This is a genomic window from Lelliottia jeotgali (assembly GCF_977070485.1).
In genome coordinates this window covers 112,370-202,153 of record NZ_CDRVFO010000011.1, presented here as the reverse complement: position 1 = coordinate 202,153, position 89,784 = coordinate 112,370, and the positions used below count along the sequence as shown (strand labels likewise).

Below are 89,784 nucleotides of genomic sequence, written 5' to 3'. Positions count from 1 at the left end.
CGCCGATGGTAGTGTGGGGTTTCCCCATGTGAGAGTAGGTCATCGTCAAGATTCATTTCGCAAAACCCCTATCTGCGTAAGCAGGTAGGGGTTTTGTCTTTTCTGGCTTTTACAGAGCCCGGACTCGGCGGCTAGCCGTGATATCGTTCCCCATCAGCCTGAACTGCCTTCCAGAGAACCATCAATGGCCAATCCGACTTCACTCCATCCCGGCTTCATGATCGTGCATGGCAACCGCCTGGACGACTTGCGCAGCCTGGTGGTGAGCTGGATGCGGCGCTATCCGCTGGCCCCCCTGGAAAACGAAATCGCCCTGGTACAAAGCAACGGCATCGCCCAGTGGCTCAAGCTGGCTTTGGCCGAGGACCCGCTCGCAGATGACCAGGGCGGTTGTGGGATCGCTGCTGCCATCGAAGTGCAGTTGCCGGGCAGCTTCATGTGGCAGCTGTACAGAAAAGTCCTCGGCGGGGACGAGATTCCAGAGGTTTCTCTGCTCGACAAGGCCCCGCTGACCTGGCGACTCATGCGTTTGCTGCCAGCGCTGATCGAACGCCCGCATTTCGAACCGTTGCGGCGCTTTCTCACTGACGACGGTGATCTGCGCAAACGCTATCAGCTGGCAGAGCGCTTGGCTGACCTGTTCGACCAGTATCAGGTCTATCGCGCCGACTGGCTGAAGGACTGGGCTGCCGGGCAGCACGTTCTCAATACGGCCCGTGGCGAACGCAAGCCCCTGGCTCCTGGCAACCGCTGGCAGGCCGAGCTGTGGCGGGCCTTGCTCGAGGATGTAGGTGAACAAGGCATGGCCCAGAGCCGTGCAGGAGTGCACCAGCGATTCACCGAATGTATCAACAACCTTGAGCAACCCCCTGCGGGTCTGCCTTCACGGGTAATCGTATTCGGTATCTCATCTCTGCCTGCCCAAGCGTTGGAAGCACTGGCAGGCCTTGCGCGGTTCAGCCAGGTATTGTTGTGTGTGCACAACCCTTGCCGACATCACTGGTCGGACATCGTTGCCGACAAGGACCTGCTACGCCACCAGTACAAGCGCCAACAGCGTAAGCAGGGCATGCCCGTGCAACTGGATGACGAGTCCTTGCATCAGCACGCCCACCCCTTGCTGGCCGCCTGGGGCAAGCAGGGCCGCGACTACATCAACCTGCTCGACAGTTATGACGACCCAGGCAGCTACCAAGGTGCATTCAGCGATGGGCGCATCGACCTGTTCAGCGAAACCGAGCCCGCAACACTGCTCAATCAGCTGCAGGACGATATCCTCGAGCTGCGCCCGCTTACCGAAACCCGTGAGCTGTGGCCTGAGGTCGATCTGGCAAAAGACCGCTCCGTTCGCTTCCACATCGCCCACAGTCCACAGCGCGAAGTTGAGATCCTGCACGACCAGTTGTTGGCCCGCTTCAGTGCCGACCCCACCCTGCGCCCGCGCGACGTCATCGTCATGCTCCCGGCAATCGACAACTATGCACCGCATATCCGTGCCGTTTTCGGCCAGTTACAGCGCAACGACCCGCGTTACATACCTTTCACCCTGACCGATCAGGGCCAGCGCGGGCGTGATCCATTGTTGATTGCCCTTGAGCATCTGCTCAAGCTGCCAGACAGCCGTTTCGCCGTCAGCGAAGTGCTCGATCTCCTGGACGTACCGGCTGTGCGAGGACGTTTCGGGATTCGCGAAAGCGACCTGCCCACGCTGCACCGCTGGATCGAAGGTGCCGGTATACGTTGGGGGCTGAATGCCGAGCAGCGAGCGACCCTGGGCCTGCCCGAAGGCCTGGAGCAGAACAGCTGGAGGTTCGGCCTAAGGCGTATGTTGTTGGGTTATGCCGTCGGTATGGGTGAAGGCTGTGACGGTATCGAACCCTACGACGAAATCGGCGGCCTGGATGCTGCGCTGATCGGCCCGTTGGTGGCCTTGCTCGACGCTCTCGATGTGGCCAACCATGTCCTCTCTCAGCCAGCCACTGCTGCCCAGTGGGGCGAGCGACTGAACGCGCTGTTGCAGGTGTTTTTCCTCGCAGAAGGCGAGCATGACGAATTCCTGCTCATGCAACTGCAGGAGCTGCGCGATAGCTGGCTGGAGGTGTGCGAGACCGTAGGCTTACAGGACTTGCTGCCCCTCACGGTCATACGCGAGGCGTGGTTGTCGGGCCTGGATCAGGGCAAGCTGTCCCAGCGTTTTCTTGCAGGTTCAGTAAACTTCTGCACCCTCATGCCGATGCGTGCCATCCCGTTCCGGGTGGTCTGCCTGCTGGGCATGAATGACGGCGATTACCCGCGCGCCCAGCAGCCGCTGGACTTCGACCTGATGGCCAGTGACTACCGCCCCGGCGATCGCTCGCGCCGGGAGGATGACCGTTACCTGCTGCTCGAAGCGTTGTTGTCCGCGCGCGATCAGCTGTACATCAGCTGGGTCGGCCGGAGCATCCGCGATAATAGCGAGCGCCCGGCATCCGTACTCATAGGCCAACTGCGCGATCACCTGGCTGCAGGTTGGCGACTGGCCGGTAGCGGCGACAGCCAGCAAGCGGGCGAGCAGTTGTTGCATGCGTTGACTCAAGAGCATCCACTGCAGCCCTTCAGCCCGCGCTATTTCCAGAAAGGCAGCGCGTTGTTCAGTTATGCCCATGAATGGCAGTTGCTGCACCAAGTCTGCGATGGGGCTAAACAGGCGGATGTTGGCCTGCCGCTCTACAGCAGCGATGAAGCCCTGGCCCTTACGCAACTGCAGGACTTTCTACGTCATCCGGTGCGACACTTCTTCAGCCAGCGCCTGAAAGTGTTCTTCGAGGCGCTGGAGGCGCCGACGCCGGATGAGGAGCCGTTCGTCCTCGACGCCTTGCAGCGCTACAGCGCCAGCGAAAGCCTGCTCGGGGCGGCGCTGGCCGCCCCCGATAACGCCGAGCAGGCGCTGCAAGCCCAGGCGCGCCGGCTGCAGGCATGCGGGATGCTGCCCTTGGCCGGGTTCGGCGAGCTTTTGCAGGCAGAGCTGATTCAGCCGCTGCCCGACCTGCTGCAACGCCATCGCCACTTGCTGCAGCGCTGGCCCGCTTTGGTCGAGGGCGCACTGCCGATCCATTTCGAGCATGGCAGCCATCGCCTGGAGGGTTGGCTTGGCCGGGTGTATCAGGCCGACGACCAAAGCCTGTTGAGCATCACCACGGTGCCCAACACCATCAGCGCCGGGCGTAACAGCCTCAAGTGGCACCGGTTGATCGCCAGCTGGGTCATGCACCTGGCGGCGTGCGCCGAAGGCTATCCGCTGCATAGCGCCCTGTTGGCCAGCGACATCACTCTGCTGCTCGCGCCACTGCCACAACACGAAGCTGCCGAGCAGCTCGGCCATCTGCTGGTGTCACGCCAGGCCGCAATGAATGCGCCGCTGCCGGTTGCCGCCAAGACAGCGTTCGCCTGGCTGGCCCAGGACGATCCTGACAAAGCCCTCGCCGCAGCGGCCCGTGCTTACGAAGGTGATGGCCGCACCAGTTTCGGTGAGCGCAGCGAAAGCCCGGCCCTGGCCCGACAGTTCCGTGACTTCGCCGCACTCAGTGCCGACGAAACCTTTGAAGGCTGGTGCGAAACCCTGTACCGCCCGTTATTCAGCGCAGCCTGGCAGACGCTGGGCAACCCGGAGAGTGGCGCATGACCCAGGTCCGTCCCCTGGCACTGAGTTTCCCCCTGCACGGCAGCCAACTGATCGAAGCCAGTGCCGGTACCGGCAAGACGTTCACGATTTCAGCGCTTTACCTGCGGCTGATCCTCGGTCATGGCGGCGAGCAAGCTTTTGGCCGCGAGTTGCTGCCACCGCAGATCCTCGTGGTGACTTTTACTGATGCGGCCACCAAGGAATTGCGCGAGCGTATTCGCGCGCGCCTGGCCGAAGCCGCACGCTTCTTTCGCGGCGAGCTGCAGGAAGCCGACCCGCTGCTGCACCAGCTACGTGACGATTACCCACAGGAGCACTGGCCCCGCTGCGCCAACCGCCTGGAGATCGCCGTACAGTGGATGGATGAAGCGGCAGTCTCGACCATTCATGGCTGGTGCCAGCGTATGCTTCGCGAGCACGCCTTCGACAGCGGCAGCCTTTTCACCCAGAGCCTGGAAACCGACCACAGCGACCTGCTTGGCCAGGTCATGCGCGACTATTGGCGTCGTTTCTGCTACGGCATGCACGGCGAGGCCTTAGGCTGGGTTCGTAGCCATTGGGGCAGCCCCGATGCACTGTTGCCCAGGATCCGCCCCCTGTTTGGTCGCTTGCGTGCGCAGCAGGATGAGCAAGAACCGCAAGCGCTGATCGATGCAGCACTGCAGCAGCGCGCCGATCAGCTGTACCAACTTAAAGCCCCATGGGTGCAATGGGCCGAGCAGCTGCAACAGATCTGCCGGGACGCCGTCGCCGCTAAGCTGGCCGACGGGCGCAAACTGCAGGCGCGGTTCTTCGAACCCTGGTTCGACAAGTTACGCGCCTGGGCTGCAGATGAGCAGACAGTGGAACTTGACCTTGGGACTGGCTTCACTCGCCTGACCCCAGCAGGCATGGCTGAAGCCTGGAAGGCCGGTGAGCCTCCAGATCACCCGGCCCTTCATGCCATGCAAGACCTGCCACAACAGCTGCAGGCTCTGGCAAGCCCTGATGCACGCCTGCTTGAGCACGCCGCCGCCTGGGTTTCGGCGCGCTTCGAGGTGGAAAAGCGCCGCCGCGCTGAAATGGGTTTCGATGACATGCTGCTGCGCCTGCAACATGCGTTGGCCAGTGAAGCCGGCGAGAGATTGGCAGGGCTGATTCGCGAACAGTTCCCGGTAGCCCTGATCGACGAATTCCAGGATACCGACCCGGTTCAATACGGCATTTTCGAACGTATCTACCGCATCAGCGAAAATCGTGAGGAAACCGGCCTGTTCATGATTGGCGACCCCAAGCAGGCCATCTATGCCTTCCGTGGCGCCGACATTTACACCTACCTGTCCGCACGGCGCGCCACCGCTGGGAGGCTGCACAGCCTGGACACCAACTACCGTTCCAGCGAGGCAATGGTGGCCGCTGTCAACCAGGTGTTCCTGCAGGCTGAAGCCCGTGATCAAGGGCGGGGCGCCTTCCTGTTCCGCGAAAACGATGACAACCCGTTGCCGTTCATCGAAGTCCGCGCCAAGGGTCGCAGCGAACGCCTGCTGATCGACGGCCAAGCCATCGCGGCACTGCAGTGCTGGCAATTGGAAAGCGACGAACCCGTCTCCAGCACACTGTACCGGCAGCAACTGGCGGCCAGTTGCGCCAGCCACATCGTCGCCCTGCTCAACAGTGCGCAGCGCGGCCTGAGCGGCTTCAGCAAGGTTGACGGTGAACTGCGCCCCTGCCTGCCCTCTGACATCGCCATTCTCGTACGTGACGGCCATGAGGCGCAGTTGGTCCGAAGCGAGCTTGCCTCCCGTGACGTTCGCAGCGTGTACCTCTCCGACAAGGACTCGGTCTTCGCCGCCCAGGAAGCGCTTGACCTGCTGGCCTGGCTCAAGGCCTGCGCCGAGCCGGACTCCGAGCGCCTGCTCAAGGCCGCCTTGGCCAGCCTGACCCTGGAGCTGTCGCTGGCCGAGCTGGACCAGTTGAACCAGGACGAGCGGGTCTGGGAAGACTGGGTAATGCGTTTTCGCCGCTACCGCGACACCTGGCAGCGCCAGGGCGTACTGCCGATGTTGCGGCACCTGCTGCATGATTTCCAGTTGCCGCGTAGGCTAATTGCCCGCAGCGATGGCGAGCGGGTGTTGACCAACCTGCTGCACCTGGCCGAGCTGCTGCAGCAAGCGGCGGGTGAACTGGATGGCGAACAAGCGCTGATCCGCCATCTGGCCGAGCACCTGGCCAACGCCGGCCAGGCTGGTGAAGACCAGATCCTTCGCCTTGAGAGTGATGAACAGCTGGTCAAGGTCGTGACGATCCACAAGTCCAAGGGCCTGGAATACCCCTTGGTCTACCTGCCGTTCATCTGCACCAGCAAACCGGTCGACGGTAGCCGCCTGCCGCTGGCCTGGCACGACAGCCAAGGGAATGCGCAACTGACCCTCACCCCCGACCCGGCGCAGATTACCCTGGCCGATGATGAACGCCTCGCTGAAGACCTGCGCCTGCTCTACGTGGCCCTCACACGTGCCCAGCACGCATGCTGGCTGGGCGTCGCCGACCTCAAGCGCGGTAACCAGAAAAGCTCGCAGTTGCACCGTTCCGCGCTCGGCTATCTGCTTGGCGGCGGTGTGCAATTGCAGGGCTCGGCACAACTGACGGACTGGTTGCAGAACTTGCTGGCAGGCTGCCCGCACATTGCCTGCCCCGGCCTGCCAGAGGCAGATGAAGAGCGCTACCGCTCGCCCCATGCCGAACGCGAGCTGCTGCCTGCACGCAAGCCTCGTCGAACTGCGGCGGAGCATTGGTGGATCGCGTCCTACAGCGCCTTGCGGGTGGGGGAACAGACACTGGGTGCCGACAGTTCCCAGGCACAGCAGTTGCTCGACGATGAGGGGGGCGATGCTCAACTGCCCCGTGAGGTGCCCGCCGACAGCGGCGACATTCACCGCTTCCCGCGCGGGCCGAACCCCGGCACCTTCCTCCATGGTTTGCTTGAGTGGGCCGGCCGCGAAGGCTTCGCCGAGGTCGCTGCCAACCCCAAACTGATCGAGCGCACCGTCGGCCAGCGCTGCAACCGGCGCGACTGGACCGGCTGGATCCCGACACTTAGCCAATGGTTGCAGCAACTGCTGAACGAGCCACTGCCGGCCCGTGACATGAGCCTGACGTTGGCGCAGTTGCAGCACTATCAGATAGAAATGGAGTTCTGGTTCGCCAGCCATCAGGTCGATGCCGAGCAACTGGACCGGTTGGTCGCCCGCCACACCCATCCAGGCGCAGCTCGCCCCGCTGCTCAGCCGACACTGCTCAACGGCATGTTCAAAGGCTTTATCGACCTGGCGTTCGAGCTCGATGGCCGCTACTTCGTAGCCGATTACAAGTCCAACTGGCTTGGCCCGGATATCCAGGCCTATGACACGCTAGCCATGGAAAAGGCGATCCTTGAGCACCGCTACGATCTGCAATATGTGCTTTATCTGCTGGCCCTGCATCGCCAGCTGCGTGCACGGCTGCCCGAATACGATTACGACCGGCATGTGGGCGGCGCGCTGTTCATCTTCTTGCGTGCGGCCAGCAGCAGCGGCCACGGCGTTTACTTCGTCAAGCCGCCACGTGAGTTGATCGAGGCACTCGATGCGTTGTTCCGTGGCGTTCACGCGCCTCAACAACAGGACCTGTTCGCCGGAGCTGCGCCATGAGCCGCACCCTTGATGACCTCTTGCCTACCCCACTGAACGCAGAGCACTTGCTGAGGCTGGCGCCACAACGCAACAGCGCAGACCTGCTGCAACTGCTCGACCGCTGGGTTGAGCGTGGCTGGTTGCGGGCCTTGGACCGGGCATTCGTGTCCTTTCTGGAAGAGCGCGCCCCCGGGAGCGATCCGCTCTTGCTGCTGGCCGCTGCGTTGGCCAGCCATCAACTGGGCCATGGGCATGTCTGCCTGGACCTGCAGCAAACCCTTGCCGAGCCGGATTTCGCCCTGTCGTTGCCACCGGAAGGTGATGCCCTGGCTGGCCCCTTGCTGCTGCCCTCGCAATTGCTCGCCAACCTCGACCTGCACACCTGGCGCCAGCGGATTGCTGCCAGCCCCCTGGTTGCTGTTGGCAATACCTCGGGCCAGCACTCACGGCCATTGGTGATCAGCGGCGAGCGCCTCTACCTGCGCCGCTACTGGAGTTATGAGCGGCAGATCGACGAAACCCTGCGCCAGCGCCTGAGCCAGGACGAGGCTCCCCCAAAAGACCTGCCCGCGCGCCTGGCGCAGCTGTTCGACGAAGGTGCTCTGCCAGGCCAGGTGGATTGGCAGAAACTGGCTTGCGCCCTGGCCACCCGCGCCGGCTTCAGCATCATCACCGGGGGGCCGGGCACCGGCAAGACCACCACGGTGGTGCGCCTGCTGGCCTTGCTGCAGGCTCCTGCGGTAGAGCAGGGCAGGCCGCTGCGCATTCGCCTCGCAGCGCCCACCGGCAAGGCTGCAGCACGCCTGACCGAATCCATTGGTCAGCAGGTCGAGCGCTTGCAGATGAGTGCGGATGTCCGCGGGCAGATTCCAACCGATGTCAGCACCGTGCACCGGCTGCTCGGCAGCCGTCCGGGGTCGCGGCACTTCCGCCACCATGCAGGCAACCCGCTGCCGCTGGATGTGCTGGTGGTGGATGAAGCGTCGATGATCGACCTCGAAATGATGGCCAACCTGCTCAATGCCTTGCCACCCAAAGCCCGGTTGATCCTGCTGGGGGACAAGGACCAGCTGGCCTCGGTCGAGGCGGGCGCGGTGCTGGGCGACCTGTGCCGGGATGCCGAAGAGGGCTGCTACTCACCCGCTACCCAGGCATGGCTGGAGCAGATTGGCGGTCAGTCGCTGGCCGACAGTGGCCTGAAGGCCGGCGACGCGCAACGCAATCCATTGGCCCAGCAGGTGGTGATGCTGCGTTTTTCCCGGCGCTTTGGCGAAGGCAGCGGCATCGGCCAGCTGGCGCGGCTGGTCAACCGCCAGCAAGCCCAGGCGGCCCGCGACCTGTTGACCAGGCCACCGGCCGATGTATTCGGCCTGGCCCTGCGCGGCGAGCACGACCGTGCCTTCGATCGGCTGATACTGGACGGTCTGAACCGTGGCGCTGAGGGGCCACAAGGCTATCGTAGCTATTTGCGTACCATTGGCCGCTATCGTCCAGCGCTTGGCAGTGCCTTTGACGATCCGCAATGGGAGCAGTGGGCTGGCAAGGTGCTGCGCAGCTTTGAGGACTTCCAGTTGCTGTGCGCGGTGCGCAAGGGCGCCTGGGGGGTTGAAGGCCTCAACGAGCGGGTGGCGCGAGTGCTGCACAGCGCCGGGTTGATCGACAGCCAGCAGCCCTGGTACGAAGGGCGCCCGGTCCTAGTGACGCGTAACGACTACGGCCTGGGCCTGATGAACGGTGACATCGGCATCGCCCTGCGCTTGCCGGACGAGCAGGGCGAGCCGCTGCTGCGCGTGGCCTTCCCACGCAACGACGGCAGTGGCGGGGTGCGTTTCGTGCTGCCCAGCCGGCTCAACGAGGTGGAAACGGTGTTCGCCATGACCGTTCACAAGTCCCAAGGCTCTGAGTTCAGCCACACCGCGCTGGTACTGCCGGATGCGCTCAACCCGGTGCTGACCAAGGAGCTGATATACACCGGTATTACCCGGGCCAAGCATTGCTTCAGCCTGGTCGAACCACGGCAGGGCATCTTCGAAGAAGCGGTCGCACGCAAGGTACGGCGTATCTCCGGGTTGATGCTCGAACAGGTGTGATGCACTGCTGTAGGAACTGCCGTGTGCCGTGAAAGGGCGCTCCCACCGCAATGACGGCGTTGTGCTATCGTTGCGCCAACATCTGAAGGGACTTGAGAGATTTCCCACATGACAGTGGTCGGGAGACGTGTGACTGGCGGTGCGCTTTCGCGGTTGCTGACCGTTTTGGTGCTATTGGCCGGCCCTGTCCATGCGGATGATCCGGCCACTGCTGCCCAAGCCCAGCAGCGGGCCGAGGCCGTGACTCAGGTTGTATTGGGTATCCTCAGCTACGCACGCTGGCCAGTCGAACCGGTGCCGCTGCGCCTGTGCCTTATCGGTCCCACGGAGTACACCGACGACCTTATCAAAGGCAACCTGCAGAACTCCGGCCAACCGCTGCAAGTGCGCCGCCTGCTTGCTGATGACCTGGAGGTCGCCCAAGCGTGTGACGCTGTGTACATCGGCAAACTCGACCAAGGCGAGCGCGATCTGCTGTTCCAGGCCATCAGTGGCCACCCGGTATTGAGCATCAGTGAAGCCGACGACCCGTGCACGGTCGGTAGCCTGTTCTGCCTGCGGGTCAGCGACCAGCAAGTTGCATTCGAGGTCAACCTCGACTCTGTGGCACGCTCGGGCGTGCGTATCCACCCCAGTGTGCTGCAGTTGTCGCGGCGCCGGGCGGTGCAACCATGAGGGTAAGCAGAAAAAAAAGGGGCGTTCGCCCGACCCTGCGCTCGGTCCTGAGCCGGGGTCACCTCAGCGTCGCCGTGCTGGCCGTCGGCCTTGCCGGTATCTCACTGACCGTGCTGGGTGTGCTTGCCTTGCGTGTGTACGCCAACCACAACTTGCACTTGATCGCCCGCTCGATCAATTACACCGTCGAAGCCGCCGTGGTGTTCGACGACAGTGGCGCGGCCAACGAGGCCTTGGAGCTGATTGCCAGAACCGAAGAGGTGGCCGATGCCAAGGTTTTCAACAATGACGGTGAGCAATTGGCGCATTGGCAGCGCAACGACGACGGCATGCTCGCGCACTTGGAAGCGCAAGTGGCAAGGGCCTTGCTGAATGAGCCCATCAACCTGCCGATCATGCACCAGCAACAGAAGGTCGGGCACATCGAACTGATCGGCCAAGGCCGCAGCCTGCTGGTGTTCCTGCTCAGCGGCCTGGGCGGCATCCTGTTTTGTACAGCCCTCAGCGCTTTTGCAGCCCAGTATCTGTCCCGGCGCATGTTTGGCGATATCGTCCGCCCTCTGCGTAGCCTGGCCAGCGTCGCCCACGCCGCACGTCGCGAGCGCAGCTTCGACCGCCGTGTGCCGCAAGCGCCGATTGCCGAACTCAATGAACTGGGCAATGACTTCAATGCCTTGCTGGACGAACTGGAAATCTGGCACAGCCACCTGCAGAACGAAAACGCCACCTTGGCCCACCAGGCCAGTCATGACAGCCTCACCGGCCTGCACAACCGTGCTTTCTTCGAGGGCCGCCTCAACCGCAGCGTGCGCAATGCCGCCCGGCAGCAGGACCATATGGCGCTGTTGTTCCTCGACAGTGACCACTTCAAGCAGATCAATGACAACCTCGGCCACGCTGTTGGGGACCAAGTGCTGATCAACGTTGCCGACCGCGTGCGTGCGCAACTGCGTGAGCATGACCTGGTGGCGCGCCTTGGGGGTGATGAATTCGCCGTGCTGCTGACGCCGCTGCAGTCGCGCACAGATGCTGAACGCATAGCTGACAAGATCATTACCAGCATGGCGCTGCCGATTCAGCTCGACAGTGGGAGCAGCATCACAACCTCGCTCAGCGTAGGTATTGCCTATTACCCGGAGGATGGCGACGACCCCGCCACCCTCCTCGACGCCGCTGATGCGGCGATGTACCAGGCCAAGCGCATGCGCCGTGGCCAGTGGCAAGCGGCGCAGACGGAACGGTCCGCCGCTGAAATAAAGAACAGGAGCTGAACCGTGATACAGCGTTTGCGTTTTCCCATCATCGCCTTGCTGCTGGCTTTGCTGGCGCTCACCGGCTGCCAGAGCACGCCCCAGAAAGGGCTGACAGCCGAACAGGTTGCCGTGCTCAAACGCGAGGGTTTTGCCCCCACCGATGAGGGCTGGGCGTTCGATCTGTCGGGCAAGGTGCTGTTCGGCAGCGACGTAGACAGCCTCAACGGCCAGAGCCAGGCGATTGTCGAACGTATCGGCAAGGCGTTGCTGGGCGTTGGCATTCAGGGCGTGCGGGTCGATGGCCATGCTGATGCGTCCGGCAAGGCGGCGTACAACCAGCAGCTGTCAGAGCGGCGGGCGCACAGTGTGGCCAAGGTGTTGATCGGTATCGGCATGCCGACGCAGAACATTCAAACCCGAGGGTTGGGCAGCACCCAGCCGGTAGCGGATAACCGCACCAGCCTCGGGCGTACCGAGAACCGGCGGGTATCGATTGTGGTGGCGTCTTACTGAGATCTGCGTTGCATTCATCGCCGGCAAGCCGTCTCCCACACGTTTTCCACTGCCTTTGTAGCTGTGGTGTAGCTGTGGCCGGCTTGCCGGCGATGGGCTGCACGGCAGCGGCATTACTCCTGAGCGAAACGCATCTCGCGCGTTTGCCCCATCAACAAAGGCGCATTCGCCTCCGTCACCCCACGAATGTAATCCCACAGCAGGGTAATGCGCTTCAACTTGCGCAAATCCTCCCGGCAATACATCCAGAATTGCCGCGTCACCTCGATCTCCTCAGGCAACACCGTGACCAATCGCGCATCCTGCGCCGCCAGAAAACACGGCAAGATCGCCAACCCTCGCCCCTGCAACGCCGCCGTGTACTGTGCAATCACGCTGGTACTGCGAAGATGCGCGCTGGCGTTGGGAATCAGGTTGGCCAGGTACAGCAGCTCTGAGCTGAACGCCAGGTCATCCACATAGCTGATGAACGGATGGCCAATCAGGTCGCTGACCTGGTTGATCGGCGCATGGTCGTCCAGGTAATCCTGGGTCGCATACAGCCTCAGCCGATAGTCGCACAGCTTGCAGCACACATAAGGCCCATGCTCGGGCCGCTCCAGGGCGATGACGATGTCCGCCTCGCGTTTGGAGAGGCTGATGAAGTGTGGCAGCGGCAGGATATCCACTGATATCGCCGGGTAGGCATCGACGAAATGGCTCAACTGTGGGGTAACGAAAAAGCTGCCGAAGCCTTCGGTACAGCCCATGCGAACATGGCCCGACAATGCCACGCCCGACCCGGACACCTGCTCGCAGGCCATGTGCAGCGTGCTTTCGATCGACTCGGCATAACCCAGCAAGCGCTGGCCCTCGGCGGTGAGGACAAAGCCGTTGGTCCGCGATTTTTCGAACAGCAACGTGCCCAGCGCCCCCTCCAGCGAGCTGATGCGCCGCGACACCGTGGTGTAGTCCACGCTCAGGCGTTTGGCGGCGCTGCTGGCCTTGCGGGTGCGGGCCACTTCGAGGAAAAACTTCAGGTCGTCCCAGTTGAGCGCGCTCAGGGAGGTGAGATCTTTTTGCATGTTGATCCGGTTTTTTTGTGCGTTCTTGTTGGATGTTTGCACATCTATACTCGAAAAAAGCCCCATGACGCCACCTCGCGTTTACACGGCGCTGGCGATCTCGTCCTGACAATAATTCCAAGGAGAACGCAGATGAACGCACCCCAATCCCCCGACCAGACCAAGGTCGAGCAGGTCAAGCTGCTGATCGACGGCCAGTGGGTCGAGTCGAAAACCACCGAATGGCGCGATATCGTCAACCCGGCCACCCAGCAGGTGCTGGCGCGGGTGCCGTTCGCCACCGTCGAAGAAGTGGATGCCGCCGTGGCCGCTGCCGAGCGCGCCTTCAAAACCTGGCGCGACACCCCGATCGGCGCACGCATGCGCATCATGCTCAAGCTGCAGGCGTTGATCCGCGAACACAGCAAGCGCATTGCCCTGACCCTGAGCGCCGAGCAGGGCAAGACCATTGCCGATGCCGAAGGTGATATTTTCCGCGGCCTGGAAGTGGTCGAGCACGCCGCCTCCATCGGCACCCTGCAGATGGGCGAGTTCGCCGAAAACGTCGCCGGGGGTGTCGACACCTACACACTGCGCCAACCCATCGGCGTGTGCGCCGGCATCACCCCGTTCAACTTCCCGGCGATGATCCCTCTGTGGATGTTCCCGATGGCCATCGTCTGCGGTAACACCTTCGTGCTCAAGCCGTCCGAGCAGGACCCGCTGTCGACCATGATGCTGGTGGAGCTGGCGCTGGAAGCCGGCGTGCCGGCCGGTGTGCTGAACGTGGTGCACGGCGGTAAGCAGGTGGTGGATGCGATCTGCACACACAAGGATATCAAGGCTATTTCCTTCGTCGGTTCCACCGAAGTCGGCACCCATGTGTATAACCTGGGTAGCCAGCACGGCAAGCGCGTGCAGTCGATGATGGGCGCGAAGAACCACGCCGTGGTCCTGCCCGATGCCAACCGCACCCAGACCATCAACGCCCTTGTCGGTGCCGCCTTCGGCGCCGCGGGTCAGCGCTGCATGGCCACCTCGGTGGCGGTGCTGGTGGGCAAGGCGCGTGAATGGCTGCCGGACATCAAGGACGCGGCCAGCAAGCTCAAGGTCAACGCCGGTAGTGAGCCAGGCACCGATGTCGGCCCGGTGGTCTCCAAGCGCGCCAAGGAGCGCGTACTAGGCCTGATCGAGAGCGGTATCAAGGAGGGCGCCAAGCTCGAACTCGACGGCCGCGACGTGAAAGTGCCGGGCTACGAGCAAGGCAACTTTGTCGGCCCGACGCTGTTCTCCGGGGTGAAGACCGACATGCAGGTTTACACCCAGGAAATTTTCGGCCCCGTACTGGTGACCCTGGAAGTCGACACCCTCGACGAGGCCATCGCCCTGGTCAATGCCAACCCGTTCGGCAACGGCACCGGCCTGTTCACCCAGAGCGGCGCGGCGGCGCGCAAGTTCCAGAGCGAAATCGACATCGGCCAGGTCGGTATCAATATTCCGATCCCGGTACCGGTGCCGTTCTTCAGCTTCACCGGTTCGCGTGGCTCCAAGCTCGGTGACCTTGGCCCGTACGGCAAGCAGGTGGTGCAGTTCTACACTCAGACCAAGACCGTTACCGCCCGCTGGTTCGATGACGACAGCGTCAATGACGGTGTGAACACCACCATCAGCCTGCGCTAAGGAGATCGCCATGCGTATCGCATTCATCGGCCTGGGCAACATGGGTGCCCCCATGGCCCGCAACCTGATCAAGGCCGGGCACCAGCTGAACCTGTTCGACCTGAACAAGACCGTACTGGCCGAGCTCGCCGAACTGGGCGGGCAGGTCAGCGCCTCGCCCAAGGAAGCGGCAGCCAGCAGCGAACTGGTGATCACCATGCTGCCGGCCGCAGCCCATGTGCGCAGTGTCTACCTGAACGACGACGGCGTGCTGGCGGGCGTGCGCCCGGGCACACCGACCGTGGACTGCAGCACCATTGATCCGCAGACTGCGCGCGAGGTGTCCAAGGCCGCCGCGGCCAAAGGCGTGGACATGGGCGATGCGCCGGTTTCTGGCGGCACCGGCGGCGCGGCGGCCGGCACACTGACCTTCATGGTCGGCGCCAGCACTGAACTGTTCGCCACGCTCAAGCCGGTGCTGGAGCAGATGGGCCGCAACATCGTGCACTGCGGCGAGGTCGGCACCGGGCAGATCGCCAAGATCTGCAACAACCTGCTGCTGGGCATCTCGATGATCGGCGTGTCCGAGGCCATGGCGCTAGGCAATGCGCTGGGCATCGATACCAAGGTGCTGGCAGGCATCATCAACAGCTCGACCGGGCGTTGCTGGAGTTCCGACACCTACAACCCGTGGCCGGGCATCATCGAAACCGCCCCGGCATCACGCGGCTATACCGGCGGGTTTGGCGCCGAGTTGATGCTCAAGGACCTGGGGCTGGCTACCGAGGCTGCGCGTCAGGCGCACCAGCCAGTGATTCTCGGTGCTGTGGCCCAGCAGCTCTATCAGGCAATGAGCCTTCGGGGTGAGGGTGGCAAAGATTTCTCGGCGATTGTCGAGGGGTACCGCAAGAAGGATTGACGAGCGAGGTGGACTTCATCGCGGGCCGGGCGGCCTTCCCTCTGTAACTGCGCACCAGAGGGAAGGGCGCTTGCTCCGCGATTTTTTTAAGCTGCTGCGATATTTGAATTTTACACATGCTGCAATGAACTGGTGGGGCGTGAGGTCAAGTTATAAATAGTGAGATGTTGCAAGGGCGGTAAAGAGAGTTATGTGTAATGTCCAAAGAGTTACGAGTAATATTTTGGTTCGCTTTGGGAATTTTTCGATTTCCTTTTGTTCAACTAGATTTCTCTTTGTAAATATTGACGGAAGCGTAAGTACTGTTGAGATAGCGCCGGTGCGCATGAGTTTTCCTATTAATCCGGCGCGCTTGTAAGTTTCTTTGTTTTGTTTGATGTAATGGCTATTAGGGAACAGAGACTCAAAGTGCTCAGTGCGTCGTGAGGCAATGAAGCACTGGACTGTCAGTGTGATGATGATCAGGTTGATAATGATGGCGGCGATAAAGCCATGGTCGAAATTTTTCACTTTGAAAACTTCCGATATAGGAGTTCGCCGTAGAGTTCACCCCTCTCCTCTCCAATCTCACCTCCAATCTTAGCCCCAGCGCCTCCGATCACTACAGCACATAGCAGTCCTCCTGTGCCCGCTGTTGAAAACCCGATCGCGGCGCATAAAGCAGGCGCTAAAATTGTTCCAGCCACATAGCCCCCGGCGGCGCCTCCTGCGAGCCCCCCGATTAGTGAGCCTCCTTCAACATACCTCGCTCTTTTACAATCATCTTCACGCCCAAGTGTACACGCCTTGTGAATCTCCAGTCCTGTTCCTGCGACTTCTAGAGCTACACCAATGTAGGCACCTTTTTTTATCAGGTTGGATGCTTTGGCTACACCTGCGACCTTATTGGCATAACCTGCAATCTCGCCCGTATGCAAGTAACTCTTCGTGGATATCCCCAGCGTCCTTTTGATCGACCGCTTGTTTTTAAGGCCGGAACCGTATGCAGTCAACTTGCCCAACTGTTCCTCCAGCCTCATGAACAAGGCCGCGCGCTTGGTGTAAAACTGATCACGCGCCGATGCCTTTCCTGATCCGAGATATTGCTGATGCAGCTTCTCGATATCCATCAAGGTGGCCTCGATGGCCTTCAGGTGTTTACTCCAACCCTCGCTGACCACCCCAGCCCCCATGGAGGCATGCGCAATCAGGCTTTTCAGGATTTCGAAGTTGTCCAAGAAAAAATTATCCACACCCTGGCCGTTGCGCATCAGCCCCATGTGCACAACTGCGGCCTGCCTCATCATCCAGGCTTCCTGGCTGGTACAGGAGGCTGTCGTGGGGTCGCCGATGATCACCAGTTCACCGCTACGAACCACTGTATCGGCAATATGAGCGATGAGCACATCGAACTTTTCCAGCGAATGACCGGTTAATCCAAGGTCCGTTTTGAGCCGGTGATAGTTTTGCAACTTAAAATTGAGAAATGCTCGGGCTTCTGACACGGTGCTGCCCTCACGCGTACTTTTTGTTACCGATACGGTCCCAACCTCCAGCGACATTGCCGCCGCCGGCGCCATCAAGGCGCCGCTGCTGAGTGTAGGTGGTCTTGATGCGGCCGTAATTGAGCTGCACCACTTCCAGCGGTACGCCCGTGTCAACGCACTGCGAATATTCGGCGATAATCACTTCTTCAAGAATGATTTCGTAATATTTCAGTTTATCGCCTCCGGCGCGACAGAGCGCCAGTTTCACTTCCTTTAAGTGTTGCCCGGTACAACTGGCCTCCATCAGTTTGCAACTGGCACTGTCGAGATATTTCCTGAAAGTGAAGTTGGTTACGGTGGTGCGCCCAGATGTAGCGCCCCCGGCGGAGCTCGCAGTGGCGGATGTGCTTTGGCTGACGCCAAAATCGTAACCAATTACTTCAATCCATTTTTTGTATTTCTCGTCCAGTGCTTCACCTGGAATGGTGTCGATCTGAATGTATGCATCAAAAGCCATGCTTACCTCTCCCTGGCAATTATTTTTACTGGGTAATGCTGCCCGGTGATATGGGCACATGAGTGCAGCCTAGGCCTGCAAAAAAACGAGCGCAATACGTTATGGGAGGCAGCGATGCGATTCAGAAAAGGACTACAAAGCTTGAAGGTAGACTGAGAATTTATGTCAGAGGATGTAACTGTGGCCCTGTGGGAGATTTCGAGTTGTCCACAGGGCCGGGACCGGGCTGGAGTTACAAATCAGGCGAAAACGAAATACTTGCGTACCGTCTCAACTACTTCCCAAGTCCCTTTCATTCCAGGTTCGATCACGAACACATCACCCGCCTTCAGGTGCTTGGGCTCTTCACCTTCCGGAGTGATGATGCAATAGCCATCGAGGAAGTGGCAGAACTCCCACTTCTCGTAGTTGACCTCGAACTTGCCCGGGGTGCAGATCCAGGTGCCCATGATCTTGCTGCCGTCGGCCGATAGGTAGGCATTGAGGTTGACGGTGTGTGGATCGCCGCCGATGCGCTTCCACTTGGTGGCGTCCACGACCGGCGTCGGGCAGGTTTCGCGCAGGACGGTAATGAAATCGGACATGGCACAACTCCTGGTGACTGGCTGAATGACTCGACACCATAGGGCCATTGGCCGAGCCGCAGTTGCCTGGGCTCGACGTTCAGCTGCCTGACTGCGCTATGCGCATGCGCGTGGGGGATGAGCATTCAGGCCTTTGCCAGCCGCTCGACCAACCCGGCCGCATAGCCCGGCAACCCCGCAAAATCCCGTGCGCACAGCAGCAATCGGCGATTCGCCCAATCCTCGCGCAGCGCCACCCAGTGCAGCGGCAACAGGCCTTCCCAGCGCTTCACTGCTGCCAGCGGCACCACGCCAACCCCGGCGCCAGCCGCAACCATGCGGATCACCCCGTCAAAGCCCTCGGCGCGCACCCGTACGCGCATGCGCCGACCTTCGCGCAGGGCCTGTTCCTCCAGATACAACGCCAGGGCGCTGTTCGCACCGAGCCCGACATGCCCGTGGGCAAGGCTGTCGATGAAGCTTGGAGCAGGCTCCGAGCTGAGGGGGTGAGCCTGCGGTGTGATCAGCGCTAGCGGGTCGTCTCGGAACGGCAGGGTTTGCAGGTGCGTGCTGGGCGCAGCGGTGGAGATGATGCCCAGGTCGGCCATGCCTTGGGTGATCGACTGCACAATCCTCAGGCTCGGCATTTCCTGCACGTCGACGCTCACGCCAGGGTTGTCGGCCAGATACCCGGCCAGCAGCTCCGGCAGGTATTCGGTCAGCGCCGCCGTGTTGCACAGCAGGCGTACCTGGCCCTGTTGTCCCTGAGCGTACTGGCCCAGCTCGAACTGCAGGCGTTCGACCTGCTGGCCGATCAACCGCGCATGCTGAAGCAGCGCCTGGCCAGCCGGGGTCGGTTGCACACCGCGGCGGTTACGTTCCAGCAACGCAGTACCGAGTGAGGCTTCCATGGCGCGGATTCGCGCACTGGCAGCAGGCAGCGACAGGTGGCTGCTGCGGGCCCCGGCGGTGATGTTGCCGCACTCCAGGGTGTGCCGGAACAGCGTGAGATCAATCAGGTCGAAATGCATCAGCCTCTGTCCTGGCGAGAGTCAGGGTGAGTATATGGCAGATTTTCAGCCACTGCGGTGTACGCCATGATGGTGGACATGAATAACCTGATCGCTTTCTATCAACATATCGGGCCGGCCTTGTCCCTGCTGGTAATCGTGACTTTCGTGCTGGCTGGCGCGGTAAAAGGCGTGATCGGCCTGGGCCTGCCGACCATTGCGATGGGGCTTTTGGGCCTGGCTATGCCTCCGGCGCAGGCTGCCGCCCTGCTGATCGTGCCATCGACTATCACCAATCTCTGGCAACTGGCGGCGGGAGGCCATCTGCTGGCGTTGCTGCGGCGTCTTGGGCCGATGCTCGCCATGATCTTCATCGGCACGCTGGTCGGCAGTGCCTGGCTGGGGATCAACAGTGGCCCATGGGCGGCGCACGCGTTGGGCGCGGCGCTGCTGGTGTATGCGGTGTATGGCCTGATCGGGCCTGGCCTGCGGCTGGCGCCGGGCAGGGAAGGGTGGTTGGGACCAGTGTGCGGGGTGGTGACCGGCATCGTAACTGCCGCCACAGGTGTGTTCGTGATGCCCGCAGTGCCCTACCTGCAGAGCCTTGGCCTGAGCCGAGACGAAATGATCCAGGCATTGGGCCTGTCGTTCACCGTCTCGACCGTGGCGCTGGCCCTGGGTCTGGTCGGGCAGGGCGCTCTGGGCAGCCAGGCACTGGGCGCTTCATTGCTGATGCTGGCGCCCGCGCTGCTGGGCATGCTGGCTGGCCAGTGGTTGCGTCAGCGCATCAGCGCCGTGCTGTTCAAACGGTGCTTCTTCATCGGCCTGGCCGCGCTGGGCGGCCATCTGCTGATCAACGGCTAGCGGAGGACGCACTGAGCATTTCGATCAGCTGTATATCGAAGTCGCGCTCCAGGTAGTCCATACGTTTTTCGAAGAACTCGACCATATGCGGCAGGGCCGAATGCACGTCCAGTGCTGCTTTGGTGGCCCACACCTCGAAGAATACGAACAGGCTCGGGTCTTCCTTGTCGCGCAGCATGTGGTATTCGATGCAGCCAGGCTCATTGCGGCTCGGTTCAACGTAAGCGCGGAACAGGGTATCGAAGGCGTCGGCCATTTCCGGACGGGTCTTTGCCTTGAGAATGAAGGCGTATTGCTCGCTCATTGATCACAACTCGTTGGGGGAGGGTGAAGCGATTCTAAGGCAATAATAAGCTTCGTATTCGTGACTTATGGTCAATTGTATTTTGCCCCGCTCACCCTGTATCCCGTGCCCCTGAATCGCTAATCTGCCGGCCATTGATTCTTGACTTGAGGTCAGCATGAAAAAGATTCTCCTGCTCAATGGCGGTAAACAGTTCGCTCACTCCGAAGGTCGCCTTAACCAGACCCTGCACGAGGCCGCCCTCGCTCATCTCGACCGAGCCGGTTTCGACGTGCAGCAAACCTTCATCGACGCTGGCTACGACGTGCAGGCCGAGGTGGAGAAATTCCTCTGGGCCGATGTGGTGATCTACCAGATGCCGGGCTGGTGGATGGGCGCACCCTGGACCGTGAAAAAATACATCGACGAAGTCTTCACCGCAGGCCACGGCAGCCTCTATGCCAACGATGGCCGGACTCGCTCGGATGCTTCGCAGAAGTACGGCAGCGGCGGCCTGGTGCAGGGCAAGCAGTACATGCTGTCGCTGACCTGGAACGCACCGCAGCAGGCCTTCGACGACCCGAGCGATTTCTTTGAGGGCAAAGGGGTGGATGCGGTGTACTTCCCGTTCCACAAGGCCAATGAGTTTCTTGGCATGACCGGCCTGCCGACCTATCTGGCAGTCGATGTGATGAAACGCCCGGATGTGCCGGCTGCATTGGAAGCTTATGAGGCGCATCTGAATAAAGTGTTCGGCATGGCTCAGTAAGTGCCTTTCAATAGGGCCGCTTCGCGCCCCCTTGCATAGAGGCCGATCAGCCGCTATCAATCACGGCATATCATTGTCAGGCCAATCCTGTGAAAACCCGATCCGAAGAACTCCAGGTATTCGTCGCCGTTATCGACTGCGGTTCGATTTCCGCTGCCGCCGAGCAACTGGGGCAGACCCCTTCGGCGGTCAGCCGCACATTGTCGCGCCTGGAGGCAAAGCTGGGCACTACGCTGGTCAATCGCACCACCCGGCGCATGGACCTGACCGAAGAAGGGCGCTTCTTCCTGGAACGCTCACGGTTGGTGCTCGAGCAGATGAATGACATGGAAGAGCGCCTGTCGATGAACCGCCAGACGCCTTCCGGGCGCCTGCGCATCAACGCCGCAGCGCCGTTCATGCTGCACGCGATCTTGCCGTGGATCGGTGAATTTCGCAGCCAGTACCCCGACATCGAGTTGGAGCTGAACACCGATGACCTGATCATCGACCTGCTGGAGCAGAGCACCGACGTGGCGATCCGCATCGGTGAGCTGGCCGACTCCAGCCTGCACGCGCGTTCGCTGGGCTGCAGCCCGGTGCAGGTACTGGCAAGTCCGGCATACCTGGAGCGGCACGGTACACCGCAGCATGTCGAAGACCTGAACCATCACTGCCTGCTCGGTTTCAGCCAGCCCGAGTCACTCAACCAGTGGCCGCTGCGCCATGCCCAGGGCGACCGCTGGGCGATCCGCCCGGCGCTGATCGCCTCCAGCGGCGAGACCCTGCGCCAGTTGGCGCTGGCCGGGGAGGGTATCGTCAGCCTGTCGCACTTCATGACCCACGAGGACATCCGCGCCGGCCGCCTGCAGGTCATTCTGAGCGCTGCCAACAACGGCTACCGCCAGCCGATCCACGCTGTTTACTACCGCAACACGCAACTGGCCCTGCGCATCCAGTGCTTCCTCGACTTCATCCAGCGCAAACTGGCGATGTACGCCTGCTGAGTTGCCTGAACGCGACAAATCCTGTCCAAGGGCGGCGAAACTTCCTACATGTGATTGCACAGTCGAGACGCTTCGGCCTTACTGAGTGATCAACAAAAACAACACCAAGGAAGTGTCATGCGTATTGTCCTGTTCCAGTCCATGGCCCTCGGCGCCGCGATCTTGAGCTGTTCATCGGCCTATGCGGTAACCCTGGAGGGTGGCGCGGTGGCCGCGCCCGATCAATATGGCGCACAGGTGGCCGCCGACATCCTGAAAAAAGGTGGCAACGCGGTGGATGCGGCAGTGGCCACCGCCTTCACTTTGGCGGTGACCTACCCTGAGGCCGGCAACATCGGTGGCGGTGGTTTCATGACCCTGTTCGTCGACGGCAAGCCGTATTTTCTCGACTACCGGGAAGTGGCGCCCAAGGCCGCGACCCGTAACATGTACCTGGACGAAAAAGGCGAGGTCATCGAGAACCTCAGCCTGGTCGGCGTGCGCGCAGCCGGTGTGCCTGGCACGGTGATGGGCCTGTGGGAAGCACACGAGAAATTCGGCAAGCTGCCCTGGAGCGAGCTGCTGACCCCCGCCATCGGCTATGCGAAAAACGGCTTCAAGGTTGCCGAAAAGCAGTACCAGTACCGCAATGACGCGCAGGGCCTGTTCAAGACCGCGACCAACTTCAACGACTATTTCGGCACCATGAAGGTGGGCGAGCTGTTCAAACAGCCAGAGATGGCCCAGACCCTCGAACGTATTGCCGACAAAGGCGTGAGCGAGTTCTACCAAGGCAAGACCGCCGACCTGCTGGTGGCGCAGATGCAGGCTGACAAAGGCCTGATCACCAAAGAAGACCTCAAGGACTACAAGGCCGTCTGGCGTGAGCCCATGGCCCTGAGCTGGCGCGGCAACGTGGTCTACACCGCGCCACCGCCAAGCTCGGGCGGCGTTGCACTGGCCCAGTTGCTGGGCATCAAGGAAGACCGTGCGGCTGATTTCAAAGGCGTGGCGCACAATTCGGCGCAATACATTCACCTGCTGGCCGAGATCGAGAAGCGCGTGTTCGCCGACCGCGCCGACTACCTGGGCGACCCGGCCTTCACCAAGGTGCCGGTAGACCAGCTGATCGCCAAGGATTACCTGGCCAAGCGCGCCGCGCAGGTCAACCCCAAGGCCATTTCCGCGACCGAGGATGTCAAACCGGGCCTGGAGCCGCACCAGACCACGCACTTCTCGATCGTCGACAAACAGGGCAACGCGGTCAGCAATACTTACACCCTCAACCTCGACTACGGCAGTGGTGTGGTGGTCAAGGGCGCGGGCTTCCTGCTCAACGACGAAATGGACGACTTCAGCGCCAAGCCGGGCGCAGCCAATGCCTTTGGTGTAGTGGGCGGTGATGCCAATGCCATCGAGCCGGGCAAGCGCATGCTGTCGTCCATGAGCCCGAGCCTGATGACCCGCGATGGCAAGGTTGAACTGGTGCTCGGTACACCTGGCGGCTCGCGGATCTTCACTTCGATCTTCCAGGTAATGAACAACCTGTACGACTACGGCATGCCCCTGGACAAGGCTGTGGCGGCGCAGCGGGTACACCACCAGTTGTTGCCCAAGGACACCATCTACTTCGACAGCTACGCACCGCTTGCCGGGCCGGTGGCCGATGACCTGAAGAAGATGGGTTATGTGCTGGAGGATCAGGGCTGGGAGATGGGGGATATCCAGGCGATCCGGGTGAACGGGGCGAAGCTTGAGACGGCTTCGGATCCGCGTGGGCGCGGGGTGGGGATGGTCGTTAAATAATCGGCTGTCAGTTCTGGCATCATCGCCGGCAAGCCGGCTCCCACTGGTATCGCGCAGCCTTAGCGATGCGTGTCCCTGAGGGGGCCGACTTGCCGGCGATGGGCCGCAAAGCGGCCCCGGAAGAAGAAGGTCAGACCCGGAACTGGCTGACCAGCGTCTGCAGGTGCCCACCCAGGCGCGCCAGCTCTACACTGGACGCCGCGGTCTCATCACTGGCCGCTGCGGTTTGCTCCGACACATCGCGCACATTCAGAATGCTGCGGCTGATCTCCTCAGCCACCGCGCTCTGCTGCTCGGCTGCGGCGGCAATCTGCTGGTTCATCGACTGGATGCTCGACACCGTGCTGGTGATATTTTCCAGTGAAGTGCCGGCTTTGCGCGCCAGTTCGACACTGCTGTCGGTCAGGGTGCGGCTGCCTTGCATGGCGTTGGCCACTTGCTGGGTACCATGTTGCAGGCCAGCCACCAATTCTTCGATCTCTTCGGTGGATTTCTGCGTGCGCTGGGCCAAACCACGTACTTCGTCGGCAACCACGGCAAAACCACGCCCCGCCTCACCGGCACGGGCGGCTTCGATGGCAGCGTTGAGCGCCAGCAGGTTGGTCTGTTCGGCTACCGACTTGATCACATCCATGACACTGCCGATTTTCTGGCTTTCCTGCTGCAGCAGGTTCATGGCTTCAGTGGAGCGGTGCACTTCCTCGGCCAGGCGTTCGATCTGGCTGATCGCTTCGCCGACCACGCGATCACCTGCGCGTGCTTCGTCATCGGCACCGGTCGCTGCGTGCGATGCCTGCTCGGCATTGCGCGCCACTTCCTGAACGGTCGCGGCCATTTCGTGCATGGCGGTAGCGACCTGGTCGGTTTCGACCTTCTGGCTGTTTGCGCCCGCGCTGGTCTGCTCGGTGACCGCCGACAGTTCCTCAGCGGCGCTGGCGATCTGCGTGACACCGTCGCGGATACCGGTGATGAGCTCGCGCAGGGTGCTGCCCATGCGGGCAATGCCTTGTTGCAGCACGCCGATTTCGTCGCGACGGGTAACCCGCAGGTTGTGGGTAAGGTCGCCACCAGCGATGCGCTCCACCGCTTGCAGTGTGTCGTGCAGTGGGCGGGTGATCTGGCGGGTGATCAGCACCGCCGCCAGTACACCGACCAGCAGGGCCAGCAACGTGGCGATGGTCTGCAGGCTACGCGCCTGGGCACTCTCGGCGTCGCGGCGGTCGATCTGGATCTTGTACAGCGCGTCGCTGCGCTTGACGATATCGCCGCCTTGCACGGTCATCTCTGCACGGGCGGTGGTGATGTCGGCGACTGCATCGCGGAACTGGCGCACGGCCTCGCGGTAGGCCTGTATCGATTGCTCCAACTGCTGCACGCGCGTGGCTTCGGCAGGCAGCTGACGCTTCAGGTTGTCGATCTCGGCAAGTGCCGACTCCAGCTGGCGCAGCGCGGCCTGTTCGTTGGCCGCAGAGTTGTCGGCAATGTAACCGCGCACATCCACTCGCACTTGCAGCAGTTGCTGGCGCGCCTTGCTGATCAGTTGGTATTGCGCCAGGCGCACGCTATCGGCTTCGGGGCGGCCCATCACGTCCTCGCCGAGCAGATCCATGGCCTCGTCGGCCTTGGCAGCCGATACGTTCATCGCGTCACGTGCAGCCAGCGAGCCTTTGTAGCCTGCACGCATCTTGTTCAGCGAGACTTCGTACTCGCTGATGGTCTGGCCCAGCTCTTTGAGCAGCTTGACGTTTTCCGGGCTCTTGAAAGTACTGACCAGGTATTGCTGCTGCTTGCTGAAGGCATCCAGCTTGGCCTGGGTGTTGGCTGCGGCAGCATCGTCGCCATTGGCGATCATGTATTGCAGGCGCGCCACGCGCAGGTCGGTCAGGTCTTTGTTGAGCTTGCCGATGTCCCCCATCCAGTTGCTGCGGTCGATGAGGCTGCCCAGGCTGGTCCAGCCGGTCAGGGCCAGCAGGCCGGTGAGGACCAGCACCAGGCCGAAGCCCAGGCCGAGTTTGAGGTTGACGCTGATGTTGGCAAACCAGCTGTTCATGCACGCTCTCCAGAAATGATTTCGCTCACTTGATCAATCGTCGATCGCGAGGCGTTGTTGTTCTGGATGCCCGCTGAATCGTGCAGGGGTTATCGGCAAATGGCGGGGAAGCTGAAACGCTTTTTCAACTCAATTGCAACACCACGCGCGGCAGCGGGCTTGTCGCGCGCAGGGACTCCTTGAAATTTCAAAGGCTTCGCGCACTGAACGTGTCGCAGCTGTTCACATCGCCCTGGGCAAACCCGGCCTTGAACCAACGCACCCGCTGCGCCGAGGTGCCATGGGTAAAGGAGTCAGGTACCACGCGCCCCTGGCCTTTTTGCTGCAGTCGGTCATCACCGATGGCATTGGCAGCATTGAGCGCTTCCTCGACATCCCCTGGCTCCAGCCAGTTCAGGCGTTGCTGCGCCTGGTATGCCCATACCCCGGCCAGGCAGTCAGCCTGGAGCTCCTGGCGCACCAGCAAACCATTGTCACCCTCCAGGCGCTGGCCTGCGCGGCGTGCGGCATCGACCTTGGCCGACACGCCAAGCAAGGTTTGCACGTGGTGGCCGATCTCGTGGGCGATCACGTAGGCCTGGGCGAAGTCGCCTGCGGCGGCGAAGCGGGTTTCCATTTCACGGAAGAACGACATGTCCAGGTACACCCGCTGGTCGGCCGGGCAGTAGAACGGCCCCACCGCCGCTGAAGCGAAGCCGCAGGCGGAATTCACCTGGCCGCTGAACAGCACCAGCTTAGGGTCGCGATACTGCTTGCCAGCCTGCGAGAACAGAGCCTTCCAGGTGTCTTCGGTGTCGCCCAGGATCGACGCGACGAACTGGGCCTGCTCGTCGTTGGCCGCTGGGGCCTTGGTGCCCGCGCCGCTTGGCGCCTGCTGCTGTTCCATCTGCCCGGTCAGCTGGCCGAGGATCTGCAGCGGGTCCTGGCCAGTGAGCCAGCCGATGCCGACGATCAGCAGGATGGCCCCGAGCCCCAGACCCTTGCCGCCGCCAAAGCGCATGCCACCACCGCCGCCACCTTGGCCACGGGCATCAACCACATTGTCGCTACGACGGCCTTTTCGCCATTCCATGAATTGCACTCCAGAGCGTGAAACATGAAGACAAAGGTTAGTTCACGGCAGCCAAAGGTACTAATGCATAACCATTTGGTTAAGTAACGGTCGGCGGAATTCAATATTCATCTGGGGCGACCTATCCGAAACTGCAAGTCCGCCTGCGAACCACAGGCGCTTTGATAACTCCAAGAGAGGAAAACGGCATGCCCGCCCAGGACAACAGCCGCTTCGTGATCCGTGATCGCAACTGGCACCCCAAGGCCCTGACGCCCGACTACAAGACTTCCATTGCCCGCTCGCCGCGCCAGGCATTGGTCAGCATCCCGCAGTCGATCAGCGAAACCACCGGCCCGGACTTCACCCACCTGGGCTTCGGCGCCCACGACCATGACCTGCTGCTGAACTTCAACAACGGCGGCCTGCCGATTGGTGAGCGCATCATCGTTGCCGGCCGTGTCGTCGACCAGTACGGCAAGCCAGTGCCCAATACCTTGGTAGAAATGTGGCAGGCCAACGCCGGTGGCCGCTATCGCCACAAGAACGATCGCTATCTGGCCCCGCTGGACCCGAATTTCGGTGGCGTCGGCCGCTGCCTGACCAACAGTGAAGGCTACTACAGCTTCCGCACCATCAAGCCCGGCCCATACCCATGGCGCAACGGCCCGAACGACTGGCGCCCGGCGCACATCCACTTCGGCATAAGCGGCCCGTCAATCGCCACCAAGCTGATCACTCAGCTGTATTTCGAGGGCGATCCGCTGATCCCGATGTGCCCTATCGTCAAGTCGATCGCCAACCCTGAAGCGGTGCAGCAACTGATCGCCAAGCTCGACATGAGTAACGCCAACCCCATGGATTGCCTGGCGTACCGCTTCGACATCGTGCTGCGCGGCCAGCGCAAGACCCACTTCGAAAACTGCTGAGGACCCCGCCATGCCAATCGAACTGCTGCCGGAAACCCCCTCGCAGACCGCCGGCCCCTACGTGCACATCGGCCTGGCACTGGAAGCGGCCGGTAACCCTACCCGTGACCAGGAAATCTGGAACCGCATGGCCAAGCCAGAGGCGCCGGGTGAACACATCCTGTTGATCGGTCATGTATACGACGGTAACGGCCACTTGATTCGCGATTCGTTCCTTGAGCTCTGGCAAGCCGATACCAACGGCCAGTACCAAGATGACTACAACTTGGAGAACGCCTTCAACAGCTTCGGTCGTACTGCCACCACCTTCGATGCCGGTGAGTGGACCGTCCAGACCGTCAAGCCCGGCGTGGTGAACAACGCTGCCGGTGTCCCGATGGCCCCGCACATCAACATCAGCCTGTTTGCCCGCGGCATCAATATCCACTTGCACACGCGGCTGTATTTCGATGATGAGGCCGAAGCGAACGCCAAGTGCCCGGTGCTCAACCTTATCGAGCAGCCACAGCGCCGTGAAACCTTGATTGCCAAGCGTTGCGAGGTGGACGGCAAGACGGCGTATCGTTTCGATATCCGTGTTCAGGGGGAAGGGGAGACAGTTTTCTTCGACTTCTGACAGGTGATTTTGGGGCTGCAATGCAGCCCCAATTTCAGCCTTTCACCGGCTTGAGGTCGAATGCATCGCCTTGGTACTGGAACAGCAGGCAATCGGCAGCGCCAGTGCAGCCACTCTCATGCACAAGGTCGACAGGCAGTTTGTAGTATGCCCCGGCCGAATACTCGGTGCGCTTGCCCTCGATTACCGCATAGAACGTACCACTCAACACTACTGTCGGTAGTGCCTGGCTGTGCTGGTGCAAGCCGTTGTCAGTCCCTTTCCGGAATCTCACATACGCCGAATACGGCCCCTTGCCAAAAATGTCGCCCTCGACGTTGGCATAGCTGACCGCGCCCTGGGTATTGGGTACTTCCTGCCACTTCAATTTCGCGCTATCGGTTACCGATACGGTTTTTTCCCCTGCGTGGGCGGTGGCTGCCAACGCGGCGAGTGTGAGAACGGCCATGCCTGCCTGCAATGATTTCATGGTGAAGCTCCTTCGCTGGAATGACGGTGCAGCGAAGGTTAAATAAACTCTGTGCGCACAAATACGGCCTTGATTAGCCATGACTTGTACCTTAAAAGCACAGGTCAGGGTCGCCACGGTGGGCGCGTATAGAAGGCTTGCACAAAGTCGAGCAACGCACGCACCTTGGGCGCCAGGTAACGGCTCTGTGGATAGACCGCATACAGGCCCCGTGCTGCTAGCCGCCAATCGGCCAGCACTGGCACCAGGCGCCCATCAGCCAGGGCATCCTGAACGATGAAACAATCGAAGCTGGCGATGCCTAAGCCGCCGATAGCCGCAGCACGCAGGGCCATTGGCGAGTTGGCGCTTACGCGTCGGGGCATAAGGATTTGCCGCTGCTCACCTGCCTCGTTGGCAAGCAGCAGGCGCTGAGGGTGAAGTAGTTGGCTATAGCCGAGCAGTGGGTGGCTGGCCAGATCGTCTGGCGAGGTAGGTGTACCGTGCCGTTCGAGGTAGCGGGGAGCGGCCACCAGCAGTACCTCGCTGGTGGCCAGCCGTCGCGCTACCAGGCTTGAGTCAGGCAGGTGATCGGTAACCCGAAGGCAGATGTCGATCTCTTCTTCCAGCAAGTCGATGAATCGGTCGCTGCAGTGCAGCTCGATCTGCAACTGGGGATAGCGCTCGACGAACTCCGGTAGCCAGCGGCCAAGTTCCAGCTCGCCGAAGGCGGTAGCCACGCCCAGGCGCAGGGTGCCAGAGGGCTGTTTTTGATGTTCGGACAGCTCCAGGGTCATCGCCTGCATCTTTTCGAGGATCTGCACGCAGTGGCGGTAGAACAGCGCACCGGCTTCTGTCAGGTGCAGACGGCGGGTGGTTCGTGCCAGTAATTGTGTGCCCAGATGGCGCTCAAGTTGCGTCACTTGGCGTGACAGAGCGGTATGCGACAGGCCCGCCTGGCTGGCCGCGGCGCTGAAGCTGCCGAGGTCGACGACCCGGCGGAAGGTCTGCATGGCACTTAACTGGTCCATCGGCACTACTCTCCTGGCTGCGTATAGCGGGGCCAGCGAGGCCCCGCCACTACGCGGATCAGCGCCGAACCAGCAGCACCCCGCTTTCCATATGATGGGTATACGGGAACTGGTCAAACAGCGCGCAACGTTCGATACGGTGGGTATCTTGAAGCTGAGAAATGTTCTGCGCCAGAGTTTCTGGGTTGCACGAGATGTAGAGGATGCGCTCGAAGCGCCGTGTCAGCTCGCAAGTATCCGGGTCCATCCCCGCACGCGGTGGGTCGACGAACACGGTACCGAACGCATAACTCTTCAGGTCGATCCCTTCCAGCCGGCGGAACGGGCGAACCTCGTTCAGCGCCTGGGTAAGTTCTTCCGCCGACAGGCGCACCAGCCGCACGTTATCCACCGCGTTCTCGCTTAGATTGCTCAGGGCGGCGTTGACCGAGGTCTTGCTGATTTCGGTGGCCAGCACCTGGCGTACGCGGGTGGCCAGGGGCAGGGTGAAGTTGCCGTTGCCGCAGTACAGTTCCAGCAGGTCGTCATCGCGCTCGCCGATGGCGTCATACGCCCAGCTCAGCATCTTCTGGTTCACCGCGCCGTTGGGCTGGGTGAATGCGCCCTCCGGCTGGCGATAGCTGAACACGCGGCCAGCCACGTCGAGTTTTTCCACGGCGTAATCACGGCCGATGACCAGCCGCTTGCCCTTCGAGCGGCCGATCAGGCTCACGCCCAGTTCTTCGGCCAACTGCCGTGCTGCCACTTCCCAGGCCTCGTCCAGCGGGCGGTGGTAGCACATCGTGACCATCGCATCGCCGGCAAGGGTGGTGAGGAACTCCACCTGGAAGAGGCGATTGCTCAGTTCTTCACTTGCCTGCCAGGCAGCCTTGAGGCGTGGCATCAATGCGTTGATGCGTTCGCTGGCGATGGGGAAATCGTCGATCAGGATGGCCTTGTGCTTCTCGCCCGGAGCGAACATCGCATAGTGGCGCTGGCCGTCCTCGCGCCACAGGCGGAACTCGGCACGCAAGCGGTAATGCTCGCGCGGCGAGTCGAATACAGCGGGCTGCGGCGCACCGAAGGGGGCCAGCAGCTCGCGCAGGCGGGTAACCTTGGCCTGCAGTTGCGCGTCGTAGGCGCTAGGGTCGAAGGCAGCACTCATGCGTTGAACCAGCCCAGCTTGATGACGAACAGGATGGAAAGGATCACCAGTGCCGGGTTCAGGTCGCGGCGGCGGCCGGAGATCAGCTTGACGGCGGTCCAGCAGATGAAGCCGAAGGCGATGCCGTTGGCGATCGAGTAGGTCAGCGGCATGGCCAGGGCGGTGACCACCACCGGTGCGGCCTCGGTCACGTCGTCCCAGTTTATTTCCGCCAGGCCCGAAGCCATCAGCACGGCGACGAACAGCAGCGCCGGTGCGGTGGCGAAGGCCGGTACGCTACCGGCCAGCGGGGCGAAGAACAGCGCCAGCAGGAACAGTACGGCCACCACGATGGCGGTCAGGCCGGTGCGGCCACCGGCGCTCACGCCTGCCGCCGACTCGATGTAACTGGTGGTGGTCGAGGTGCCCAGCAGCGAACCGGCCATGGCCGCAGTGCTGTCGGCGATCAGGGCACGGCCCATCTTCGGCATGTGGCCGTCCTTGCCCATCAGGCCGGCGCGTTTGGCCACGGCGATCAGGGTGCCGGAGTTGTCGAACAGGTCGACGAACAGGAACGCGAAGATCACGCTGACCAGGCCCACGTCGAGGGCCCCGGCGATGTCCAACTGCAGGAATGTCGGTGCCAGCGAAGGAGGCATCGACACGATACCGCCGAACGGCGTGACGCCCATCGCGATCGCTGCGACCGTCACGGCGAGAATGCCGATCAGCACCGCGCCGCGCACCTTGAGCGATTCAAGGCCGACAATCAGGAAGAAACCCAGCGTGGCAAGGATTACCGACGGCTGCTTTAGGTCGCCCATGCCCACCAGGGTAGCCGGGTTATCGACGACGATGCCGGCGTTATGCAGGGCGATGAGTGCCAGGAACAGGCCAATGCCTGCGGCAATGGCCGAGCGCAGCGGCAGCGGGATGCTGTTTACGATCCACTCGCGGATGCGGAAGATCGACAGCAGGAAGAACATCACCGCCGAGAGAAACACCGCGCCCAACGCGACCTGCCAGGTGTGGCCCATGTGCAGGACCACGGTGTAGGTGAAGAACGCGTTCAAGCCCATGCCCGGCGCCAAGGCGATCGGGTAGTTGGCGATCAGGCCCATGGTCGCCGAGCCGATGGCGGCAGCCAGGCAGGTGGCGACGAAGATCGCACCCTTGTCCATGCCGGTTTCGCCGAGAATGCTCGGGTTGACGAACAGGATGTAGGCCATCGCCAGGAAGGTGGTGACGCCCGCAAGAATCTCGGTGCGCACGTTGGTGTTGTGTGCTTTTAGTTGAAACAGCCTTTCCAGCATGCCCGCTCCCCGAGGCGCCCCCGGCGCCGTGAATGTATCGACCCCATCAGCAAAGCACAGACCGTAACGGCTGCCGTGGTTTTGCGTGGGGAGGAAAAAAGCCGCGCATCATACCAGCATGACTGGCAGGGGCCTATGGCCGTTCAGGCCCCCGTCAACCATTGTGCAACCGATCCCGCGTAGCCAGTGTCGGGAACAACTTTATCCACACACCGGTCACTACCAAGGTGCCGACGCCGCCCAGCACCACCGCCGGCACCGTGCCGAACCAGTGCGCCGTGACCCCCGATTCGAACTCGCCGAGCTGATTCGAGGCACCGATGAACAGGCCGTTGACAGCACTCACCCGGCCACGCATCTCGTCCGGCGTCTCCAGCTGCACGAACGCACCGCGTATCACCATGCTGATCATGTCTGCTGCGCCCAGCACCACCAGTACTGCCAGCGAGAACCAGAATGAGGTCGACAGGCCAAAGGCGATGGTTGCCACGCCGAACACCCCGACTGCGGTGAACATGGTGCGGCCGACTTTGCGCTCCACTGGGAAGCGCGCCAGCCAGAACGACATTAACAGCGCGCCCACCGCTGGCGCCGACCTCAACAGGCCCAGGCCCCACGGCCCTGTGAGCAGGATGTCCTTGGCGAACACTGGCAGCAGCGCGGTGGCGCCCCCCAGCAGCACGGCGAAAAGGTCGAGGGAGATTGCCCCGAGAATGTCTGGCCGGCTGCGGATGAAACGCACGCCTGCCAGTAGCGACTCCAGGTTGGCGCGACCGCGCTGCGGCACTTGCTGGCGCGAATTCAGGCTCAGCATGAGCAGGCAGGCAATGGCATACAGGGCCACGGTCGGGCCATACACCCAGGTACTGCCGACGGCATACAGGAGCCCACCCACGGCCGGGGCGACGATGGTTGCCGCCTGGGTGGCCGAGGCTGACGCCGCTACGGCCCGAGGAAACAGCCCCGGCGGCACTACATTGGGCAGCAGCGCCTGGGTGGCGGGCATCTCGAACGAGCGGGTGGCTCCGAGCAGGAAGGCGAGGGCGAAGATCAGTTCGCGGCTGACGTTGTCAGTGGCGCTGCCCAAAGCCAGCACCAGGGCGATTAGCCCCTGCAGGGTCTGGCACAGGGCCGCGACCTTGCGCCGGTCATAGCGGTCGGCGACATGCCCGGTGTGCAACATGAACAGCACCCGCGGCGCGAATTCGACGAGGCCGACCAGGCCCAGGTCGAGCACATTGCCGGTCAACTGGTAGAGGTGCCAGCCAATGGCCACGGTGAGCATCTGGAAACCACTGGCGGTGAACACCCGGGCTAGCCAGAAGGCAATGAAAGGGCGGTGATGGCGCAACAACTGCGGTGCAGAATCGGACATCGGAAACCTGTGGCCTCGGCGCAGTAGAGGGGGCGGCAGATTATCACCTGTTTGTAACAAACGGTTGCTGTTTGCCGTTGCCGGCATGGTTCCATCGGCTCTGGAAGGGGGTGGGGCAACCGGTCACGCGGCAAACAACCGCACCGCTTGGCGGGCGATTCAGGACTATGCTTGCTATCAATCGTTGATCTGGATCAATCGTTCCAGAAACAACGAATTGGCCTGTGGGCCGAAATCCCTGCGATCGAACAGAACAATTCCAACGTGCCGCACTCGACACTAACGCGGGGGCAGTGGGCAACGGGCCACGAGCCCGGAAGCCGGATTACCTGAAGAGGAAGCATCATGTTCGGAATAGAAGCCCTCGAGCTCGCCCGAATTCAGTTTGCCTTTACCGTGTCGTTCCACATCCTGTTCCCGGCCATCACCATTGGCCTTGCGAGTTACCTGGCGGTTCTAGAAGGCCTTTGGCTGAGGACCCATGAGCAGGTCTATCGTGACCTTTACCACTTCTGGTCGAAGATCTTCGCCGTGAACTTCGGTATGGGGGTGGTTTCCGGCCTGGTCATGGCCTACCAGTTCGGTACCAACTGGAGTCGTTTTTCCGACTTCGCCGGCGCTGTCACTGGCCCACTGCTTACCTATGAGGTGCTGACTGCCTTCTTCCTTGAGGCAGGCTTCCTCGGCGTCATGCTGTTTGGCTGGAACCGTGTGGGCCGGGGCCTGCACTTTTTCTCAACGGTGATGGTGGCGTTGGGTACGCTGGTATCGACCTTCTGGATCCTGGCGTCCAACAGCTGGATGCAGACCCCGCAAGGCCACGAGATCATCGATGGTCGGGTCGTCCCGGTGGACTGGCTGGCGATCATTTTCAACCCGTCGTTCCCCTACCGCCTGATGCACATGGCCACCGCCGCGTTTGTTGCCACTGCCTTCTTCGTTGGCGCCTCGGCGGCCTGGCACCTGCTGCGCGGCCGGGACAACCCGGCGGTGCGCAAGATGCTGTCGATGGCCATGTGGATGGCGCTGATCGTTGCCCCCATCCAGGCCGTGATCGGTGATTTCCACGGGCTTAACACCCTCAAGCATCAGCCGGTGAAGATTGCCGCAATCGAAGGCCACTGGGAGAACTTTCCTGGTGAGCCGACCCCGCTGATCCTGTTCGGCATCCCGGACATGGAGGCCGAAACCACCCGCTTCAAGGTCGAAATACCGGCGCTCGGTAGCCTGATCCTTACCCACAGCCTGGATAAACAAGTGCCTGCGATGAAGGAGTTTCCGCCCGAGGACCGTCCCAATTCGACCATCGTTTTCTGGTCGTTTCGGATCATGGTGGGGCTTGGTTTCCTGATGATCTTCGTTGGCCTGTGGAGCCTCTGGCTGCGCAAACGCGGCACCCTCTACACTTCCCGCCCGTTCCTCTACCTGACACTGTGGATGGGCCCGTCGGGCCTGATCGCCATTTTGGCCGGCTGGTTCACCACCGAGATCGGCCGTCAGCCTTGGGTGGTGTACGGCCTGATGCGTACGTCGGAGGGCGTGTCCAACCATAGCTACGCCCAGCTGGGCTTTACCCTGATTGCATTCGTGGTGGTGTACTTCGCGCTGTTCGGCACTGGCCTGGGCTACATGATGCGCCTTGTGCGCAAAGGGCCGAAGACGGGCGAGGGCGATGAGCACACGCCTGGTGGCCCTGGCCAGAAGCGTACGCCGGCACGGCCGCTGTCCGCAGCCGATGAAGGCCGCAAGGCCACTGCCCCCAGCCTGAGCAAGGAGAACTGAGCCATGGGAATCGATCTTCCGCTGATCTGGGCCGTGATCATCATTTTCGGCGTCATGATGTACGTGGTGATGGACGGTTTCGACTTAGGGATCGGCATGCTCTTCCCTTTCGTCGAGGCTGAGCGGGACCGTGATGTGATGATGAACACCGTCGCCCCCGTATGGGACGGCAACGAAACTTGGTTGATCCTGGGCGGTGCCGGTTTGTTCGGGGCCTTCCCGATGGCCTATTCGGTGGTGCTCGAAGCACTTTATCTGCCGCTGATCCTGATGCTGATCGGCCTGATTTTCCGCGGAGTGGCCTTTGAGTTCCGTTTCAAGGCCAAGGACGACAAGCGCCACATCTGGGACAAGGCGTTCATCGGCGGTTCACTGGTGGCGACCTTCTTCCAGGGGGTGGCGCTGGGTGCGTTCATCGAGGGATTCAAGGTAGTGGACCGGCATTACGCCGGCGGCACGCTCGACTGGCTGACCCCGTTCAGCCTGTTCAGTGGCCTGGGCCTGATCGTTGCGTACACCTTGCTCGGTTGCACCTGGCTGATCATGAAGACCGAGGGACCGCTGCAAGCGCAGATGCACAAGCTCGGGCGGCCGCTGGCCCTGGTGTTGCTGGTGGTGATCGGCATCGTCAGCCTGTGGACGCCGATCGCTTACCCACAGATTGCCGGTCGCTGGTTCAGCATGCCCAACCTGATCTGGTTCATGCCGGTACCGCTTCTCGTGCTGGTAACGTTCTACGGGTTGTTCAAGGCAGTGGCACGCAGTGCCAACTACACCCCGTTCCTGCTGACGCTGGTACTGATCTTCCTGGGCTACAGCGGTCTGGGCATCAGCCTGTGGCCGAATATCATCCCGCCGTCGATCTCGATCTGGGATGCAGCTGCGCCGCCGCAGAGCCAGGGCTTCATGCTGGTCGGCACACTGTTCATCCTGCCATTCATCCTGGGGTATACCTTCTGGAGCTACTACGTGTTCCGCGGCAAGGTCACCCACGAAGACGGCTATCACTAGGAGGGCCCATCATGGCTGGCAAACATGGCCTGGAAGAGAAGAAACCGCTGTGGCAACGCCTGGGCTGGTTGTTGCTGATCTGGGCCGTGAGCGTGGCCGCTCTGGGCGTGGCGGCCTATGTGATGCGGCTGTTCATGAGCGCGGCGGGGCTGACCACGCATTGATGGTTGTGGGCTGCACTGTGCAGCCCTCAGCTTCACTTGCGGGCTTTGAGTATCACGAACTTCGGTGTCGCGGCCACCTGTTCAACTCCCCTGAACAGGCGCGCCAGCTTGCTGTGGTAGCCCAAGTGGCGATTCCCGACGATATACAACGCACCGCCGACCACCAATGCCTCGCGCGCCTGCTGGAACATGCGCCAGGCAAGGAAGTCGCCCACCACCTGCTGTTGGTGGAACGGCGGGTTGCACAGCACTACATCCAGCGACTGCTTTTCCACCCCCGCCAGGCCATCGCCTGCCAGCACCGTCACCGCGCGATCGCCCAGCGCTGCTTGCCAGTTTTCCTGCGCTGACTGCACCGCCATGTACGATTCATCCACCAGTGTGTAGTGCGCCTGGGGGTTGACCAGCGCGCTGGCGATGGCCAGCACGCCGTTGCCGCAACCCAGGTCAGCGACACGTGCATTGCCCAGGTCGCGTGGCAGGTGTGGGAGGAAGGCCCGTGTGCCGATATCCAGGCCGTCGCGGCAGAATACGTTGGCATGGTTGAGCAGTTCGAGCGCCGGTGAGTCGAGACGATAGCGGGTCGGGTACGGGGAGCTGGCGCCAGGGCGCTGGGCGAAGTTGGCCGTCAGCAAGCGCGCTTTTTTTTGCGCCAGCGAAGCCTGTACCGGGCCGATGTACTTCTCCAACAGCTCACCCGCAGCCCGTGGCAAGTGTTTGATCATGGCCGCAGCGATGACCTGGGCGCCGGGCGCCAGATGACCTTGCAACCGGATCAGTTGCTCTTCGAGCAGTGCAAGGGTTTTGGGCACGCGCACCAGTACGCGATCGAAGTGCCCCTGCCAGTGCTCGCTGGCGGGCACGAAGGGCACGCTGTCGAAAGCCTTGCCGTTGCGTGCGAGGTTTTTTTCCAGGGCCATGTGGGCCAGGTGCGAGTCGCCACTGCTGACCACTGACACGTGGTCGACCAGGCTGGCGGCCAGCGCGCCGAAGCTGTCATTTAGTACCAGCACTCTGCTCGCGGCAGCCAGCTGCTGAGCATGCAACTGCTCGAGCAGGTATTCATCGGCGGCATCAAAGGCCTGCAACGGGTCGTTGGCCTGGTCCGGCTGGCGGATCAGGTCGAGTTCGGCGTAGGGGGTGGTCAACAGGGGCATGGCATCTGGCTCGGGCACGGATCTGCCCGTCACGGATCGTCACGGGCTTTGGTAGCGATTCTACAGCGCTTTGCTGCTGGTCGCAGGCCGTGCTACTGATCGATCAGGCCACGCATCATGGCAATGGCGACGGCGCCGGCCTTGTTGGAGGCGTTGGTCTTGGTGATTACGCTGCGGATATGGAAGTTCACCGTGCTTTGCGACAGGGACAGAATGCAGGCAACGTCGGCGGCGGTCTTGCCGGCGGCCGACCATTTCAGCACCTCGAGTTCGCGGTCGCTCATCTTCAGCGGCGAACTCAACTTGGCCAGGTGATGCTCACAAATGGTGTCATGCAGCGTATGGCACAGCCATTGCACTTGGCCGGCCTTGTCGTACAGCTCATGGATGTCGATCTTGCCACAGGGCCTTGCCACACTGACCTGAGTCTCGTTGTGCCTGAGGTCATGCAGCGACTGAGTCCAGCCGTGGCGCAGGCCATGTTTGCAGGCCTGCTCACGAAAATCCGGGGCTTCGCTATACAACTCATCGGTCCACAGTACAGGCTCGGTCGACGTGTGACTGAGTGCTGCTGCCGGGTCCTGCTTGTAGAACTCGTCGCGTTGATAACGCTCGATCCAGGCAAGCGGATAGTTACTGTACAGGTAGAGCCTGGGTGCCTGGGCCGCAAGCTGAATGCGAAGCTTGAGCCCCATGAACTCCATGCCCAAGTCTTGTGCCAGGTGTACCGCGAGGTCGAACACCTTCTGGGGAGTGCTTTCGTTGACCAAACGATGTAAATGCTCGTGATTCCAGTGAGGCATTGACCCTCTCCCTTGCGTCCTGAAGACTCAATCCGTTTGCATACCGGTGCAATTGTAGGAAAAGACCGAGCGGAATGTTCGGTTTTTTTGTTATAGAGGTCTCATCTGCCCATGAAAACGGCTCGGTGGTTGCCTGTGCCCCTACAATCGAACGGTTTTTATCCTGGCCGCTTTGCGCGACACTGTGCGTACGCTATCCACGGAGCCCGTCATGACCGCTAGTGCCGAAAAGTTCACCCGCCAGACCCTGCTGGACGTCCAGCCACTGACGCCTGGCCTGTTCAGCCTGCGGGTGACTCGCGATCCGGGGTTTCGCTTTCGGGCCGGGCAATTCGCTCGGCTTGGCGTGACCAAAGCAGATGGCAGTGTGGTCTGGCGTGCCTATTCGATGGTGAGCGCGCCGCATGACGAGTATCTCGACTTCTTCTCTATCGTGGTCCCGGGCGGCGAGTTCACCAGCGAGCTCAGCCGTCTTGGCGAGGGCGATTCACTGCTGATCGACCGCCAGGCATTTGGCTACCTGACCCTTGATCGCTTCGTCGGTGGCCGTGACCTGTGGCTGTTGGCGACCGGTACCGGCATTGCGCCGTTCATGTCGATCCTGCAGGACTTCGAGGCCTGGGAGCGTTTTGACAGCATCAAGCTGGTGTACTCGGTACGCGAGGCCAAGGAACTGGCCTATGTGGATGACATTGCCGGGCTTGAACAGCGTGATTACCTGGCAGAATTTGCAGGCAAGCTGCAATTCATCCCGGTGGTTACCCGTGAGCAGTATCCGGGGGCGTTGAATGCACGCATCACTACACTGATCGAGAATGGCGAGCTGGAAAAGGCGGCGGGGCTGGAACTGTCGCCCGAGCACTCACGGATCATGCTTTGCGGTAATCCGCAGATGATCGATGAGACCCGCAAGGTGCTCAAGGCGCGTGACCTGCAACTGAGCCTGAGCAAGCGGCCGGGACAGGTGGCGGTGGAGAACTACTGGTAGCTGCTAGCTGCTAGCTGCTAGCTGCGAGCTACAAGCTGCGAGCGTTGCCCTTGAGCGGCCCTACTCTTGCAGCTTGCAGCTTGCCATTTTTCAAGGCAGGCGATTCTGGTTCTGCGACTTGAGCAAGTCACGAATCTCGGTCAGCAGCGTTTCCTGAGGGGTAGGGGTCGGCGGTGCGCTCGGCGCCACGGCCTCTTCGCGTTTCAGGCGGTTGATCGCCTTGACACCCATGAAGATGGCGAATGCCACGATCACGAAGTCGATCACGGTCTGGATGAACTTGCCGTAGGCCAGCACCACGGCCGGTATATCGCCTTCAGCCGCCTTCAAGGTAATGGCCAGGTCACTGAAGTCCACGCCTCCGATCAATATTCCCAGTGGCGGCATGATGATATCGCCGACGAATGAGGAGACTATCTTGCCGAATGCAGCGCCGATAATGATACCGACCGCCATGTCGACGACATTGCCCTTGACCGCGAAGGCCTTGAACTCACTGATCATTCCCATGTTCGATTCCCTTGTAACAAATGGTGATGTTTACGCAGTGTAAGCCACTACAACGCTTCATGCGTCCTGTTCAGGGGTAGTGACTGCGCTTAGAACGAATAGTTTTGTCGCATGCCGACGCGCTCGAGACACGCCTGCGTCGGCTATCATGGCGATTTTTTCCAGGAGACCCTGCCCATGGCCAAGGCCAAGCGCTTGTATGGCTGCACTGAGTGTGGCGCGACCTTTCCCAAATGGGCCGGCCAGTGTGGCGAATGCGGTGCCTGGAACACCCTGGTCGAAACCATGATCGAGAGCGGCGGCGCAGCGGCACCCAGCGGTCGCGCCGGCTGGACCGGGCAACAGGCGCAGATCAAGACCCTGGCCGAAGTCAGCGTCGAGGAAATTCCGCGGTTCACCACCAGCAGCACCGAACTCGATCGCGTGCTGGGCGGCGGCCTGGTCGACGGCTCGGTGGTGTTGATCGGTGGTGATCCGGGCATCGGCAAATCGACCATTCTGCTGCAGACCTTGTGCAACATTGCTGTGGGCATGCCGGCGCTGTATGTCACCGGCGAGGAGTCGCAGCAGCAGGTGGCCATGCGTTCACGCCGCCTGGGGCTGCCCCAGGACCAGCTCAAAGTGATGACCGAGACCTGTATTGAAACGATCATCGCTACGGCGCGTCAGGAAAAGCCCCGGGTCATGGTCATCGATTCGATCCAGACGATCTTCACCGAGCAATTGCAATCAGCGCCTGGCGGTGTTGCTCAGGTGCGCGAAAGTGCGGCATTGCTGGTGCGCTACGCCAAGCAGAGCGGCACGGCGATCTTCCTTGTCGGCCATGTCACCAAGGAAGGCTCGCTGGCGGGCCCGCGGGTGCTGGAACACATGGTCGACACCGTGTTGTATTTCGAGGGTGAGTCCGATGGCCGCTTGCGCTTGTTGCGCGCGGTGAAGAACCGCTTTGGTGCGGTCAATGAATTGGGTGTCTTCGGTATGACCGACCGTGGGCTCAAAGAGGTTTCCAACCCTTCGGCGATCTTCCTCAACCGGGCTCAGGAAGAAGTACCGGGCAGCGTGGTCATGGCCACGTGGGAAGGTACCCGGCCGATGCTGGTAGAGGTACAAGCGCTGGTCGATGACAGCCACCTGGCCAACCCGCGACGTGTCACCCTGGGCCTGGACCAGAACCGTTTGGCCATGTTGCTGGCGGTGCTGCACCGCCATGGTGGTATTCCCACCCATGACCAGGACGTGTTTCTCAATGTCGTCGGTGGGGTGAAGGTCCTTGAAACCGCGTCGGATCTGGCCTTGTTGGCTGCGGTGATGTCCAGCCTGCGCAACCGGCCGTTGGCCCATGGGCTGCTGGTATTTGGCGAGATTGGTTTGTCGGGCGAGGTACGGCCGGTTCCCAGTGGGCAGGAGCGCCTGAAAGAAGCGGCGAAACATGGCTTCAAGCGGGCCATCGTGCCCAAGGGCAACGCACCGAAGGAATCACCGGCGGGGCTGCAGGTGATCGCAGTAACCCGGCTGGAGCAAGCTCTGGACGCCTTGTTCGAATAAGCCGCTGGCGGCGGGGCAATGGGCCAGGATAGGCCAACAAAAAAAGGGAGCCGACGATGCGCATCGGCTCCCCCTGGGTCACCGCTCAGTCAGCGGTCAGTGCTCGGCTACCGGCGTTCGCCTGGGCGCCGTATTGCCATGCTCGTCCAGCTCCAGGACCGGCACCTCATTGCCCTCGGCGTCGAACAGCTTGCCTTCCTTGAAGTAATCGCCATCGCGCAGTGCAGAGATGTCCGAGTACTGGATGGTGCGCTCGTAGCCCGCGGCGAACACTGACTGCTGGTCCGAATTGCCTGCCGTGAAATGGTTGAAGATCAGGTTCAACACGATGGCCATGATCGCTGCCGAGCTGATGCCGGAGTGGAAGATGGTCTCGAACCAGTTCGGGAAGTGGTGGTAGAAGTTCGGCGCGGCAATCGGAATCATGCCAAAGCCCAGCGAGGCGGCGACGATGATCAGGTTGACGTTGTTCTTGTAGTTGACCTTGGACAGGGTGCGGATACCGCTGGCAGCCACAGTGCCGAACAGCACGATGCCTGCGCCGCCCAGTACCGGGGTCGGCACTGCTGCAATCACACGGCCCATCACCGGCAGCAGGCCCAGCACCACCAGGATCACACCACCGGTGGCCACCACGTAGCGGCTCTTGACCCCGGTCACGGCCACCAGGCCTACGTTCTGTGCAAAGGCGCTCTGGGTGAAGGAGCCGAAGACCGGCGCCAGGATGCTCGAGGCCATGTCGGCGCGCAGGCCATTGCCCAGGCGCTTGGAATCGACCTTGGTGTCGATGATCTCACCTACGGCCAGGATGTCGGCCGAAGTTTCCACCAGGGTCACCATGATCACGATGCACATCGACAGGATCGCCGCGATGTGGAAGGTCGGCATGCCGAAGTGGAAAGGGGTGGGGAAGGCGAACATCGGGCCTTCGGCGACTTTGCTGAAGTCGGTCATGCCCAGCGCCCAGGCAATCAGGGTACCGAAAACCATGGCCAGCAGGATCGAAAGGCGCGAAATGGTCGCGCTGCCCAGTTTGCTCAGCAGCAGCACGATGGCGAACGTCAGCGCTGCCAGGCCGATGTTGGCCATGCTGCCGAATTCCGGCGAAGCACTGTTGCCGCCCATCACCCAGCGTGCTGCCACCGGCATCAAGGTCAGGCCGATGGTCGTGATGACGATACCGGTGACCAGTGGCGGGAAGAACTTGGTGATGCGCGAGAACACCGGGGTGATCAGAAAGCCGATCAGCGATGCTGCCATGACTGCGCCCAGCACGCCTGGCAAGCCACCACCGTCCTGGCTGCTGAGAATTGCCCCCATGGTTGCCACGCCTGCGAACGACACGCCCTGCACCAACGGCAGCTGGCATCCGAAGAAGGGCAGGCCGAGCGTTTGCAGTAGCGTAGCCAGGCCACCGGCAAACAGCGAGGCCGCGATCAGCATGCCGATCTCGGCGCCGTTAAGGCCCGCAGCCTGCCCCAGGATCAGGGGTACTGCGACGATCCCTCCGTACATGGTCAGCACATGCTGAAGGCCATAGGCCAAGTTGGCTCCAAGGCCGAGGTTTTCGTCCTCGGGGCGCTTGGCGGGAGACGTGCTAGGGGACGTAGTCATTGAGCAGGCTCACTGTTTATTGTTGTGCCACTACTGTAGACACTTCCTACAAATGATTGCTACATAAATTGTATACAATATTTTGATTGGAGCGCGAACAAGCAGGCTTGCAGGGTGTGCAAGAACGCAATGCAGATCGCGTACCAACTCATCGAATACGGTGCTAGAGGGGTGTGTACAACGCTACGCTACCCAGCCTTAAAGCTGTCTGGGTAGACAAGAAACACAAGTTGGGAAAGCTATTAGCTAGCTAAGAGATCCCATTATTCGATCAGTTGCCGCAGCTCGCGCATCATTTCGGTGCTGTCGGCCACGTTCAACTCCACAAGACGGTGCAAATGGCTCATCGAGTCGATGTCGATGTAGAGGCAAATGAACCCCAGCCGCTTCGCCTCTTCATGGCGCAGTTCCACCTGCATCTGCACACGTGTATGGGGGTCCAGTTGGATGATCGCATCGAAATCCTGGGTGAGGTCGGCGTTCCACGGTTCAGGGCGCTCGATTAACAGGCCCTTGAGTGACAGATCAAGCAGTTTGACCGGCCAGCGGCGATCGCCCTGGCGCAGTTCGGTAGGGGCGTCGAAATCAATGCGCTGGAAGCGCCGGCGATCGTCGGAAGGAGTGGTCATGGCGGGCCCTCGTCAGTAGCACTGACTATAGACTAGCCACGGGCACTCCTGCCGGATGACGGGTGACACGGGTGACTTATCGCCGAGTCGGCCGAGTCACCTGGCGACACCGTTACTTGGCAACGAAATTGAGATCGACTACCTGATAGAAGGCCTTGTCGGTCTCGGCAATTTCCCATACGCCCAACAGTACGTGATAGCCCTGGCGCTCAGGTAGCTTCAGGGTATGCGTGGTGGGTTCCGCCGGCCACATTTCCTCGTCGGTGAAGCCCCAGTAAGGCTGGCGTTCATTGAGGAATGTGGCGAACGGCTGCGGTTCGAACTGGGCACGGGTCAGCGGCTCCCCGGCCTTCCAGTCGGCTTTGGTGATGAAGTAGTTGAAACGGCGATATTTGTGGCGCGCACTGAACCTCCAGACAAAATCAAGGGATGCGTCGCTGGCAACATCATGCTTGTCCCAATCGACATCCGTTTTATCCAGGTAGGCCGCGCGGGGCTGCCCGCCGCTGGCAATCTTGCCATCGGCCGGCGGTGCGATATTTCTTACGTCGTCCTTGGCGAAGGGGTCGGTCAGGCCACCGGTCGTCTCCGGAAAGAACTTGCCGCTTTCGATCCCGTTGTGAAGATTCCCTTCGATAAGGCCTCTTTCTTCAGCGAAGGTGGCGCGGGACTTTGGGCTCGCAATCGAACCATGGGTGGGGGCGATGGGGGCTGAGGGTTGAGTGGTGCCGGCCTTTTCCGTGGTCATGAGCGTTTCCTTTTTGCTGGCTTTTCAGATGATCGACGCACAATTTCAGCGTTTGCAGATTTGCCAATCGCGTGTCGCCCAAGGGCAATCGGATGGCCTGATCATTGAAAGCGGATGCCCCATTCATGCACAACTGGCAAAAATGACAGGCCTGCCAGTAGCGCGTGGTGCCTCAGAGGCATGAGGTTGTGTGGGTAGCAGCGTTCTAGAGCCTGTGCTCGCCAGTGGCTGCATGCCAAATCGGGATGGTAAACCCTTCAAGCAAGCCCTAGACTCAAGGGGCTGTCTATTCCAACCACTTAGCTGGAAGCATGCCATGAACAACAATAACAGCCTGCTACGCCACATCCCGTGGCTGGCGCTGGCGGTCATAGGGGCTTGTGCGCTGGGTGTGGTCGCCCTGCGTCGAGGCGAGGCGATCAATGCCTTGTGGATCGTGGTCGCGTCGGTGGCCATCTACCTGGTCGCCTACCGTTACTACAGCCTGTTCATCGCCACCAAGGTGATGCAACTCGACCCACGCCGAGCCACCCCTGCGGTGCTCAACAACGACGGCCTGGACTACGTCCCGACCAACAAACACATTCTTTTCGGTCACCACTTTGCCGCCATCGCTGGCGCCGGCCCCCTGGTCGGTCCCGTGCTTGCGGCGCAAATGGGCTACCTGCCTGGCACGCTCTGGCTGATCGCCGGCGTGGTGCTGGCCGGTGCGGTCCAGGACTTCATGGTCCTGTTCCTGTCCACCCGCCGCAACGGCCGCTCGCTGGGCGACATGGTGCGCGAGGAGATGGGGCGCATCCCTGGCACCATCGCCCTGTTCGGCTGCTTCCTGATCATGATCATCATCCTGGCGGTGCTGGCGCTGATCGTGGTCAAGGCCCTGGCTGAAAGCCCATGGGGCATGTTCACGGTGATGGCGACCATCCCGATCGCGATGTTCATGGGCATCTACATGCGCTACATCCGCCCGGGCCGTATCGGTGAGATTTCGATCGTCGGCGTGGTACTGCTGCTGGCGTCGATCTGGCTGGGGGGCCAGATTGCCGCAGATCCGGTCTGGGGCCCGGCGTTCACCTTCACCGGTGTGCAGATCACCTGGATGCTGGTGGGTTACGGCTTCGTCGCTGCGGTGCTGCCGGTGTGGCTGGTACTGGCGCCGCGTGACTACCTGTCGACCTTCCTCAAGATCGGCACCATCGTCGGCCTTGCCATCGGTATCCTGATCATCGCGCCAGAGCTGAAAATGCCTGCGCTGACCCAGTTCACCGACGGTACAGGCCCGGTGTGGAAGGGCACACTGTTCCCGTTCCTGTTCATCACCATCGCCTGTGGTGCGGTGTCCGGCTTCCACGCGCTGATTTCCTCTGGGACCACGCCGAAGCTGCTGGACAACGAAACCAACGCCCGCTACATCGGCTACGGCGGCATGCTGATGGAATCGTTCGTCGCCATCATGGCCATGGTAGCCGCCTCGGTCATCGAGCCAGGCGTTTATTTCGCCATGAACAGCCCGCCCGCAGTGGTCGGTGCCGACGTGGTGTCGGTGGCCCAGACGGTCAGCAGCTGGGGCTTCCTGATCACCCCCGAGCAGCTTGAGGCCGTAGCCCGGGACATCGGCGAGCACACCATCCTGGCCCGTGCCGGTGGTGCACCGACGCTGGCGGTGGGTATTGCGCAGATCCTGCACCAGGTGCTGCCGGGTGAAAACACCATGGCCTTCTGGTACCACTTCGCGATCCTGTTCGAAGCACTGTTCATCCTGACTGCGGTGGACGCCGGTACCCGTGCCGGCCGCTTCATGCTGCAAGACCTACTTGGCAGCTTCGTGCCGGCGCTCAAACGTACCGAGTCGTGGACGGCCAACCTGATCGGCACTGCCGGCTGCGTGGCGCTTTGGGGTTACCTGCTGTATCAGGGCGTGATCGATCCGCTGGGTGGCATCAACACCCTTTGGCCGCTGTTCGGCATCTCCAACCAGATGTTGGCCGGTATCGCCCTGATGCTCGGCACGGTGGTATTGATCAAGATGAAGCGCCAGCGCTACATGTGGGTCACCTTGCTGCCAGCAGTGTGGCTGCTGATTTGCACAACCACTGCAGGCCTGATCAAACTGTTCGACCCGAACCCTGCGGTTGGCTTCCTGGCCCTGGCCGAGAAGTACAGCACCGCCCTGGATGCCGGCCAGGTGCTTGCCCCGGCCAAGGACATCGGGCAGATGCAGCATGTGATCTACAACGCCTACACCAACGCCGGGCTCACCGTGTTGTTCCTGATTGTGGTGTTTAGCGTGTTGTTCTTTGCCGTCAAGGTCGGCTACGCCGCCCTCGGCCGCAAGGAACGTACCGACAAGGAAACCCCGTTCCAGGCACTGCCTGACGCTTGAGAGGAATGCTGCGATGTTCAACGACCTGGGTCGACTGGGTAAATACCTGGGGCAGGCAGCCCGCCTGATGGTCGGCATGCCCGACTACGACAACTATGTCGAGCACATGCAGACCAAGCACCCGGACAAGCCGGTGATGAGCTACGAGGCGTTCTTCCGGGAACGCCAGGAAGCCCGCTACGGTGGCAAGTCCGGCCCTAAGTGCTGCTGATTCGGCACACTGCGTGAACCTGTGGGAGCCTGTGGGCTCCCACAGTCATTTTCAGCTTCAGGAGATTTCTGCGTGCAGACGCCAATTCCCGTAACCGTGCTCACCGGTTTTCTCGGTGCTGGCAAGACCACTTTGCTCAAGCACATGCTAAAAGCCGAGCACGGCCTTAAAATCGCCGTGATCGAGAACGAGTTCAGCGAGGCAGGCATCGACAGCCAGCTGTTGGGTGACGAGCCGGTGCAGGTCATGACCCTGGCCAACGGCTGTGTATGCTGCAGCATTCATGGCGACCTGACCCGCGCCTTGTTCCTGCTGCTCGAGCGCCTGGACGCCGGGGAGATCGCTTTCGATCGCCTGGTGATCGAATGCACTGGCCTGGCCGACCCCGCGCCGGTGGCGCAGACCTTCTTCGTTGAAGAGGAACTGCGTGACCGCTATATCCTCGATGGCATCATTACCCTGGTCGATGCGGCCCATGCCGAACTGCATCTTGCCCAGACCATCGCCCAGGCCCAGGTGGGCTTTGCCGACCGCCTGTTGCTGAGCAAGACCGACCTGGTCGAGCCGACGGCGGTGGACGCCCTGCGCGAGCGCCTGGCGCGCATCAATGGCCGTGCGGCGCTGCGCGTGGTCGAGCACGGGCGTATCGACCTGGCCGAACTGCTCGACGTGCGCGGGTTCAACCTCAACCCTGACCTGGGCGCCAACCTCAAGCCAACTCTGCGCCCAGTGTACAAACCCGCCACACCTGATCGTATCTCGACCCTGGTGCTGCGTACCGAGGTCCCTCTGGACATCGACCGCCTCAGCGACTTCATGAACGACTTGCTCGAGACTCACGGCAAGCAATTGCTGCGCTATAAAGGTGTGCTCAACATTGCCGGAGAAGACCGTCGCCTTGTGTTCCAGGGCGTACTCAAACTCTATGGTTTCGATTGGGACGCCGAGTGGGACGAAGGCGAAACGCGCGAAAGCGTGATGGTGTTCATTGCCGATGAACTGCCTGAGGCGAAGATTCGGGCGGGTTTCGAAGCGTTGGCTGCGAGCTGAGCCGGCCAGGTGCCTGGGCGTCGAACCACTGCGGCCATGAACTGCGGTGACGCGTTTGTATCTCGATGCAGGGGATCAGCCGCTCGGTGAGCACTGCGGTCTGTTGCACGGCTTTGGCGGTGCGGTATTTGACGCTGTGGATGCACTCGCGGTCGCCGAACTCACAGCGGTTCAGCGCAGTACCGCCACAGGGGCCGTTGGCCAGGCCCTTGGGGCAGGTTTCGGGGCAAATGTACAAGGTGTCTTCCAGACGGCACCTGCCACAGGTGTCGCAGCCCAGCAGCGGGCGCTTCACGCTGCGTTCCAGGCTGTGCAGCCAGCGGGCGCCGCTGTCGCTGGCCCACAGCGGCCGGCGCACGGCCCAGCCAAAGGCCTTGCTCAGCCAGTTGTTATGGCTGAACAACAGGGCGTGAAACCCATGCAGCAGGTGATAACGCAGTTTCTCTCTGGCTGTTGCGCTGACCCTCGACTGGCCTTGTCGCCAGTCTGCTTGTGGTGGGTGAAAGGTCACCGCTGGCAGGCCTGGCATCTGCCAGCTCCCGGCCCAGGCCGTTGCCCACTGTTCCTGTGAATGGACACGTGCTTGCCAGTCCTCGATGCGCGCCTCCAGAGCGAGCAGTTGCTTGAGCTCGTGAACACCTGAAAGGTGCACCCCGGCATACCCCATCAACTTTACGCCAATGATCTGCAGGGCCAGGCGATCAAGGCCGCGTGCCTGGGCATAGGCTTTGGATACGGCCGCTTCGGCCTCAAGCATGTTGCGCATCGACGGTGAGACGGTAACGCCGGCGACATGCTCGAGCATCGCTGCACGGCCATGGCTCAGGCTCATCAGGCAGGCCAGTAGCGGCTTGGGCTCGGCCTGACGCCCCATCCACTGCATGGCCTCCTGATGCTTGCTGGCATCGAAGCCCAATTGCAGGGTGAGGAAATCGGCGCCCGCAGCGAGCTTTTTCGCTGCCTTGAAATACTGCGCACCGCCTTCTTCCTCGCGGTATTTGAATGGGTTGAGTGCAGCGCCCAGCAGCCAGTGGGGGCAGGCCTTGCGAGCAATTCGCAGTGCGGCGACCGATTCCAGATAGCGCACCGGGCGCTCGCCTGGCTGGTGGCCTGGCAGGCGATCGCCGGTCAGTAGCAGCAATTGGTCGAGACCGGCGGCGTCCATTCTTTTCAGTTGCGCGAGCAGATCATGTTGTTCACGGTCTTTGCCGGAAAAGTGGGGCAGGGCAGGGACGGGTTTACTGAAGCTGGACAGGGCGTCCAATGGCGAGAGGTCCAGCGGGCTGCCGACACGGTCGCCGATGGCTACGGTCATTGGCCAGCCGCACAAGTGCCCACGGGCCATGATCGCCTCCATCGCAGCGAAGCGTTCGGCCGACGGCTTGGGCACGAACTCCATGACGCAGACGAAGGTTTTTTCGCGCAGCGCCGATTTCAGCAGGCTCATGGCAATGGGGCACCTGGATTGTTCAGTGAGGCATTGTGCGACGCGTCTTGGGCGCAGGCTTGTCTGCGAGCGTACGAGCCTGCTCTGAACAAGACGTGCCCGGCACATTCATCATGAAAGGATCTTAATTTCATCTCAAATTAAATGAGTTTGTCTCATTATGTGCCTGGCCGGAAAATCCCCCTCATTCATTTTTGCATTCTGAGGGACAAGAGATGGCACTGGCACATAACCTGGGTTTTCCGCGTATCGGTCGCGACCGCGAACTGAAAAAAGCCCAGGAAGCCTTCTGGAAAGGTGAGTTGGACGAAGCCGGCCTGCGCAAGGTAGGCCGCGACTTGCGCGCGGCTCACTGGCAAGCCCAGAAGGATGCTGGCATCGAGCTGTTGCCCGTCGGCGATTTCGCCTGGTACGACCAGGTACTGACGCACTCGCTGACCTTCGGCGTCATCCCCGAGCGTTTCCGAGGCCATGACGGTGCCAAGCCCACCCTGCAAACCCTGTTCGCCATGGCCCGTGGCGTGGCGACCGGGCGCAGTGCCAATTGCTGCGGCGGTGCCCACGCCCAGGAAATGACCAAGTGGTTCGACACCAACTACCACTACTTGGTACCTGAGTTTACCGTCGATCAGCAATTCGCCCTGAGCTGGGAGCAGTTGTTCGAGGAAGTTGACGAAGCCAAGGCCTTGGGCCATGCCGCCAAACCGGTGGTGATCGGCCCGCTGACCTACTTGTGGCTGGGCAAGGCCAAAGGTGGAGACTTCGACAAGCTGGAGCTGCTCGACCGTTTGCTGCCGGTATACGACGAAATCCTTAACCGCCTGGCTGGTCAGGGTGTGGAGTGGGTGCAGATAGACGAGCCGATCCTGGTACTCGATCTGCCGCAGGAATGGAAAAACGCCTATGAGCGCGTCTACAACATCCTCCAGCGCGCCCCTTTGAAAAAACTGGTGGCCACCTATTTCGGCGGCCTGGAAGAAAACCTCGGCCTTGCCGCCAACCTGCCCGTCGACGGCCTGCATATCGACCTGGTGCGAGCGCCGGAGCAGTACCCGACCATCCTCGACCGCCTGCCGGCCTACAAGATACTCTCACTGGGCCTGGTCAACGGCCGCAACGTCTGGGCCTGCGATCTGGAGAAAGCCGTTGATGTACTGCGTCACGCTGCCGAGCGTCTGGGTGACCGCCTGTGGGTTGCACCATCCTGTTCGCTGTTGCACAGCCCCGTGGACCTGGGCCGTGAAGACCAGCTCGACACCGAGCTGAAAAGCTGGCTGGCCTTCGCCGTGCAGAAATGCCAGGAAGTCGCCGTGCTGGCCAAGGCCGTCAACCAACCGGACGCTGCCGAAGTTGCCGCCGCACTGGCGCGTAGCCGCGCCATCCAGGCTGGCCGCGCCAGCTCGCCACGTATCCACAAGCCTGCTGTACAGGCGCGGGTCGACGCTATAAAGCCTGGCGACAGCCAGCGCCAGTCGGCGTTCGGCCAGCGTATTGCCAAGCAGCGAGCCGGGCTGAACCTGCCAGCCTATCCGACCACCACTATCGGCTCTTTCCCGCAGACCCCTGCCATACGCCTGGCACGCCAGGCGTTTAAACAGGGCAAGTTGACCGAAGCTGATTACGTCGAAGCCATGCACAGTGAAATCCGCCATGCCGTACAGATCCAGGAAAACCTGGGCCTGGACGTACTGGTGCACGGCGAGGCCGAGCGCAACGACATGGTGGAATACTTTGCCGAGCAACTCGACGGCTACGTGTTCACCCGTTTTGGCTGGGTACAGAGCTATGGTTCGCGGTGCGTGAAGCCTGCGGTGATCTACGGTGACCTGAGCCGGCCTGAGGCGATGACCGTGGCCTGGATCCGCTATGCACAAGGGCTGACCCGCAAAGTCATGAAGGGCATGCTGACCGGCCCGGTGACCATGCTGATGTGGTCGTTCCCACGTGAGGATGTCAGCCGCGAAACCCAGGCCCGTCAACTGGCGCTGGCAATCCGCGATGAAGTGCTCGACCTGGAAGCAGCTGATATCAAGATCGTGCAGATCGACGAAGCAGCCTTCCGCGAAGGCCTGCCGCTGCGCCGCAGTGCCTGGCCTGCTTACCTCGAGTGGGCCACCGAGGCCTTCCGCCTTTGCGCTTCGGGCGTTCGTGACGAAACACAGATCCACACCCACATGTGCTACAGCGAATTCAACGATGTGATCGAGTCGATCGCTGCGATGGACGCAGACGTCATCACCATCGAGACATCGCGTTCGGACATGGAATTGCTGGAGGCGTTCGAGAAGTTCGACTACCCGAACGAGATCGGCCCAGGTGTGTATGACATTCACTCGCCACGCGTACCGAGCCGCGAGGAGATGGTCACGTTGCTGCGCAAGGCAGCCCTGCGTATTCCGGCTGAGCGTCTGTGGGTCAACCCGGATTGCGGATTGAAAACCCGTGCCTGGCCCGAGACCGAGGCGGCGTTGGTGAACATGGTGGCAGCGGCTCGGGAGTTGCGCGCCACAGCCTGAGGATTTGCTGCTTGTACCACCCCCATCGGCGGCTTGCCGGCGATGGGGGCAATGCTGTCTGCGTTAAACCGTGATCAACGCTCGATCGCCAAAGCGACACCCTGGCCCCCGCCGATGCACAGCGTGGCCAACCCCTTCTTGGCGTCGCGCTTGATCATCTCGTGCAGCAAGGTCACCAGCACCCGGCACCCCGAGGCACCAATCGGGTGCCCAAGGGCAATTGCCCCGCCGTTGACGTTGACCCGCTCGGCATCCCACTCCAGCGCCTTGCCCACCGCCAGCGCCTGTGCGGCAAAGGCCTCGTTGGCCTCGATCAGGTCAAGCTCGGCCAATTGCCAGCCAGCCTTGTCCAGGCAACGCTGGGTGGCCGACACCGGGCCAATCCCCATGATTGCCGGGTCCACCCCCGCACTGGCGTAGCCGGCAATTTTGGCCAGTACCGGCAGGCCAAGGTCCTTGGCCTTGCCTGCACTCATCAGCAGCACCGCAGCGGCGCCGTCGTTTAGGCTGGAGGCGTTGCCAGCGGTGACGCTGCCGTCTTTCTTGAAGGCCGGGCGCAGCTTGGCCAAGGAATCAGCAGTGGTGTCAGGACGGGGCTGCTCGTCACGGTCAAAGACCTTTGGGTCGCCTTTTTTCTGCGGCATCACAATGGGTGTGATTTCGTCCACGAAGCGGCCGGCATCGATGGCGGCCACCGCCTTGCGCTGCGATTGGGCAGCAAACGCATCCTGCTGTTCACGGCTGATGCTGTACTTCTCCACCAGGTTTTCGGCGGTAATGCCCATGTGGTAGTCGTTGAAGGCATCCCACAGGCCGTCGGTGATCATGCTGTCGACCAACTGGCCATGGCCCATGCGCTGCCCGGTTCGCGCCGAAGGCATCACGTAGGGGGCCAGGCTCATGTTTTCCTGGCCTCCGGCGATTACCACCTCGGCATCACCGCAACGGATGGCTTGTGCAGCCAGGTGCAGGGCCTTGAGGCCCGAGCCGCAGACTTTGTTCAGGGTCAGCGCCGGTACACTGTAGGGCAGGCCGGCCTTGATCGCGGCCTGGCGAGCAGGGTTCTGCCCGGCGCCGGCGGTGAGTACCTGGCCGAGGATCACCTCGTCGACCTGTGCCGGGTCCAGCCCGGTCTGCTCCAGCAGGCGCTTGATCACGGCAGCGCCCAGGTCTACCGCGGGCACGTTGGCCAGGGCACCCTGGAAGCTGCCGATGGCGGTTCGGGTTGCGGCGACGATGACCACGTCGTTCATGTTGTTGTTCTCCGTGTGCAGGTGGGCGCCCAGCGGGCGCAGTGCCACCAGCTTCGGCGGGTTTGGCTCATTTGTTAAGTTTGTTTTTCTTTGCCATTGATGTGAAAAACCAATCAATGGCTCCGGAGCTGGTCTCCGGTCTTTGGTCTTAACCACCGAATCTTGCCAGCGCCAGAGTGTTCATCGGGGGCGCATCGTTTTGCATCCCTTTGATCACCCCGTAATATGTGTCGGATAACCCGTGGGGGTAGTCTCACCCTCTGATCAATCGGAATCGCCCGAGGCGGCGCTTCCCCGGCATAAACCTGACGAGGTACAGACATTGGCCATCATTCATCCTAAGGTTCGCGGTTTCATCTGCACCACGACTCACCCGAAGGGCTGCGAGCTGAACGTCCGTGACCAGATCGAAGCCACCCGCAAGCTGGGCGTGCGCGAGGATGGCCCGAAGAAGGTCCTGGTCATTGGTGCATCCAGCGGCTACGGCCTGGCGGCACGCATTACCGCCGCCTTCGGCTTCAAGGCCGATACCCTGGGCGTGTTCTTCGAAAAACCAGGCACCGAGACCAAGGCTGGCACTGCCGGCTGGTACAACGCTGCTGCCTTCGACAAGTTCGCCAAGGCCGAGGGCCTGTACAGCAAGTCGATCAACGGTGACGCTTTCTCCGATGAAGCCCGTGCCAAGGTCATCGAGCTGATCAAGAACGAAATGGGCGGTCAGGTCGACCTGGTCATCTACTCCCTGGCCTCGCCGGTGCGCAAGCTGCCGCAGACCGGTGAAGTGATCCGCTCCGCGCTCAAGCCGATCGGCCAGCCGTACAAGTCGACCGCCATCGATACCAATAAGGACACCATCATCGAGGCCAGCATCGAGCCGGCCACCGAGCAGGAAATCGCTGACACCGTCACCGTCATGGGCGGCCAGGACTGGGAACTGTGGATCGACGCCTTGAACGCCGCGGGCGTGCTCGCACCACAGGCTCGCACCGTGGCCTTCAGCTATATCGGTAGTGACATCACCTGGCCGATCTACTGGCACGGCGCCCTGGGCAAGGCCAAGCAGGACCTGGACGAAACCGCCCAGCGCCTGGCCGGCAAGGTCGGTGGCAGCGCCAACGTGGCCGTGCTCAAGTCGGTGGTCACCCAGGCCAGTTCGGCCATTCCGGTGATGCCGCTGTACCTGTCGATGGTCTTCAAGATCATGCAGGAGAAGGGCGTTCACGAAGGTACTCAGGACCAGCTGGACCGCATGTTCCGTGACCGCATGTACCGTGCTGACGGCTCCCCGGCGGAGCTGGACGAAAAGGGCCGCCTGCGCCTGGACGACTGGGAACTGCGCGACGATGTGCAGGGCGCCTGCAAGGCCCTTTGGCCGCAAGTGACCACCGAGAACCTGTTCGAACTGACCGACTACGCCGGTTACAAGAAGCAGTTCCTCAACCTGTTCGGCTTCGAGCGCGCTGACGTCAACTACGACGAAGATGTGGCGACCGAGGTGAAGTTCGACTGCGTCGAGCTGTAAGCCCCATGGCTTGTACCGGCCCCGCGAAAGGGTCGGTACAGCCCTCTAATTTTTTGCTAGCGTTGGCGCACAACAACAGGAAGCGCGCCATGAGCAGCCTCACCCTACCGGCCACGCCTTTTCGCCAGACCACAGCCGACGGCTACAGCCTTGGTGGTTTCTACTGGCGCCACGCCCAGGCCAATCCCCAGCGCCCGCTGGTGATCATAAATGCCGCCACGTCCGTGCGCTGCCGTTACTACGCCCGCTTTGCCGATTACCTGTTCGCCCAAGGCTGCGACGTGTTGACCTATGACTACCGCGGTATCGGCGAATCCCGGCCGCCTTCCTTGCGCGGTTTCCAGGCCTCCTGGAGCGACTGGGGCAGGCTGGATTTCGAAGCCATGCTGGCGCACGCCGCCCAGGCATTTCCCTGCCAGCCGGTGGATGTCGTGGGGCACAGCTTCGGCGGTTGCGCTGTAGGGCTGGCGCCGTCTGCCGGGCGGATCAGGCGGGTGGTGATGGTGGGTGCGCAGTTCGCCTACTGGCGCGACTATGCGGCTGATCAGCGATGGCGGCTGTTCGGCAAGTGGCACGTGGCGATGCCGTTGCTGACCCGTGTGTTCGGTTACTTCCCCGGCAAACGCCTGGGCTGGATGGAAGACACACCTGCAGGTGTGGTGCAGGACTGGACCACCCGTACAGCGCGCTATGAGCAAAGGCCCAGCGGGCGCACGTTGGAGCGTTTGCCGTTTGCCCAGGTGCGTGCGGCGACGTTGGCGATCAGCCTGGCCGATGACCCGTTTGGCACGGTGGCCGCTACAGAGCGATTGCTAGGTTATCTGGAAGGCGCCGAGCGTCGGCATCTGCGGATTGCACCTGCGGATATCGCGGCCGAGGACATTGGCCACTTCGCGTTTTTCCATGACCGGTTCCGCGAGAGCCTGTGGCCGATTGCGCTGGCGTGGTTGCAGCGCGGCGGGTTGCCGGCCGACGGGCCGGGGCAGATCATCAGCTGATGGGGCCTGCCCGGCCCGGCAGTATCAAGCGTTGCGCGAAAGCGGCTGCGCGGTGAACTTCACACCTGCCAGGCCATGCGCGATCAGCGCACGGATGTTGCCATGGTCAGTGCCCTCAGGCGTGGCCGCCACGTCACGGTAGTGCTCGCCGAAGGCCAGCAGCGCCTCCTGGTCGCTCAGGCCTTCCAGCAGGGCCAGGCCCAGCGTCTTGCACGAGCCTTCGTTCTGTCCGGCGGCGTTTTCCACGCCACCGTTGGTGAAAGCCTGTGGCTGGTAGCTGTAGTTGGCAGCGATGAACGCCAGGGTGTCGGCAAAGGCGTGTTTGCCGCTGGCCAGGCTGGCGCGCAGGGTGTTCAGATCAGTCACGAGGTTTTCCTTTTTCAAACGCCGCTTGCTGGTCGGCGCTGGCTTCTTTCTGGTACTGGGTTTTCCATTCGACGTAGGGCATGCCATACACCGCTTCACGGGCGTCATCCAGGCTGATGTCGACCTGGCGTTCGTCGGCCGCGGCCTTGTACCACTTGGACAGGCAGTTGCGGCAGAAACCTGACAGGTTCATCAGGTCGATGTTCTGCACATCGGTGCGGTTCTGCAGGTGTGCGACCAGGCGCCGGAAGGCGGCGGCCTCGAGTTCGAGTTGTTCTTGCGCAGTCATGGGCTTCTCTCAGGTCATGCGATTCTTCAGGTGGCGGCCACCGTTGATGACCACCTGGCTGCCGGTGCTGTATTGGCTTTCGAGCAGGTATTTGACCGTCTCGATCAGCGGGCCGGCGCCGGGTTCGAATTCCAGCAGGGCCTTTTTCAGGGTCTGCTGGCGATAGGCTTCGTCGCCCCCTTCCTTGAGGATCAGCAGCCCAGGCAGGATACCGTTGACGTGTACCTTGGGCGCATATTTTTCGGCAAACGACAGCACCATGTTCTGCAGCGCTGCCTTGGTGGCGGCATAGCCGATATGGCTCTTGCTGCCCCGCGAGGAGGTTTCGTCGCAGATGTGGATGATATCGGCATTGTCGACCTTGTTCAGCAAATCACCCAGCGCCAGGTTCAGGTGGTAGGGCGCCTCGACGTGGAGGCGGAACATGGTCTGCAGGTTGTCCAGGCCATCGTCGAGCCACAGAGAAGCGTTGTGGATGATTGCGCGCAGCCCATCGTAGTGCTGCTGCAGGTGGTCGATCAGCGCCTGGCGGTCGGCCGCCAGGCAAAGGTCGGCCTGGAACTGCACGATGTTAGGGTGCGCAGGCTGGGGCTGGAGGCTGCGGCTGGCACTGACCACGGTATGGCCGGCCTCTGCCAGCTCAAGGGCCAAGGCCAGCCCGACGCGCTGGCTGGCTCCGGTAACGAGAATTGGGCTGTTCATGTGCGGGCGGTCAACTTGTCTTTCCTGTCGTTGCCGCCCAGCATACCCGAACTGTTTCCCTCTTGTATGGCCTGGCCTCAGCGGCTGCGCAGTGCGGCGCCTGAGGGGGGAGAGGCATGAAGCCAACCGGCCAGCAGGCGGGTGGAGAGCGGGATGAACAGGTACACCATCAGCGGCGTCAGTGCCAGGGTGCTGAGCATCACGCGCGGCACCAGTTCAAATTCGGTCAGCCAGTGGCCGAAGAGCACATTGAACAGCAGCGAGACGGGAAAAAATGCCAGCCAGATCGCGACCGCCTGTTTCCAGCGTGGTGGTTTTTGCACTGTATTGGTGCCAAACCAGTCATCGATGCCACTGACGCGCCTCTCTTTGGGGCGCTCGAACAGGCCGTTGCCACGTCGCAGCCAGGCGCGGCGCGACGCGGAATGCTCCCAGGCATGCAGGGTGGGCTCGTCGCTGAAGCGGAAAATGATCTGGAATTCATCGCTGTCGCGCGGCGGTGCGAGGATGCCTGAACCGAGGTAGCCGGGGAAGTCGGTGGCCAACTGCTCGCCTTCGTGCAGCCAGGCCAGCAGGTCCTGGTAGCGGCCATGGGCGGCGCGACGCGACACCATCAGGGTGACGGGTGGGGTAGACATCGTGTATCTCCTGGCGACGGGGCTGGCGGGTAGCCGGCCCCTTGGCTGCGTGGCCCGGGGTGGTGGGCGACGCAAGCGTCTATGCAAGAATCGGGCGCGGATTATGGCTGATCGCTCGTTATTGGCAACTGTCTGCTACTGAGGGTGGTTAACCTGCGACGTTTCCTCTCGTAGTAGACTGCACCTCCAATTTATTGCGCACAGGTCATTCAGTGCAGATGGACAATCAGGGACTTACAGCGGAAGTCGAAGCAGGCCTGCAGCATCAGGACCTGTTCCCGATACGTGAAGTTTCCCGGCTCACCGGGGTCAATGCCGTGACTCTGCGTGCCTGGGAGCGGCGCTATGGGCTGATCCAGCCAACACGCACCGACAGTGGCCACCGCCTTTATTCGCTGGCTGACATCGAAGATATCCGGCGCATTCTTGGATGGCTGGAGCGCGGTGTGGCGGTCAGCAAGGTCGGCAGTATCCTGGCGCGTGACCAGGCGAACGTGCATGACGCGTTTGCAGCCGATTCTGCCATCCGCTGGCAGGCGCAATTGCGCGAGGCAGTGCAACGCTTCGATGCCGAGAGCCTTGACCGGTTGTTCGACCAGGTGTTTGCCTGCATCAGTCAGGACCAGGTTTTCGCTGATGTGTTCATGCCCGTCTGGCACGACCTGGCGGCTGGGCAAGGTGCGTTCGGCCAGGCCAGCGAGTGGCTGTTCCTCGATCAGTTTTTGCGTGCCCGGGTGTTCTCGCGCCTGCAGCTCACGCGTCGGCAGCGCAGCCGCTGCGTGCTTCTGGCACCGTTGCCGGGGCAGTGCCTGGAACTGGAACTGCTGGTCACCGGCCTGTTGTTGTGCAGCGATGATGTCGGTGTAACGCTGTTGATGCCTGGGCAGCCGCTGGATGAGTTGGCGGTCGTCTCTGGAAAGCTTAGGCCCGATGCTTTGGTACTGTTCTCCAACCACGCGCCGACAGCTGAGCTCAGCAAGCGCTTGAGGCGCCTGGCTGCCGGGCTTGAGTGCCCATTGCTACTGGCGGGGGAGGCTGCCGAAATGGCCCAGGAAAGCCTGGCCGGCAGCCCGGTGGCGTGCCTGGGTGCAGAGGTAAGCCTCATGCGGCGGCGCTTGCGGCAATACCTGGCCGGTCAGCTCGACAGCTGAGCGTGCAACTCCGGGTGGGCCTGAAGATGAGCTTGCAGAATGTATTCACGCAAGCGCTCGGTTTCTTGCGCCGAGCTGCGGCTGAGGTCGTAGGCAGCGAGATCCGGGCCAATACGCCGGCGTAGCCTGCCGTGCAGTACGATGGCCGGGATGCCCCCTGGCGCGAAGCGCAGGTCGAAGCGCGAAGGCGCTTCGGGCAGGCCGCGAATTTCTAGCAGCGCCCCTTTGAAAGAAATCTCGCGCACGAAGAGCCCGCTGACCTTGCCCTGCGCATCCAGTAGTGCAGTGGGCTGGTCCATCGACAGGCGCCAAGGGCGCAACATCGGGCCGTCTTCGTAGATTTCCGGCGAGCCGATCTGCAGGTGCACGGCGTGGAACTCGTCCTCCACCAGGTGCAGGGGGAAGTTGATCTGCTGGTTGTTGAACTGTGCCTGCAGGGTGACTTGCTCGTTGGCCACCAGCCGAGCCAGCAACGACTGAATACGTCGGTCGCCATTGACCAGCAGGCTCGACATCGGGTCGGTCTGGTTCAATTGCGGGGAATGCTGCATGTCCTGGATGAAATCCAGCTCGTCCTGGGTCAAAAGCGCATTGGCGCGCATGATCGAACTCGGAGTTGACGGCTTCTTCAACGGGATTGACTCTGCCTTAAGCGCTTGGTTCCGGGCGCTTGTCGAAATTCCGACGAACGTGCATCTCAGCCAGTTCACGTTCCAGCTCGACCTGGCGGCTGACATCCTTCTGGATGCCGATGAAATACGTGCGATGATCGGCATCGCATTTCACCGGCGTGATCGACAACTCGTTCCAGAAGGCGCTGCCGTCCTTGCGGTAGTTGCGCAGGACTTCGCGGCATGGACGGCCTTCGGCCAGCGCCTTGCGGATGCGTGCACGGGCAAGTTGGTCCCGGTCATCGCCCTGCAGGAAACGGCAATCCTGGTAAAGGATCTCGTCGCGGCTGTAGCCGGTCAGGCGCTCGAACGCCGGATTGACGTAGATCAGAATGGTGTCATCGCCTTCCTGTTCGGCGACCACGATGCCGTCGTTGGACGCATCGACCATCGATTGCAGCAGTTGTGCGTTGATCATGTCCGGGCCAGTAGGCAAAGGGGGCATAGGTTAGGCGGCCTTTTGCCACCGTCGGATGCTAGTATCCTACGTTTTCACTCAGTTTCGGAATCCATCTCTCGATGAAAATCGCCATTATTTCCGGCTCCGTATACGGTACTGCCGAAGAAGTTGCCCGTCATGCCGAGTCGCTGCTCAAGGCTGCAGGCCATGATGCCTGGCACGCTGCCCGCGCCACCCAACAGGATCTCGAAGGTTTTGCGCCAGAAGCGTTGCTGGCAGTGACCTCCACCACCGGCATGGGTGAGCTGCCGGACAACCTCATGCCGCTGTACAGCAGCATCCGTGACACCCTGCCCGCAGCCTGGCGTGGCTTGCCGGGGGCGGTCATTGCTTTGGGCGATTCCAGTTATGGCGATACTTACTGCGGCGGTGGCGAGCAGTTGCGTGAGCTGTTTGCCGAACTGGGTGTGCGTGAACTGCAGCCGATGCTCAAGCTCGATGCCAGCGAGACAGTAACCCCGGAGACTGACGCCGAACCGTGGTTGGCAGCATTTGCCCAGGCCCTGACGGCCTGAGGTTGTGGTGGCGAGCCTTTCGGCTGTGACCGTTCGTGCCACTGACTCGCTCGGTCATCAAGCTGGCTGTCAACGCAAGTTTCACCGAGTGGGCGGCTGACTAGACTCAGCCTCGACATAGAGAGCACATGTATGTGCCGAGGTGACATGCAATGAACGCAGCCTTGCCCTATAACCACAACCGTTGCATACCGGGACGAACCTGATGCCTTTGGCCGAGATACCATTGTGCGTCTGGCGTACCCGGAGTCAGTGTTTTTCATTCCGGGGCCAGAGCATACGCTACTGGTCCGCAGGGCAAGGAGAGCCTCTGCTGCTGTTGCATGGATTCCCGACGGCAAGTTGGGATTGGCATTACCTCTGGACGCCGCTGGCCCAGCGCTTTCGCCTCATCGCCTGCGACATGCTCGGCTTTGGCGATTCGGCCAAGCCGCTCAACCATGGCTACAGCCTGATCGAGCAAGCAGACCTGCAGCAGGCCTTGCTCGCCCACCTCGAGGTCGACCAGCCTGTGCACCTGCTGGCACACGATTACGGCGGCAGTGTGGCCCAAGAGTTGCTGGCTCGACACCATGAACAGCGTGCGGACATCGCCAGTTGCGTGTTCCTCAACAGCGGTCTGTTCCCTGAAAGCTGCCGGGTGCTGTTGATACAGAAGTTGCTGCTCAGCCGCCTGGGTTGGCTGGTGGCGCGTTCGTTCGGGCGCGACGACCTGGTGCGCAACGTCAGCCAGGTCTATGGGCCGTGCACTCACCCCAGCGAAAGCGCGCTGGATGACTTCTGGAGCCTGATCGCTTCCAACGGCGGCACTCGCATCCTGCACAAACTGGTAGGTTTCGTGACCGAGCGCAGGCTGCATCGCGAACGCTGGGTGGGTGCGCTGCAGCGCGAGGGCGTGCCGCTGCGTTTTATCAACGGCGTGGTCGATCCGCTTAGCGGAGCGCAGATGGTCGAGCGTTACCGGCAACTGGTGCCCAACCCGGACATCGTGCAATTGCAGGGCATTGGCCATTACCCGCACACCGAAGCCCCTGCGCAGGTATTGCGCCACTACCTGGCCTTTCGCGAACAGCCGCTGAGCTACCTCCCGCAAAAAATGGCCTGGCCCTGAGCGACTGACATCGTTGCGCGTTATCGCCTGGCATTCAGCCTGAGTGAGCTTGATTGTCCGCTGGCAGGTGCTGGTGGACACTCGAGTCCTTCAACCTATCTGGAGCCAGGAGCATGAGCGAGCCGGTACGTCTGCAAGACCGTGTGGTGATCGTCACAGGGGCCGGTGGTGGCCTGGGCCGCGCCCATGCACTGCTGTTCGCCGCGCGTGGCGCCAAGGTGGTGGTCAACGATCTTGGGGGGTCTACCCACGGGGAAGGCGCCAGCGCTTCAGCGGCCGATCGGGTTGTCGATGAGATCTGCGCCGCTGGAGGCATGGCTGTGGCCAATCACGACTCCGTTGGTGACGGCGCACGCATCGTCGAACAGGCGCTGGACTGTTTTGGGCGGGTCGATGTGCTGGTGAACAATGCCGGCATCCTGCGCGACAAGACCTTCCACAAGATGGACGACAGCGATTGGGATCAGGTTTACCAAGTCCATGTCGAGGGCGCCTACAAGGTCACCCGCGCTGCCTGGCCCCATTTACGCGAGCAGAACTGGGGGCGGGTGATCTTCACCGCTTCGACCTCTGGGATCTATGGCAACTTCGGCCAGGCCAATTACGGCATGGCCAAGCTTGGCTTATATGGCTTGACCCGTACCCTGGCCATCGAAGGGCGCAAACACGGCGTGTTGGTCAATGCCATCGCGCCTACCGGTGGCACGCGCATGACCGAAGGGCTGATACCGGCACAGGTGTTCGAACGCCTCAAGCCTGAACTGGTCAGCCCCCTGGTGGTTTACCTGGGTAGCGAGCAGTGTCAGAGCAGCGGTGAGCTGTTCGAGGTGGGCGGGGGCTGGATTGGCAAGGTGCGCTGGGAGCGTAGCCTGGGTGTCGGCTTCGACCCGAGGGAAGGTTTTAGCCCTGAGCAGGTGGCTGACAGCTGGGCGCAGATTGGTGATTTCGCTGAGGCGATACACCCGCAGGACAGCTTGCAGGCGTTGCAGCAGATGATGGCGAACCTGCAGCAGTATCCGCTGCAGCGTCCTTGAGATCGAGCTCCATCGCGGTCGGCGCTCGGTCTGCTGGCCGCCAGAACAGTCAAGGCATGCGCCACCAACGCACTGTAAACAACCGACAAAAAAAAGCCGCTGCAAGCGCAGCGGCCAATCGAGACGTCAGATCAAGGAGCTTCAAAATCAACGTCGGTGAACCTCGCAGGCCTGAAAGGCGGGGGGAGTGCCCTTCATGCCGGCCAGTGATTCAAGAATAAGCGCTTGATCCGGCAGGAAAAATAGCCGCTTGCGACATTCACCTTTACGTTTCAGGCAACAGTGCCACAGCCCGTCTCAGGCCTTCGGTGCGTAACCCATGCGCCAGCTGGTATCACGCGCTGCTGCCAGCAGGCGCTGCGCCGCCGGCCCATGTTCATCGGCGTGAAAGATCGAGGTCGGCCCTACCACGGTCATCACCGCGGCGATCTGCCCCATGGCATTGAACACGGGGGCCGAGAGCGCATCCACGCCCGGCATCAGCAAACCGTGCACATGGTGCAGGCCCCGTTCGCGAATGCCTGCCAGCAGCCGGTCGTAATCGCTCGCGCTTTGCTGCAGCACGGCCAGTTCCTTGTCGCGCAGCTCCAGGGTTTCGCGCTCAGGCAAGTACGCGGCAAACACCAGCCCGGTAGAGGAACTGAGCAGCGGCAACACCGAGCCGATCTGGGTCACCACCGTCACCGCCCGTACAGCAGGCTCGATGCTGACCACCGTTGCTCCCTGATTGCCCCACACGGCGATGAAGCAGCTTTCGTTGAGCTCGTCGCGAAGCTGCGACAAGGGCAGCGCCGCCAGCTTCAGCACATCAATGCTGCCCAACGCTGCCAGCCCCACGCGCAATGCTTCACGGCCAAGCCCGTAGTGGTTGGTGGCCGCATCCTGCTCGGCAAAACCACTGGCAATGAGTGCTTGCAGGTAACGGTGCACTTTGCTCGCGGGCATCTGCACGTGCTCGGCCAACCGCGACAGGGAGGTGGACGGCGAGAGCTCGGCGAGGGCCTTGAGGATGTCGGTGCCGACTTCCGCCGAGCGGACCTTCTGCTTGCCGTTGTCGGTGGGGGAGCTGGCTTTGGCCATGGGTTGGGTTTTCCGGATTCGTCGAGTCGCGCCTTTATAGCTTGACGGGTTGCACGGAGCAAATTACGTTATTCGTAATCTGATTACGATAAAAACAAAATCCGGAGGCATCGATGAACCGCGACACGTCGCCCGACCTTCAGTACCTGAGCGGCTTCGGCAATGAGTTCGCCAGTGAAGCCCTGCCCGGGGCCCTGCCCGTCGGGCAAAATTCTCCGCAGAAGGCCCCCTACGGCCTGTATGCCGAGCTACTGTCGGGTACGGCGTTCACCATGGCGCGCAGCGAACTGCGCCGGACCTGGCTGTATCGCATTCGCCCGTCCGCCCTGCACCCGCGCTTTGAACGGCTGGCGCGTCAGCCACTGAACGGGCCGCTGGGCGGCGTCACCCCCAATCGCCTGCGCTGGAACCCTCAACCGCTCCCAACTGAACCGACTGACTTCATCGAAGGCTGGCTGCCGATGGTGGCCAATTCGGCTGCGGACAAACCGGCGGGGGTGAGTGTCTATATCTACTGCGCCAACCGCTCGATGGAACGGGTGTTCTTCAACGCTGACGGTGAACTGCTGATAGTGCCGGAGCAGGGTCGCCTGCGCATCGCCACTGAGCTGGGGCTGCTGGAGGTCGAGCCGCAGGAAATCGCCGTGGTACCGCGCGGCATGAAGTTTCGCGTCGAACTGCCTGATGGCCAGGCCCGGGGCTACATTGCCGAGAACCACGGCGCGCCGTTGCGCCTGCCGGACCTGGGTCCGATCGGCAGCAACGGGCTGGCCAACCCCCGAGACTTCCTGGCCCCGGTAGCGCACTACGAGGAGGCTGAAGGCCCGGTACAGCTGGTGCAGAAGTTTCTGGGTGAACACTGGGCCTGCGAGCTGCAGCACTCACCACTGGACGTGGTCGCCTGGCACGGCAGTAACGTGCCCTACAAGTATGACCTGCGTCGTTTCAACACCCTCGGCACGGTCAGCTTCGATCACCCCGATCCGTCGATCTTCACCGTATTGACGTCACCGACCAGCGTGCATGGTCTGGCCAACATGGACTTCGTGATCTTCCCTCCGCGCTGGATGGTGGCCGAGAACACCTTCCGTCCACCGTGGTTCCACCGCAACCTGATGAACGAATTCATGGGCCTGATCAGCGGTGCCTACGATGCCAAGGCCGAAGGTTTCCTGCCCGGTGGCGCTTCGCTGCACGGTGTGATGAGCGCCCACGGGCCCGATGCCGAGACCTGCGAAAAAGCCATTGCCGCCGACCTCGCACCGCACAAGATCGACAACACCATGGCCTTCATGTTCGAGACCAGCCAGGTGCTGCGCCCGAGCCTGCAGGCGCTCGAGTGCCCGCAGTTGCAGGCCGACTACGATAGTTGCTGGGCCACCTTGCCGAGCACCTTCAACCCGAACCGGAGATAACCCATGAACCAGTCCGCCATTGCCCGTAGCTGGGTCGAGCACGCCAACGGGCACAGCGACTTCCCGCTGCAGAACCTGCCGTTGGGCATCTTCAGCCGCCCAGGTGAAACGCTGCGCTGCGGCGTTGCCATCGGTGATGCGATTCTCGACCTGGAGGCCGTGTTGGCTGCCGGGCTGTTCGAAGGCCAGGCCAAGGCCGCCGTGGAGGCTACCCGTGGTGGCGCGCTGAACGCTTTTTTCGCCCTCGGCCGAGAGGCCCGCGTGGCGTTGCGCGAGCGGTTGTTGGCGCTGTTGGGCGAACACAGCGAGCATCAGGCTGTGCTCAAGGGCGCGCTGCATCCTGCCAGTGATTGCCAGTTGCATTTGCCAGCCAAGGTCGGCGACTACACCGATTTCTACGTAGGCATCCAGCACGCTACCAACGTCGGCAAGCTGTTCCGCCCCGATAACCCACTGCTGCCCAACTACAAGTACGTGCCGATCGGCTACCACGGCCGCGCCTCGACGCTGCGCCCGTCAGGCACCGATGTACGCCGCCCCAAGGGCCAGACGCTACCCGCCGGGCACACCGAACCGAGCTTCGGCCCGTGCGCGCGCCTGGATTACGAACTTGAGCTGGGTATCTGGATTGCCCGGGGTAACGAGATGGGGCAGGCGATTCCGATCGCTGAAGCCGATCAGCACCTGGCTGGCCTGTGCCTGCTCAACGATTGGTCGGCGCGTGATATCCAGGCCTGGGAATACCAGCCGCTGGGGCCGTTCCTGTCCAAGAGCTTCATCACCACGCTGTCGCCCTGGGTGGTCACCGCCGAGGCCCTGGAGCCTTTCCGCTGCGCCCAGCCGGCGCGCCCGCAAGGTGATCCACAACCGTTGCCCTACCTGCTTGACCCGCGTGACCAGGCCAGTGGCGCCTTCGACATCGAGCTGGAAGTGCTGCTGATCACCGAGCGCATGCGTGAGCAGGGCTTGCCGGCCCACCGCCTGGCGCTGAGCAACACCCTGAACATGTACTGGACAGTGGCGCAGCTGATTACCCATCACAGTGTCAACGGCTGCCAGTTGCAGCCAGGCGACCTGTTCGGCTCGGGCACGCTGTCCGGCGCTTCGCCCGATGCCTACGGCAGCCTGCTGGAGACCACCTTGGGTGGCAAGCAGCCGGTGGAGCTGGCCAGTGGCGAGCAGCGCAAGTTCCTCGAGGACGGCGATGAGATCATCCTGCGTGCCCGTTGCAAGCGTGACGGTGTGGCCAGCATCGGCTTTGGTGAGTGCCGCGGCAAGATCATCGCCGCCAACTGAGGGAGCAGGGCAATGGAGCTGTACACCTACTACCGTTCCACCTCCTCCTACCGGGTGCGCATTGCCCTGGCGCTCAAGGGCCTGGATTACCAGGCCCTGCCTGTCAATCTGCTCAAGGGCGAGCAGCGCGGTACCGAGTATGGAGCGGTGAATCCGCAGGGCCGGGTACCGGCTCTACGCACCGACGATGCCCAACTGCTGGTGCAGTCACCGGCGATCATCGAGTACCTGGAAGAGGTTTATCCACAGCCTGCACTGTTGCCCAATGGTGCTGCAGCGAGGGCCAAGGTGCGCGGTGTGGCGGCGATCATAGGTTGCGATATCCATCCGTTGCACAACGTCAGTGTGCTCAACCAGTTGCGCCAGTTGGGCCATGACGAGGCACAGGTCAACCAGTGGATTGCCCACTGGATTGGCCAAGGCCTGGCGGCTGTAGAGCAGCTGATCGGCGATGATGGTTACTGCTTTGGTGAGGCGCCGGGGCTGGCGGACGTCTATCTGGTTCCGCAGCTCTATGCCGCCGAGCGCTTCAACATCGGCCTTGGCAGCTATCCGCGTATCAGCCGGGTTGCGGCATTGGCCGCCAGGCATGCTGCATTCGCCAAGGCGCATCCGTCCTGCCAGCCGGATACCCCGGCTCAGTGAATCGAACGGTTCGCCAGCGGTAGCTGGCCGATACGTTCGGACAGCTTCAGGCGCTGGACCGGATCCTCGGTGAGCAGCAAGGCATGCTCCAGGTCGAAGCGTTCGGCCTGCGGGCAGTCGAGGTGTTGGTAGAGCGAGGCGCGGGTCATGTAGTCGCTGACTTGCACCGGGCCCAGCTGCATGACCCGTTCGGCGTCGATCAGCGCGGCCAGGTGGTTGTCATTGCTGATATGCAGCTGGCGCAAATTACGCGAAAGGCGCTGCAGCATCTGGGCCGGGCTGGCCGTGCGCAGGTGCTCGGCTGTCAGCGGCACATGGGGGCCAAACTGGCGGGCCAGCAACTCGCGGCAATCATTGGGATACAGGCGCCGGCCACCGCAAGGGTCGAGCAGGTGATCGGCACCGGGTACGCGCAGCAGAAAGTGCCCTGGGAATGCCACACCCTCCAGTGCTATGGACAGGCGCCGGGCCAGCTCCAGGGTGATGATGGCTAGCGCCAGCGGTTGGCCCCGGCGGCGCTGCAAAACCCTGTCCATCAGTGCCGCCTGCGGGCGCAGTGGGTGGAATTCATCCTGCTGGAAGCCCAGCGCATTGAGTTGGCGCAGCAGTGGCTGAGCCAGCTCGCACACAGGCAGCATCGGCAGGCTGGCACTGATTTCGGCTTGCAGGTTGTGCAGGCTGGCAAGGCTGGTTGCGGGCTCGACCTTGCGATCGTGCTCGGCGGCAATCCACAAGGCAGCTTCCAGCAAGGCGACCGGTTCGCGTTCCAGGCAGGCCAGGCAGGCTTGGCGTGGGTTCATGGGGGCATCTCCGCATACCCTTGAGTAATAGCGCTGGCGTCGTGATTCGTCCAGTGGTCCGGTCGCAGCTTGGTGTGTATGTGGATGCCTATACTGCTAGGAGCACCTCCCAGGGGAGCCCGCCGATGTTCGCGCTGATGCAAAGCACCCGCACTCAGTCACTACACCTCTTCACCGACCCGAAAACCGGCCTCAAGGCTGTGGTGGCCATTCATAACGAGATTCGAGGCCCGGCGCTGGGAGGTTGCCGCTACCTGCCCTATGCAGACGACGAGAGCGCCATGGCCGATGCCATCCGACTGGCGCAAGGCATGAGCTACAAGGCGGCGCTGGCCGGGCTGGCATTGGGGGGTGGCAAGGCGGTGGTCATGCGCAACCCGCACGTGGAAAATCGCGCGGCGCTGTTCGAGACCCTGGGGCACTTCATCGATACCCTGCAGGGGCGTTTCATCATCGCTGTGGACAGCGGCACCTCCACGCTGGACATGGATTGCATCGCCCAGAGTACGCCCCATGTGACCAGCACAACGGCCTCGGGTGATCCCTCGCCGCATGCGGCCATGGGGGTATTCGCCGGCATCCGTGCAACCTGCCTGGCCCGCTTGGGCAGCAGCGACCTCAAAGGCTTGCGCATTGCGGTGCAAGGCCTGGGCAATGTGGGTTACGCACTGGCCGAGCAATTGTACGCAGCAGGTGCCGAGTTGCTGGTGAGTGATCTGGACCCCGGTCGGGTGCGGCTGGCGGTGGAGCAGTTCAACGCCCATCCGGTGACCAACGATGCCTTGATCAGTACGCCCTGCGATATTTTTGCGCCATGTGGCGTGGGCCCGGTGCTCAATGGCCAGACGGTGATGCAACTGCGCTGCGCTGCGGTGGCAGGTGCGGCGAACAACCAGCTGACCACCTTGCAAGTGGCTGACCAGCTGGAGGCTCGCGGGATTCTTTATGCCCCGGACTACGTGATCAATGCCGGTGGTTTGATCTACGTGGCAATGAAGCACCGCGGCGAGGAGCTGGGCACCATCACCGCGCACCTGGCACGGATCCCGACGCGCCTGACCGAGGTGTACGCTCATGCTCAGGCCGAGAAGCGCTCGCCTGCGCGCGTGGCGCAAATGCTGGCGGAGCGGTTGCTATACGGCTGAAGCCGCACGGCGGCCCGGCCGTCGACATCATTTTGCAGCATCAGCTTCCAACAACTCACTCAACGCGTCCGGCTGGCTCTTGAATGCCCGCGCGAACACGTCGCGGTTCTTCGCCATGTAAATGCCGGCTTCCTCGACCTGCTGCTCGGTCAGCGAAGGCACCGCCTTGTGCAGCACCTCGGCCAGGCGCTCGGCCAGTTCGAGCATCTTGTCGTGACGATCTGCTTCGGCCTTATCCATGAACAAGCGCTCCGGGTCGCGGCTGCTGCGGTACACCACTTCGACGGCCATTCATCACCTCTGTGCCTTTTTGCGGTTGGTTTATCGATTACTGTATGCGCATACAGTAATGGCAATGGCACCTCAGGTGCAACCCTTGCCGCAAAAAAGCGTAGCCCACAGGTGCCTTGCGGCAATCGGCCGCCTTCCAAAGCAGGGGCCTGGCCCTTTAACTGCATGGCACAAGCGTCACACGCGTGACGCATCATCCTTCATGTCGTATCGGGGAATCACACATCGTGAACATCAAATGGGCAGAAAAGCTGCGCAAGGGCCTGCATGGCTCGGCCGACTCGCTGGGCAATCTGTGTGTAGAGGGGTTTCACTACCTTGCCCTGTTCGGCATCGGCGCCATTACCGCCTACGCGGCGGTGATGACGTTCCTGGACATGCTCGGCAAGGGCGGCATCAGCGTCGATGACATCCTGCTGCTGTTCATCTACCTGGAGCTTGGGGCGATGGTCGGGATCTATTTCAAGACCAACCACATGCCTATCCGCTTCCTGCTGTATGTGGCGATCACCGCGCTCACCCGCCTGCTGATCGGTGATGTGTCGCACCACAAGGCGCCGGATGAGGGCCTGCTGTACCTGTGCGGGGGCATCCTGCTGCTGGCGTTTTCGATCCTGGTGGTGCGCTACGCCTCGTACCGTTACCCCTCGACCAAGGTGCTGGACGCCAATGGCAAGGCAGTGGAAGAGGGCAAGTAGCCGTCAGTTGGCGATGGAGTGACCTGACTGCTGGCGCGGGTCGCGGGTGAGGGCGGCCAGTACCTGCAAAGGGTTCTGCCCCAGTTCGATGGCCAAGCCCAGGCGTATGCTGTCGATGACTCGCTGCAGGCGCACCGGGTCGTTGCGCTGGGCCTGGGTGATCAGGCGCTTGGCGACCACGCCGGCGTCATCTGACAGGGTCAGCATGATGCTGCCGTCCAGGCGCTCGATGCTCAGGTTGACGCGATACTCGGGGGCGAAGGCGGCGCTGATCTGTTCGAAGGGATTGTTCATGGTCTGGGCCTGCAATAGGTGATTGCAGGAATTGACCGGGTAGATCCCGGGTTGGTTCAGGGCATTTGATCCGGTAGCCTTGGCGTCATCAGGACAAGGCAATTAGCCACTAGTGTGGCTACACTCCTTTGACCAAAGCCGCGATGGCTGGCCTCTGGCCTGCAAAGGAGTGCCCGTGGTTCCCTCTTCCGCTGCACGCCAGCGTGGCGCGATCGGCCTGATGGCTGTCACCACACTGGCCCTGGCCTTGCTTTTCATGCTGGTAGTGGTCGACAGCGGCCGCCTTTACCTTGAACAGCGCAAGTTGCAACGCATCGCCGACATGGCCGCGCTGGAAGCTGCAGGCCAGTCTGCCGTGTGCACGGGCAATGGCCCGCAGGCCACGGCCATTGCCAGCGTAGCCGCGGCCCGCAACGGCCACACGCCCGGCAGCCCCTTGGTGGCCAGTTGCGGTTACCTGCAGACCGGTGCCAATAGCCTGCGCACGTTTACCAGTGACAATGCCCGTAACGAAGCGATACGGGTCGATGTCAGCAACACAGTCACCACCAGTTTTGCCGCTGGCATCTACATCCTGACCCAAGGGGGGGAGGTGCCGCTGACCACGACTTTGCAGGCCCATGCTGTGGCATCGAAACCATTGCCGCCACAGGCCATGCTGAGCATTCGCACTACGTTGGCCACGGTTGATTCGCGCCAGTCGGCGTTGCTCGATGGCCTGCTCGGCGCTTTGGGAGGCAATGTGCAGCTTGGCCTCGCGGGCTGGAAAGGCATAGCCGCAACCGATCTCAACGTGCTCAACTACCTCGACCAGTTGGCTGTCGACCTGCAATTGACCGTCGGCGACTACGAGCAGCTGCTCAATGCCGACGCCACTGCCACACAATTGCTGGAAGCGGCGGTCAAGGTACTTGAGCAAAGCGGTGCCGCCGCCGATATCGTCACCAACCTGGGCAAGGTCGCCCTGGGGGCCGGGAACAGCACGTTGCTGCAATTGGGCGACATTCTCGATATTCAGAACGGTACTGCCCAAGCGGGGCTGGACGCCAGCATCCAGCTGCTGCAGCTGGTGCAGGGGGTGATCCAGCTGGCTGCCAGCGAAAGCGCAGCCACTGCCGACTTGCCGATTAGCGTGCTCGGCCTGATCAACGGCCGGGTGCGGCTGAAAGTGATCGAGCCGCAACAGGTATCGGCGGTCGGCGATCCGCGTACGGATGAACTGAGGGTTCACACGGCTCAGGTGCGGGCGATGATTTCGCTCGACCTGCCGCTGCTCAATACCGTCTTCGGCCTGGTCAATGCGGTGCTCGACCTTGTCTCGCCACTGACCAACGTGCTCAACAACCTGCTCAGCCTGAACCTGGCTTCGACACTGGAGTCGGTGCTATGCCTGTTGGGGGTGCCGTGCACTGTCACCGATATCGTGCTGGTGCCCGACAAGCTTCAGCTGGACATTGGCCTTGAGGTCGCCGAAGCCACGGCACGCCTCGACCCGCAGTCTCCTGACACGTTCAAATGCTCGCCCAAGCGTTTGACCGTTCAGGCGCAGAGCGCTGCTGCCAAGCTGGCGGTAGGGCGTTTCGATTCCACTAATGCGTTCTTCACCACCGGCACTACCGCTGTCAAGGCGCTGCCATTGATCGATATCGGCACCAAGCGCTGCACCAAGTTGCTGATACTCGGAACTTGCGAAAGCCGAATACCCTACGCCGGTGGCGGCCTTGGCCTGCGGGTCGACAGCAAGCTGCTGGGCAGTGGCCCGGTAGAGCACCCGCTGGTGTTCCAGGGCCCGGTTAGCGAACCGCCCAATATCGGGCAGCCCGCCGCCTACCTGAACATGCGCCCCGTCAATGACAATGTGGTCGGCAGCCTCAGCGATACCTTGCTGGGCGTCCAGCTCCAGGCCTTCAAACCCACTGCCAACAGTGGCCTCGGCGATGTACTGGTGATCGCCGGCAATGTACTCGGTACGGTCAAAGGCATCATCGAACCTTTGATAAGGGGGTTGCTCAGCCCCCTGATCGACCCCTTGGTCAATGTGCTGCTGAAAGTCCTGGGAATCGACCTGGTCAATACCGACGTCGGCGCCAACCTCAGTTGTTCCACCGGCCGTGCTCAGTTGGTGTTGTAGATGGGCAGCAACAACCGGAAGCAGGCGCCGTCAACTCCATTGAGCGCTTCGAGCCTGCCCCCCATGGCTTCGACGATGCCGAAGCTCACCGACAACCCCAGCCCGGTACCCACGCCCGCAGGCTTGGTGGTGAAGAATGGCTCGAAAATGCGCTCTATCAGGCGTGGGTCGATACCTCCGGCGTTATCTTCCACCTGCAGGCACAGTTGCCCTTGCTCGATACGCTGGCAGATGCCGATCCGGGGGCTGGCCACCTGACGTTCGAGCAAAGCGTCCCGCGCGTTGACCATCAGGTTGATCAGCACCTGCTCAAGCTGGTCCTCATGCCCTTGCACCTCCGGGCAGAAATCCGGCTCTTCGACTTGCAAGGCCACACCTTTGCCGCGCAGCCCTTCAGCCAGCAACGCCACTGCGCCATCCACCGCAGTCCAGGCTGCAAACACCTGGTGCTCAAGCGCGGAGCGCCGGCCATAGGTGCGCATGTGCTCCACCAGCCTGGCCACGCGCCCCACCTGTGCATCGATGCGCTGCAGCTTGCCTGTCAGGTACTCGACTTCGACCACCCCGCTTTCCACGCGCTTGAGTGTGTTGGCAATGGCCAGGCGCATCACGTTCAGAGGCTGGTTGATTTCATGCACCAGCCCTGTCGCCAACTCGCCGAGCGTGGCCATCTTGGCGCCCTGCATCAATTGTTGCTGGCTTTGCCTTACCTGCGTGTTGTCGCGCCCCACTGCCTGTACTTCCAGCAGCTGGCCTTGCTCATTGAACAGCCCCCGCTCGGCCCACACCCACCAGGCATGCCTGTGCCCTGGCAGTTGCAGGCAGATCTCCGCGCTGCCCAGCGGCTGCTCGGGTGTCAGCGCAGCCAGCCGCTGTATGAACGACAGACGCTGGCCGTCGGACATCCATTGGCCCAGGTTCATCTCGCTCAGTTGCTCAGGTGTACACTCCAGCTGTTCGGCGAGCGGCCGGTTGCCGAACAGCAGCTGCAGGTCCGGGGTGTAGCGGCAGATCATCGCGGGTGAATCCTCCACCAGCACCCGGTAGCGTTCCTCACTTTGGCGCACACGCTCGGCTGCCTCGGTCGCTTCGCTGACATCCAGCCACAGGCCGACCACCTCGACCGGCTGGCCAAGGTCGTCACGCAACAGCCGGGCTTCGTCCAGCACCCAGTGATAGCCACCCAGATGATCGCGCAGGCGATAGCGGCTGCGTACCTGGCCATCGCGCAGCAGCGTACGTGTTCGCTCAAGCCACAGCGCCCGGTCGTGCGGGTGTACCGCCTGGCCTGGTTGGCGCGCCAGCTCGCTATCTTTGGGCCAGCCCAGCATCGGCGTCAGGCTGGCGCTGAAAAATTCGCTGTGCAGCGCGCCCTCGCAACAGCGCTGGATATAGATCACCGCAGGCGAACTGGCGATCAGGTTCTCCAGCCGGGCACGCGCGGCGCTGGCCTGAAGCTCCTGGGCTTTCAGTGCGCTGATGTCGAGCACAAAGCCGTGCGCCTGCCCGCCGTGTAACTGCCCGACCCAGTGCAGCCAGCGCGGCTCGGCTCCACGGTCGGCTTCGAGCAGGCGCACGTTCAAGCTCAATGCAACACCGTTGCGCAGCTGCTCCAAGGCCATTTGCGCAGCCTCCCGATCAGCCGGGTGCAGGCGCGCCAACCATTGCTCGATGCTTACCGCACTGGGCAGGTCAAGGCTGGCGGCCAGGGCCGGATCGAAATGCAGCGGCCCTTGTACCGGCCATTGCCACCAGCCTGCGCCCAGTTGCTGTTGCAGCTCGTCCAGATGGCGCGAGCGCTGCTGCAACTGGTGTTGCCGCAGGCGCGCGAGCAGCGGCTCGAGCAAGGCTTGCAAGAGCGCCATGGCCGCCTCTGGTGAAGGCACCGATGGCGCGCCCGCACACAGCAACCAGGCCTGAACCTCATGGCCGTGGCTGTAAGGCACAAGGAACAGCGGTAACCCAGCGCAAGTGGCCCGCCACTGCGGCAAGTCAGGCGCGACCTGCTGAAAATGGGCGGGAAGTGCCTGCAGCCACGGCTGCAGGCGTTGGTCATCGGGCCAAGGCCAGTCGCTTTCGCTGCAGGTATGCGCCCGCCAGCCCGATTGGTCTGCCAACATCAGGCGTACCGAGCCGGCATGCCAGTGCTCGGCCAGGCGCATCAGTTGCTCGGCGGTAGTCTGCGTCAGCCAGTCTTCGCTGCAGTCACGTACGGCCTGGCCGACGTCTGCGGCCAGCTGGCGCAGGGTCAGCCACTGCTCCTGCTGAGCGCCTTGGCGCAGCAGGTCGCTGATATCGAACAGCTGCAGCATCCAGCCGATAGCCTGGTGTTGCAGCCAGCCACGAGTCTGCAGGGCCTGGCCGTGCACGGTTTGAAAATCCAGGTCCAGTGCTTGCCCTTGCCAATCGGCGGGCACACCTTCGAGGGCCAGCCAGCTGTGCTGATACAGGTAGTCGTGCACCCGCGCCTGCGCGTGGCTGGGTACGGCCAGCAGCGTGCGCAAGGGCCCGGCCAGGCGTAGCACGTGCCCCTGATCGTCCAGCCACACCTGCAGGCCCACGGCATGCGGCATTTGCGCGGCGGGCTCTGCGGCATGGCTGCCCAGCCAGCGATCGAACAGGCCGCTCACAGTTGCAGGCTCGCTTCGGCCTGCAAGCTCTCAGGCAAGCGGGGCACTTCGCCAATCAGTGGTATCACCAGCAGCGGCAGTACTTTGTGCAGTTTATTTTTCGGATAATTGATCGTCACTTTCAGCAGCTTGTCATCATCCACGCTCACCTGCGCATCGGCCGGCTGGAAGTCGAGTGCCTCGGGCATCCAGGCCAACTGCTCGCGGATCACTGCATGGGCAAGCGCCTGTACATCGTCGTCATAGGTCTCGCTGCTCGGGTCCAGGGCCACGCAGCGGCGCACGGCTTCGCTGCTGGCCTGGTTGAACGATTGCAGCATCAGCATTGGCAGGGTGTAGCTGACCAGGCCGTAGAACACTGTGAAAAAGATCATGAAGACGGCGACGAACTCGATGGCTGCCGCGCCTTTTTGCCGTGCTGCCGGGCCTGCTTGCATGATTGCGTCTACCCTGACGATGAGTCTCGACTTACAGCATAGAAGCCTTCTACGAACAGGGATGGCCAATTGCCAATATCCAGTATTGCCCTGCTGCTGTGGCTTGCCTTGTGCAGCGGGCAAGATGTCCGCGAACGGCAGATTTCCAACCTTCTGACCTTGGGCGTCGCAGCCTGTGCGCTGGTGTGGCTGGCGGTTACCGGGCACAGCTGGATCGGCGCCCGGGCCAGTGATGCCGGCTGGGCTCTGGCGATTGTGTTGCTGCTCACGTTGCCCGGCTACGTGATGGGGCGTTTCGGTGCCGGCGACGTCAAATTGCTCGCCGCGCTGGGGCTGGCCACCAGCCAGGACTACGTGCTCGGTACGTTCATTGGCGCCGGCGGCACCTTGCTGGTCTGGGCGCTGTTGCGACGGTGGGCGCGGCGCAGGGCAGGGCAGGAGGCTGAAAAACAGCCATTCGCGCCCTTTGTGCTGGTGGGCTTTTTGCTGACCAGCGTGTGCCTGCAGTGAGAGCGCCAGGCCCGGTCAGTTGTTCGACTCAGTCATCTTGGTCCAGCGATAGAAATCCGGAATGGCGTACTTGTAGGTTTCCAGCCAGCGCTGCTTGGACAGATCGCGCTCGCGCGCCGTCTGCACCTGCAGGCGGGTGGACGCCTGTTCGCCACTGGACTGCACCCGCAGCAGCGCTTCGGTTGCCGTCAGCGCAGGCGGTTGCTGGCGTGGGTAATCCTCTGCCCAGGCCGTGGTAATACCGGTGCAGCAGGCCAGCAGCATCACATACCTGATCATGACCTTCTCCTTTGCTCAGTTGACCATCACACCTGCGCCACCGGCCGAGGCTATCGGCCCGCGCCCGGTGGCTTTGATCTGGCTGGCGCGTGCCTGGGCCTGGGCAAACTGCGCCGGTTTGAGCCGCAGGCGGCCGACCAGGTCAGTGGCTTGCTGCCAGTTGTCCTGCAGCAGCGCTAAGGTCACCAGGTTGACGGCGGGCAGCGGGTTGTCATCCTTGAGCTCTATGGCGGTCAGGAATTCGAACCGTGCCTGTTCATACCGGCCCATGCTCATCAGCACCACACCCAGATCATTGCGAACCCGCTCGTCGGTCGAGGCCAGACGTACCGCTCGCTGCAGGTTCTGCAAGGCCTGTACGTCATCGCCCCGGGCCGAGGCGAGCTGGCCCAGGCCATGCTCACCCTCGGCCGCGAGGCAGCCGCCGAGCAAGCTGCGGTACAAAGGTTCTGCTTCGCTGCGCCCCAACAGGCGCGAGACCCTGGCCTTGCGCAGGCGTACCTGGTCGAGGGTGTTGGGCAACTGCTCCAGGTGCGCCAGGCTCGCATGCGGGCGGCCATCGTTGAGCATCTCGTCCGCCAGGTTCAGCGCCAGTTGCTGGTCGGCGTCCGGCTTGCCGCAGCTCGAGGTGCCGAACAAGTGTCCGAACCCTTCAGGCTGCTGGCCGGCGCATCCTGTCAGCAAGAGCAGGCCGGTGAACAACAGGGTCGCTTTCATCCATTACTCCCTAGGGGCCCAAGGCCCGCGTCAAGGCGGAAAATCCCGGCCCGGCCAGGACGATGAGCAGTGCCGGGAACAGGAATACCATCATCACAGCCGACATCTTTGCCGACATCTTCGATACCCGTTCCTGCATGCGTGTCAGGCGCCGGTCATCGAGCAGGTCCTTGAGCGCGAGCAGCGATTTCATCGCACCGCTGCCCTGTACCAGCAACTGTTGAAGGATCACACAGGTGTCGATGAACTCATCCACGGCCAGTACCCGCGCGCTCTTTTCCAGCTCCGGGCCGAGCGCCAGGCCTGAGTCAACGCGTTGCAGCACCTGGCGCAACTCTTCGCTGATTTCGGGTAGCAGCGCCTGGCCTTCCTGGCTCAGCACGCGCAACGCCTGCTCTACGGCCAGGCCGGTCTCGAAGAGAATGCGTAGCAGCGGAATCATCAGGCTGACTTCCAGGGCGATGCGCTGCTGGCGCCGCCTGGCGGCAACCGCCAGCAAGCGCTTGGGCAACAGGTAGCTGGCACCCAAGGCAAACAACGGCCAGACCAGCCAGTGCGTGCCGTCACTGCCCAGTGCGGCTTGTTGGAGGATCAGGGTCAGTATGACCGCCACCAGCGGCAGCCCCAGTTGCATGGCAGCAAACAGCGCCCGCTGGCGGCTGCGGCGCCAGCCGACACGGTCAAGCAAGGCCTGGGTTTCCCCGTCGAGTTTCTGCAGGCGTTGCCCCAGGGGGCTATTGCCCAGCCAGTGCAGCCAGTCCCCCAGGCGCTCCTCGCGCGCCAGCCGCCCCTGCAGCCTGCGAGCGACCAGGTAGCGGGCACGCAGCTGGCGGGCGGCCTGCAAGCCAAGCAGGCCGGCGGCGATGAACAGGCACACGGCACATAGCAACAAGGCCATGGTCAGAGGCTCCTCATCATGCGCCACAGCACCAGGCAGCCGACCACCTGCAGGGCGAAGGCGAGCAGCAGCATCATCTGGCCGCTGCTGTCTTGCCACATGGTCAGCAGGTAGTGCGGATTGGCCATCAGGAAGTAGCCGACCATGCACAGCGGCAAGGCACCCAGGATCATCGCTGTGATGCGGGTTTCGCCGGTCATCGCCTTGAGCTGGCGGCTGCCTTGTTCACGCTCGCGGATCAGCTTGATCAGGTTCTCCATCAGCTCGCTGGTATTGCCGCCGTAGCGCTGGTTGATGCGCAGCCCCATGGCGAACAGACGCAACTCGTCCTGGTTGTAAAGCTCGGCCAGTTCGTTGACCGCATCGTCCAGCGGCACGCCCAGCTGTACGTTGCGCCGTACCCGGGTCATGGTCGAGCGCAAGGGCTCGCGAGAGCCGTCGATACCACCAAGGACCGCGTCATTGAGGGTTCGCCCGGCCTTGAGGCTGCGCACGCTGTAGTCCAGCAAAGCGGGCAGCTGTTCGACAAGCTGGTGCACGCGCCGTCGACATAGCCAACTGAGGGTGAAATAGCCGAGCAGCGGCAGGCCGACCAGCACCATCAGCCCGGCCACCCAACCGGCCCCCAGCAGCGCCACCAGCGCCAGACCGAGCCAGGCCAGCAGCCAGCGCTGCGGTTGCCAGTCGGTTGCACCAAGCCCGGCACGTTGCAACAGCGGCTCGAGCCAGTCGCGCCGTGCATTGCCGCTGCGGACCAATTCAAAGGCCCGCCCCAGGCGCTGGAGAATGCGCTGTTCGCTGCGCTTGTACAGGCCCCGGCGAAACAGCATCAGGGAGACGCCCAGCAGCAAGGGCGACAGCGCCAGCAGCAAGGGGCCGGTCATTGCACACCTTCATGGCGCAGTTTGCTGCCTGCGGGGTTCGGCGCCTCCCGCAGAAACACGTCGCCGCCGCGGCGGTCGAGCCGGAACAGCGTGCTGGTCACGTACACGTCGTCACGCACGCCGACCACTTCCAGGATTTCACTGACGCAGCGGCGCCCGTCGGGCAGGCGGGCCAGCTGGATCACCACGTCCAGTGCCGCGCAGATCATCTGCCGCAAGGTCTTCTCGGCGATCTGCCGCCCGCTCAGGCCAACCAGGGTTTCCAGGCGTAGCAAGGCGTCCTGCGCGGTGTTGGCGTGCACCGTACTCATCGAGCCGTCGTGGCCGGTGTTCATCGCGGTGAGCACGTCCAGCACCTCGGTGCCGCGGATCTCGCCGAGGATGATACGGTCCGGGCGCATGCGCAGGGCATTGCGGATCAGCTCGCTGGCCTTGATCTCGCCGTGCCCCTCGGCATTTGGCGGGCGGGTCTCAAGGCGTACCACGTGGGGATGGTGCAGTTGCAATTCGGCGACGTCTTCGATGGTCACCAGGCGCTCGCGCGGGGCGATCATCTGGCTGAGGATGTTCAGCAGGGTGGTCTTGCCGGTGCCGGTGCCGCCACTGACCAGGATGTTGCAGCGCCGACCCACGGCGCGCTCGAGGAAGTCGAAAATGTGCTGGTCGATGGCGCGGGTGGCGAGCAGGTCGGCGCTTTTGAGCATGTCCTGGCGGAATTTGCGGATCGACAGGCATGGCCCGTCCAGGGCCACGGGTGGAATGATCGCGTTGACCCGGCTGCCGTCCGGCAGGCGCGCGTCGACCATCGGCGACGATTCGTCCAGGCGCCGCCCGAGCGGTGCGAGGATGCGCTGCATGACGCGCTCGACGTGTTGGGCATCGATGAAACGCAGGTCGGTCTGTTGCAACTGCCCGGCCCGCTCGACGAACACCCTGTGCGGCCCGTTGACCAGAATCTCGGTGACACTGGCGTCCCGCAGCAGCACCTCCAGCGGCCCGAACCCGGTCAGCTCGTCGACCAGTTCTTCGGCCAGGCGCTCCATTTCGTAGCGTGACATTGCCAGGCGCAGGCGTGCCACGTAATCGCCCACCTGCTCCAGCACAAACTGCGTCAGTGCCGGGCGTGCGCCTTCGAGCAGGTTGCGGCCGCTGTCTTCGATGGCATCGATGGCAAAGCGGTGCAGCGCACGCTTGAGCGCATAAGGGTCGCCCGAGGCATGGTGGGGGCCGCCGAAGGGTTGGTCGCTGTTCATTTGCTGCCCCATAGCCGACGCAGCCAGGTAAAGGCCGGTGGCGCAAGGTTTTCCGAGCGCTGCGCCAAACGCTCACCCAGACCGCGCAGGGCTTGGGTAAGGTTTTCGCGCGGTGCCAGCTCGAACAGGCTCAGGCCCTGGTTTTTCACGTTCAGCCGCACCTCGGGGCTGTCGGGCATGACCTTGAGCAGCGGTAGAGCGTAGCGCTTGGCCAGGCTCTCGGCGTCCGGGGCGACATTGCTCAGGTAGCGGTCGACCAAGAGGCTGGCATGCTCCAGCTTGATGCCATGATCGCGCCACAGCTCCAGCACTTCGAGGTTGCGTCGGCAGTCGAGGATGTTCTGGTCGGTATAGATGATGAGCTTGTCGCAGTGGCTGATGATGGTGCGCAGGGCCTCGCTGTCGGCATGCCCGGTCAGGTTCACGACGATGTGCTGGAAGTGCTGGCGCAGTGCGCTGAGCAGCATGTACAGCTCGGCGGCACTGGTCTGGCGCAGGGGGTCGTCGTTCTCGGCGAAGGTCAGCAGGCGCAGGCCTTTCTTGTCGCGGGTGAAAGCACTGTCGATCAGGGTGGTGTCGAGCCGGCGCAGGTGGCGCAGTGCATCGCCGAAATAGAACGACGCCTCCAGCCCCAGCAGCGCCAGGCTGTCGCCCCGTGGCATGCCCAGGTCCAGCAGCAGGGTCTGCTGGCCGCTTTCCTGTACCACCCGCGCCAGGTGCGTGGTCAGCAAAGCGCCGTCGGCACCGGTCTGCACACCGTACAGCACGGTCAGGCCGCCCAGGCTGGGGTTGTTGGTGACGGTGGGCATGCGTTTGCCCAGGCGCCGAACCAGCCCGGCCACTTCACTGGCCCGCGAGCCATAGGCGACGAAATCGCGGGCGCCGGCACGCATGGCGTGCAGCACCAGTTGATTGTCCATGCCATCGCCCAGAGCGACGATCGCCAATAGCGGCTTGGCTTCAAGCACGCCCTCGATCAGTGCGCACTGATTGACCAGTTGCTCACGGTCCAGGCCGATGAACACCAGGGTGCTGAATGTCGCATTGATCAGCGCCAGCAGTTCGTCGAGGCTGCCGCCACTGGCGCCGATCACCTGGCCTTGGGGTGCTAGCGCGCTCTGCAGCCACTGCAGGTCTTCTTCATTGCGGGTGATGCCCAGAAAGGTCTGGTTGAGGCTCTCGTTCATCGTGATAACCCGCTTTGGCCATCGAAGTTGCCGTTTTCCATGAAGAACAGCCGGCCCCAGCTGGGGTCGTAGGTACGCAACCCCTCGCCTGGCAGTTCCGGCAGGCGGGCATTGGCCGCCAGCGGTTGAACCAGGTGCGGGGTGACGATCATCAGCAACTCGGTCTCCTCACGCACCAGGGCCGATTGCCGGAAGAACGCGCCAAGGATCGGCAAGTTGCCCAGCCCGGGGAGCTTGTCCACGGCGGAGCGGGTGTTGTTGCCGACCAGGCCGCTGATGATGAAGCTCTCGCCATCGGCGAGGGAAATGCTGGTATCGGTGCGCCGTATGCTCAGCCCCGGTACGCTTGTGCCGCCAATGGTCACCGCATTGGTGTAATCCAGCTCGCTGACTTCAGGCGCTACCTTCAGGGTAATGCGGTCGCGGCTGATCACGGTCGGCGTCAGTGCCAGACGCACGCCGAACTCCTTGTACTCGATCGAGAAGTTGTCACTGCCGGCGCTGGGCACCGGGATCGGTATCTCGCCACCGGCCAGGAAGCTTGCAGTCAGGCCGCTGAGCACGGTGAGGCTGGGCCGCGCCAGGGTGTAGGCGAAACCGCTGTTTTCCAGAGCATTGATGGCCGCCAGGAAACGGCTGCTGCCGCCGCCCCAGACGATGTTGAAAACCCCGTCGTTGAGCGGGATCTGCGGCGACGTGACAGGCACGGCGCCCGGTGTCACAGAAGTGCCTGGCACGGTGCCCGGCGACCCGATCAGGCTGTTGTTCGAGCCGCTGAAAAACAGCCGTGCGCCGGCTTCCTTGTACTTGGTGCGGCGCACCTCGACGAAGCGGATATCGGCCTGCACCTGGCTTGGCAACTCCGGATCCAGCGACGGCGGCAGGCCCGTTTCGGCCATGGCGGCGCTGGCTTGGCCTTTGACGAACAGCATGGCCCGGTGTGGCCCCGGTGCGCAGGCTGTCCACAGCATGAGCGTGGTATTGCCTTGGCCCACGGCCGTCACCAGCACGGCGCGGTCACCGCTGGGTTGCACGTCGGCAACCTTGGGGTCGCCGACGGCGGCCCGGGTGATCGCCAGCGGCAAGCGCAATTCTTGCTGCAGGCCTTGGTCGATTTCGATCACTGAAGGCAGTTGGGCAAATGCTTCGCAGCCTTTGCTGGCACCATGGGCGTTCGGCAGCAGCGCAACCGTGAGCAGGGCAAGGCACGCGAGGCTGAAGAACCGTTTTGAACTGCAACGCTCGGAACTACGCATACTGCATCCTTGCCTTGTCAGGGAGTCTTGTTGGCGTCCGCGGCCTGTGCGCCACGGATGATCTGCATGCTTGCTACTGCTGCAGCGGTTGAGGCGGTTTTGGCCAATGGCGTCTGGGAAAGCTGGCTGAACCGATAGAGTTCCCGGTTGATGCTTTCTACCTGCGGTTGGCTATCCGCTTCGGCCCAATAGCGGGCCAGCCGCTGCTCGGCGGCACTGCGCACGGCCAGGCGCAGGGTGCCGACCTGGGCTGCCAGCATCAGGCGGCTGGCCAAGGCTTCAGGGACTGCCAGCACCACGGTGCGGGTGCTTGCGAGGTTGCCTGGGGTCGCCTGCTCGCGTCGGGCCTTGAGCTCCTCGGCGGTCAGTGCCGGGCGGCCGTCATTGGTAACGCCCATCTGTTCCCCGACGCTCAGCACGCGCAGGGCCGGCAACACGACCTGGGCTGAAGACTGCGGGTTGTTGGCCTCTTCGCGCAGGTATAGCAGCACGTCGACAAAATCACCCGGGTACAGTTGCCCGGCGGCGCCGACCACTTCGTCCACGCCTACCGCAACGGCCCGTTCGTGGGCACGGATCATCCGTGCCAGCGGTCCGCCAGGCTGGAAGCTCGACTCGTCCAGCCAGCTACCAGCGGCCAGTGGCCTGGCGCTGCTGCGTCCGATCACGTGGTCCACTTGCTGGAAGGCACCGGCAGGGACTACCTGCAAGCGCTCGAGCAGCACGTCGTCTGCGGTCAAGGGCGTATTGGCCGGCAGCGCCTTGCGCAGCACGACGATGGGGAAACGCTGCGGCTCGGGCGGTTGCGGGGCGGGCGCTGCAACCACCGCAGCCGGCTGCTCGGTGACTGGGGCTACCGGCGGGGGTGGTGCAGGGGGGCGGCTGAGCACGATCCCCCAGTATCCCGCGAGCAGTGCACCGAGCAGGAAAAGGGCAGCCAGAATCATGGTCAAACGACTGCTCATGGCTGGCCTCCGTGCACGTATCGGGTGGTGGCAAAAAGTCACTATTTCGCTATTGCACGGTAGCCCACCCATCGCCATTCGCCATTAGGCGCTCGGCTTTTTTTGTAGCCAGAACGTAAACCCAATCAAAACAGTCAGTTGATGAAATAAAAGGATCTAATGCTTTTGGATTATCACCTGATGACTAATACTTTTTTATATTTGCAGACGGCTCCAGCTTGGCAATCCTTTGATGGCAAACAGGGGTCACTTTGACACCATTGTCGCCGGCGATGTCGCCGCAAGGAGCTGGTCATGTTGCTGAAACAGGTCATCCTTCACTGCAAACAATTCCTGCATCGCAAAGACGGTGCCTCGGGTATCGAGTACGCAGTCATCGCGGCTATGGTCGCGGTGATATTAGCCGGGTTCGTTCCCGGGATCTCCGGCAACATCAGTACCATGTTCACCGCAATCCAGACGGCCCTGAACTAGACCAATAACAGGCGATGTCTCGTCGGACCGGATCAACAGGAGCCGCACATGCAGAACTCTTCCTCGCGTCAGCAGATTCTTCTGGTCGATGACGAGGAAGAGCATCTGCTTGAGTTGGCCGAACTCCTCGAGAACGAGGGGTACTACTGCCACACGGCAGGCTCGGTGAAAGCTGCCCTGCAACTGCTCACCCGCTATCCGGACGTTGCCTTGGTCATTACGGATCTACGCATGCCGGAAGAAAGTGGCATCGGTCTGATCCAGCGCCTGCGCGACCATACGGCCCGGCAGCATTTGCCGGTGATCGTCATGTCGGGCCACGCCGGTGCGGAAGACCTCAGCGACCTGCTGCGCCTGCAGGTGCTGGATTTCTTCCGCAAGCCCATCTATTACGCACGGTTGCTGGAGACACTGGACAACCTGTTCCCGCAACCACTGTTGCAGGTTGCCAAGTACTGACCCAACTGGACGAAGGTGAAAATGAAAACGCCCGGCACATGGCCGGGCGTTTTTGCTTACTGGCAAGGGTCAGGCGTCGGGATCGCTCAGTTCCAGTACGCCGCGCTTGCTGCGCAGCTTGCCGTAGAAATGGTCCAGCGCATTGTTCAGCTTGCTGGCTGCACCATCCACCGCCTGATCCAGCGAAGCGGCGGTATGGGTCACGGAAATCGGTTGATGGCCTTTGGGGCGAGCCTCCATCTGGCAGCGTTTGTCATGCGGCCCGGGCTTGGCGCCGTTCTCGTCGCGCAGGTGCACCTCGATGCGGGTGAGGTCCTCCTCGTAACGTTCGAGTGTGGTTTGCAGCGTACTGCGGACCCACTCGTTGAGACGGATGTTGCCTTCGATATGGTTGCTGCTGTTGACCTGGATTTGCATGATTCAATCCTTATTCAGCTTGCTCGCATGGAGGCGTGCCTAGGCCCTTGAGGCCCTTGGTAATTCTTCGCCTCTTGACTCTAAGGTCAGGCAACCGAAGCCTGAATTCAAGCCCTTTGTGAAAATAAATTTTCTGTTGCAATTAACCCCGCAGAGGCTACCGGGCAGCCCTTTGACGACATAAGACCGGTTAAAAACCCGTAGTCTTTCAGACTTTGCTTATGCGAATTGAAATCATTACTATTGCAGCCCCCAGAGTTTCCCGGACCTCCGCCATGAAGCGCAATGCCGCCGGACTGCCCCTCAGCTACCGCCTGGCCGTGACCTCACGTTGCCTGGCGGCGGTGCTGGGTGGATACCTGCTGGCGTCCATGGCCAGTGTCTGCATCACCCTGCTGGTGCCGTTGGCGCAAGTCGACGCGGCCATGACCGGCATGATGCTGTCGTTCGTTTTCTACCTGTTGGCCTTCATCTGGTGCTTTGCCTGCCGCAGCTCCTGGCATGCCTGGCTCGGCGTGTTGCTGCCGAGCCTGCTGCTGGGGCTGGTCAACGGGCTGGCCTACTGGATGAAAAACCCATGAAGGACGGTTTCCGCCAGGCGATGGCCTGGTTGCACACCTGGGCCGGGCTGATTTTCGGCTGGCTGCTTTTCGCTATTTTCCTGACCGGCACACTGTCGTATTTCAAGGAAGAGATCAGCCACTGGGCACAGCCCGAAGTCCGCCGCCACGCGCTCGACCCGGTGGCCAGCCTGGGCCTGGCCCAGCGCTATCTGGAGGCCAACGCGGCGCATTCGGGCAACTGGATGATCCGCCTGCCCAGCGAGCGCGAAGCCGCGTTAAGCGTCGGCTGGCGTGATCCGGGTGGCGGGCGCCGTGGCTTTGTCAGCAAGCAACTCGACGCCCAGACCGGGCAGCCAGTAGAGGCCCGCGACAGCCGCGGCGGCGAGTTCTTCTACCGCTTCCACTTCCAGCTGCAGATGCCCCACCCCTGGGGGCGCTGGCTGGCGACCTTCTGCGCGTTCATCATGTTGCTCGGCCTGGTCACCGGGATCATCACCCACAAGAAGATCTTCAAGGAGTTCTTCACCTTCCGCCCCGGCAAGGGCCAGCGCTCGTGGCTGGACGGGCATAACGCCATTGGTGTGCTGGTGTTGCCGTTCCATCTGATGATCAGTTACAGCAGCCTGGTGATCTTCATGTACATGGTGATGCCGGCCAGCATCATGGCCAGCTATGGCGGCAATACCAACGGCTATTTCAACGACCTGTTCGGCCGTGACGATGTGCCCAAGGCGGCCAACGTCGCTGCGCCCATGGTGCCGCTGGCAGGCTTGTACGCCAAGGTTCAGGTGCAGGTCCCCGGCGCCCGCATGGGTTACATACAGGTGCACAACCCGGGCGACCGCAACGCTCGCGTGAGCTTCGCCCAGGCCTCGGCCGACAACATCGCCTACAAGCGCAGCGCCAACTGGATGTTCGACGGCAGCACGGGCGAACTGCTGAGCCAGAGGGCACCGGAAAGCGCTGCAATGATGACCTCGTTCAGCTTCGTCGGTCTGCACATGGGCAACTTCGCCGGGCCTTGGTTGCGCTGGTTGTACTTCGTGTTCGGGGTGGCGGGTACTGCGGTGATCGGCACAGGCCTGGTGATGTGGCTTGGCAAGCGCCAGCTCAAGCATGCCAAGCGCGAACGCATGCCCGCTGAGTTGCGTCTGGTCGAGGTGCTCAACATTGCCAGCATGAGTGGCCTGCTGCTCGCGGTGGCCGGCTTTTTCTGGGCCAACCGCTTGCTGCCTGCGGCGCTGCAAGGGCGGGCGGACTGGGAGGTGAACACGTTCTTCGTGGTCTGGCTGTTGTCGCTGGCACATGCCGTGCTGCGCCCCGGGCGCCGAGCCTGGGGCGAGCAGCTTGGGTTGGGCGCGCTGGCCTTTGCGCTGCTGCCTTTGCTCAATGCTTTGACCACCGGCCAGGGGCTGAACCACAGCGTAGCCGTCGGCGACTGGGCGATGGCGGGCCTGGACCTCACGGCATTGGGCACCGGTCTTTTCCTGGCCTGGGCCGCAGGCAAGATGCTGCGTGCCTCGAAGGCTGCGGCCAAGCGTGAGCTCAAGGTGTCCAAGGCATCGGCCGAAGTGGTCGAGGTGAACGGATGCTGAGCGTCGCCCTGATCGGTTTTGCCGGGTTCGCCGCTTTGTGCCTGGCGATGGAAAAGCACTTCAGCGACCTGCTCGGGCGCAAGCCAGCTATCGGCCAGTTGCGTAGCCTGCGCATGGCGGGTTGGTCGTTGCTGCTGGCATCACTGTTGCTGTCGGTGCACCTGCGTGGGTGGGCGCATGGCTTGGTTGAGTGGGTCGCTGTGTTGATGGCCGGGGTGACACTGTGGGTCTTCACCTTGCCTTACCAGCCGCGCCTGTTGCTGGGGCTGGCGGCGATCAGCCTGATACTGGGCCCGCTGCTGGTCATATCTGGCGGATGATGCCTTGATCGAGCCTGACAGCGACAGTACGCGCGCACGTTTCGTCCAGGTCTTCATGGCCCAGCGCGCACGCATGGAAGCCCTGGTCAGCCGTCGGGTAGGCTGCCGCGCCACTGCATCGGACCTGGTGCAGGAGCTGTTCTTGCGCTTCTGGCGCCGCCCCGAGGTCAAGGTCGAGGCGCTGGATACCTACCTGCTGCGCTGCGCCGGCAACTTGGCCATCGACCACCTGCGCAGTGAAGGCAGCCGCGAGCGGATCGCCGAAGCGTCGCTGCCCCCTGATGAATGCCTGGCTCAGGCACCGGAGCAGGCCCTGGAGGTAGATCATGACCTGCAGCGCATCGAAGCGGCGCTGCGCGCCCTGCCCGAGCGCACCCGGCAGATCTTTTTGCTCAACCGCATACACGGCTGCAAGTACGGCGAAATCGCCAAGGCCATGCAGCTGTCCCAGAGCGCCGTGGAAAAGCATATGATGCGCGCCCTCCAAGCGTGCAAGGCCAGTGTTGCCGAACCCGCGACCCCGATGCGCAGGCCAGGGAGCGCCCGTCGATGAGCCATTCAGACTTGACCACCCCCGACCCGTCGCAAGCAGCACTGCGTTGGCTGGCCAGGATCAACGAGCAGCCTGAGGTAGCGCACAGTGCGGCGTTCCAGCGCTGGTTGCTGGCCGACCCCAGGCACCGTGAAGCCTATGCCCAGGCCCAGGCGCTGTGGCAGAAGAGTGCGGCTCCCGCGGCACGCCTGGCCGAGGAAGAACACGCCGACCTGCAACGATACCTGGATGCCATGGCCAAGGTGCCTGCCCCGCCTCGCTGGTGGCGCGCCTGCGCCCGCGCACTGGCCGTGGCGGCGTGTCTGGTGCTGGCCGTGGGCGTTGCGGGGGGCTGGCATCCGGGGTATTGGCTGCAGGATCTGCAGGCCGATTTCAGCAGCACAGACGCCATTCGCCAGGTGACGCTGGCTGACCAGTCGCAGGTGACGCTGGATGCGGGCAGTGCCATTGCTGTCGATTTCCAGCAGGGGCAGCGTCATGTGCGGCTGTTGCATGGCGCTGCATTCTTCAAGGTCACGCACACCGGTGCCCCGTTTGTAGTACAGGCGGCAGGGGGGCAGGTGCGGGTGCTGGGCACCGAGTTCGAAGTGCGCGAGCAGGCTGAGGGGGCACAGGTCACGGTGCGCAACGGTCGGGTGGCGGTCACGCCGGCTCAGGGGCAGGCCGCCCGTGAGCTGACGGCCAACCAGCAACTGGCCTATGCCAGAGGCCAGGCGGGTGATACGGCGAGTGTGGACAGCGACAGCCGTCTGGCCTGGCGCCAGGGCTGGGTCAATTACTACCAGGTGCCATTGGCGCAGGTAGTCGAGGACCTGGGGCGCTATTACCCGGGGCGGATCGTGCTGCTCGATAGCGAGTTGGGGCAGCGCAAGGTCAGCGGCAGTTTCCCGGTGCGCGAGCCACTGGCGGCACTGGATTCGCTGGGCAAGGTGATGGGGTTCTCGCGGCAGACGGTTCTCGGCCGGTTGACAGTTATCCGTTAAGCGACGGTATCGGAAAAATAATTTTCAAAAGCGGATGAGGTAACAGGACGTGACATCCGTGTAATGAGTGGAAGTGCGATTCATTCGCAGTCATAACCCTCTCACAGGTCAGCGTCCATGAAGTTCATCCACCGTTGCGTCCCCCTCTGGCTTGGTCTCTCAGCGCTTTCGGCCTTGGCTGCTGCCCCTTGTGTCCTTGCCGCCGAGCAGCTTGAACTGCACAGGTTCGCCCAGCCGAGCCAGCCCTTGCCCCAGGCGCTCAATGCCTTCAGCCGCGCCACCGGCCAGAGCGTGGTCTACACCTTGGAACTGCCTGCCGTGCAGGCACCGGCCCTGCAGGGTACGTTCAGTGCCGAACAGGCGCTGCAGCAATTGCTGGGCAACGCTGGCCTGACCTGGCGCCGGGTCGATGCCCGCACCCTGACGCTTGAACCGGTGGACACCTCCGGTGCGCTCAACCTGCAGGCCACCACGGTGACCTCGCAGATGGACACCTACAGCTATCAGCCGCCGGCCAGCGCCTCGATCATGCGTGGCCAGGGCCCGTCCCAGAATATCCCCCAAGCCATCAACGTGGTCCCGGCCCAGGTCATCCGCGACCAGGCCCCGCGCAACCTGGATGACGCCCTTGCCAATGTCAGCGGTATCACCCAGGGCAACAATTTCGGTGGCACCTCCGACACGGTAATGAAGCGCGGC

At 62.3% G+C, this 89,784-nt stretch carries 87 protein-coding genes (1 of these 87 running past the window's edge); 44 read left to right on the top strand and 43 right to left on the bottom strand.

The annotated features are described in order from the left end of the window. Positions 1-184 precede the first annotated feature (184 nt). The 6 genes from recC (at position 185) to ACW4TB_RS18010 (ending at position 11,842) form a co-directional block, all read left to right on the top strand. Positions 185-3,661, top strand: coding sequence for an exodeoxyribonuclease V subunit gamma (recC, locus tag ACW4TB_RS18035; protein ID WP_455828433.1), 3,477 nt, complete (start codon positions 185-187; stop codon positions 3,659-3,661). Then, positions 3,658-7,329, top strand: coding sequence for an exodeoxyribonuclease V subunit beta (gene recB / locus ACW4TB_RS18030; protein ID WP_279931935.1), 3,672 nt, complete (start codon positions 3,658-3,660; stop codon positions 7,327-7,329). The genes recC and recB overlap by 4 nt, the downstream gene beginning before the upstream one ends. After that, positions 7,326-9,401, top strand: coding sequence for an exodeoxyribonuclease V subunit alpha (gene recD / locus ACW4TB_RS18025; protein WP_254467136.1), 2,076 nt, complete (start codon positions 7,326-7,328; stop codon positions 9,399-9,401). Before recB ends, recD begins: the two co-directional genes overlap by 4 nt. Before the next feature lie 108 nt (positions 9,402-9,509). Further along, positions 9,510-10,076 carry a YfiR family protein gene (locus ACW4TB_RS18020; protein WP_042111146.1) on the top strand — a complete coding sequence of 189 codons (567 nt, stop codon included), beginning with the start codon at positions 9,510-9,512 and terminating at the stop codon, positions 10,074-10,076. Beyond that, positions 10,073-11,347: a diguanylate cyclase domain-containing protein gene (locus ACW4TB_RS18015; RefSeq protein WP_279931931.1), complete on the top strand. Its 1,275-nt coding sequence runs from the start codon at positions 10,073-10,075 to the stop codon at positions 11,345-11,347. The genes ACW4TB_RS18020 and ACW4TB_RS18015 overlap by 4 nt, the downstream gene beginning before the upstream one ends. A 3-nt stretch (positions 11,348-11,350) precedes the next feature. Then, positions 11,351-11,842, top strand: a complete 492-nt coding sequence (locus ACW4TB_RS18010) for an OmpA family protein (protein WP_012312695.1) — start codon at positions 11,351-11,353, stop codon at positions 11,840-11,842. Positions 11,843-11,955: 113 nt separating this feature from the next. On the opposite strand, the gene ACW4TB_RS18005 is transcribed toward ACW4TB_RS18010, so the two are convergent. Continuing rightward, the gene (locus ACW4TB_RS18005) at positions 11,956-12,906 is read right to left on the bottom strand and encodes a LysR family transcriptional regulator (protein WP_042111148.1); all 951 of its coding nucleotides are present in this window, start codon (positions 12,904-12,906) and stop codon (positions 11,956-11,958) included. Between the two features lie 132 nt (positions 12,907-13,038). On the opposite strand from ACW4TB_RS18005, the gene ACW4TB_RS18000 reads away from it, so the two are divergent. Together ACW4TB_RS18000 and mmsB are read left to right on the top strand one after the other, a co-directional pair. Then, entirely contained in the window at positions 13,039-14,565 is a 1,527-nt protein-coding gene (locus ACW4TB_RS18000; protein WP_279931927.1) for a CoA-acylating methylmalonate-semialdehyde dehydrogenase, read from the top strand. 10 nt (positions 14,566-14,575) lie between these two features. After that, positions 14,576-15,463 carry a 3-hydroxyisobutyrate dehydrogenase gene (gene mmsB, locus ACW4TB_RS17995; protein WP_279931925.1) on the top strand — a complete coding sequence of 296 codons (888 nt, stop codon included), beginning with the start codon at positions 14,576-14,578 and terminating at the stop codon, positions 15,461-15,463. A 150-nt stretch (positions 15,464-15,613) separates the two neighbouring features. Here the strand turns inward: mmsB and ACW4TB_RS17990 are convergent, their stop codons facing one another. The 5 genes from ACW4TB_RS17990 to ACW4TB_RS17970 all read right to left on the bottom strand — a co-directional run bounded on the left by ACW4TB_RS17990 (position 15,614) and on the right by ACW4TB_RS17970 (position 19,040). Further along, positions 15,614-15,973, bottom strand: a complete 360-nt coding sequence (locus tag ACW4TB_RS17990; RefSeq protein ID WP_279931923.1) for a hypothetical protein — start codon at positions 15,971-15,973, stop codon at positions 15,614-15,616. Continuing rightward, positions 15,970-17,004, bottom strand: coding sequence for a hypothetical protein (locus ACW4TB_RS17985; protein ID WP_455843034.1), 1,035 nt, complete (start codon positions 17,002-17,004; stop codon positions 15,970-15,972). The genes ACW4TB_RS17990 and ACW4TB_RS17985 overlap by 4 nt, the downstream gene beginning before the upstream one ends. Next, a complete protein-coding gene (locus tag ACW4TB_RS17980; RefSeq protein ID WP_012312700.1) occupies positions 16,958-17,446 on the bottom strand; it encodes an Hcp family type VI secretion system effector in 489 nt (162 codons plus the stop codon). The genes ACW4TB_RS17985 and ACW4TB_RS17980 overlap by 47 nt, the downstream gene beginning before the upstream one ends. A gap of 239 nt (positions 17,447-17,685) precedes the next feature. After that, a complete protein-coding gene (locus ACW4TB_RS17975) occupies positions 17,686-18,030 on the bottom strand; it encodes a cupin domain-containing protein (protein WP_003258412.1) in 345 nt (114 codons plus the stop codon). A gap of 125 nt (positions 18,031-18,155) precedes the next feature. Further along, complete coding sequence (locus tag ACW4TB_RS17970) at positions 18,156-19,040, bottom strand: LysR family transcriptional regulator (RefSeq protein WP_279931921.1); 885 nt, start codon at positions 19,038-19,040, stop codon at positions 18,156-18,158. Positions 19,041-19,118: 78 nt separating this feature from the next. Here ACW4TB_RS17970 and ACW4TB_RS17965 point away from each other — a divergent pair, with 78 nt between their 5' ends. After that, a complete protein-coding gene (locus ACW4TB_RS17965; protein WP_042111151.1) occupies positions 19,119-19,883 on the top strand; it encodes a sulfite exporter TauE/SafE family protein in 765 nt (254 codons plus the stop codon). Here ACW4TB_RS17965 and ACW4TB_RS17960 read toward each other — a convergent pair. Continuing rightward, on the bottom strand, positions 19,873-20,187 hold the full coding sequence (locus ACW4TB_RS17960; protein WP_012312703.1) for a putative quinol monooxygenase: 315 nt from the start codon (positions 20,185-20,187) through the stop codon (positions 19,873-19,875). The genes ACW4TB_RS17965 and ACW4TB_RS17960 overlap by 11 nt on opposite strands. A 157-nt stretch (positions 20,188-20,344) precedes the next feature. Here ACW4TB_RS17960 and ACW4TB_RS17955 point away from each other — a divergent pair, with 157 nt between their 5' ends. From ACW4TB_RS17955 to ggt, 3 genes are all read left to right on the top strand, one after another. Beyond that, positions 20,345-20,935 carry an NAD(P)H-dependent oxidoreductase gene (locus ACW4TB_RS17955; protein ID WP_012312704.1) on the top strand — a complete coding sequence of 197 codons (591 nt, stop codon included), beginning with the start codon at positions 20,345-20,347 and terminating at the stop codon, positions 20,933-20,935. Positions 20,936-21,024: 89 nt separating this feature from the next. Further along, on the top strand, positions 21,025-21,921 hold the full coding sequence (locus tag ACW4TB_RS17950; protein ID WP_279931917.1) for a LysR family transcriptional regulator: 897 nt from the start codon (positions 21,025-21,027) through the stop codon (positions 21,919-21,921). A gap of 117 nt (positions 21,922-22,038) precedes the next feature. Continuing rightward, entirely contained in the window at positions 22,039-23,706 is a 1,668-nt protein-coding gene (gene ggt / locus ACW4TB_RS17945; protein WP_254467138.1) for a gamma-glutamyltransferase, read from the top strand. Positions 23,707-23,836: 130 nt separating this feature from the next. Here the strand turns inward: ggt and ACW4TB_RS17940 are convergent, their stop codons facing one another. Then, positions 23,837-25,756, bottom strand: a complete 1,920-nt coding sequence (locus ACW4TB_RS17940) for a methyl-accepting chemotaxis protein (protein ID WP_012312707.1) — start codon at positions 25,754-25,756, stop codon at positions 23,837-23,839. Positions 25,757-25,943: 187 nt separating this feature from the next. Next, entirely contained in the window at positions 25,944-26,828 is an 885-nt protein-coding gene (gene ypfJ, locus ACW4TB_RS17935) for a KPN_02809 family neutral zinc metallopeptidase (RefSeq protein ID WP_012312708.1), read from the bottom strand. A 188-nt stretch (positions 26,829-27,016) separates the two neighbouring features. On the opposite strand from ypfJ, the gene pcaH reads away from it, so the two are divergent. Beyond that, entirely contained in the window at positions 27,017-27,736 is a 720-nt protein-coding gene (gene pcaH, locus ACW4TB_RS17930) for a protocatechuate 3,4-dioxygenase subunit beta (protein WP_012312709.1), read from the top strand. A 10-nt stretch (positions 27,737-27,746) separates the two neighbouring features. Beyond that, positions 27,747-28,352 carry a protocatechuate 3,4-dioxygenase subunit alpha gene (gene pcaG, locus ACW4TB_RS17925; protein ID WP_012312710.1) on the top strand — a complete coding sequence of 202 codons (606 nt, stop codon included), beginning with the start codon at positions 27,747-27,749 and terminating at the stop codon, positions 28,350-28,352. Positions 28,353-28,386: 34 nt separating this feature from the next. Here the strand turns inward: pcaG and ACW4TB_RS17920 are convergent, their stop codons facing one another. The 5 genes from ACW4TB_RS17920 to ACW4TB_RS17900 all read right to left on the bottom strand — a co-directional run bounded on the left by ACW4TB_RS17920 (position 28,387) and on the right by ACW4TB_RS17900 (position 33,642). Continuing rightward, on the bottom strand, positions 28,387-28,821 hold the full coding sequence (locus ACW4TB_RS17920) for a cupin domain-containing protein (protein ID WP_012312711.1): 435 nt from the start codon (positions 28,819-28,821) through the stop codon (positions 28,387-28,389). 104 nt (positions 28,822-28,925) lie between these two features. Then, positions 28,926-29,831, bottom strand: coding sequence for a LysR family transcriptional regulator (locus ACW4TB_RS17915; protein ID WP_279931912.1), 906 nt, complete (start codon positions 29,829-29,831; stop codon positions 28,926-28,928). Between the two features lie 58 nt (positions 29,832-29,889). Next, entirely contained in the window at positions 29,890-30,975 is a 1,086-nt protein-coding gene (trmA, locus tag ACW4TB_RS17910) for a tRNA (uridine(54)-C5)-methyltransferase TrmA (RefSeq protein ID WP_279931910.1), read from the bottom strand. Continuing rightward, a complete protein-coding gene (locus ACW4TB_RS17905) occupies positions 30,972-32,267 on the bottom strand; it encodes an NCS2 family permease (RefSeq protein WP_455828434.1) in 1,296 nt (431 codons plus the stop codon). The genes trmA and ACW4TB_RS17905 overlap by 4 nt, the downstream gene beginning before the upstream one ends. Before the next feature lie 154 nt (positions 32,268-32,421). Continuing rightward, the gene (locus ACW4TB_RS17900) at positions 32,422-33,642 is read right to left on the bottom strand and encodes an MFS transporter (RefSeq protein WP_279931906.1); all 1,221 of its coding nucleotides are present in this window, start codon (positions 33,640-33,642) and stop codon (positions 32,422-32,424) included. Positions 33,643-33,987: 345 nt separating this feature from the next. Between ACW4TB_RS17900 and ACW4TB_RS17895 the strand changes: the two genes are divergently transcribed. The 3 genes from ACW4TB_RS17895 to ACW4TB_RS17885 are packed head-to-tail and all read left to right on the top strand — an operon-like array spanning position 33,988 to position 36,599. Beyond that, positions 33,988-35,424 (top strand): cytochrome ubiquinol oxidase subunit I, encoded by a 1,437-nt coding sequence (locus tag ACW4TB_RS17895; protein ID WP_455828435.1) that lies wholly within the window; start codon positions 33,988-33,990, stop codon positions 35,422-35,424. 3 nt (positions 35,425-35,427) lie between these two features. Then, the gene (cydB, locus tag ACW4TB_RS17890; protein WP_279931904.1) at positions 35,428-36,435 is read left to right on the top strand and encodes a cytochrome d ubiquinol oxidase subunit II; all 1,008 of its coding nucleotides are present in this window, start codon (positions 35,428-35,430) and stop codon (positions 36,433-36,435) included. A gap of 11 nt (positions 36,436-36,446) precedes the next feature. Beyond that, on the top strand, positions 36,447-36,599 hold the full coding sequence (locus ACW4TB_RS17885) for a DUF2474 domain-containing protein (RefSeq protein WP_455843033.1): 153 nt from the start codon (positions 36,447-36,449) through the stop codon (positions 36,597-36,599). A 32-nt stretch (positions 36,600-36,631) separates the two neighbouring features. Here ACW4TB_RS17885 and ACW4TB_RS17880 read toward each other — a convergent pair whose 3' ends face one another. Both ACW4TB_RS17880 and ACW4TB_RS17875 read right to left on the bottom strand, forming a co-directional pair. After that, positions 36,632-37,756, bottom strand: a complete 1,125-nt coding sequence (locus ACW4TB_RS17880) for a methyltransferase (protein ID WP_279931902.1) — start codon at positions 37,754-37,756, stop codon at positions 36,632-36,634. Between the two features lie 92 nt (positions 37,757-37,848). Next, complete coding sequence (locus ACW4TB_RS17875) at positions 37,849-38,559, bottom strand: autoinducer binding domain-containing protein (protein ID WP_279931901.1); 711 nt, start codon at positions 38,557-38,559, stop codon at positions 37,849-37,851. 211 nt (positions 38,560-38,770) lie between these two features. Here ACW4TB_RS17875 and ACW4TB_RS17870 point away from each other — a divergent pair, with 211 nt between their 5' ends. Continuing rightward, positions 38,771-39,547 (top strand): ferredoxin--NADP reductase, encoded by a 777-nt coding sequence (locus ACW4TB_RS17870; protein ID WP_012312721.1) that lies wholly within the window; start codon positions 38,771-38,773, stop codon positions 39,545-39,547. 90 nt (positions 39,548-39,637) lie between these two features. Here the strand turns inward: ACW4TB_RS17870 and mscL are convergent, their stop codons facing one another. After that, positions 39,638-40,057 carry a large-conductance mechanosensitive channel protein MscL gene (gene mscL, locus ACW4TB_RS17865; RefSeq protein WP_012312722.1) on the bottom strand — a complete coding sequence of 140 codons (420 nt, stop codon included), beginning with the start codon at positions 40,055-40,057 and terminating at the stop codon, positions 39,638-39,640. 177 nt (positions 40,058-40,234) lie between these two features. On the opposite strand from mscL, the gene radA reads away from it, so the two are divergent. Beyond that, positions 40,235-41,602, top strand: coding sequence for a DNA repair protein RadA (gene radA / locus ACW4TB_RS17860; protein ID WP_042111159.1), 1,368 nt, complete (start codon positions 40,235-40,237; stop codon positions 41,600-41,602). Positions 41,603-41,698: 96 nt separating this feature from the next. Here radA and ACW4TB_RS17855 read toward each other — a convergent pair whose 3' ends face one another. The 3 genes from ACW4TB_RS17855 to ACW4TB_RS17845 form a co-directional block, all read right to left on the bottom strand. Further along, positions 41,699-43,216 carry a nucleobase:cation symporter-2 family protein gene (locus tag ACW4TB_RS17855; protein ID WP_012312724.1) on the bottom strand — a complete coding sequence of 506 codons (1,518 nt, stop codon included), beginning with the start codon at positions 43,214-43,216 and terminating at the stop codon, positions 41,699-41,701. 263 nt (positions 43,217-43,479) lie between these two features. Then, complete coding sequence (locus ACW4TB_RS17850; protein WP_012312725.1) at positions 43,480-43,845, bottom strand: PilZ domain-containing protein; 366 nt, start codon at positions 43,843-43,845, stop codon at positions 43,480-43,482. A 112-nt stretch (positions 43,846-43,957) separates the two neighbouring features. Continuing rightward, positions 43,958-44,593 (bottom strand): lytic polysaccharide monooxygenase auxiliary activity family 9 protein, encoded by a 636-nt coding sequence (locus ACW4TB_RS17845; protein WP_012312726.1) that lies wholly within the window; start codon positions 44,591-44,593, stop codon positions 43,958-43,960. Positions 44,594-44,909: 316 nt separating this feature from the next. Between ACW4TB_RS17845 and ACW4TB_RS17840 the strand changes: the two genes are divergently transcribed. The 3 genes from ACW4TB_RS17840 (at position 44,910) to yjiA (ending at position 48,237) form a co-directional block, all read left to right on the top strand. Further along, positions 44,910-46,976, top strand: coding sequence for a carbon starvation CstA family protein (locus tag ACW4TB_RS17840; protein WP_012312727.1), 2,067 nt, complete (start codon positions 44,910-44,912; stop codon positions 46,974-46,976). Positions 46,977-46,989: 13 nt separating this feature from the next. Then, positions 46,990-47,187 (top strand): YbdD/YjiX family protein, encoded by a 198-nt coding sequence (locus tag ACW4TB_RS17835; RefSeq protein WP_008094130.1) that lies wholly within the window; start codon positions 46,990-46,992, stop codon positions 47,185-47,187. A 72-nt stretch (positions 47,188-47,259) separates the two neighbouring features. Then, the gene (gene yjiA / locus ACW4TB_RS17830; RefSeq protein ID WP_254467144.1) at positions 47,260-48,237 is read left to right on the top strand and encodes a GTPase; all 978 of its coding nucleotides are present in this window, start codon (positions 47,260-47,262) and stop codon (positions 48,235-48,237) included. Here yjiA and ACW4TB_RS17825 read toward each other — a convergent pair. Then, a complete protein-coding gene (locus ACW4TB_RS17825; protein WP_279931896.1) occupies positions 48,173-49,684 on the bottom strand; it encodes a methylenetetrahydrofolate reductase C-terminal domain-containing protein in 1,512 nt (503 codons plus the stop codon). The genes yjiA and ACW4TB_RS17825 overlap by 65 nt on opposite strands. A gap of 215 nt (positions 49,685-49,899) precedes the next feature. Between ACW4TB_RS17825 and metE the strand changes: the two genes are divergently transcribed. Further along, positions 49,900-52,200: a 5-methyltetrahydropteroyltriglutamate--homocysteine S-methyltransferase gene (gene metE, locus ACW4TB_RS17820; RefSeq protein ID WP_254467146.1), complete on the top strand. Its 2,301-nt coding sequence runs from the start codon at positions 49,900-49,902 to the stop codon at positions 52,198-52,200. A 74-nt stretch (positions 52,201-52,274) separates the two neighbouring features. Here metE and ACW4TB_RS17815 read toward each other — a convergent pair whose 3' ends face one another. Further along, positions 52,275-53,453, bottom strand: a complete 1,179-nt coding sequence (locus ACW4TB_RS17815) for an acetyl-CoA C-acetyltransferase (RefSeq protein ID WP_279931892.1) — start codon at positions 53,451-53,453, stop codon at positions 52,275-52,277. Between the two features lie 328 nt (positions 53,454-53,781). On the opposite strand from ACW4TB_RS17815, the gene fabV reads away from it, so the two are divergent. Both fabV and ACW4TB_RS17805 read left to right on the top strand, forming a co-directional pair. Continuing rightward, complete coding sequence (gene fabV, locus ACW4TB_RS17810; protein WP_455843040.1) at positions 53,782-54,975, top strand: enoyl-ACP reductase FabV; 1,194 nt, start codon at positions 53,782-53,784, stop codon at positions 54,973-54,975. Positions 54,976-55,064: 89 nt separating this feature from the next. Beyond that, the gene (locus tag ACW4TB_RS17805) at positions 55,065-55,973 is read left to right on the top strand and encodes an alpha/beta hydrolase family protein (RefSeq protein ID WP_254467148.1); all 909 of its coding nucleotides are present in this window, start codon (positions 55,065-55,067) and stop codon (positions 55,971-55,973) included. A 24-nt stretch (positions 55,974-55,997) separates the two neighbouring features. Here the strand turns inward: ACW4TB_RS17805 and ACW4TB_RS17800 are convergent, their stop codons facing one another. The 4 genes from ACW4TB_RS17800 to ACW4TB_RS17785 form a co-directional block, all read right to left on the bottom strand. Beyond that, a complete protein-coding gene (locus ACW4TB_RS17800) occupies positions 55,998-56,339 on the bottom strand; it encodes a HopJ type III effector protein (RefSeq protein ID WP_012312734.1) in 342 nt (113 codons plus the stop codon). Beyond that, positions 56,332-56,628 (bottom strand): DUF1244 domain-containing protein, encoded by a 297-nt coding sequence (locus ACW4TB_RS17795; protein ID WP_279931888.1) that lies wholly within the window; start codon positions 56,626-56,628, stop codon positions 56,332-56,334. Before ACW4TB_RS17795 ends, ACW4TB_RS17800 begins: the two co-directional genes overlap by 8 nt. A gap of 9 nt (positions 56,629-56,637) precedes the next feature. After that, positions 56,638-57,330, bottom strand: coding sequence for a dihydromonapterin reductase (folM, locus tag ACW4TB_RS17790; RefSeq protein WP_455828436.1), 693 nt, complete (start codon positions 57,328-57,330; stop codon positions 56,638-56,640). Positions 57,331-57,407: 77 nt separating this feature from the next. Continuing rightward, positions 57,408-57,968, bottom strand: coding sequence for an antibiotic biosynthesis monooxygenase (locus tag ACW4TB_RS17785; RefSeq protein ID WP_279931884.1), 561 nt, complete (start codon positions 57,966-57,968; stop codon positions 57,408-57,410). Between the two features lie 218 nt (positions 57,969-58,186). Between ACW4TB_RS17785 and ACW4TB_RS17780 the strand changes: the two genes are divergently transcribed. Then, entirely contained in the window at positions 58,187-59,119 is a 933-nt protein-coding gene (locus ACW4TB_RS17780) for a MerR family transcriptional regulator (RefSeq protein WP_254467149.1), read from the top strand. On the opposite strand, the gene ACW4TB_RS17775 is transcribed toward ACW4TB_RS17780, so the two are convergent. Both ACW4TB_RS17775 and ACW4TB_RS17770 read right to left on the bottom strand, forming a co-directional pair. Continuing rightward, on the bottom strand, positions 59,104-59,721 hold the full coding sequence (locus tag ACW4TB_RS17775) for a hypothetical protein (RefSeq protein ID WP_455828437.1): 618 nt from the start codon (positions 59,719-59,721) through the stop codon (positions 59,104-59,106). The genes ACW4TB_RS17780 and ACW4TB_RS17775 overlap by 16 nt on opposite strands. Positions 59,722-59,767: 46 nt before the next feature. After that, on the bottom strand, positions 59,768-60,208 hold the full coding sequence (locus ACW4TB_RS17770) for a PAS domain S-box protein (protein ID WP_042111161.1): 441 nt from the start codon (positions 60,206-60,208) through the stop codon (positions 59,768-59,770). Positions 60,209-60,309: 101 nt separating this feature from the next. On the opposite strand from ACW4TB_RS17770, the gene ACW4TB_RS17765 reads away from it, so the two are divergent. The 3 genes from ACW4TB_RS17765 to ACW4TB_RS17755 all read left to right on the top strand — a co-directional run bounded on the left by ACW4TB_RS17765 (position 60,310) and on the right by ACW4TB_RS17755 (position 62,910). Continuing rightward, positions 60,310-60,765, top strand: a complete 456-nt coding sequence (locus tag ACW4TB_RS17765; RefSeq protein ID WP_012312741.1) for a flavodoxin — start codon at positions 60,310-60,312, stop codon at positions 60,763-60,765. Positions 60,766-61,084: 319 nt separating this feature from the next. Next, positions 61,085-61,876: an alpha/beta fold hydrolase gene (locus ACW4TB_RS17760; protein ID WP_455843032.1), complete on the top strand. Its 792-nt coding sequence runs from the start codon at positions 61,085-61,087 to the stop codon at positions 61,874-61,876. Positions 61,877-61,989: 113 nt separating this feature from the next. Then, the gene (locus ACW4TB_RS17755; RefSeq protein WP_012312743.1) at positions 61,990-62,910 is read left to right on the top strand and encodes an SDR family oxidoreductase; all 921 of its coding nucleotides are present in this window, start codon (positions 61,990-61,992) and stop codon (positions 62,908-62,910) included. Positions 62,911-63,207: 297 nt separating this feature from the next. Here ACW4TB_RS17755 and ACW4TB_RS17750 read toward each other — a convergent pair whose 3' ends face one another. Continuing rightward, a complete protein-coding gene (locus ACW4TB_RS17750; RefSeq protein ID WP_012312744.1) occupies positions 63,208-63,990 on the bottom strand; it encodes an IclR family transcriptional regulator in 783 nt (260 codons plus the stop codon). 113 nt (positions 63,991-64,103) lie between these two features. On the opposite strand from ACW4TB_RS17750, the gene hmgA reads away from it, so the two are divergent. The 3 genes from hmgA to maiA are packed head-to-tail and all read left to right on the top strand — an operon-like array spanning position 64,104 to position 67,346. Then, positions 64,104-65,405, top strand: a complete 1,302-nt coding sequence (hmgA, locus tag ACW4TB_RS17745; protein ID WP_012312745.1) for a homogentisate 1,2-dioxygenase — start codon at positions 64,104-64,106, stop codon at positions 65,403-65,405. A 3-nt stretch (positions 65,406-65,408) separates the two neighbouring features. Then, the gene (fahA, locus tag ACW4TB_RS17740) at positions 65,409-66,701 is read left to right on the top strand and encodes a fumarylacetoacetase (RefSeq protein ID WP_279931878.1); all 1,293 of its coding nucleotides are present in this window, start codon (positions 65,409-65,411) and stop codon (positions 66,699-66,701) included. 12 nt (positions 66,702-66,713) lie between these two features. Beyond that, positions 66,714-67,346 (top strand): maleylacetoacetate isomerase, encoded by a 633-nt coding sequence (gene maiA, locus ACW4TB_RS17735; RefSeq protein ID WP_279931876.1) that lies wholly within the window; start codon positions 66,714-66,716, stop codon positions 67,344-67,346. Here the strand turns inward: maiA and ACW4TB_RS17730 are convergent. After that, a complete protein-coding gene (locus ACW4TB_RS17730) occupies positions 67,340-68,146 on the bottom strand; it encodes a SirB1 family protein (protein WP_012312748.1) in 807 nt (268 codons plus the stop codon). The two genes, maiA and ACW4TB_RS17730, sit on opposite strands and share 7 nt — an antisense overlap. Before the next feature lie 125 nt (positions 68,147-68,271). Here ACW4TB_RS17730 and ACW4TB_RS17725 point away from each other — a divergent pair, with 125 nt between their 5' ends. Next, positions 68,272-69,291: a Glu/Leu/Phe/Val dehydrogenase family protein gene (locus ACW4TB_RS17725; protein WP_012312749.1), complete on the top strand. Its 1,020-nt coding sequence runs from the start codon at positions 68,272-68,274 to the stop codon at positions 69,289-69,291. Positions 69,292-69,318: 27 nt separating this feature from the next. Here ACW4TB_RS17725 and ACW4TB_RS17720 read toward each other — a convergent pair whose 3' ends face one another. Continuing rightward, positions 69,319-69,582: a YebG family protein gene (locus ACW4TB_RS17720; protein WP_012312750.1), complete on the bottom strand. Its 264-nt coding sequence runs from the start codon at positions 69,580-69,582 to the stop codon at positions 69,319-69,321. 227 nt (positions 69,583-69,809) lie between these two features. Between ACW4TB_RS17720 and ACW4TB_RS17715 the strand changes: the two genes are divergently transcribed. Continuing rightward, positions 69,810-70,280: a phosphate-starvation-inducible protein PsiE gene (locus ACW4TB_RS17715; RefSeq protein ID WP_115273586.1), complete on the top strand. Its 471-nt coding sequence runs from the start codon at positions 69,810-69,812 to the stop codon at positions 70,278-70,280. Positions 70,281-70,283: 3 nt separating this feature from the next. Here the strand turns inward: ACW4TB_RS17715 and ACW4TB_RS17710 are convergent, their stop codons facing one another. After that, positions 70,284-70,574, bottom strand: coding sequence for a DUF3509 domain-containing protein (locus ACW4TB_RS17710; RefSeq protein WP_012312765.1), 291 nt, complete (start codon positions 70,572-70,574; stop codon positions 70,284-70,286). A 175-nt stretch (positions 70,575-70,749) separates the two neighbouring features. Here ACW4TB_RS17710 and ACW4TB_RS17705 point away from each other — a divergent pair, with 175 nt between their 5' ends. Continuing rightward, entirely contained in the window at positions 70,750-72,705 is a 1,956-nt protein-coding gene (locus tag ACW4TB_RS17705) for a pilus assembly protein TadG-related protein (protein WP_279931869.1), read from the top strand. On the opposite strand, the gene ACW4TB_RS17700 is transcribed toward ACW4TB_RS17705, so the two are convergent. Both ACW4TB_RS17700 and ACW4TB_RS17695 read right to left on the bottom strand, forming a co-directional pair. Continuing rightward, entirely contained in the window at positions 72,690-75,335 is a 2,646-nt protein-coding gene (locus tag ACW4TB_RS17700; protein WP_279931867.1) for a PAS domain-containing sensor histidine kinase, read from the bottom strand. The two genes, ACW4TB_RS17705 and ACW4TB_RS17700, sit on opposite strands and share 16 nt — an antisense overlap. Further along, a complete protein-coding gene (locus ACW4TB_RS17695) occupies positions 75,332-75,772 on the bottom strand; it encodes a TadE/TadG family type IV pilus assembly protein (protein WP_012312768.1) in 441 nt (146 codons plus the stop codon). The genes ACW4TB_RS17700 and ACW4TB_RS17695 overlap by 4 nt, the downstream gene beginning before the upstream one ends. Positions 75,773-75,841: 69 nt before the next feature. Between ACW4TB_RS17695 and ACW4TB_RS17690 the strand changes: the two genes are divergently transcribed. Further along, positions 75,842-76,282, top strand: a complete 441-nt coding sequence (locus ACW4TB_RS17690; protein ID WP_012312769.1) for a prepilin peptidase — start codon at positions 75,842-75,844, stop codon at positions 76,280-76,282. Positions 76,283-76,297: 15 nt separating this feature from the next. Here ACW4TB_RS17690 and ACW4TB_RS17685 read toward each other — a convergent pair whose 3' ends face one another. The 8 genes from ACW4TB_RS17685 to cpaB are packed head-to-tail and all read right to left on the bottom strand — an operon-like array spanning position 76,298 to position 83,721. Continuing rightward, the gene (locus ACW4TB_RS17685; RefSeq protein WP_012312770.1) at positions 76,298-76,561 is read right to left on the bottom strand and encodes a DUF3613 domain-containing protein; all 264 of its coding nucleotides are present in this window, start codon (positions 76,559-76,561) and stop codon (positions 76,298-76,300) included. 15 nt (positions 76,562-76,576) lie between these two features. Next, entirely contained in the window at positions 76,577-77,278 is a 702-nt protein-coding gene (locus ACW4TB_RS17680) for a tetratricopeptide repeat protein (protein ID WP_254467156.1), read from the bottom strand. Between the two features lie 10 nt (positions 77,279-77,288). After that, the gene (locus ACW4TB_RS17675; protein ID WP_012312772.1) at positions 77,289-78,176 is read right to left on the bottom strand and encodes a type II secretion system F family protein; all 888 of its coding nucleotides are present in this window, start codon (positions 78,174-78,176) and stop codon (positions 77,289-77,291) included. A 2-nt stretch (positions 78,177-78,178) separates the two neighbouring features. Further along, entirely contained in the window at positions 78,179-79,060 is an 882-nt protein-coding gene (locus ACW4TB_RS17670) for a type II secretion system F family protein (protein ID WP_012312773.1), read from the bottom strand. Continuing rightward, positions 79,057-80,313, bottom strand: a complete 1,257-nt coding sequence (locus ACW4TB_RS17665) for a CpaF family protein (protein WP_279931862.1) — start codon at positions 80,311-80,313, stop codon at positions 79,057-79,059. Before ACW4TB_RS17665 ends, ACW4TB_RS17670 begins: the two co-directional genes overlap by 4 nt. Then, on the bottom strand, positions 80,310-81,500 hold the full coding sequence (locus ACW4TB_RS17660) for a hypothetical protein (protein WP_012312775.1): 1,191 nt from the start codon (positions 81,498-81,500) through the stop codon (positions 80,310-80,312). Before ACW4TB_RS17660 ends, ACW4TB_RS17665 begins: the two co-directional genes overlap by 4 nt. Then, positions 81,497-82,756 (bottom strand): type II and III secretion system protein family protein, encoded by a 1,260-nt coding sequence (locus ACW4TB_RS17655; RefSeq protein ID WP_254467157.1) that lies wholly within the window; start codon positions 82,754-82,756, stop codon positions 81,497-81,499. The genes ACW4TB_RS17660 and ACW4TB_RS17655 overlap by 4 nt, the downstream gene beginning before the upstream one ends. Positions 82,757-82,773: 17 nt before the next feature. Beyond that, positions 82,774-83,721, bottom strand: coding sequence for a Flp pilus assembly protein CpaB (gene cpaB / locus ACW4TB_RS17650; protein WP_279931859.1), 948 nt, complete (start codon positions 83,719-83,721; stop codon positions 82,774-82,776). 294 nt (positions 83,722-84,015) lie between these two features. On the opposite strand from cpaB, the gene ACW4TB_RS17645 reads away from it, so the two are divergent. Beyond that, entirely contained in the window at positions 84,016-84,195 is a 180-nt protein-coding gene (locus ACW4TB_RS17645; protein ID WP_012312778.1) for a Flp family type IVb pilin, read from the top strand. Positions 84,196-84,243: 48 nt separating this feature from the next. After that, positions 84,244-84,654: a response regulator gene (locus tag ACW4TB_RS17640; protein ID WP_012312779.1), complete on the top strand. Its 411-nt coding sequence runs from the start codon at positions 84,244-84,246 to the stop codon at positions 84,652-84,654. 69 nt (positions 84,655-84,723) lie between these two features. Here the strand turns inward: ACW4TB_RS17640 and ACW4TB_RS17635 are convergent, their stop codons facing one another. Further along, positions 84,724-85,071: an HPF/RaiA family ribosome-associated protein gene (locus ACW4TB_RS17635; RefSeq protein ID WP_012312780.1), complete on the bottom strand. Its 348-nt coding sequence runs from the start codon at positions 85,069-85,071 to the stop codon at positions 84,724-84,726. 275 nt (positions 85,072-85,346) lie between these two features. Between ACW4TB_RS17635 and ACW4TB_RS17630 the strand changes: the two genes are divergently transcribed. The 6 genes from ACW4TB_RS17630 to ACW4TB_RS17605 all read left to right on the top strand — a co-directional run. Beyond that, positions 85,347-85,652, top strand: a complete 306-nt coding sequence (locus ACW4TB_RS17630) for a DUF3649 domain-containing protein (RefSeq protein WP_279931855.1) — start codon at positions 85,347-85,349, stop codon at positions 85,650-85,652. Then, on the top strand, positions 85,649-87,229 hold the full coding sequence (locus tag ACW4TB_RS17625) for a PepSY-associated TM helix domain-containing protein (protein WP_279931853.1): 1,581 nt from the start codon (positions 85,649-85,651) through the stop codon (positions 87,227-87,229). The genes ACW4TB_RS17630 and ACW4TB_RS17625 overlap by 4 nt, the downstream gene beginning before the upstream one ends. Further along, positions 87,223-87,549, top strand: coding sequence for a DUF3325 domain-containing protein (locus tag ACW4TB_RS17620; protein ID WP_279931851.1), 327 nt, complete (start codon positions 87,223-87,225; stop codon positions 87,547-87,549). The genes ACW4TB_RS17625 and ACW4TB_RS17620 overlap by 7 nt, the downstream gene beginning before the upstream one ends. Positions 87,550-87,553: 4 nt before the next feature. Continuing rightward, on the top strand, positions 87,554-88,102 hold the full coding sequence (locus ACW4TB_RS17615) for an RNA polymerase sigma factor (protein ID WP_455843031.1): 549 nt from the start codon (positions 87,554-87,556) through the stop codon (positions 88,100-88,102). Continuing rightward, positions 88,099-89,085 (top strand): FecR family protein, encoded by a 987-nt coding sequence (locus ACW4TB_RS17610; protein ID WP_279931849.1) that lies wholly within the window; start codon positions 88,099-88,101, stop codon positions 89,083-89,085. Before ACW4TB_RS17615 ends, ACW4TB_RS17610 begins: the two co-directional genes overlap by 4 nt. A 117-nt stretch (positions 89,086-89,202) precedes the next feature. Continuing rightward, positions 89,203-89,784 carry the 5' end (the start) of a TonB-dependent siderophore receptor gene (locus tag ACW4TB_RS17605; protein ID WP_279931847.1) on the top strand. Its footprint extends 1,809 nt past the window's final position, so 582 of the gene's 2,391 nt are visible here — the first part of the coding sequence; the start codon lies at positions 89,203-89,205; its stop codon lies off the right edge, out of view.

Coding starts and splice junctions, on each gene's coding strand:
- recC (WP_455828433.1), top strand. CDS start 185: ATGGCCAATCCGACTTCACTCCATCCCGGCTTCATGATCGTGCATGGC.
- recB (WP_279931935.1), top strand. CDS start 3,658: ATGACCCAGGTCCGTCCCCTGGCACTGAGTTTCCCCCTGCACGGCAGC.
- recD (WP_254467136.1), top strand. CDS start 7,326: ATGAGCCGCACCCTTGATGACCTCTTGCCTACCCCACTGAACGCAGAG.
- ACW4TB_RS18020 (WP_042111146.1), top strand. CDS start 9,510: ATGACAGTGGTCGGGAGACGTGTGACTGGCGGTGCGCTTTCGCGGTTG.
- ACW4TB_RS18015 (WP_279931931.1), top strand. CDS start 10,073: ATGAGGGTAAGCAGAAAAAAAAGGGGCGTTCGCCCGACCCTGCGCTCG.
- ACW4TB_RS18005 (WP_042111148.1), bottom strand. CDS start 12,906: ATGCAAAAAGATCTCACCTCCCTGAGCGCGCTCAACTGGGACGACCTG.
- ACW4TB_RS18000 (WP_279931927.1), top strand. CDS start 13,039: ATGAACGCACCCCAATCCCCCGACCAGACCAAGGTCGAGCAGGTCAAG.
- mmsB (WP_279931925.1), top strand. CDS start 14,576: ATGCGTATCGCATTCATCGGCCTGGGCAACATGGGTGCCCCCATGGCC.
- ACW4TB_RS17985 (WP_455843034.1), bottom strand. CDS start 17,004: ATGTCGCTGGAGGTTGGGACCGTATCGGTAACAAAAAGTACGCGTGAG.
- ACW4TB_RS17980 (WP_012312700.1), bottom strand. CDS start 17,446: ATGGCTTTTGATGCATACATTCAGATCGACACCATTCCAGGTGAAGCA.
- ACW4TB_RS17975 (WP_003258412.1), bottom strand. CDS start 18,030: ATGTCCGATTTCATTACCGTCCTGCGCGAAACCTGCCCGACGCCGGTC.
- ACW4TB_RS17970 (WP_279931921.1), bottom strand. CDS start 19,040: ATGCATTTCGACCTGATTGATCTCACGCTGTTCCGGCACACCCTGGAG.
- ACW4TB_RS17965 (WP_042111151.1), top strand. CDS start 19,119: ATGAATAACCTGATCGCTTTCTATCAACATATCGGGCCGGCCTTGTCC.
- ACW4TB_RS17960 (WP_012312703.1), bottom strand. CDS start 20,187: ATGAGCGAGCAATACGCCTTCATTCTCAAGGCAAAGACCCGTCCGGAA.
- ACW4TB_RS17955 (WP_012312704.1), top strand. CDS start 20,345: ATGAAAAAGATTCTCCTGCTCAATGGCGGTAAACAGTTCGCTCACTCC.
- ggt (WP_254467138.1), top strand. CDS start 22,039: ATGCGTATTGTCCTGTTCCAGTCCATGGCCCTCGGCGCCGCGATCTTG.
- ACW4TB_RS17940 (WP_012312707.1), bottom strand. CDS start 25,756: ATGAACAGCTGGTTTGCCAACATCAGCGTCAACCTCAAACTCGGCCTG.
- ypfJ (WP_012312708.1), bottom strand. CDS start 26,828: ATGGAATGGCGAAAAGGCCGTCGTAGCGACAATGTGGTTGATGCCCGT.
- pcaH (WP_012312709.1), top strand. CDS start 27,017: ATGCCCGCCCAGGACAACAGCCGCTTCGTGATCCGTGATCGCAACTGG.
- pcaG (WP_012312710.1), top strand. CDS start 27,747: ATGCCAATCGAACTGCTGCCGGAAACCCCCTCGCAGACCGCCGGCCCC.
- ACW4TB_RS17920 (WP_012312711.1), bottom strand. CDS start 28,821: ATGAAATCATTGCAGGCAGGCATGGCCGTTCTCACACTCGCCGCGTTG.
- ACW4TB_RS17915 (WP_279931912.1), bottom strand. CDS start 29,831: ATGGACCAGTTAAGTGCCATGCAGACCTTCCGCCGGGTCGTCGACCTC.
- trmA (WP_279931910.1), bottom strand. CDS start 30,975: ATGAGTGCTGCCTTCGACCCTAGCGCCTACGACGCGCAACTGCAGGCC.
- ACW4TB_RS17905 (WP_455828434.1), bottom strand. CDS start 32,267: ATGCTGGAAAGGCTGTTTCAACTAAAAGCACACAACACCAACGTGCGC.
- ACW4TB_RS17900 (WP_279931906.1), bottom strand. CDS start 33,642: ATGTCCGATTCTGCACCGCAGTTGTTGCGCCATCACCGCCCTTTCATT.
- ACW4TB_RS17895 (WP_455828435.1), top strand. CDS start 33,988: ATGTTCGGAATAGAAGCCCTCGAGCTCGCCCGAATTCAGTTTGCCTTT.
- cydB (WP_279931904.1), top strand. CDS start 35,428: ATGGGAATCGATCTTCCGCTGATCTGGGCCGTGATCATCATTTTCGGC.
- ACW4TB_RS17885 (WP_455843033.1), top strand. CDS start 36,447: ATGGCTGGCAAACATGGCCTGGAAGAGAAGAAACCGCTGTGGCAACGC.
- ACW4TB_RS17880 (WP_279931902.1), bottom strand. CDS start 37,756: ATGCCCCTGTTGACCACCCCCTACGCCGAACTCGACCTGATCCGCCAG.
- ACW4TB_RS17875 (WP_279931901.1), bottom strand. CDS start 38,559: ATGCCTCACTGGAATCACGAGCATTTACATCGTTTGGTCAACGAAAGC.
- ACW4TB_RS17870 (WP_012312721.1), top strand. CDS start 38,771: ATGACCGCTAGTGCCGAAAAGTTCACCCGCCAGACCCTGCTGGACGTC.
- mscL (WP_012312722.1), bottom strand. CDS start 40,057: ATGGGAATGATCAGTGAGTTCAAGGCCTTCGCGGTCAAGGGCAATGTC.
- radA (WP_042111159.1), top strand. CDS start 40,235: ATGGCCAAGGCCAAGCGCTTGTATGGCTGCACTGAGTGTGGCGCGACC.
- ACW4TB_RS17855 (WP_012312724.1), bottom strand. CDS start 43,216: ATGACTACGTCCCCTAGCACGTCTCCCGCCAAGCGCCCCGAGGACGAA.
- ACW4TB_RS17850 (WP_012312725.1), bottom strand. CDS start 43,845: ATGACCACTCCTTCCGACGATCGCCGGCGCTTCCAGCGCATTGATTTC.
- ACW4TB_RS17845 (WP_012312726.1), bottom strand. CDS start 44,593: ATGACCACGGAAAAGGCCGGCACCACTCAACCCTCAGCCCCCATCGCC.
- ACW4TB_RS17840 (WP_012312727.1), top strand. CDS start 44,910: ATGAACAACAATAACAGCCTGCTACGCCACATCCCGTGGCTGGCGCTG.
- ACW4TB_RS17835 (WP_008094130.1), top strand. CDS start 46,990: ATGTTCAACGACCTGGGTCGACTGGGTAAATACCTGGGGCAGGCAGCC.
- ACW4TB_RS17825 (WP_279931896.1), bottom strand. CDS start 49,684: ATGAGCCTGCTGAAATCGGCGCTGCGCGAAAAAACCTTCGTCTGCGTC.
- metE (WP_254467146.1), top strand. CDS start 49,900: ATGGCACTGGCACATAACCTGGGTTTTCCGCGTATCGGTCGCGACCGC.
- ACW4TB_RS17815 (WP_279931892.1), bottom strand. CDS start 53,453: ATGAACGACGTGGTCATCGTCGCCGCAACCCGAACCGCCATCGGCAGC.
- ACW4TB_RS17805 (WP_254467148.1), top strand. CDS start 55,065: ATGAGCAGCCTCACCCTACCGGCCACGCCTTTTCGCCAGACCACAGCC.
- ACW4TB_RS17795 (WP_279931888.1), bottom strand. CDS start 56,628: ATGACTGCGCAAGAACAACTCGAACTCGAGGCCGCCGCCTTCCGGCGC.
- folM (WP_455828436.1), bottom strand. CDS start 57,330: ATGAACAGCCCAATTCTCGTTACCGGAGCCAGCCAGCGCGTCGGGCTG.
- ACW4TB_RS17785 (WP_279931884.1), bottom strand. CDS start 57,968: ATGTCTACCCCACCCGTCACCCTGATGGTGTCGCGTCGCGCCGCCCAT.
- ACW4TB_RS17780 (WP_254467149.1), top strand. CDS start 58,187: ATGGACAATCAGGGACTTACAGCGGAAGTCGAAGCAGGCCTGCAGCAT.
- ACW4TB_RS17775 (WP_455828437.1), bottom strand. CDS start 59,721: ATGCGCGCCAATGCGCTTTTGACCCAGGACGAGCTGGATTTCATCCAG.
- ACW4TB_RS17770 (WP_042111161.1), bottom strand. CDS start 60,208: ATGATCAACGCACAACTGCTGCAATCGATGGTCGATGCGTCCAACGAC.
- ACW4TB_RS17765 (WP_012312741.1), top strand. CDS start 60,310: ATGAAAATCGCCATTATTTCCGGCTCCGTATACGGTACTGCCGAAGAA.
- ACW4TB_RS17755 (WP_012312743.1), top strand. CDS start 61,990: ATGAGCGAGCCGGTACGTCTGCAAGACCGTGTGGTGATCGTCACAGGG.
- ACW4TB_RS17750 (WP_012312744.1), bottom strand. CDS start 63,990: ATGGCCAAAGCCAGCTCCCCCACCGACAACGGCAAGCAGAAGGTCCGC.
- hmgA (WP_012312745.1), top strand. CDS start 64,104: ATGAACCGCGACACGTCGCCCGACCTTCAGTACCTGAGCGGCTTCGGC.
- fahA (WP_279931878.1), top strand. CDS start 65,409: ATGAACCAGTCCGCCATTGCCCGTAGCTGGGTCGAGCACGCCAACGGG.
- maiA (WP_279931876.1), top strand. CDS start 66,714: ATGGAGCTGTACACCTACTACCGTTCCACCTCCTCCTACCGGGTGCGC.
- ACW4TB_RS17730 (WP_012312748.1), bottom strand. CDS start 68,146: ATGAACCCACGCCAAGCCTGCCTGGCCTGCCTGGAACGCGAACCGGTC.
- ACW4TB_RS17725 (WP_012312749.1), top strand. CDS start 68,272: ATGTTCGCGCTGATGCAAAGCACCCGCACTCAGTCACTACACCTCTTC.
- ACW4TB_RS17720 (WP_012312750.1), bottom strand. CDS start 69,582: ATGGCCGTCGAAGTGGTGTACCGCAGCAGCCGCGACCCGGAGCGCTTG.
- ACW4TB_RS17710 (WP_012312765.1), bottom strand. CDS start 70,574: ATGAACAATCCCTTCGAACAGATCAGCGCCGCCTTCGCCCCCGAGTAT.
- ACW4TB_RS17695 (WP_012312768.1), bottom strand. CDS start 75,772: ATGCAAGCAGGCCCGGCAGCACGGCAAAAAGGCGCGGCAGCCATCGAG.
- ACW4TB_RS17685 (WP_012312770.1), bottom strand. CDS start 76,561: ATGATCAGGTATGTGATGCTGCTGGCCTGCTGCACCGGTATTACCACG.
- ACW4TB_RS17680 (WP_254467156.1), bottom strand. CDS start 77,278: ATGAAAGCGACCCTGTTGTTCACCGGCCTGCTCTTGCTGACAGGATGC.
- ACW4TB_RS17675 (WP_012312772.1), bottom strand. CDS start 78,176: ATGGCCTTGTTGCTATGTGCCGTGTGCCTGTTCATCGCCGCCGGCCTG.
- ACW4TB_RS17670 (WP_012312773.1), bottom strand. CDS start 79,060: ATGACCGGCCCCTTGCTGCTGGCGCTGTCGCCCTTGCTGCTGGGCGTC.
- ACW4TB_RS17665 (WP_279931862.1), bottom strand. CDS start 80,313: ATGAACAGCGACCAACCCTTCGGCGGCCCCCACCATGCCTCGGGCGAC.
- ACW4TB_RS17660 (WP_012312775.1), bottom strand. CDS start 81,500: ATGAACGAGAGCCTCAACCAGACCTTTCTGGGCATCACCCGCAATGAA.
- ACW4TB_RS17655 (WP_254467157.1), bottom strand. CDS start 82,756: ATGCGTAGTTCCGAGCGTTGCAGTTCAAAACGGTTCTTCAGCCTCGCG.
- cpaB (WP_279931859.1), bottom strand. CDS start 83,721: ATGAGCAGTCGTTTGACCATGATTCTGGCTGCCCTTTTCCTGCTCGGT.
- ACW4TB_RS17645 (WP_012312778.1), top strand. CDS start 84,016: ATGTTGCTGAAACAGGTCATCCTTCACTGCAAACAATTCCTGCATCGC.
- ACW4TB_RS17640 (WP_012312779.1), top strand. CDS start 84,244: ATGCAGAACTCTTCCTCGCGTCAGCAGATTCTTCTGGTCGATGACGAG.
- ACW4TB_RS17635 (WP_012312780.1), bottom strand. CDS start 85,071: ATGCAAATCCAGGTCAACAGCAGCAACCATATCGAAGGCAACATCCGT.
- ACW4TB_RS17630 (WP_279931855.1), top strand. CDS start 85,347: ATGAAGCGCAATGCCGCCGGACTGCCCCTCAGCTACCGCCTGGCCGTG.
- ACW4TB_RS17625 (WP_279931853.1), top strand. CDS start 85,649: ATGAAGGACGGTTTCCGCCAGGCGATGGCCTGGTTGCACACCTGGGCC.
- ACW4TB_RS17620 (WP_279931851.1), top strand. CDS start 87,223: ATGCTGAGCGTCGCCCTGATCGGTTTTGCCGGGTTCGCCGCTTTGTGC.
- ACW4TB_RS17610 (WP_279931849.1), top strand. CDS start 88,099: ATGAGCCATTCAGACTTGACCACCCCCGACCCGTCGCAAGCAGCACTG.